This is a genomic window from Planococcus ruber, from assembly GCF_022819085.1.
Classification (GTDB): Bacteria; Bacillota; Bacilli; order Bacillales_A; family Planococcaceae; genus Planococcus; species Planococcus ruber.
Map to the genome: position 1 here is coordinate 230,686 of NZ_JALHAG010000012.1, position 115,343 is coordinate 346,028.

Below are 115,343 nucleotides of genomic sequence, written 5' to 3' on the forward strand. Positions count from 1 at the left end.
GGACAAGCGGGGTCGCTCGCCCATTCGTTCATCGATCCATCGTAGACAGCCACGTTCGGCTGGCCAAGCTTATTCAAAATCAAGGCATTCCAAGTGGCTGCAATGCCGCCGCCGCAATAAGTAATGACTTTTTTAGCTGGATCCAATGCACCGGTATGTTCAAACAAAGCCCGGAGTTTGTCGTCGTCATAAAGCGCTTTTGTTTGTTCATCTGCATGAAGCCCGAAAAAGACGTTCTCACTTCCGGGAATATGGCCGCTTCTTGGGTCATCTGTTTGAGTGCCGGCAAATTCCTCCGGCGACAAGCTGTTGATCAGAACCGTTTGTTCATCGTCCATCGCTTTTTGGACATCTTCTTTAGTAGCGAGCATGCTAGCATCACGCTGTCCGGAAAATTTCGCTTTCGGGTAGTCAGGCGTCTCCGTTGATAAGGAACGTTCTTCTGCAAGCCATTTCTGCAAACCGCCTTCTAAAATTGCCACTTGGCCGAATCCCTCATAGCGCATCTGCCAAGAAAGCCGTGATGCCCAGTAGGAAGAGGCGATGGATTCACCGACTAACGCGTTTTGGTCATAAATTACGGTATAGAGGCCGTCTCCAATTCCAAGCTCCGTCATTTTTTCAATAAAGGTTTCACGGGAAGGCACGGTGAAAGGAAAAGTGGAATCCGTGTCTGATAATTCACCGACAATGTCCGCATAAACCGCTCCTGGGATATGGCCATTCTCGTAAGAAGCTTTGCCGGACTCGACTTCAGGCGGCCCGCCGGCTTCCGGAAATTTCATGAAGACCGTTGCATCAACGATCCGCAATTTTGGATCGTTGAGATGTTCAGCAAGCCAATCGGTTGTTACGATTAATGGAATATCATTCATTTAAGTTCCTCCTTTGCCTCATGCTTTCCACTCTACGCTGTAGGAAAGAAAGGCGTCAAAAGTTATGCATTCACTTTATCGGTGGAACTGCCAAACCAATTGAGAGCCTTTTAAAAGCTATTCGCATCAAATAAACCTTTAGAATTATTTTTATTGAATTAATTAGGTATTTTGCTTCACTCAGGAAGTATAATAGAAAGGAAGTAGATGAAACGAAAAGGAGCTCAAATGACGATGAAAATGAAAAATGAATCTGCACGTTTTGTATTAATCGGACTTGTTGCAAGTTTAATCTTCACAGGTGGTGTTGGAAGTGTTTTTGCAGAAGGAGGTCAAGCTTCCTATGAATTAATGCAAGTGAAACAAGAAACCAAGTATTCAAAACAGGTGATGCGTGAGTTGCGGGAGGAATTGGGTTTCGATAAAAAATCTACTGAGCATGATAGTGAAATCGAATCCATACCGAAAGTAAAAGTGATGGATCTTTATCTCGCTTCATTCGGTAAAAAAATTAAAGGCAAAGAAGTTCGAAAAGCCGTTGAAGAAGTGTTCTTTGTCGACCTCGATATTATTTCGAAAAACAATTACGGATCGCAAGTGAGCATTTATCCAGAACAGATCATGAACAGTTTGCGTCTTTCATTCAACGAAAAGCCTGACTCGACAAAGCAAGATGCCCGCATCATGAAGCTGAAGAAAAGTGAAGTGATGGACCGTTACATCAAAGAGCACGATGAACAGCTGACGGGCGCAGAAAGCCGCATCCTGATCAACCAAATTTTTGGCGTGAACTTGGACGGCATTTCGACGTTGGAATATTCGCAGCTGGCCATTTCCTCAAAAGGGCAGTGGATTTTGAAAAGTGATACGGATCTCTTTATCCTTGAATCGAGCCTGGACGATGTGGATGTTTCCGTCTATTCGACTTCTTACTTCGAACAAGTGACCGGAAGCAACAAGTTGCCAGAGTCCTTGAAAACGAAATTGATGAGTCTTGGATTTACGTATAATGAGGAAACGGAACTGCTGTACTATATAAATCCGACAGGCGAATCGGTTCCAGACGCGTTCAAGGGGCAAGTGCTTGGCATTATTGTAGGGACGATTATGGGAGAGTACAAGTAAGATTCGGGATAGGTGGTACGTTGTATCTCTGGCTTTTTCGTGAGACTTTCTAGGAAATATTTTCTTAATAATTTTTATTTATTTCAACTAATCGGATTTACTATCCGTCCGGTCGCAGATACTGTCCAAGTGCTTCGAAATACTGTCCAACAGGAGACAAATACTGTCCTTCAGGCCATAAATACTTGCCGGCCAGCGAATAAACCCCAAAAAGGCACACTCACTTTGAATGAGTGCGCCTTTTTTGAGGTGTTTTGAATCAACCGACAATCCCTGCATCGACTTGCATTTCAGCTCGGTTTATAAATGGATTTTTTACTATTTCGACTGCTACTGAAGCGATATTTTCAGGTTTACCGCCTTGTTTCGGGAACAGTTGCATTGGAGCCCAAATTTCATCAGCTACACCCGTTGCAGCCGTTAATGGGGTTTTAATATATCCTGGTTTGATACTGTTCACTCGGATGCCATGATGGCTTAAAGTAACGGCCAAATCCCGGTTCAAACCAAGAATAGCCGCTTTAGAAGCTCCGTAGTCATAAGCAAATGCGGTGCTTGCTACTCGTTCATCGAACCAGTTCCAAACCTTGTCGGCAGCCATTGATGCTAAGAAGATGATATTCCCTTTCTCTCCGTTTTCGTCTGGCTCGTTATTCTTCATATAGTTCGCTGCAATTTGCGCTGTGTTATAAGATCCGTACAAGTTAACTTTGATGCCCGCATCCCAGTTTTTAAAACTTTGCTCAATCACATCTTCGTCATCAGAAAGGAAGACACCGCCAAAGCCGCGTCCTGCACAGTTAATCATAATATCCAAATGTCCCCATTTATCAACAGCCTGTTTTGCTGCACTTTTTAATTCTTCCCGATTTGTTACGTCTGCTTTCACAAAAAGAGCATCATCCCCGAATTGTTTCGTATATTCAATGCCTGCTTCTTCATTTATATCTGTCAATAATAGTTTTGCTCCTTGTTCATGGAAAGCGAGTGAAGTTGCTCCACCGATTCCAGAAATGCCCCCTGTAATCCACGCCACTTTATTCTCCATATTCATCCTAAGTCCCCCTTGTTTTTTGAAAATTAATGCTATTAGAGCATAACAAAGTATTTTCAATAAAATCAATTATAAAGACCTATGTTAGAGAGGGCACTTAGAGCTATTTGTAAATAAGAGATTTAAACTTAGTAAGAGGCTATTACAATATATTTTCTTCATACGATTGCGAATATGCCAAGAATGAAAGATGCTTTGTCGAAATAAATAAGGAATCTGCAAAAGGCGCACTCGGTGATGGACAAGTGCGCCTTTTTGAGACGATTTCCAGGAAAAATTTTCTTGATTTTTTTTATTTATTTCAAGTAATCGGATTTACTATCCGTTTGTCCACAAATACTGTCCAAGTGCTTCAGAATACTGTCCAACAGGAGACAAATACTGTCCGTTCAGCAAGTAATACTTGCCGGTTGCCGAAGCAAATCAAAAAAAGCGCACTCCATTTTCAGGAGTGCGCTTTTTCATGCTTAATATTTGTAAGATTGGCCGCCGTCGATCGGAATGACAGTGGCATTGATGAATTTCGCTGCGTCGGAGAGAAGGAAGGCGACGAGGTTGCCGACTTCTTCCGGTTTGCCGAAGCGTTTCATCGGGTTCACGCTGACAAATTCTTTGCCGGCTGCTTCCCAGTTGTCGCCAGCCATTTGTTTCAATGAACCTTCGACCATTGGCGTCATGATGGCGCCCGGTGCGATGGCATTGATGCTTACGCCGAACTGGCCGTATTCGATGCCGGAGTTGCGTGTCAAGCCGACAACGCCGTGTTTGCTCGCTGCGTAGCCGGACTGGTTGCCGACGCCGCGGATTCCGCCGACGGACGCCGTATTGACGATCGAGCCGTAGCCTTGTTCTTTCATGACTTTCAATACATGTTTCATTCCGTAGAACACGCCGTTCAAGTTGACGCTCACGACTTTTTCGAATTCGTCGGAACCGAAGTCTTCTGTCAGGTTTTGTTTGCCTTCGATGCCGGCGTTGTTGAAGAATCCGTCGATTTTGCCGAATTTGCCGATGGTGAATTGAACGTAGTTTTTCACTTCTTCTTCGTTCGTCACGTTTGCTTCAACCAGTTCAACTTGGGCTTCCGGAGCCGCTGCAAGGATTTCTTTTTTCGTATCTTCCAAGCCGTTTTTGTTCATGTCGACCAGCACGAGTTTGCCGCCTTGCTGTGCGATGGAAAGTGCCGCCGCGCGTCCAAGGCCGGAGCCGCCGCCTGTGATAATAACCACTTTGTCATTGTAATTAATCATCTGATCTCTCTCCTTTTTCATGGGTATGCTAAACTGAATTTAATGGATCTATCGCCAGTGTAAGCCTTTGCACCAAAAGCTTCAATCCGTAAAATTGGCGAATGTGTTGAGTAATGCGACAGTTTTATTGAAACTGTCGATTTTGGAGGAAAAAGAGATGGAAGTGAAGAAAGAAAAGCTTTCTCCGCAAGCAGAACGGACGAAGCACCAGTTCAAGCAAGCATTCACCGAGTTGATCAATGAAAAAGGGTATAGCCATGTCACGGTGACAGATATCGTACAGCGTGCCCAATATAACCGCGCAACTTTCTATCTTTATTATTTGGATAAGCCGGATATTACGGAAGAGCTGCGGAAAGAAATGTTCAAGCAGATCAAGCGGACGAGCATGGAGCGCTATGAGCCGGGCAAGGTGATTTCCACGGCATCAATGGACGCCAATTCGTTTGAACTCGTGTCATTCATCTATGACAACCGTTTGTTTTTCAATCTCTATTTGATGGAAGATACCATTCCGGGCCTTTATCAGGAATTGCCGCGCGCCATCTTCGAGCTGTTCGAGGAGCAGTTCACGTTTACGCCGATCGGCCATCATGATATCAACTCCTCTTCCTTTAAATTATATATGGCGCATGGGACAGCGGGGCTCATCCTTGACTGGGCGCAAAACGGCTATCAAAAATCGCCGATGGAAGTGTCGCAGGAATTGATCGGAATTCTGCAGTCATTTGCGGCGGGATTCAGGGTTGGATGATTCGAACGATAAAGGAAGTGAAGTGTTTCTTATGGAAATGAATCTATTTACCGAAAAGGATCTTCAAAAATGCATAGCAACTTTTATGGAAGTCTTCAACGCGGAACCATGGAACGACCAGTGGGAGCCGGAAAGAGCGGAACGCTACCTGCAGGATTTTGTCCGCACCCCGGGATTTATGGGTATTGTCGCAACGGAAGGCGAAGAAGTTATCGGTTTCCTTTTTGGTGCAAAGCGCGCTTGGTGGAGCGGGGACGAATTTTTCATTTATGAGATGTGCGTCAAAGCGACTGTACAAAATCAAGGAGTCGGGAAAGCGCTGCTCAAGCATCTGCTTGAAAAGCTGGATGAAGAAAAAATCGCGACTGTCTCTCTTTTAACGGACCGAGGCATCCCGGCGGAAGCCTTTTACAAGAGAAACGGATTTGAGGAAATTGAACGGCTGGTATTTTTGAGCCGGGAAGTCTGATAAGTTCACAGCTTGAAAAAAATAAGACTAAAAGATTCACAAATAAAACCCGTCCCAGCAGCAAGCTGGAGCGGGTTTTGCCGTCTCATCCTTTTGGCAATACGAGTTTCCGGTAAAGGTGTACGGTGAAGAAATAGTAGCTGCCGTAAATGGCCAAGAAAATGAGCAGGGAAATCCATAACCGGTAGTACGGATCAATGATGACGAACGTGAACATCCGCATGCCGACGAATACGTGGAGCAGGCCAAGCAAAGCAGGGAATAGGAAGACGATGAAGATCTCTTTTGAAATCGATGCTTCCAGTGCTTTTTTCCGGACGCCGAGTTTTCGGAGGCTGTCGTAGCGGCGAATGTCGCTGTTTGCGCCAGACAGGATTTTGAACATCAAGATGCTCGCCATCATCGTCAAGAAGGCAAGGCCGAGAAAGAAGCCCATGAAAAACGTGCCGCTCGCAAAGGCATACTGGCTTTCGAAAGTGGAGTACTTGCTGTACAGCGATTCGTATTCAAGGTCCATCGGAATGTACAGGCGTGCCCCATCCTGCAATTGCAGGCGGTCAAGTTCCTGCCACTGCTCAATGTAGCGTGAAAATTTATCGCTTCTGGCAAGAACGATCGTGATTTCTTCTGCTTCAACTTGCTCGAATGTTTCCGCTGATACAATACGGTGCCTGCCCAATGTAGAAAACGCCGGATTGATCGTCTCGAGAGCCATTGTCCATTGGTCACCCAGGTTCTGATAGCCGTCTTCATCGATTTTTAGATTATCAGGAAAAGGGCCAGGCCGCTTCGTTTCATAGGAAACCCAATCAACGATCAGAGGCGGATTGGCCGCCAGCTCGTCCTCTACATAATAGACAAATTCCTCATCCATCTTAAAACGGTAGGAAAGCCGTTCTTCTAAAGCGATGGTTTCCAATACTTCTTCTTCCGCATCTCCCGGGTTATACAGGGCGGCGTCGTACAGCCGCTCTTCATCCACCGACAAGACAGCGTTATTTTTAAACGCGAATCCGCCGGCAATGGCGCCGGCCGACAAAGCAATCAGCATGGCAATCGTCGCAAGCACCCACTTTAGTTCGTTCAGCCGGAAGCTGAGCTGGGCGAGGGTAAACGAGTTGAGCCCTCTAAAATTCATCTTTTTATTGCGCTTCCATTTTCGGACGATGATCGGCAATAGTGAAGCAAAGAGCAGATAGGTGCCAAGCGTCGTGGCTGCCGGCGCGGCAAAAAGACCGATAAAACGCAGGATCTCCATGAAGAAGAGAGCGACATAGCCGATGCCGAGTAAAACAATTCCAGAAAAGATCATCAGCGCCGAATTTTTAGGTTTTGACGGCAACGGATCGTGCTTTACTTCCGCTTTCAGCAGATCATTGATTGAAGCTTTCGCAAGCTTTCGGTTGTTGATGAAAGAAACCGCGTAGGCAACGGCTAGGAAATAGACCATCGTCCAAAAGGCAGCCGGCCCGTAGAAAACTTTGAAGGCGATAAATTCGACATTCAACTGGGCGGCTAACAGGCTCGAAACAAGCCAGGAAAGAAGTGCGCCGAGGAAGATGCCAGCCCCGAGAGCAGCCGCTGCAATCAGCATCGTTTCAAGCAGGAACACCTGCTTGATTTGTTTCTTTTTGGCGCCGATCAATTCATACATGCCAAATTCTTTTTTCCGTAAGGAAAGGAGGAAAGCGTTTGTGTAATAAAGGTAGAAAAAAGTGATCACGGATAATAGGACAATGCCGACAATGAAAACCAATTGAATATGGTTGATGACCGAATTGCCGGTAATGAATTCTTTATTTAAAGCCAAAGTCAGAAACATGTAAAAAACAGCGATAGAGACGATGAGTCCGGTAAAAAGGATAAAATAATCGCGCTGTTTCCGCTTTAATCCTTCAAGCGATAATTTGAGGATCATCTGGCTTCACCTGCAATAACGCGCTCGTTGGTGCCAGCAAGCACTTCCAAGATTTCTTTGTAGAATTGTTCCCGGCTGTTTGAAGCATGGAGCTCCTGATCGATTTCCCCGTCCTTGATGAATAGGAGGCGGCTGCAGTAACTGGCACTAAGCGGATCGTGCGTCACCATCAAGACGGAGACTTTTTGTTCTTTGTTCAGATCGCTTAAGGTTTCCATTAAAATTGCGGCATTTGTTGAATCCAGTGCGCCGGTCGGTTCATCCGCAAGAAGCAAGGCGGGATTATGGACAAGCGCCCGTGCAATCGCTGTCCGCTGTTTTTGCCCGCCTGAAATTTCTGCAGGGAACTTTTCGAGGATGCCGCTGATCCCGAGGAGTGTTGAAGCCTGTTGAACGGTTGCAGAGATCCTCGGAACCGCTGTGTTCCGGAGAGAAAGCGGCAAAGCAATGTTTTCAAAGACACTCATGTTTTCGAGCAGATTAAAGTCTTGGAAGATAAAACCCAGCTGTTGGGACCTGAAATCGGACAGTTGCTCTTCATTCATGGCAGACAAGGACGTTCCGCCGATGATGATTTCGCCTTCAGTGACGGAATCCAATGTGGCAATCGTGTTCAGCAAGGTCGTCTTGCCAGAACCGGAAGGGCCCATGATGCCAATGAATTCTCCCTTTTCCATCGTGAATGATAAATTGCGGATGGCGGTATAGGCGTTAGCCCCTTTTGTTCCATACGTCTTTGAGATGTTTTTTACATTTAAAATAGCCGTCATGTAAATTCCTCCATTCATTGTTATTCCTTACTATAGAGAGGAGAAATGAAGAAATTCGGTAGGGAAAAATGAAGGATTTCTTAAGATTCACTAATGAGTTGAGAATAAATTTTCATTTTTGCCGTTACAATTGCTGCAGTTTGGGGGATATAAAATTTAAGTGCCGTAAGCACCATAAAATTATTCAGTCGTTAGTTGACCGAAGTTCAGACTCTAAAAAGCTAGGAGTACATAGAATGAAGAAAAAACAACAAGATATTGAGATACCGTTTCTATTAGCTCTTATTCCACTCGTTACCATGATAGCTATTATGGCGGTCACGATTAATTTATTTGAAGGCAGCCCGCATATTCCGCTGGCTGCGGGCAGTGTCGTTGCCGCATTTATCGCTTAGTGGCTCGGCTATAAATGGAAAACGATTGAACAAGGCGCTTATAAAGGCATTCGTTTGGCGCTTCCGGCAGTATTGATCATCATCGTGGTGGGAATGATCATTGCTTCATGGATTGGCGGCGGTGTGATTGCTACGATGATTTACTATGGACTTCGAATCATTACTCCATCCCTCTTTTTAGTGACAATCTGCCTTATTTGCGGTGTCGTCGCTTTTGCCATCGGGAGCTCATGGTCAACAATGGGCACGATCGGAGTTGCCGGCATGGGAATTGGCATGAGTATGGGAATCGCGCCTGCCATGGTAGCGGGGGCGGTTATTTCGGGTGCTTATTTTGGCGATAAAATGTCGCCGTTGTCGGATACGACCAATATGGCGGCAGGTGTGACAGGGACGAATCTGTTTGAACATATGACGTATACGACGATTCCAGGACTTGTTCTGGCTTTGATTGTCTACTTTGTGCTTGGCCGGCAGTTCGGCGGAGCGGATGGGGATGAAGAAAATATTCAAGGCAACTTAACCGCGCTCAACAGCAATTTCATTATTTCACCATGGCTAATGTTGGTGCCGGTTGCGATTGCTGTGCTGGTGATCATGAAGGTACCTGCGCTTCCTGCGTTGATAGTTGGGGTAGTTTTAGGTTTTCTTTGTGAGATTTTCGTTCAAGGCGGAAATGTCGGAAATGCAATCAATGCGCTTCATGATGGTTATGTGATGTCATCCGGCAATGAAATGGTGGATGAACTGTTTAACCGCGGCGGCATCGAATCGATGATGTTCACCGTCTCATTGGTTATTTTCGCCATGGTATTTGGTGGCATATTGGAACATACGGGAATGCTGCAAGCAATTGTAAAACAGATATTGAAAGTCGCGAAATCGGCAGGCAGCCTGATTGCGGCTACCATCGTTTCTGCGTTTTTCACGAATGCGACTGCATCAGAACAATACATATCTATTCTGTTGCCGGGCAGAATGTATGCAAAAGCCTATCAGGATAAAGGACTGCATCCGAAGAATTTGTCGCGTGCCCTTGAAGACAGAGATACAGAACTTCACCATTGTTTGTGCGGCTTATATTGACTCTCGTAATTGGCATTAAGGAAAGAAACGTAGCAGCAAGCAACTATTAATTTTGCCCATTATTCGATTTGGCAGGAGGGTGCATTGGCTTATGAATTATCAAGAATTGGTTGAAAAAGAGGTATATCATCTTACTTTTCAAGGGTTTGAACAGACAAAGGGAGCAAACAAATTATTAACTGTTCGTTTCGATGGAAGCCCTAACGAAACGGATGTGCTCATCGGGAATCCGCAGACTTTGGAACGCTGGCAAATCAGTTTTTCTTCCTATGCATTCTATTCGGCAACGTTTGAAGACTTTACAGTAGCCAAGGAACATGAAGTGTATCAAGGATATGCGTTTCGGATCTATGAAAAGTCGGAATTGATGGATCGATTAAGAACGGATGCAAACTTAGAGGTGCAAGAGAGGAATAGAGGGAAAATCTACCGGCATTATTCATTTGCCTGTATGGAACATCAGGTTGATGTGGTGTCTTGTGATGAACCCAGTACAAAAATGCTCTGTTCTTATTCCAATTAAAACAGCCGAGCTCTCCGCTTTGATGGACGAGTTCGGCTGTTTTTATGAATTAAGCTCTTTTCAGCAAGACCTTTTGCAGAAATTTCTTTGTCCGTTCTTCTCTAGGGGCTGTGAAAATATCTTCGGGCTTTCCTTGTTCGACAATGTGCCCATCTGCGATAAATACGACGCGATCCGAAACTTCTCGTGCAAAATCCATCTCATGCGTTACGATAACCATGGTTTGTCCTTCTAACGCGAGCTCTTGGATGACCGTCAACACTTCACCAACAAGTTCAGGATCTAATGCAGAAGTCGGTTCATCAAATAATAAGAGATCCGGTTTCAGTGCGAGAATCCGGGCAATCGCCGCCCGTTGCTTTTGGCCGCCCGACAATTGTTCCGGAAACTGGTTTTTATGTTCCAAAAGGCCAACTTTTTCCAGCAATCCTTCTGCTTCACGCACCAATTCCTGCTTGTTCCGTTTTTGCACGACAAGCGGTGCTTCAATAATATTGTCAATCACGGTTTTATGCGGAAATAAATGAAAATGCTGAAAGACCATACCAGAAAATTGGCGAACATCAACTTTTTGCTTTTTACTTGGTGTTTTCCCAGTGAATGAAACATGGACATTATTGATTTGAAGTGAACCGCCTGAAGGCGTTTCTAAGAGATTCAGGCATCTCAGTAAGGTTGTTTTGCCAGAACCGGATGGGCCAATGATGCTGACAACTTCGCCTTTTTTTATTTCCAATGAAATGGATTTCAAGACTTCTACCTGTTTGAATTGCTTGCTTAAATTTTCAACTTTGATCAATTTGGAAACCTCCTATCATGCAGTGACATAGCGATTTGCTTTTTTCTCTAAATAATCTTGAAGTAAGGTGACGAGGATGCAAATGGACCAGTAAATGAGTGCCACGAGAATATATAAGGTTAGGCTTTCATAAGTTTGCCCGACCACCACTTTAGCACGGTAGAACATTTCAGAAACAGTGATGACCATCGCTAGCGAAGTTCCTTTGATGATATCCATGAAAGTGCTCGATAGTGGAGGCAAAGCAATGCGCGTTGCCTGCGGCAAAATGATGCGCGTCATAGTTTGCCAATAGCTCATTCGAAGCGTTTCAGCAGCTTCCCATTGTCCTTTCGATACAGAAGAAATGGCAGAACGGATAATTTCGGCCGTATAGGCAGAAAAATGAATACTGATGCCGATAATGGCAGCAGTAAGCGGCTGCATTTCAATGCCGATCATGGGAAAGCCGAAATACAGGATAAACAGCATCACCAAAAGCGGAGTGCCGCGCATAAAGGAGATAAAAAGCCGGGCTGGGAGAGACAGTCCGATAAAGCGGTTCATTCGGGCAAGGGCTACAAATAAACCGAGGATCAAAGCAAATACTAGGCTGACCAGTGCAATCAAGATGGTTTGCCAAGCTCCTTCCAGAATAAAAGGAAGAGAATCAATTGCGATTTCTACATTAAAAAGATATTTCCATTTAAAGTCGGCCATTGGAAGACTCCTTTACTTAGTATCTAGAAAAGAGGAATCCAAGGATTCCTCAAAAAATGTTTATTCTTCTTCAAGCGGCTGTGTTACATCAGCACCAAGAAATTTAGTTGAAATTTCTTTCAATGTGCCATCAGCAAGAAGCTCCTCAATAGCACCGTCAAGTTTTCCTTTCAGCTCCGGGCTATCTTTCGGCATTACGATAGCACTGCTGCTGAATGAGAATCTAACATCTTCAGCCAGTTTCAATCCCGGTTTATCAAACTGTTCAAGTGAGCGCAACAAGACAAGATAGTCGTTTAGCGTAGCATCGACGCGGCCGCTGACGATTTCTGGAAGCACCGTGTCAGAGCCTGTGTAGACAATCACTTCAGCCCCTTGTTCTTGAGCAAATTTCGAGTAATTGCTGGTCGCGGACCCCCCGACTTTTTTGCCTTTCAAATCTTCTACTGATTCAATGCCGGAGTTGTCACTTTCACGGACAATGGCTGAACCATATGAATGCTTGACTGGAATCGTGAAATCAAATATCTCTTTGCGTTCGTCGGTAATCGAAAAATCATTCGCGGCAATATCAATTTGGCCATTGCGAAGAGCTGGCAGCAATCCGTCAAATTCCATTTCTTTGAATTCAACTTCCAATCCAAGCTTTTCTCCTAAGGCACGAGCAAGTTCTACATCATATCCTGTTAATTCTTTTGTTTCTTCATCGTGATAGGTAATCGGGTAGTAAAGCCCTTCTGTGCCGACAACGATTTTGCCTGCTTCTTCAATTCGATCCCAAGTGTTCTGTTCCTTGTTTTCTGTTGAAGCATTCACTTCATTTGAAGATTCATTGCTGCTGCATGCAGTTAGAAATAAACCGATTACTGTAATTGCGACGAGCCATAAAAGCTGTTTGGTGTTTTTCATGTCTTTGCACCTTCCTTTTCTATTGGTTTACTTGGTTTTAAGTTAATAGAATTGTCCAGATATGAGGGCAAACAAAAAGCCTCTTCTATAAGAAGAGGCAGGCATGCGAAATCACATTGATATTCTGCTCTTCTTATCTCTCAAGCTAATCAAAGCTTGTTGGATTTGGCACAGTGCTCTAAAGTGAGCCCGCTGCCGAGGTTTCGTAGGGCCAATCCCTCCACCTCTCATGATAAGAACAAATTGCTATTAAACTATGTTGACAACTGTATCATCATTGCATTTCACCGTCAACACAAAATTCTGATAAGTTACACCTTATTTTTTGTTAGAAGTTGTTAAACGTTTAACGAACCCCTAAATCCCCTAGCGGCATAATACGAATCCGCTCCGTTATGATACAGAAACACTTGCCCGTAGCGGAAATCACAAAAAAGGGCGCCGCCGCGATCTCTGATTTCAGCAGGAGTCTGCACCCAGCTCGATGTCTTCATATCGAATTTCCCTAGTGACTGCAGCTTTCGGTATTGTTCTTCTGTAAGCAATTCAATTCCCATGTCGGCCGCCATGCCGACCGCGTTGTTTTCGGGCTTGTTTTTCTTACGCGATTCCAGTGCTTTCAGGTCATAGCAGAGGCTTCTTCGGCCAATCGGGCTTTCCACGGAGCAATCAAAGAAAATGTATTCATCCGCTGCAGCGTTATAATCCACGACATCCGGTTCGCCGCCAGTCCGTTCCATTTCATGGAGCGACCATAATTTGCCTTCATTCGCTTCCAATTTGTCCTGGATTTTGGCCCATTCGAAGTTTTCGTGGCGAGTGATGTTTTTCTCGAACCGCTCTTTTAACGTGCCGAGAAATGCTTCGCGTTGTTCGGGTGATAATTGCTTGCTCATGCCGATTCCTCCTTTAATGGATTTTGCTATTGTTGGTTTTAGTATATAAGAAAGCAGCGGGATTTTGGAGAGGTGCATCTATTTTATTTTCAGTAGAGGATTGTCTGGAGCTTTTGCAGAATAAAAGAAGCAGGAAAGCAGATCGTTTTTCATTCAGTAAATTGAAGGAGGAGTGTATGTGAATATCTTGATCCTTGGAGGGACCCGCTTTTTGGGGAGATTTCTGACCGAGGCGGCTCTCAGCAGCGGCCATGAAGTGACCTTATTAAATAGAGGGAAAGCGAATCCGGATTTGTTTCCAGAAGTGGAGAAATTGATCGGCGACCGGTACGGGGATTTACAAGCGTTGAGGGGGCGGAGATGGGACGCCGTTATTGACACATCCGGCTATCTTCCGTGGTCCGTTCAAGAATCTGCGGAACTGCTGGCGAAATCCGTAGGACATTACACATTCATTTCAAGCGCATCGGTTTACGTCGATTTAGAATCTCCGGGGATAAATGAAGAACACGCAGTCGGCCAGCTTTCAGCGGACGAGCTGGAAGAATTGAAAACGAAAGAGGCGGAAGCTGCCATCAATGAACATTACGGTGAGTTGAAATTTTTGTGTGAGCAAGAAGTGGAACGTGCGTTTCCGGAAGGTGCCCTGAATATCCGGCCGGGACTTATCGTCGGGCCTTATGATTTTACGGATCGTTTTACGTACTGGGTCAACCGCGTGGATAAGGGCGGTGAAGTGTTGGCGCCGGGACGGCGAGACAAGGAAATCCAGTTTATCGATGTCCGGGATTTGGCGGATTGGATTCTCCGGCTGGTTGAAGAACAACGTACAGGCACATTTAATGCGACCGGACCCGAATCCGCATTGACGATGGAAAAATTCTTGGAGGAATGCAAGGCCACTCTTAAGAGCGATGCAGATTTTATCTGGGTGGATGAGCAATTCCTGTTGGGCCACAAAGTGGAAGGCTGGTCCGAATTGCCGCTTTGGATTCCGGATAGTATGAACCTGAATGGCTTTCTCGGAGTGGATATCCAAAAAGCCTTGCAAACCGGACTAAGGTTCCGTCCTCTCAGTGACACTATTCGAGCCACCTTTGAATGGGAAATGACACGGGAAAAGGCTGAACGAAAAGCGGGGATGGATCCGGAAAAAGAGCAAGCTGTGTTGAAGGACTGGCAGCAGCGTGCGCTTTAATAGGAAAAAACGAGTTTCCACGGGATGAAATTTATCCAGTGGAAACTCGTTTTTAATTTATTACAGTTTAATCGGTATGCGTTTTGTCAGCATGCGGGTAGCTATGATCAATACGGCAATCAAAAGGAGCGAACCGATCACGGACATCAGTAAGCTTGCTTCAGTTGGAATGTACGGAATCCAAGGAATGATGGTGCTTAAGCCTGCTTCTCCCCAGAAGAATCCGTTCAAGCTGAGGGCCACAATCGCGAGCCCGACAAACCCGAGTCCAATCAGCCAATTAAAGCGGTAATAGCCGATGCCGATCAGCCAGCCGACCAAATAATATGTGAACACGTTCAGGAAGAAGACCCCGATGGCAGAAAACCAGCCGCTTGTCCGTTCGAAAATGGTCAGGCTATCTGATTTTACGGGCATGGAAACAAAGTTGGAGATAAGGTGTTCGATGCCATGGATAGCAAGAGGCACCACAGTGACAGCAATTGCGAGCCCGAAAGCGCCAATGACTACTCCAAAGAACATATCTTTTCGGCTGATTCCGTGCTGGACAAAATACGCCATGAAGCCGAAAGCAGCGATGATTCCACAGACGAGCATGAAAATGGCGGCTGAGTAGCTGGAGAAGACGAAGAATCCTTCCACATTTGCGTCGTTGCGATTGGCGATAAACATGCCGATGACATGGGCCAGTGTCAGGAATGAGAAAAACCAGATGCTCCATTTGAATTGTTCCAAGAAAGAATCCCTTGCGATTTTCGGATAGAGTTTGACCGATTTCATATCAGTGTGCCTCCTCTGTTAAGTGGATGAATAAATCTTGCAGGGAAACCGGGCCGATTTCTAAGCCGAGCTGCTGCGCTTTTTGTTGGTCTTCTTCACTTAAAGCGCCGTAGACCATTACGGATTTCGTGCCGCCAAGCTTTTGTTCGTTCAAAACTTTTAATCCGGCGACAAATGCATCGACTTGATCCGCTGCACCTGTAATAGAAGCGCCGCGGGAAGCGATTGTTTCGTAATCTCCGTTCAACACGAGGCGGCCTTGGTCGATGATGACGACTTGATCAAACAGATAATCCATTTCCGATACTAAATGAGTGGAAAGAATGAACGTACGAGGATGCTTCGCCTGATCAGCCAGAATTTCCTGGTAAAAGATTTCACGCGCGGGTGCGTCCATGCCTACATAAGCTTCATCAAAAATCGTAATCGGGGAACGGCTCGCCAGTCCGATGACGGCATTCAACGCGGACTGCATCCCTTTCGACAATTTGCTGATCGGTTTATCCAATGGGAGTTTAAATCGTTTCAGCAGATAGTCGGCATATTCTTTATCGTAACTTGGCCGGTAATATTCCGGAAATTCAAGAAACTGCGGAATTTTCTCGTATTCTTCTTTGTAGTCTTTGTTGTAAATAAAAGATACTTGCAGCATTTTATCGGCGTTTTCAAATACCGGTTCACCGTCAATGAAAACTTGCCCTTCCGTTGTCTCACGAAAAGCGGCGATTAAAGACAGAAGGGAAGTTTTGCCTGCGCCGTTTCGTCCGATCAAGCCGTGGATCCGATTCGATTCGAGTGATAATGACAAATCTTTCAACGCTTCAAATTTACCGAATTTCAATGTCACGTTATCTATTTTGATATGAGCTTCCATCATGTGTCACTTCCTTTCGCATTTTTAATCAGTTCAATGATTTCTTCTTGGGAAATGCCGAGTTTCTTCGCTTCCTGTACTAAGCCAACAACGTAATTGTCGACAAAAGCTTTTTTGCGTTGATTTACCAATGTTTTTTTTGCTCCTTCTGCTACAAACATGCCAATCCCTCGCTTTTTGAATAGGATGCCTTCATCCACTAATTGATTGATGCCTTTAGAAACGGTCGCATGGTTAATTTTGTAGAAACTCACAAGTTGGTTGGTCGATGGCGCCTGATCGCCTTCTTTTAATTGGTCATTTACAATTTGGTCTTCGATCAATTCACGGACTTGAAGAAAAATGGGTTTATTCGAATCGAATGGACTGCTCAATGGATGCACCTCCTTTTTTGTATAGGATATATGGTTATACACTTATGTGTATAACCATATATCCTTACATTCGTTTTGTCAATCATTCTGATAAAAAATAATAGCGGTGTTTAAAAATGAAATAAGGGGAAAAGAGAAAGGAGGAAAGGGGAGAGTCAGATGAAAGCAATCGTAATTGAAGCGTACGGTGGAAAAGAACAACTGAAAGAAAAAGATATGCCCATGCCAAAAATGGCAGACAATCAAGTGCTGCTTGAAGTCCATGCGACTTCGATTAACCCGATCGACTGGAAACTGCGGGAGGGGTATCTGAAAGAGATGCAGCCTTTTGAGTTTCCCATCATCCTTGGGTGGGATGCAGCGGGAGTCATTGTTGAAACTGGGAAAGGTGTGAAGGATTTCAAAGTGGGCGACCGCGTATTCGTGCGGCCTGAACTTACAAGAGAAGGGACTTATGCCGAATTTATTGCGGTGGAAGAGCATTTACTTGCGAAAATGCCCGATGCGATGACATTCGAAGAAGGTGCAGCGATTCCGTTAGTAGGTTTGACTGCATGGGAATGCCTGGTTGAAGTGGCCGGCGTAAAAGAAGGCGATAAAGTATTGGTGCATGCAGGGGCAGGTGGTGTCGGGACGAACGCCATCCAAATCGCTAAAAGTTTTGGTGCCTATGTGGCAGCAACCGCCAGCAGCAAAAACAAAGAGCTGCTGGAATCACTCGGTGCCGACCAAGTCGTCGATTATAAAGAAGAAGCGTTCGAGGAAGTCATTAACGATTTTGATATCGTCCTTGATACATTAGGCGAAGACGTTCAAGAAAAAAGTTTCGGTGTCTTGAAAAAAGGCGGAATGCTTGTATCGATTGCGCAGCCGCCGGATGAAGAAACGGCCAAGAAGCACGGCGTCAAAACCGGCTATGTATTCCTGCAACCGGAAGGTGAAAAATTACAGAAGTTGGCGAAGCTTTACGAAGAAGGCAAGCTAAAGCCGGTCATTGGGGAAACTTACGGATTTTCTGCAAAAGATTTGCAGGATGCGCATGCTGCGAGCGAAACGCATCATGCGAAAGGGAAGATTGTCATTAAAGTGAAGTGAGCGGGGAAAGCAGGTCCAAAGAGGCCTGCTTTTTTTTATGGGCTGTTCGTTGACGGATGGGGGTTTCTCTTAAAGCTTGCTGCGTTCTTTCTAAAATAATTCACAAGATAAACAAGCAGAAATCCATCAAAAAATGGTATGATTAGAAGATAACTAAATCATGCAGGCTGGAAGATGAGAGAGCCGCGGAAATGATGAATAGTGGATTTTTTCAGTTTTAAGAACAGGTGATTAAATGAGTCAGGCAAAAGCAAATGCATACAAAACTTCTATACGAATGACCAATACAGCTTCGGAAAAAATGAGCGGGTTCGGAATCAGCGAACGCTCGTTTTTTGTTGTAGACCGTCCTTTCAAGGTGTTTCTCGAACGCTATCCGGCAGCAGCGGACGGCTCGCTTTCAGTTGCGTTGATTTTTGACCGCACAGAAAACGAACGGCTGTCTTCAAAAGAGTTGGGGCAATTGGTGGTGTTTCACTGTGTGTTTGCCAATCATCGTTTATTGGTGACAAATGTGACACTGCGGAAAGCCTATCAAACGCTCGGAACGAATTGGCAGCGCGAAGCGTATATCACGTTCCAAGATTCCCGCGAACCGGCTCCGGTCGCTTTGATCAATATGATCAACCGCATGACGCCCGCGAAAGAAAGCTCGGAATACGTGAAAAAACGGATTTCAAGCTGGGAAGGCTATTTGAAGATCCAGGAACGCGGCATGGACATTCCGGATATCAAATCCTTCTATACTAAACTCGCATTCAGCCATGATTTCAGCCGCATCACTTTGACCGGCTGCCAGATGAAAGATACGGAATGGAAGTCGCTCAGAAATTTAAGTGTGCGGCTAACCGGGATCGACGGCGATGTCGGAACCGTGATAAAAGCGGCAAACCGAACCGTTGAAATCGAACTTCAGAATTATGCCGTCAAACAGATGCGGGAAAAAGCGCATACGCTGAATAAAAAAGAAGTGGTGTTCAGCAATTTTGCTGCGCTCAGCCAGATCAGAAGATTGCGCCAAGGGTTTACGAATCTGGAAAAAGGGTTGGCGGTCAATCCGAATCTTGACCGTCTTTTATTTGAAGAAAAGCCGCCGGTCAATCCGCTTCAGAAAATCGACAAGCTGCAATTTCACAATCGCTTGAATGAGTTCCAGCAGCGGGCGGTTTCAGGTGCAGTGGCGGCGGATGATTTGTATGTGATCCAAGGGCCGCCGGGAACCGGAAAAACGACGGTTATTGCGGAAATCTGTCTGCAAAATGCGAAAAAAGGCTTGAAAACGCTTGTTGCTTCGCAGTCGAATTTAGCGGTCGATAATGCGCTGGGCCGGCTTCTCGTAAATAAAGACATCCGGATATTGCGCGTGGGCCGGACTGAAAGCATCGAAGAAGAAGGCAAGAAATTTATCGAGGAAAACGTCGGACAGTATTGGAAAGACAATACCGTAAAAGAAGTATCCGCCCAGTACGAAATGCGGAAAAACCGGGAAGCGGTGCTGGCAGGTGAATTGGCAGCAAATGAACAGGCTTACGTTGAAACGCAGCCGCTTTATGAGAAATTGGCGATTCAAATTGAAGAAAAGAAAAAGGCGCAAGAACAGAACCGGCAGCTTCAAAAAGAGCTGGAAGAGCTGCAGTCAAAATGGCGGTCATTAGAGACGCTCGGTGAAGGAGCCGAGCGGCAAAAACAGGAAATCGAGCAAAAGATGCAGGCTCTCCAGGAAACGATAAATGAAAATCAGGCCTTTATTGAACAAAAAGCACCGGACTGGTTTGAAGAGCAGCAGGAGCGCATTATGGATGAGATCCGCCAGTTGGAACGGGCACGGAAGCATAAAGAAGTAGAACGGGAGCTCGAGTCCAAGAAACAGGAAATCAGCGTAGTTGTGGATAAGCGAAATCAAGTAGAGGCGATTATTCAGCAAAAGCAAGCCCTCATAGATGAAGTGGACACCCTCAAGAAAATCGATGGCCTGAACCGTTTCATGGTCGAGCAGAACATCGAGGAAACGCCAGCCATTGCGTATTCGATCAACAAACTGGAAGTGACGCGCGAAAAAATGGGCGAATGGCAGAAACTCAGTAAATACAACGAAAGCATGGCTTCGGCGATTTCGTATGTGGAGAAGCTGCTGGCGCCTTCTTCCGTAGACTTAGCGAAGCTAAAAGAACACGCGTTAGCTTCGGTCCAACTGTATACTTCCGCGGAAGTGGATGCCTTTATGGAAAAGCTCCGGGTATTGTTGAAGGGCCCGCAGCGAACCGATTCAGCGATTTTGTCAAAAGCGCTTGCCGGGCTGTATCAGCGCCAGAATCATTTATGGCACCGTGGGTCGAAGCTCAAGCCGGCTGAAACGTATATCGAAGAATCGAAACGGACGTTCCAGCAGCTGAAAGCGGCACTCGCTGCAGAATTGGTGAAACAGCAGGAACAGTACAAGGCGGTTGACCGCAAATGGCAGGAACAGCTGGAGAAACTGCAGCAGGCGATGGCGCCGGTCGAGCAGCAATTCAAGCAAATGCCGAATGCCGCCTATCTTCCTTCGGATATTGAAGGGGCGATTACCGGCCTGAAAGCGGAACTGGGCGAGTTGAAAAATGAAAAATTGCTGATGGAAAAAGCGCAGCAGCAATTAGCAGAGTCCAAGCAGAAGCTGGCGGAAGAAGCGGCTGCTTTGGAGAAAAACAACGCCCGAATCGTTGAAATTACGGGTGAAACTGCACATTTGAAAGAGGAAATTTCTGCGAAAGAGCAGGAAATAGGAAAGCTGGCAGAAATTCTGTCGTCACGTCCTGAACAATTATATGAAGAAACAGCGAAAAAACTGGCAAGCTTATCCTTTGAGAAAGAATCGCTCAAGCAGGAAATGAAAAACCTGCCGATGCTGCAAGCCGTCCAGAAAAAATGGCTGGATTTATTGGCAGGGGCGAACGAGCACGATTTGGACGAAATCCGCAAACTCTACATCAAGCATGCCAATGTGATCGGCACGACTTGCGTAGCTTCCGCACGCAAAGATTTCATCGACAATTATCCGGTATTTGATGTCGTTATCATAGATGAAGTATCGAAAGCGACGCCGCCCGAATTATTGCTGCCGATGCTAAAGGGCAAGAAAATCATCCTTGTCGGCGACCACCATCAATTGCCGCCGCTTCTTGGCAATGACACTCTTGAAGAAACGCTGGAAGAGATGATCAAAGAAAACAGCGGCTTCGAAGAAAAGCGCGAACTCGAAAAGTTATTGGAAGAATCCCTCTTTGAACGGCTCTACAAAAACTTGCCGGAAGCCAATAAAACCATGCTGGCCATTCAGTACCGGATGCATGAAGACATCATGGAGACGATTTCGCCGTTTTACCGCTTGGAAAACAAGCAATTGCAATGTGGCCTCCAAGATTCGGATCAGGATCGCGACCATTTGCTGGAATCCAAAACGGTGTCGCGCAGCAATCATTTAATGTGGCTCGATTTGCCGAATGAATCTGCGTTTTTCGAAGAACGGATGAGCGGCGGAAAAAGTTTGTATAATCCGGCTGAGCTTAAAGAGATCTCAGGGTTGCTCGTGGAAATGGATCAGGCTGTTGCAGAAGCGAAGCAAGCCGGAAGACTGGAGGCTGACTATCAGAAAAGTGTCGGCGTCATCAGCTTCTACGGCGAACAGGTCAAGCGCCTGCAGCGCATGATCGATCAAGAGCTGAGGCTGCCACATTTGACGATCCGGACAGGCACAGTTGACCGGTTCCAGGGAAGCGAAATGGAAATCATTCTGCTCAGCATGGTGCGGAATAACCGCAATCCGCATGGCGATATCGGTTTTGCGAAAGACTATCGCCGCTTGAACGTGGCGTTGTCGCGCGCCAAACAATTACTGGTGCTGGTCGGCAGTTCCGATATGTTCACAAAGCGCGCCAAGCGAAACGAAACAAAGCAAATGTATAAACATGTGCTTGAAACCGTCAAAAAGAAAAACGGCTTAAAAGTATTGGAAAGCAGCAGGGGGTGAAGGTGTGGAGAAACTGATAAATGAGCTCCGGGCCAATCTCGAAGCAAATGCAGATGTTTCAATTGTGAAACAGCAGACGTGGAAGCTGCCCATCGTTTTCTATGATGTCGGCTTTAGCCGGGTGAAACGGTTGAAGATGGACGTCCTGATGAAGATGCTGCTGTTTGCTTTTCAGGAAACGGAAATTCACCGGGCTGCCAATCTTGCGGAATTCTTGCTTGTGGAGGAATTGTTTATCCGTGATTTGATGGAGAAGATGCAGCGCACCGGGCTGATCCAACTGGAGAAGCGCGGGTACCGTTTAACGGCAAAAGGCTTTGATTACCTTGAAAAAGGGATTTTCGATGAAGAAATGGAAGGGGACGACACGGTGATGTCGTTCAGTTCCGTCCATGATAAATATGCCCTTGCTTCACAAAACGGCCATCCGGAAGCGAGTGAGGCGATGCCGCTTTACCGCTATTTCAAAAAAGCTACCTTGAATAAAGAACGCGTGCAGCAATTGCTGTTGGCTGAAATGATTTTCCCGGAGGAAGAAGGCTTCCAAATTATCGCAACCGATGTCACGAGCTGCATCGAGCAGGAAACGGATTTTGTTCCTTGCATCGAATTCCAGCTGCATGATGCCAAGCAAGACCTGTTCTATGCCCGTATCTGGAATACGTGGAGCGGGTCGTGGGATGAAACACTCGCGAAGCAAATCGAAGAGCGCGAAGTAGTGAGTTGGCGAAAAGCAATGGGAGAATTGAAAAAATGACAGCTGCACAGGAATGTGCGGCTGTTTTTTATTTGATTATTGGAAAATATTTCTTTTTAACGCATCGTCATCTCCAGAAATCGGATTTACTTCCCTTGGGCTGTAAAATACTTTCCTTCCCGCCTCAAATACTATCCCAACTAGAAGATTTACTTTCCCATCGCGTCCATTTACTGTCCAAGTTCCGAAAAAAGGCAAAGCCGATGCATAAAACATCGGCTTTGCCTTCAAACTTCAAGATTAAAGCTTCGCAATTTCCGGATCGGCGACTTTCACCAATTGTTTTCCGAGATTGCTGCCTTCGAATAAGCCGCGGAACGCTTCAAGTGTCTGGTCGAAGCCTTCGATGATGGTTTCTTCATATTTCAATTTGCCTTCCTGGAACCACTTGGCCATTTCCACTGCACCGGTTTTCAGTTCAGAAGCGTAGTCGCCAAGCGTGAAGCCTTTCATCATCGAGCTGGTCGTGATGAATTTCCACTGGATGCGCGGTCCAAGGTCTTCTGCAGGATTATTGTAAGAAGAAATGGTTCCGCATAAGACAACACGCGAATTCCGGTTAAGTTCCAGAATGACGGCATCGGAAACGGGGCCGCCGACGTTATCGAAATAGACGTCTACGCCATCAGCAACCGCTTTTTTCAAATCGTCTTCAAAGCTGTCTTTCTTGTAATTGACGGCAGCGTCGAAACCGAGTTCGTTGACGAGGTAATCCACTTTCTCATCAGACCCTGCAATCCCGACAGCACGCGCGCCTTTCAGTTTTGCAATTTGCCCAACGATGGAACCGACTGCTCCGGCAGCTCCGGAAACAACAACCGTTTCGCCGGCTTGCGGCTTGCCGATATCAAGCAGGCCGAAGTATGCAGTGAGGCCAGTCATGCCAAGTACACCGAGGCGAGTCGTAATTGGTGCCATCGATGGATCTACTTTTTGGACGGCATCTGCTTTAACAATATTGTATTCTCCCCAATTAAGTGTCCCGGTGACGATGTCGCCTTTTTGGAAACGGTCCGATTTCGATTCGGTGACTTCTGCCAATACGCCGCCATTCATCGGTTCGTTTAAATTATACGGGGCGACATAGGATTTAACATCCCGCATGCGTCCGCGCATATAAGGGTCGACGGACAGGTATAAAGTCTTCAGCAATAATTCATTTTCTTCTATTGAAGGGATGTCTTTCTCGACAAAGGCAAAATCTTCATCTGTCGGTGTGCCTTCAGGGCGATTGATCAAATGGATTTCTCGATACGTTTTAACTGTCATGAAAATTCCTCCTTCATTTCTATTCGAAGAAGAGCTTACCATTGCCCGAATGGCGAATCAAAAATTTAAGTCCCGCAAGCTGATATTCTTGCACCGCTCCAAAAGCTATGTTATCTGCAAAAATAGAGCACAGATCCAGTAAAATCAACGTTTCGAAAAAAACTGAAAAAAAGTTAAAAATCCGAGTTTAAATAGTTTTAATTCGAGATAACTTGGGGTATAAATAAATTGTATATTAATTATACAAAAACTATGCAGGAAAGAGGAGAGGTCAACATGAAGAAGGTTTTTGTTTCAATGTCAGTCGCAATGGTATTGGTCTTATCGTTGCTAGCATCGGGAGTTATGGCTGCCGGGGATATGGCGAAAGTTAGAGTGGTACACGCTTCACCGGATGCACCCGCAGTAGATGTTTATGTAAATGGCGAGCTGACATTGGAAGATGTACCGTTTAAAGCGGATTCCGGATACCTGGATGTTCCAGCTGGTACACATAATGTAGAAGTTTTTGCAGCAGGCAGTGAGTATGCAGAAGGTTCAGCAGTTCTACAAGCAGATTTGACAGTAGAAGCTGGAAAAGCTTATACAGTTGCAGCAGCAAACACAGTCGATTCACTTGAATTTGTTGTAGCGGAAGATTCAATGTCTGTTACTGAAGGCAAAACAAAAATTCGTGTCGGCCACCTTTCTCCAGATGCACCAGCTGTTGATGTAGGCTTGATCGGCGGAGACGCAGTATTCAGCGGAGCTGAATTCCCAGGAATTACAGACTACATGGAATTGGATGCAGGAACTTACGACTTGGAAATCCGTATGCCGGATGGCACACAAGTATTGCCGCTTGAAGGAACTGAGTTAAAAGCGGATACAGTATACAGCGTATTTGCAGTAAACACAGCGGATTCACTTGAAGTCTTGGCTTTAGTTGATTACGAAGGCGCTGCCTCACCAGATGGCATGCCGACAACTGGCCTTGGAACACCTGAACAAAACCAAATGAACTGGGTTCTTGTTGCAGGAGCACTTGCAATCGTTGCAGCTGGCAGTGGTGTATTTTTAAGAAAACGGTTTCAAAACTAAATTCCTATTGAGCGTAGTGGGTTCGTTCGTCTTCCTCTCAGGTTGCCAGGTGCAAGAAGATGAAGTCAGTGAACGCACGGAAGATGTGGGATTTACTACAAAACAGCCGCAGCCTGCCAAAACGCTTGAAATGACCAAGACAGCGCCAGCAGAAAATCCGATCAATGCCCTTTCATTGAATCAAGGCATTCAACCGGAAACGCTTTCCATTCCGGCAATCGGCATTGATGCAGAGGTGCTGCCTCTTGGTACAGAAAAAGATGGCCGAATGGCAGTCCCGAAAACACCGGATGAAGTCAGCTGGTTTGAACCGGGATACTTGCCTGGGGAAAATGGACGGGCTGTAATAGCGGGGCACGTAGATGCAGTGGCTGGTCCAGCCATCTTCTGGGACTTGGCCGACCTTAAAGCTGGCGATGAAATTATGGTTGCCAGTGGCGAGAAAGAGCTGAAGTTCAAAGTATACGCAATGGAGTCCGTTGAGCTGGACTTAGCTGATGTAAAGGGTATATTCGGCTACCGGTCCACTCCGGAATTGGTCTTGATTACTTGTTCAGGCAAATTCGATTATGAACGGGGGACGAGGGAAGAACGGCTCGTCGTTTATGCCGAACTGATCAACCCTTAAGAATCGATTAAACGATGAACAATAAAAACGCACTCTGCTAAATGGAGTGCGTTTTTTGCTTTTCTTTTTTCGCCCTTCTCTCACTAGAAAGAGGTTTGATATGCTAAATTTAAAAGAAAAGAGAGGCAGGGGGAAAAGGAATGGAGATCGAAATTAAAAAACCGGAAGCCAGGCATGCAGAAAAGATTTCGGAAATTTGTTCCGTAGGGTGGCGGCAAACAGTCGAAGGGAAACTAAGCGAAGAATATCAAATGCAAAACATTGCATTTTGGTATAACCCTGAACGGATCAGAGAGGATCTGCGTGCAGGCGTTTATTCGCATATTGCCCTGGTTGGATCGGAAGTGGCGGGTGTCATTGGCGGCGGAATGACAGCACCCGGTACAGGCGAAGTTTTCGTTTTGTATATGGATGAACGTTTCCGTTACCAAAGGATCGGCCGGCTGCTTCTGGAAGCTCTAACTCGGGATCAATCAGCAGAAGGGGCAAGCGAACAATGGGTGTCGGTTCAGGAAGGCAACCAACTCGGCATTCCATTCTATGAAGCGAGAGGTTTTAAATTCCAAGGAAAGAAAACTGAAGAAACGGACACGGGAGAACTGCAAGTGTCTCTCCGCTATTCTCGGACAATTTAAAAACCCTGCCGGACACAAGCAAGTGTCCGGCAGGGTTTTCCTATGCTTTAGTTTAGTTGGTCGCCCAATTTTTCTTTGCTCATCATAAAGGCTACGACGAGAGCAAGTGCAGCTGGGACAATCGCCCAAAGGAACGTGCTCGCAATCGAAGATGATAAAGCTTCAGTCAATTGGTTTGTCACTTCAGCAGGGATATTGCCGCGTGCTTCGGTCGAAAGGAGAGCGCGGGAATCTCCTGAAAAGTTAGCCGCGTCAGCACCAAAACGCTCGGTTAATCGATTAGCAAATACATGGCTTTGGATGATGCCGAAAACCGTAATGCCGATGGTCATCCCGAAAGTACGCAAGAAGCTGACGGTAGAAGTGGCAGCTCCGCGCTGGCGAACGGAAAATGGATGGATCGCTGCGGAAGGCAAGACAGAGAACGAAGCTCCAATGCCGACGCCGGCAATGATCATAAAGACGATGACCGTGAAACGGGACGTATCGATTGATAAAGTGGCAAGCAAAATCATGCCCAAAGTCAGCAGCGCGAGTGTTGGGATTAAGAAATTGCGGTAAGCGAACTTCGCCATTAGTGCACCGCCGACAGACGCGCTGATTACGGAACCGACCATCATTGGCAATAAGACAAGGCCGGAATTCGTAGCATTTCCTCCTTGCACCCCTTGGATGAAGAATGGAATGTAAACAGAGGCTGTGATAAAAGCAGCACCGCTGAAAATGGAAATAATGCCGCTAGTTGCAAATAAACGTTCTTTGAACATGTTGAAATCGATAACCGGTTCGTCTGCACGGCGCTCTGCAAAGACAAAGACCAGTGCGAGTACGGCAAATCCGGCAAAAAGGCTGAAGCTTTGAGCGGATACCCAAGCGAATTCCTTGCCGCCTAGTTCAACTGCGAACATGAGGGAAACGATGGCACCCACCAAGGTGATGGCGCCAAGCCAATCGATTTTTTGTTTTGTGCGCACAACGGATTCTTTATAAAAGAACGCAACCATGATAAAGGCGAAAAGCCCAAGTGGAATGTTGATAAAGAAAACCCATGTCCAATTGATGTATTCGGTAATGTAAGCACCGAATAATGGACCGAAAACACTTGAAATCCCGAAAACGGCACCGAACATGCCGCTCATTTTGCCGCGCTGTTCAAGCGGCACGACATCGAACATGATGGTAAAGGCGATTGGCATCAATGCACCGCCGCCAATTCCTTGGATCGCCCGGTAAATGATCAATTCATTAATGGTATCGGCTGTTCCGCATAAAATCGAACCGATCATGAAGACCAAGAGACCGAAGATGAAAAAACGTTTTCGGCCATACATATCAGATAGCTTGCCGAAAATCGGCATCCCAGCCAACGATGCCACAAGGTATGCAGAAGTGACCCAGACGAATTTGTCGACGCCGCCAAGCTCGCCGACAATCGATGGCAGTGCAGTTGTAACGATGGTATTGTCCATCGATGCAACAAGAATGGCTAATAAGAGGCCGCCAATGACCACTTTAATATTGCTTTTTCCATTGTTATTCATGAACTTCACCCTGCCATTTCTTTCAATTTGTTTTTTGATGTTCATATCATAATCCCGCATATGAATAAAAAACAAATTTGAATGCTCGAATTTAGTTAGAAAAGCGAAACTTTTTTCACTCGGTTAGTTTGAACGGCATTTTGTATAATTTTATATTGCTTTTGCTTTATCCAATTCCTAGATTCGGCCATCCAATAGAAAACAAAAAAGCCTTCATTGCAGCGAAGGCTTTTAACATTGCTTTACTTTTGGCGTTATAAGTTTTTCAAATCGGGATGATTTTTTGTTTCTTGATCGGATAAGATTTCCGGTTTGAAGCCATTTAAATCGATAATTTCGCGACCTTCGCCGCGATAGACAATTACATAGCCTTCGTAAGGCGTCGCTTCGAGCCGGTCGAATTCCAATTGTTGCTTGGCATAGAAATCGGTAATTTTTTGTTTGGCGGATTCACTGACGACTGTTTCGTCCGCTTGCCATAATGCCCGGTGTCCCCTAGATGCGACAGGTACTTCACCATCGATTTTGGGTTCGCGCTGATTGAACAATCCTTGCATTAAGCGGATGACTTCTCCAAAACCGAGAAGCAGCGATCCGTAAATGGCCCCTTGCAGGAAAATTTCAAAAGCGGCTTGCCCACCAAGCCATTCAACGGAATTTATGGCCCGGAATAGATTGATCACAATAATGAGCAAGCCGACGCCTTGCAGAATATAAGCCACGATATTTTTAGTGCTGGTCATTTTCTCTCCCCCAAATGCTCTTTTTCTTCTATAAGATATAGTTTCGCTAACGCGAAAGAATTTCCTCTATATTCCTAAATAGGAAAGCCTCTGATAGTAAGCACTTTGATCAAGCAATACGCAAACCAGCTAAAGAATGGTAAAGTTTTACTGGAAATTGAAAAAGATTGAAACGTTTTAAAGAGCTGCGGACTCTAATGAATAAAGAGAGGATGAGGTGGATGCAGCACGATGAGGAAATGGTTGCAGCGGCAATAAAAGGCGACCGGCTGGCACTCCAGCATTTATTGAAAGATGAAAAAGAAAAATTGTACCGCATGGCATTTACATATGTGCGAAATGAAGAAGATGCCATCGACATTTTCCAGCAAACCGTTCTTCAGGCAATTGAGTCGGTGCACCAAGTGAAAGAAACGGCTTATTTTTCGACATGGCTGACACGCATTTGCATCAATAAAGCATTGGCGCTATTAAAGAAAAATAAAAAACTGATTGTCCTGGATGAATTGGAAGAGAGAAAAGCCCCATCCGATTCCATGGATATTGCTCAGCAATTGGATATGGAAAAGGCGCTTGGCTTATTGCCGGAAAAATACAAAACGGTTTTAATGCTTCGCTTTTATCAGGATTTCACCGTGAAGCAGATTGCTGATTTTATGGAATGTCCGGAAGGTACAGTGAAAACCCTGATTCACCGGGGACTCGCGATGCTGAAAAGAGATTTGAAGGGAGTGTATGCAGATGAATGGCAAAGAGAATTCAATTAAACAAGCTTTAGAGCAAATCGAAGTTCCAGAAGCGCGTCTGGATGCAATCATCGAAGAATCATTTTGGGAAACAGCAGCCGCTCCGGTTAAGGTGAGACGCCGGAATCGCTGGATGCCAGCGGTGGCAACGGTCGTTCTTGTAGCCGGTATTTCGGCAGCCACATTGTCAGCCGCTCCGGCACTTGCCAATTACATGGCTCAGTTGCCTGTGATCGGAAATGTCTTCTCGATATTCGCAGAAAATAAACACGGTGTTGCGGCATTTGACCAATTTAGTGAAGATGTCGGTCTCATTCAAACGAGCAATGGCATCACCATTAGCATTGATGAAGCGATTTATGACGGCACAAAATTGACCTTTACGTATCAAGTCGCTTCTGAAGCGCCATTGGACAACTCGGCTTATTTATCCAGTTTTCCGGAGCTGCTCGAAGCTGACGGACCGACTGGCGGGATGCAGTCGGAAGTGATTGATGGAGTTATTGCAGGGATTGCAGAAATCACCCATCTCGATGAAGATGCTGAAGTTGTAAATGTCGTATGGGAGCCGCAAGTTCTTTTCACAGAAGAAAAAGCGATTGCCGGAGATTGGAAATTCGAATTTGCGGTGAAGCAGTTAGAGCAAAAACCGATTACCCTGGATGAAAAAGTATCATCGGATGGAGTGACTGTCCACCTGCAGGAATTGTCCATAACGGACATTGCTGTCAATATCGCTTACCAGCAATTAGTGGATCCGGCAATTGTAGAAGCGGGCAATTTTGTTGAAGCCGAACTTATCGCCAAGGACAATTTAGGAAATGTCTATGAAATGCCATATAATGGCGGAAGTACTCCGGGAGATGCCCTGACCGCGGAAGATTTTGAATGGACCGCATCGCTCCGAGGATTGGACCCGAATGCATCGACACTGACTTTTTATCCTTTCGGCCATATTAGTGGGCCGGCCATCGAGCCGGAGCGGGTGGAATTTGATGCGCTTCAATTTAATTTGAAGGACGGGACGCATCGCCTCATCGAAGATCCAACGGTTCCAAAACCACCTCCAGTTAAGTAATTAAGGCGAAATCCGCTCTTGCAGGAAGCAGAGCGGATTTTGTTATGCAAGGACGGGAATCCCGCTATTTTTGAAACTTTTGCTGAAGTTGTTTCGTCTTACTAATTAGTGGCTAGATAAGGTATTGTGAGAACAATCTTTAAACTGTCATTCTTCCCCAAAGTTTAGTAGAATAGAATATGTCATTCTTTGTAAAACTACAAGAGACATTTTAATTTTGGTGGTTCAGTTCCATTCCAATAATCCTCAACAATGAGAAGGTGCAATATGAATAAATTTAAAAAAATCGATCGAGAAATGTTCAATAAGTTTATCCCTTTCTATTTACTGGCTGTGGTTATGCTTTGGCTGAAAACGTATATTTCTCAAAAAACGCAATTTAAATTGGATGTCGATGGATTCTTGCAGGAATTCCTGCTGTTGATCAATCCGCTTGGCTCCGCTTTATTGCTATTGAGCTTATCGTTCTTTTTCAAAGGGACGCGGAAGTACTTTTCGCTATTGCTCATTTATACGCTGATGACAATCTTGCTGTACGCGAATGCGGTTTACTACCGGTTCTTCAGTGACTTCATCACGCTTCCGACGCTCTTTCAAACGCAGAACTTCGGCGATTTGGGCGGCAGTGTCATGACGCTTATCCAGCCATGGGACGTTTTGTTCTTTGTGGATGTCATTTTCTTGGCGGTGCTCATCTTTTCAAAACGCTTCAAGAAAGACAAAACCAATTTCAGAACCAAAGTGGTGCTTCCGATGATCACCGCTGCATTAGCCATTTCATTCTTGAACTTGGCAATGGCAGAAGGGGACCGTCCGCAATTGTTGACGCGCGGTTTTGACAGAAGCTATATCGTGAAATATTTGGGAATGTACAACTACGCTCTGTATGACACAGTGGAAAGTTTGAAATCGTCTTCGCAGCGCGTTATGGCTGACAGCGACGATGTAACCGAAATCTTGAATTATACGAAATCCAATTATGCATCACCAAATGAAGAATACTTTGGTGCAGCGGAAGGCATGAATGTGGTTTACCTGCATTTGGAATCTTTCCAGTCTTTCTTGATGAATTATGAATTGAACGGCGAAGAAGTGACGCCCTTCCTGAATTCAATGATAGAAGAGAAGAACACACTTTACTTCGATAACTTCTTCCATCAAACAGCACAAGGGAAAACGTCGGATGCGGAATTCATGCTAGAGAATTCATTGTTCGGTTTGCCGAAAGGTTCAGCTTATATTACAAAAGGCCAGAACACTTATCAGGCAGCACCGGCCATCTTGAAAGACAAAGGCTATGAATCGGCCGTTTTCCACGGCAACAACGCAACCTTCTGGAACCGTTCAGAAATCTACAAATCATTCGGATTCGATAATTTCTTTGATATCGAGTCTTATACGAACCTGGAAGAAGGGGACATGGCCGAATATGGCGTAATGGACAAGCCGTTCTTCGACCAATCCATGGACATTCTAAAAACTTTGCCTGAGCCGTTCTATACGAAGTTCATCACGGTCGCGCATCATTTCCCTTATGATATTGACCAGGAATTGACGACGATCGGCAAAGGGACAACAGGCGACAAGAGTGTGGATAATTACTTCCAGACTGCCCGCTACGCGGATGAAGCGATTAAACAATTCTTCACAGACCTCGAAGAATCAGGTTTGGCGGACAACACTATGATCGTCATGTACGGCGACCATTACGGAATTTCTGACAATCACAACAAAGCAATGGAGCAGGTGCTTGGAAAAGAAATCACGCCTGTAGAAAATACGAACTTGCAGCGGGTGCCGCTCTTTATCCATGTTCCAGGAATGGAAGGTGGAATCAATCACACATTCGGCGGCCAAATCGACTTGCTTCCGACGTTGATGCATTTGCTTGGAATTGAAACACAAGATTACTTGCATTTCGGCACTGACTTATTATCGGACGAGCATAAAGAATTGGTGACATTCCGAAACGGCGATTACGCAAGTCCTGAAATCTACTCGATCGGTGAAGTATTCTATGATCCGAAAACCGGCTTGCCGCTTGATGAAAGCAAGCAGGCACAGGCAGAAGAACTTCAAAACCAAGGCAACATGAAATTGCAGCTGTCTGACGAAATCGTCAATGGCGATTTACTGAGATTCTACACGCCTGAAGGATTCACGCCGATCGACTCGGCTGATTACAATTACCAGACGGATTTAAATGAAGAAGAATAAAATAAAGAACGGATCCTTTGCATAGGGATCCGTTCTTTTCAGTATGTAGAAAAAGATGGAAATGGAAAAAGTTTCGTTTAGAAATTCGATGTTCCGCATAACCGCTTCGCTTGGTCCCCCAGGTGTCTCCATTTTTTGCTCCATGTGTTGGGGAGCACTCCAACACCGGCGCGGTTCCGGACAGGGTGGAGCAATAAGACGAGTGGTTTTCTCGGCTTATTGTGGGAATCCTGTCCATAGCGCCGCAGTGTGGTTTCCAGAAGCAGATGCACTTATCCCATTAGTTTCTCGATAATGTGTAAGAACGGATAAATGTTATTGGAGCAATAATGTGATGAAGATTCCGCATGCCGTAATGAAACCGACAATCGGACCTGCTTTTTCGTAAGCTTCCGGCATCATCGTCGAGCAGATCATAGCAATAATCGCGCCTGCTGCGAATGAAGAAAGGATGGCTTGTGCGTCTTCCGTCATCAAGTCAAGCAGTGAATATCCTGCGAGAGAGCTGAGCGCTGAAGCGACCAGGACAAACCCCCACATCGACAAGACTCTCGTCGTGCTGAATCCGCTCTTCTTTAAACCGGATGTGCTCGAGATCCCTTCTGGCAAATTGCTGATGAAAATCGCCGCGATTAAAGCCACGCTGACGCCATTGCCGCTCGCTAGTGCAAGGCCGATCATGGCCGTCTCGGGAATGGCATCCATAATGGTTCCGACGAAAATGGCCACCCCTGAACTTGAGCCTTCCGGTTTTTCATCGCTATGTCCAGAGCGTTTGCGGTGCCGAGCACCTTGTTTGTTAATGAGAATATCAAAGACCGTGAAAATGGCCGCTCCGCCAAGGAAGCCAAGTGCAATCTGGGTCAATCCGCTGATTTCCATTGCCTCCCCTAACAGTTCATAAGCAACTGCGCCGATTAAGGCGCCGGTGCCGAGCGCCATGATATAAGCGATCAGCCGCTGCGGAAGTGAAACGAGCAGTACGATAATTGCGCCAAGTAAGTTGGCTGCTCCCGCAATGCCTCCCCATAATAATGCCTCTCCCATATTCATTCACCTTCCGTTTGCGTGTTATAAAGACTTCTACCCTTTCTGCCGATTTTCAAGCCCAAGCGTTCAGAAGTGGACAAAATAATAGCGGCGACGGCAAATGATTGGCATATGAAAAGACAGGAATCAAGGTATAATTAAGTAGAATGGAAGGCACCGTAAAGTTCGTTTTCATAATGGAAATCCGGAAAGAAGAGTGGACGGAACATGAAAGCATTCATCATGTACGCAGTTGCCGTAATAGGCGGTTATGCATTAAGTGAAGTTTCCCAACAATGGTTTGGAAGAGAATGGATTTTCGGGCTATTGATTGTTCTCTGGTTCGCCTTGTTTTTGGAAGCCTGGAAACGTGTGAAGCCGGGCGGTGCCGGATTGATCTTTGTGACAATTGCCACATTGCTCAATATCGGCTACGTTTTTTTCGGGCAGTATACGGCCAAAGCGATTTGCAGTTTGTTCATCGTTATCTTGCTGATCCGGTTATACAAACAGCATAAAGATGTAGTGTTGACAGCGATTGCATTTGCAGCAAGCTATGTGGTCCTTAACCTTGAAACTGGAAACTTTCTGATCGCTTGGTCTTTATTTTTAATCAGCGGTGTGGCAACGGCAATTGGCTTCAAGTATCATTTCCGGTGGCTGAAGCGCTGCTTTGCCGTTGTATTCGGAATCTCTACCCTGCTCTTATTGATATTGGGTTCAAGCATCCAATCCCATTTCCTGGTTTTTGCCATGGTCCTTGCTGTAGGGGGAATCTCTTATAAATCCTTTGGCAAACCACTTAGAACCGCCAAATGAAAAAGCTGGATTTCCTTGTCATGGGAAGCCAGCTTTTTTAGTTTGACCGAAAGGGAATGGTGAAGAAACGGATAGTTTACTGGCAAAAAGGGTAGAGTCAGGGAAAGGACACCGATAAACAAATCAAATGGACCTTGCTTACAATACATGAATGATTGGAGAAATGTTAATGGATATTGCAGTTATCGGGTCGAATATGGTCGACCTCATCACGTATTTGGAGCGGATGCCGGAAGAAGGCGAAACGCTTGAAGCGCCGGAGTTTGAAATGGGCTGCGGCGGAAAAGGAGCAAACCAGGCAGTGGCTGCCAGCCGGCTAGGTTCCGATATATTGATGGTGACAAAAGTGGGAAACGATCTGTTTGGACAAAACACGATTGAAAATTTCAAGGCCAATGGTGTACGAATTGAAGGAGTTGAAGTGGGCACGAAAACGAGCGGTGCTGCACCGATTTTCGTCGACCCGAATGCGAAAAATCGCATCATCATCATTCAAGGCGCCAACAGTGAATTGGTTCCGGAAACGCTTGAGAACCACCGGAGCCGGATCAAGCAAGCGAAGCTGATCGTGCTTCAATTGGAAATCCCTTTGGAGACGGTCTACCATGCCATTCAGATGGGCGAAGAACTTGGAATTCCGGTTCTCTTGAATCCCGCACCCGCGAATCCCGAACTCGATATCGCCTATGTAAAGAAATGCACGTATTTCGCACCGAATGAATCAGAACTTGGCATTCTTACCGGCATGCCGGTGAAAACAGTGGATGAAATCAAATCAGCGTCAGTTTCTTTAGTACATAAAGGTGTACAAAATTTAATCGTTACAATGGGCGACAAAGGGGTATTATGGATGAATGCAGAGAAAGAAGTTTTTATCGAAGCTGAGAAAGTCAAAGCGGTGGATACGACCGGTGCCGGAGACTCGTTCATCGGCTGCTTTGCCCATTTTGTGACGAAAGGCAGCCCGGTTGAAGACGCGCTTCAACAAGCGAATCGCTACGCTGCACAAGCTGTCCAAAGACGCGGCACCCAAACCTCTTACCCAACTTTGGAAGAGTTTAGAGCCAATTAAGTAGCCGGCATTCGTTCCGCCAGCGGCTCTCGGCTTTAGGGTTAGTTTTCCTGCAATCGGGTAAAGAATAGAATAACGCATCTACAGGAGGGATTGCAATGACGAGAAAAGGCACAGCGGGCCGTACACCGGAACAGCACAATGGCGCCCCTGACTCTGCGATTGACCAAGTGATCAAAAAAACGAAAGAAGTTTTCGACGGTGAAAACGACGCCGTGAATTATGACGATCTTAAAGGCCAAGACGAAAAAGAAGCAGCAAAAGAATATTCGAAAAAAGTAGCAGATGATCCGTCAACGGATTCCCATAGAGATTAAAAGCTGACAGTGAATGGAATAGAATAGTGATAGGAAATGCCGCATCCAAAGAAAAAGTTTTCTTTGGATGCGGCATTTATTTTTTGTCGAATTTTACAGCAGATGGGGAGGAAAACGATGCGGCTCTTCGAATTATAAGGGAAGAAGATAAATTCAAGGAGGGATTAAGATGATCGCAAAATTAGGGCAAGTCATGCTGTATGTCAACAATCAGGATGAAGCCGTACGGTTCTGGACAGAAAATGCAGGCTTTCAAGTGATGGCAGATGAAAGCAATGGCGAGATGCGTTGGATTGAAATCGCACCTGAAAGTGGAGCTGGAACCACCTTAGTCATCCATGACCGGAATACAGTGGCCCGCTTATCTCCCGGTTTGGATCTGGGCACGCCTTCATTGATGTTCTTTACGGAAAAGCTGGACCAGTTTCATCAGAAATTATCGGAGAACGAGGTCACAGTCGGTGACATTGTCGAAATGCCGGAGGGCCGTGTGTTCAACTTTGCAGATTATGAAGCAAATTATTTTGCGGTAATGGAGATGAGAAAAGCTTAGAAAATGTTTTAAGCGGCGGCAAGCAGTGAATAAGGTAAGAGAAAGATGGAAAAGAACGCCTGTAAAGTAGCGCGGAACTTTACGGGCGTTCTTTTCTCAGCACAAAAGCAAGGTTCTGTTTAGTATGTTACCATTGTAAAAATATACGGTTATATTAAATCGAATCAATTCTAATGAGAGGTGAAGCATGAAAAAAGCAACACAGGTCTTTTATTACTCAGTCATCATTTCAGTTATTGTCGTTGTATGGGGAGCATTTGCTCCCGAAAATCTTGAAGCTGTCACGGCTTCTGTGACAGCCGGAATTACGAGCAAGTTCGGCTGGTTTTACTTGCTCTTGGTCGTCGGTATTTTAGTATTTTGTGTTTACATGATGTTTTCGCGTTTTGGCAATATCAAGCTCGGCAAGAAAGACGATGTCCCGGAATTCAGCCGAGGCTCTTGGTTCGCCATGCTTTTTAGCGCAGGAATGGGAATGGGGCTGGTTTTTTGGACCACCGCAGAACCGATTTCCCATGCGTTCATCAGCAGCCCTTCGGCAGAACTGGGCTCTGACGAAGCCATCCAGGATGCCTTGAAGTATTCGTTTTTCCATTGGGGCATCCACGCATGGGCAGTCTATGGCATTGTTGGCCTTGTTCTGGCCTATTTTAAATTTCACCGGGGGACGCCAGGGCTCATTAGTGCGACCTTAACTCCGCTGTTCGGCGAAAAATTGATGCAGGGGGCACTGGGAAAAGCGATTGATATCTTAGCAGTATTTGCGACCATCGTCGGTGTAGCGGCAACGCTCGGCTTTGGTTCAGCGCAGATTACCGGAGGCTTGTCATTCCTGTTCGGCACGCCGAATAATTTCACCGTCCAATTGATTGTGCTGGTCGTTTCAACCGCATTATTCATTTGGTCAGCCTGGTCCGGAATCGGACGGGGCATCAAATACTTAAGCAATATCAATATGGTTTTAGCCGCGGTTTTGCTTGTCCTGCTCTTTATCGTCGGCCCGACCATGTACATTGTCAATATGTTCACGCATACGCTCGGCAGCTACGTCACCGATTTCTTTAAAATGAGTTTGCGCTTAGCGCCGCTCAATGAAGAAAATCGGACTTGGATCAATGGCTGGACCATTTTCTATTGGGCTTGGTGGGTTTCGTGGGCGCCGTTTGTCGGCATTTTCATCGCCCGCATTTCAAAAGGGCGGACGATCAAGGAATTCATGTTTAGCGTCTTATTATTGCCGGCGCTTGTTTGCTTCATTTTCTTCTCCGTATTCGGAGTGTCTGCCTTGAATTTGGAGCAGAAAGGAATTTCTGCGATTTCGAGCTTTTCTCTCGAAACATCGACTTTTGGTGTGCTGGCTGAATATCCGCTTGGGACTTTGCTATCATTTATCACGATTTTCGTGATTGCGATTTTCTTTATCACCTCAGCAGATTCCGCTACCTTTGTACTCGGCATGCTCAGTACAAATGGATTGCTGAATCCGGCAAATTCCGTCAAAATCAGCTGGGGATTGATTCAATCCGCAGTTGCGGCAGTCGTCGTCTATTTCGGGGGAACCCAGGGGCTGCAGAATATGCTGATTATTGCTGCCTTGCCTTTTGCGATCGTCATTATCTTAATGGGCGCTTCGTTCCTGAAGGATATTCAAAAAGAAGTGCAGCCCAGAAGGAAGTAAAAAGAAAATTTAAAAAACAAGGCTGTCCCACTTCATGAAATTGTGGGAAAATAAAATAAGAGAGCGCTGCTGATACCTACAGGTTGTCGGCAGCGCTCTCTTTGTTTAAAGGATTAAGGCCGGCAGTTATAGGGTAATCTTTGCGTATAAGAACACTGCTTGCCAAGCAGAAAAAACCACTGGTAAAGGAGAAATGATGATGGAAATTTTAAAACGGTTCAGAGATATTATGACGAGCAATATTCATGCCCTATTGGACAAAGCCGAAGACCCGGAAAAAATGATCGATCAGTATTTGCGCGACCTGAACAGTGATCTTGGAAAAGTGAAGTCGGAGACGGCCGCCATTATGGCAGCGGAAAAGCGGGAGCGCCGGGAGCTTGAGGAATTGCAAAAAGAAATAGAAGATATGCAGCGCTATGCGAAGAAAGCAGTAGAAGCTGGAAATGACGACGATGCACGCAAATTCCTGCAGCGCAAAGCGGAGCTCGCAGAACGTGAGAAAACGATGCAGACGTCGGTCGAACTGGCAGCAGCGAATACGCAGCAGATGCGCCAAATGCACGAGAAGCTGGACTCGGATATTGCCGAGCTTGAATCGCGCCGCCAAGAGCTGAAAGGAAAAGCGGCAGTTGCGAAAACGCAGAAACGCATGAACGAGTTCAATTCATCAATGGGCAGCGCTGGAGACCGCTTGTCCGCATTCGATCAGATGGAACAGAAAATCAATCAGGAACTGGATGAGGCCATGGCGATGCAGGAACTCAATAAAGGTTCAGGAACAGATATAAAAGACCTTGCCGCAAAATATGAAAACAAAGCCGATGTGGAAAGCGAGCTTGAATCGCTGAAATCAGGCGTTAATGTGGACGATGAATTGGCAGCACTGAAAAACGAAATGAATAAGAGCGAGTGATGGAATTATTGAAGGCCATTTCCTGGAGCGCGAAAGGGGGGACATGGAATGGTCACTCAATATAAATGCCCAAACTGCGGGTCGGATATGGCGTTTGATGCCGAGTCGGGCAAGCTGTCCTGCCCGAACTGCGGCCGCCAAGACGACATCGAAACGTTTCCGGAAGAAAACATCGTACCCGAATTCGATGCCGAAGAGGCAAAGGAATACCATTGCGAAAACTGCGGCGCCGTGATTCTCACAGAAGCGAATACGACTGCGACGCATTGCAGTTTTTGTGGTGCGCCGGTGGTATTGGCAGAGCGCTTAAGCGGTGAATTCGCACCGGCAAAAGTGATTCCGTTCACCATCAGCAAGGAAGAAGCGGTGGAAGCGTTTAAAAAGTGGACACGAAATGGACGGCTGACGCCGCGAGGATTTATGAACGGCGACCGGATCAAAAAAATGACTGGCATGTATGTTCCTTTTTGGCTCTATGATATTAACGGAACGGCAGAAGTGGCTGCAATCGGCACGCGGGTCCGGAGCTATACGAGAGGCGATACGATTTATACGGAAACGGATTTCTACGATGTATACCGCGGAATAGACCTCAGTTATTTGAAGGTGCCGGCCGATGCTTCGGAAAAGATGGATGATGAGTTAATGGATAAACTTGAGCCTTATGACTATTCAGCTCTGAAAGATTTTAAGATGCCTTATTTAGCAGGCTTTTTATCGGAAAAATACGATTATGACGATGAAGCCCTTTTCTCACGGGTAGAATCCAAAATTGTCCCTTATATCGATTCTTATATTCAATCGACCATTACAGGCTATACGACAGTCAGCTATACGAACAAGCAGATCCAGACCCATAAAAGCAAAGTCTATTACACACTGTTTCCGGTCTGGATGGTCTATTATGATTTTGAAAATAAGGAGCATACCTTTGCGATGAATGGGCAAACCGGAAAAGTGGTCGGTAAGCCGCCGATCAGTTCCGGCAAAGTCGTTGCGTGGTTTGCCGGTATTGCCGTGTCAGGATTCATTGTATTAAAAGGCCTCTCTTATGCAATGGGAGGTGTGTTATGGTGAAGCGTTTTAATTGGAAAGCAGCTTTGCTGTTTTGGGCGCTGGTTTTGGCACTGTTTGCCGGGGGATCGGCTGTTTTTGCTGTGGAGCCGCACATCTACGACATCGCAGGGCTTCTCACGGAACGCGAAATCGTTGAACTGGAAGCGCTCGCTGCGGAACATAGCGAAAAACAGGATGCAGATTTTCTCTTTTTGACTACGGACAGTACAGATGGCCAGTCGATTATATCGTATATGGGCGACTTTTTCGATGATTGGGCAGAGGAAAACAATCAGGAAAATGCGGTGCTCCTGACGATTGATATGGGAAGCCGTGAAGTCTATCTTGCGGGCTTCGGCACTGCTGAAACTAAGCTCGACAACGACCGTGTGCAGCAAGTGCTGGACCGCATCATGCCTTATATGGGCGCTGGGGATTACGGCGGCGCTTTCCGTGAAACGGTTACGACCGCCAGCCGTTATATGGAGTTCCGTCCGGGTGCCAATCCGGAAAGCATTATCCATAAACTGTGGTTTCAAGCAGGGGTTCCGTTATTGGCAGCTGCTGTAATTGTCGGTTCGATGGTCATGAATGCAGGCGGCCGGGTCACGACCACTGCACGTACGTATGTAGACGGCACGAATACAAGAGTCAGAAGCCAGCGAGACCATTTTCGCAATAAAACCGTTTCAAGGCGCCGCGTGCCGAAGAGCAACGGAGGCGGCGGTGGTGGCGGTTTCGGAGGCGGCGGAACGACTGGAGGAGGGCGCTCCTTTAGCGGAGGCGGCCGAAGTTTCTAAATTCGAACGGAAATAAAGGAAGGAATGAATCTTATGGCTTTTTTTGGAAACCAATTTTCAGATGTGGTTGAATGGAATGAATTCAGAGACGATATGATCTTTTGGAAGTGGAACAACGACGAAATCAAAAAAGGCAGTAAGCTGATTATTCGCCCGGGACAAGATGCCATCTTTTTAAACAACGGAAAAATTGAAGGGATTTTTGAAGATGACGGCGAGTATGATATCGAATCGCAAATCGTGCCGTTCCTTTCTACTTTGAAAGGGTTTCGTTTCGGTTTTAACAGCGGCATGCGCGTCGAAGTCCTGTTCGTCAACACAAAAGAATTCACGGTCCGCTGGGGAACCCAAAATCCGATTAATATACCGGCTCCTCAAATGCCGGGTGGTATGCCGATACGGGCAAACGGCACGTTCCAGTTCACCGTAAATGACTATACGACTTTGATTGATAAAATTGCCGGAGTCCGCAACAGCTATCTGGTTGAGGATGTGAAAATCAGGATTACGGCCATTCTCGATCAACTGCTCATGAAATGGGTTACCCGAGAAGGCAAGGATATGTTCAATTTGCAGGCTAATGCGCATGAAATCGGCAAAGGGATTTCAGATGACCTCAATATGGAACTCATGGATGATGGCATGAAAATTACCGGTTTCCAAGTAATGAGCTTCAATTATCCAAAAGAAATCCAGGACATGATCAATAAGAACGCTTCGATTGGCATGGTCGGAGACGTTGGGAAATATCAGCAAATTTCCGTGGCAGATGCGATGGCAAAAGGCGGATCGTCCGGTTCGGGCAGTGCAGCCGATATGGCGGGCATGATGGTCGGGATGAATATCGCCAAAGATATGGTGGAAACGATGAAGGAATCGAATGCCGGCAATCAGCAAGCAGCAGGCGGCCAAGGGCCGAATTTCTGCCCGAATTGCGGCCAGAAAAACGAAGGGGCTAAGTTCTGTCCAAACTGCGGCCAAAAGCTGGTTTAAGTTTCTAAAAAATCTCCTCTTCGATTGGATTCATGCAGAACAGATTTTAAAAAGCGGGAAAGAGGAAGCGACTTGGAACATTTAATCGAAAGTATGAAAATCATGGGCGATGATACGATTCAGCGCACGCAATTGAAGCATCGGATGTCTTTAGTGGATTCTTTTGCGATCCAAAAAGGAATGTCCGTCATTGAAATCGGCTGCGGCCAAGGAGACACAACGGTCGTTTTAGCGGATGCGGTAGGAGAAACGGGGCGAGTGCTCGCTGTGGATATCGCCTCTGCGGATTACGGCGCACCGATTACACTCGGGGAGGCCACTGCTGCCATTTCAGCATCCAAGCTTGGGAAGCAAGTGGAATTCCTGCTGGAGACCGATTTGCTGGAGTTGCCGGAAACGAAGTTCGACGCGGCGATTTTGTCGCACAGTTCCTGGTATTTCCGGAATCCGGATCAATTGCTGGCGTATTTGACAAAATTGCGGAGCATGGCTGACCGCCTTTATCTGGCTGAATGGGACCTTGCTTTTAGCCGGATTTCTCAGCGCAGCCATTTTGCCGCAACGGCGATTCTTGCTTTATACAGTGAGTTTGTAGAAAATGAAGGGAATATCCAGTATGTCTTCGACCTTGCACAATTCCAAAACTTACTGGAAAAAGCGGGATGGACAATCCAGCAAACCGAAATCGTAGATGCCCATTATCTGCAAGATGGAAGTTGGGAAGCGGCTTATGCAAAATCGATTCGGCAGGAATTTGCCCAAACTCCGCCGCGTATCCAAACACTGGTCAACAGCTTGTATTCTTTGTTAGTGGTTGAAGGCGCCGACAGTTTGGATAGTTTGGTGATATCCGCTGACTGATGTTGGCTAAGCGATAAAACTTGCATTTTAACAGGACACTACCTATAATTTGATACATTGTGTTTGAGTTTCGAAAAGGCTGAAAGAATTATGCAGCCTTTTTTTTGCTGCAATTTTCTAAGCACGGAGATTCATAGGAATGGAGATTTTTAAATGGACAAACTATACAATTGGCTCATTATTTTCGCGGGATCGATTTTACTGGGATTCGCTTTTAATATGTTTTTATTGCCCCATGAGATTTTGTCTGGAGGCGTTACCGGGATTGCGATGATATTCAGTTTGATGCTGCCGCTCAATGCCGGGATTTGGCTGTTTGTTTTGAACATCCCGATTTTAATCCTTGGCTGGATGAAACTTGGCAAAATGTTCATCCTCAATAGCATTTACTCGGTAGCTGTCACGTCTATTTCCATGTTGTACATCCCGGTCATGAAAGTAACAGAAGACGTACTGCTGTCATCTGTATTCGGAGGTGTTCTTGTCGGCATCGGGGTCGGATTCATCATCCGTTCATACGGATCGACAGGCGGCTTTGACGTCATCGGCCTGCTCTTGACGATGAAACGGGACATCCCGCTCGGCTTTATGGTCTTTGGCTTGAACAGCCTCGTCGTATTCGTATCCGGTTTTATCTTTACGTGGGAGCTTGCGATGTATACAATGGCTTCTATCTACATCACAGGCTTGGTCGTTGACCGCATCCATACGCGCCATATCAAACTGAATATGCAAGTGGTGACAAGCAAAGGCGACGAAGTCAAAAAGCACTTGCTCGAAAACCTGTATCGCGGCATCACGGTCACGGACGGCGAAGGAGCTTATTCAGGCAATAAAGTCAAAATCCTGCACAGCGTCATCACACGCTATGAGCTGGCCTATGTCCGTCCACTGATTAAAGAAGTGGATCCGGATGCATTTGTCAGCATCAGCGAAACGATGGAAGTCATGGGGAATTTCCGTAGAGACGAAAACTTCAAAAAAGTTCCCGGACATCCTCAATCGATGTAAACCATGTGCTGGAAAATAAAGCTCCAATTCGAAAGAGTTGGAGCTGTTATTTTATCTTTATAAAACAGAATATTTAGAAAATAGATGTTTTATTATTGGCTTATAAGCGTTATGATAAAAGAAAAGGAGGGGAACGGAAATGGATGCCACCTTTGGCCTCGTGCCGATGCTTGTCATTTCCATTATTGTGGTCGCGCTCATCCTGGCCTACTTCGTTTTCCATAACTGGGCTAAGTAATGAAGAAACAGAAAAGCCGCAGCTGCCCGCTGCGGCTTTTCTGCTTTAAAAAACGAACCCATAACATTTTCTCCAAGCATACATATAAAAAGCTGATGGTATTATATGTCGAAATATTCAAAAAAATATTGCTTTAAATTGAAAGCGATTTTATAATGAAATTGACATCAAATGTGCTGATAGTGAACAAATGTAAAAAGGAGGGATTCGACTATTTTGTTGCTTTAGGGGAGGAGGAACAGGAAATGGAAATTGAAAAAGAGCTGGTGGCCATTGAATTGGAAATCGATTCCAAAGAAAGCGTATTAGCCTTCTTGGGCAGTAGGCTATTGGAAAAAGCGTATGTGAAAGAAGGATTTGTCGAAAGCGTGCTTAAACGTGAAGAAACTTTCCCTACAGGTTTGCCTACGATACCATTCGGAATTGCTATTCCACATACGGATGGAGATATGGTGAATGAATCAAAAATAGCTTTTGCCACGTTGAAAAACCCGGTGAAATTTTTAGCGATGGGGCAGAGCGGAGAACTGATCGATATTAAAGTGGTTTTTATGTTAGCGCTGAAAGAGCCAGCTGCCCAACTGGCTACTTTGCAAAAACTGGTCGGATTGTTCCAAAATCCAGAAACTGTTTCAAAGTTAGCCGCAATCACAAGTGCCGAAGAGCTGAATGATTTAATCAATATTAAAGCTTAGAGGCAGCAGAGCTTTTCATCTATCGTTTTACAAGCATTTCTAACCTGCATTCATGATTTTATCAACCCATAAAAGAATCATTTTAATCACGTCTTTCTGCTAGAGAATACCAAAAGCAAAGGGGAGAAAGTTGATGGGAATTCTGCAATGGTTCGTGGATCTTGGAGCGACAGTTTTATTGCCGATTTTAATTTTTATTTTTGCGCTGGTATTGGGAACTAAACCTGGAAAGGCTCTACGTGCCGGGATCATCGTCGGCATCGGATTTGTAGGGATCAATTTAGTGATCGGTTTGCTTGTAGACAGTTTAGGGCCTGCCGCCCAATCAATGGTTGATAATTTTGGATTTAACTTAAATACAATTGATGTTGGCTGGCCGGCAGCTGCGGCAATTGCTTACGGCACTTCCTTAGGCAGTTTAGCGATACCGATTGGCGTGGGCGTTAACGTCTTGCTGCTGACTTTCGGTTTAACGAAAACGTTGAACGTCGATATTTGGAATTTTTGGCACGTAGCTTTAACAGGGTCGCTTGTTTATGCTTTGACAGCCGATTTTTGGTTGGGCATTTTGACAATCATCGTCCACTTGCTTTTGCTGTATTTAATGGGAGATATTTTAGCCAAATACATCGAGAAGTTTTATGGTTTCCAAAACATTACTTTTCCGCATGGCACCTCCGCTCCATCCGCATTTGTCGCAATGCCGATGAACTGGGTTTTTGACCGCATTCCCGGATTCAATAAGCTGGAAGCGAATCCCGAAAATATCCAAAAGAAATTAGGGGTGCTTGGCGATTCCACCATTATCGGGGTAATGATCGGGATCTTAATTGGAATTTTGGCAGGCTACAACGTCCAGGGAATTTTACAGCTGTCTATTCAGACAGGAGCTGTTATGGTCTTGCTGCCCCGAATGGTCGCTCTATTGATGGAAGGCCTTATTCCTGTTTCGGAAGCGGCAGGGGCTTTTGTGAAGAAACGGTTCCCGGGAAGAGATTTGTACATTGGAATGGACAGTGCACTTGCCATCGGACATCCGGCAGTCCTGTCATCCGCCTTGTTATTAATTCCCATTACCATCTTTTTAGCGGTTCTGCTGCCTGGAAATTCCGTTTTGCCATTTGCTGATTTAGCTTCCATTCCATTCTTAATCTGCTTGATGGTCCCTATTTTTAGAGGGAATATCATACGAACCGTGATTGGCGGATCGATTTATATTGGCGTCGGCTTATATATAGCGAGCTGGGTTGCGCCGTTGTTTACACAGTCAGCGATTGCTTCAAACTTTGAAATGGGAACGAATACGAGCATCTCTTCATTGATTGATGGTGCGGTATGGACCACGTTCATCTTTGTCTGGCTGCCGAAGATTTTCAGCTGGTATGGAATGAGTGCTTTAGGATTGCTGGTTCTTTTTGGCCTGATTTACCAGAACAAAATCAAACCTAATCGCCATAAAGCCAATCCGGAAAAATCAGGGAATCCGGCAGCAGCACCTATAGAACACGAATAATAGAGGGGGAAGCAATTAAATGAAAAAACTATTGATTATTTGCGGTACCGGTATAGCAACTTCCACTGTCGTGAAAGGAAAAGTGGAAGAGTGGCTAAAAGAAAATAATCTCACTCAAGATGTGAAAATCTATCAGTCAAAAGTCAGTGACGAGATCAATCGAATTGACGAATACGATATTGTGTTATCGACGACATTGGTTCCGGATAATATTAAAGACCGTGTAATTGACGGCATTCCTCTTTTAACTGGGATTGGCATCGATCCAATGTTTGAAAAAGTTTTAGCCGAAATAAAGCGGTAAGCAGATGGTGAAAATCGCTTTGAAAGAAAAGCTGCAAAAGCCAAGGCCAAGAGCTGCGGCTTTTGCGTTCATCTCTATTGAGTTCCAAAAGCATACATAAAAACAATCCATCTCCTCATCAAAGGAGATGGATTGTTTTGTTTAGACGAATAGATGAGCGAACAACACAAGGATTGGCAGCGTAATGATCGTGCGCAAGACGAAAATCACAGCAAGTTCCCAGAACTTAATGGGAATATTCGAGCGTAAAATCAGAATGCCGATTTCAGACATGTAAATGATTTGAGTCAAGGAAACCCCAGCTAAAACGAAACGCGTCAATTCACTTTCAATGCCGCTCCCGAGGACAGCTGGCAAGAACATGTCGGCGAAACCAACGAGCAGAGTAGGCGCCGCTTCAGCAGCTTCAGGCAACCCGAATAATGTCAGCACGGGAATCAACGGATAAGAAATAATTTTAAAGAGCGGCGTATATTCTGCGACGATTAAAGCTGCCGTACCAAGCGCCATAACAAGCGGAATCAGGGCCAGCCAGATATCGAGAACGGTTTCAACGCCTGTTTGGACCAGTTTTTTCGGACTTGCTGCTTTACTTGCTTTAAGGCGGGCTTCATCAAAGCCCCATTTCACGAGTGAAACACCTTCAGGAATCGTGTCATCAACTTGTTTGCCAACTGGCTCGTAATAGGTGTCCTTTTTGCGGGATAAGGGCGGAATTCTAGGCATAATCACAGCAGCCACTATGCAAGCGACAGATACCGCTAAGTAAAAGGGCAGAAACAAATGGCCAATGCCGACAACATTCGCAACAACCAAACTGAAAGCGACTGAAGCGATGGAGAATGTTGTGGCGATGACCGCAGCTTCACGCTGCGTATAATTGCCTTCATCGTATTGCTTCATCGTTACTAATACGCCAACCGGTGCAGCGCCCATCCATGAAGCCATGGCATCGATAGAGGAGCGGCCGGGCAAAGTGAAGATCGGGCGCATAAACTTGTTAAGCAAGGCGCCGACAAATTCCATTAGGCCAAATTCGACCAATAAGGGAAGCAGGATTCCGGCGAAGAGGAACCAGGTAAGCAACACCGGTGCAAGATCGTACAGTACTACGCCGCCTGTCGCCCGGGAAGAAATCACTTCAGGACCAACTTCGTAGAACGTCATCAAACCAAAAACAAAAGCAAGTACACGGACAACCAGTCCGAAGGGTCCGTTAATGAATGTCGTACGCAAGAAAGGGGAGTTCTGAACAAAAGCGGGTTTAATAGCAGTCGCTGCCAAACTGGCAAGGGCAGAAAATCCAAGCAAGAAGACGATGAATGCGGGAATCGCTTCGCCAAAAGTGGATTGGAGGAAAGATGCCAGAATACCGACGCCGATGGTTACTTCGCCGTTATAAGAAATTGGACACAAAAACAGCAAAGCCCCGATGATAGAGGGAATTAAAAACTTCCAGGTGTCGATGGGAGAAATAGTTTTCTTATTATTTTGAATCAATGTCATTTTCTTGCCTCCAAAGAATTACTATAATGTATTGAATATACGTTATATTGAGTATTTATTCAATAGTAAATGAAAAGTTCTCCCACTTGGCATAATCGAAACCCGAGTAAAGCGGCAAATGCAAAAACGCCAGCCCCATTCATTTGAATGGAGCTGGCATTTTTAGATTAAACGGGCCATCCAGTCATGGCCCATACTGATACAGCACGGCTTTCAGAGTGGTTGTAGAACCGATGGGGCAGGGTGCTCTTAAATCGAATGCTGTCTCCTGCCTTTAAGATGTGAGATTCGCCATTTAAATGGACGGTCATTTCCCCTTCCAGCACGAGGCCGCATTCTTCGCCCGAATGTTCTACGAGCTGCCGGTCTTCCTGTCCAGGTTCCAAATAGATCATAATCATTTCGATTTCGCCTTTATTGGTCGGAGTTAACAGCTCGTATTTGGAATGCGAAACAGGGAAATGAAAACTTTTCCGTTCCCTTTGTCTTATAATTTGAGAAGAAGGTTCATCTGTCCCGAGTAAAGAAGAAATTGAAATATTCAAGCCGGCGCACAGTTTGTACAAGGTTGTCAGCGTAGGATCCGTGTTCCGTCTTTCAATTTGGCTGATCATGCTGACGCTCACGCCAGATTTTTCGGAGAGTTCTTTCAGTGAAAGAGAACGTTCAGTCCGCAATTTTTTAATTTTTTGTCCATCAAACATTTTACGTCTCCAGTCTAAAGAAAGTATTTACATGAAAGTGGCGAACCACAGTCCCAACGTCGTGCCAACATAATTGCCAATAATGTAGCCGATGGTTCCCACAACTAAAATAGGGCCGATCAGCTCTTTCCATCCCTTGGCAATGGCCATAGCCGCAGCCGTAGTCGGCCCGCCGATATTGGCATTGCTGACAAGCAGGATTTCTTCTAAATCATATTTCAGGAGCTTTCCGGCTGTCAATGAAATAAGGAGGTTAAAGCTGACGATGATGAAGACGAATACCAATAACAATGGTGCATTTTGAATGATCAATGGGATAGAAGCCGGAATTCCGATTACCACAAAGAACAAGTAAATTAAAAACGTTCCAATTTCCTGGCTGCCGTTGATGTTTTCAAAATATCGCGGGAAAAATGCCAAGGCGATAAAAGTCAACGTCGTCAAAATGAGGTAATTATCGCCAAACAAACCATTGAGTAAATTCCAGCCGAATGAAACATCGTCTCCGGAAGGAATAATGCCGTTCAGGAAGCCAGCAATTTTAAAAGATACGATGACCAGGAAAAAAGCAGTCCCAACAGATAAAGCGATGTCTTTTAACGAAATATCCTGGCGTTTCCAGAAACTCTCGGCATTTGTTTTTCCGGCCCCGGCTGCTTCCTCGCTATCAGCCTGCTGCACATGTGGATGAGGAAAAAGCTTTTTGAAAAATTTAAGGGTCGGGATTGTCATCAGGATGATAAAGAATAATGCCATCATCAGGTTATCCGCAACAATTGCTGAGGAAACCATATCTTCGGGCGCATCGAATTTTGCGGTCATGGCTGCAAAGTTAACGCCGCCGCCGACATAGGAAGCACTCATCATCCCGCCGATTTTATCCAGAAACGGTATATGGTCTTTTAATAGGAAAAAGCTAATGATGGTCCCGGCGATCGTCCCAATGGAACTCAGGAGGAAAATAATCAGCATTTTACCGCTTTCCTGCCAGATTTTCTTGAAGTTCACATGAAACAGCAATAGAGGAATGGCAAGAGGAATGATAAATGCCCAAACAGCATCATACACAGGTGAAGCAACTGGAATAATGCGGGTGTTTGATAAGATAATCGCGGACACGAGAGCAATGATGGCTCCTGAAATTTTCCCGGCCCAACTATATTTTTGTTCTAATACAATGCTCATGGCTGCAATAATCACGATAATTCCCCAAAGTGTGATTAAATCATCCGATTTGATTAACGTGTTTTCCATAAAAAATCCCCTTTATGTAGCGTATTTACTTGCTTTCGATAAGCCGTATGGCATTTTGATAACCAATGGCTTCAAGTTCCTTATTTGTAAATCCCCGTTTCGCCATCTGCTCAAGCAAGTCGGGAATTCTCGTGATGTCTTCGAGCCCTTTTGTCGAGCCCGCCATTTCCAAGCCGATCGCGTGGCCTTTCAAATAATCCATGAAATCAAAGCCGAAAGCCAAATGCTCCGTTCCAATCAGATCAGCGATATAAATAGCGTGATCGACAAAGCGGTCGAGTGTAGGTTTTTTAGGATCAATAAATCCCCAATAAGAATTGAGTCCGACGATTCCATTTTTCTCAGCAATCGCTTTTAACTGTGCATCGGTTAAATTTCTTTCATGGACGCAAAGCGTGCGGGCATTGCTGTGCGAAGCAATGATTGGGCGATGGCTGTAATGGTATAGATTCCAAAATGATTCATCGTCAAGATGGGAAGCATCGACCAGCCATCCGAACTCATTCGCTTTATTGACTGCAAGATTTCCTAAGTGTGTCAGTCCGGATTGAAGATTACCGGATCCGGTGCCGCTGGCAAAATCATTGCGTCCATTCCACGTAAGGCTCATATGATTAATTCCGATTTCATCCAATCTGCTAAGAGATTCGGACAGCTGATGCAGCGATGAACCAAGAAAATCAAGGCCTTCTAAACCCATAATCAAGTTTATCTTGTCTGAAGGGGGCGAAAACAGAGCGTCGCTTAAAGAACCGCAAATCTGCGCATACTTCGAATGCTCCAAGTCCTCCATCACTAAACGGTAAACGGTTTGGATGCGTTCAAGCGGTGCCTGCTGAAAAACAGGTTCTACCCAAAATACACAAATAACCGTTTCCACTAAACCGGCTTTAAGTTTTGGATAATGGTAGGCATCAAAGATATTGCTTTCCCCTCGGCTTTTCCGCCAAGCAATATCTGTAAACAAATCTGAATGCATATCGATTATTTTCATTCTATTCCCCCTTTTCATTATAGTATAATTATTTTATTATATTGTAAATATTTTAAAGCAATCAATCGAATTTATCCACATCCTCGCAGGTTTAATCCATTTTCGGCAGGGAAAACAAGAACCATTAGCAGAAAAGAGATTCCATAAGTCATGAGGAGGAGTAAATAAAATGGCAGAAATTTCAACCCATGAAGAAGCAATAAAAACGGTAAATGATTTGATTAAAGATGTAGAAGTCGCCATGCTGACAACGATTACAGACGGAAAAGCTGTATCAAGACCAATGCAGACGCAAGAGGCAGAGTTTGACGGCGAGCTCTGGTTCCTTACGTTAAAAGATACAGCAAAATACTTGGAGATCATTGCGAACCCTTCTGTAAATCTTGCATATGCCGGGAAATCCTATGTATCCATCAGCGGGACAGCAGAATTCTCAGAAGACCTTGAGCGGAAAAAAGAGTATTGGAATCCGATATTCGAAAAAATGCTGGAAACCACGTATGATGATCCGAATGTCGTGCTGATTAAAGTAACAGCAGACACAGCAGAGTATTGGGAATCCGGCAATAAATTAAAAGCAGTGAAGCAATTCGCTAAAAAGCTCACGAACAATGAACGAGCAGGCGATAATGAAGAAATGAACGAAACAGTAAAATTCAATAACTAAGCAAGCCCTTGGCCGCATTTCATTAAAATAATGGAAATGCGGTTTTTTGTGTGGTCTGCATTTTTAATCGAAATTTGATTTGCTTCCGCTTCGGGCAATTTGTATAATGGAATTTAATATTAATTTTTCCGAATAATTATTCATGTCTGCCAAATCCATCAGTATGCAATTGAGGGGGAAAATAGAGTGAAAGCAGTCAACGAAAGCATCCAGACTAAGGAGCCATCTGCTCATGAATACATAAAAGCGGTCCACAAGAAAGTAAGAGACCGCAATCCAGGCGAACCTGAGTTTTTGCAGGCGGCGTGGGAAGTTTTTTCTTCGCTGCAGCCCGTATTTGAACAGCATCCGGAATATGTGGAAGAAGGAATTTTAGAACGCATTTCGGAACCGGAGCGGTTTATTGCATTTCGGGTGACGTGGGAAGACGACGCTGGAAACGTGCATGTGAATCGCGGCTACCGGGTGCAGTTTAATAGCACACTTGGGCCTTTTAAAGGAGGCCTTCGTTTCCATCCGACCCTTACAGGGAGTGTTGTGAAATTTTTGGGATTTGAACAGATTTTCAAGAATGCTTTAACAGGCCTGCCAATCGGAGGCGGTAAAGGCGGCGCGGATTTCGATCCGAAAGGACGGTCTGACCGTGAAATCATGCGGTTCTGCCAAAGTTTCATGACGGAACTGAGCCGCCATATCGGCCCGGATATTGATGTGCCGGCTGGCGATATTGGAGTGGGAAAACGCGAAATCGGTTATTTATTCGGCCAGTATAAGCGGATTCGCAATGCATTTGAAGCGGGTGTATTCACAGGCAAAAATCCGGATAATGGAGGAAGTTTGATCCGGAAAGAAGCAACAGGCTACGGCACCGTCTATTTTGTAGAAGAAATGCTAAAAGGTGAAGGGCTTTCGTTTGAAGGCAGCCGGGTCATCGTCTCCGGATCTGGCAATGTTTCCATCTATGCCATGGAAAAAGCGATTGAGTTCGGTGCTACGGTAGTCGCCTGCAGCGATTCGGAAGGGTATATTTACGATCCTGAAGGAATTGATGTCAATACAGTCAAACAGCTGAAAGAAGTGGAGCGCAAAAGAATTTATCATTATTTGGAGCATCACCCGAAAGCGCGCTTCGGAAAAGATAAATCGGATATCTGGAAAATCCCTTGTGACATCGCACTTCCTTGTGCAACTCAAAATGAGATTGGCCGAGAAGGGGCAGAGGCATTAGTCGATAATGGAGTGAAAGCCATCGGTGAAGGAGCCAATATGCCATGTGATGAAGAGGCAGTCCGCATTTTGACCAATAACCACGTATTGTTCGCGCCTGCAAAAGCCGCAAATGCAGGCGGAGTCGCCGTATCCGCCATGGAAATGTCCCAGAACAGCATGCGCTATTCCTGGACTTCTGAAGAAGTTGATGAGAAACTGCATCAAGTGATGAAAAACATTTATCGCAACTGCATCGAAACTGCAGAAAAATATGGGGCACCTGGAAACTTAATTGCCGGTGCCAATATCGCCGGATTCAAAAAAGTGGCAGATGCCATGCTTGAACATGGATTAAACTAACTTAAATTTCATATTGCTTGCAAAAAACGCTTAGACGAAAAATGTCTAAGCGTTTTTTTATGGATTTTATCGCCATTGCCCCTGTTATTTGTGTCTTCGATAATACACATTTTTTAAGAAAATTTTTAAAAAAAAGCGGAATTCACATATTTTTAGTATAAAACATTCTAAGTATTAAGAAAATTTAACTCAATTTTAACCTTAGCACTATATTGTAACCTCTATGACTCAGAAAATAAGGTTTAACTAGTCATATAGTATCGGATGTCAAAAATAAACAAGTTTTTTATTACTTTTAGGCAGGGTGATGGAATGAACGTTTTGAGCGGCACAATTTGTGCATCAATGGCGCTATTTTGTTTAGCGGGAGGAGGAACGTATATGGATTATTTGCCGCCGCCATCATCAGAATCTCCATTAGTGAATAACGGGGGAGTGTTGGAAGATCACAATACAGTACCCTGGAAGATCGTCTGGAATGAAGAGTTTGATGGGGAAGCGCTCGATCCAGCTCGTTGGAATGTATTGGACGATCCTTATGGATACGGAAACAGAAGCCAGCATTACAAGCCTGAAAATGTGGAGGTGAGTGAGGGCAATTTGAAAATCCACACAAAAAAGGAGATGTCTCAAGGATTTCCATATACGTCAGGGGCGGTCACAACAAAAGGAAAAGTCGTATTTAAATATGGGAAACTCGAGGTGAGAGCGAAATTTCCAGCAGGGACGGGATTGTTGCCTGCCATATGGTTTTGGAACAATGCTGGGAAGGCTTTTCCGGAAATCGATATCGTAGAAATACTCGGCCAACAGCCAGGGCAAGTTTGGAGCACAATCCATTATGAAGTGAACCGGATATATGGAAAGGATTATAACCTTTCGGATTTGCCGAATTTGACGACAGATTATCATACGTTCGGCATTGAATGGTATCCCGAAAAGATTACATTTTTTGTTGATGGAACGCCTCTGTATACAAGCACGACTTTTGTACCTGATGAAGAAATGTACTTATTCATCAATACGGGGGTGGGAGGCGATTGGGTCGGAGAACCGGATGAAACTACACCATTTCCAGCACAGCTGCTCGTCGACTGGATTAGATATTACCAAAAATAAAAATAGAGTTAAGGGGATGGAATTATGAGTGTGTTTTTAATCATATGTTTAATACCGTGGGCCATATTCTTCACGATTCAATTATTGTACTTGGTTTTAGCGTTAAAAATGACGAAAAAAGAGACGACCGTCAGGAAAGATATAGAGGAATCGAAAATGTCGATTCTTGTGCCCGCTTATAACGAAGCAAAAGTTTTAGCGAGTTGCTTTACAGGTTTTCAAAATTTGGATTATAAGAATTTCGAATTGATTTTAATAAACGATGGTTCAGATGATGAAACAATGAAATTATTAGTGGATTTATTGGATTTAAAGGAAGAATTGCTCTTAGCAAAAGACAAATTGGCTTATAATCCAGTCATTCGTACCTTTGTTTCTGCCACTTATCCTCATGTAAAAGTGCTCGATAAGGTGAATGGAGGAAAGGCGGATGCATTGAATGCAGGAGCAGACTATGCTTCTGGCGACATCATCATTACTTTGGATGCGGATAGTATTTTACAAAAAAATGCCTTGACCCATATAAATGAAGCGATGCAAGATCCGAATGTAATCGCGGGAGGCGGTATGGTGCATGTTGGGCAAATGTATAAGGAATCGAAACCGTCTTTTAAAGGCAACGGACTGACTCGTTATCAATTGTCTGATTATATGCTGTCGTTTTACGTCAAACGATTTGTGCAATCGAAATTCGGAGTAGTTTCTGTCGTATCCGGAGCGTTTGGTGCATTTAAGGCTTTTGCTTTATATGAAGCGGGAGGATATAAAAAGACAATTGGAGAAGACATGGAAATCACGCTCAGAATGCAGCAATTGATCAAAAACACCTATACAAAAGGCAAGTTGGTTTTTGTGCCGAAAGCGGAATGTTATACAGAAGTACCGGGCGACTTTAAAAGTTTATCCAAGCAGAGAGTTAGATGGCAAAAAGGCTTTATCGATGCTTTGAAGATGTATCATAAGGGGAAAGTGGAAAAGCTGGGCTTCAAACTCGTTTTCTTTATCTTTATTGATTCATTGCTGCCTGGAGTGGCTGGCATTTTCACAACGGCGTTTCTTGCTTACGGCTTCATAACAGCTACAGTGTCGGATTTGACACTTTTGTTATTAGCCATGACCGCAGTGCTTCAAATTACGCAGCGCGTCGGATCATATGTGGTTTCAAACAGACATGGGCATGTCTATCCGAAATTCGATTACTTCAAAATCACTTTATTTTCCGCTATCGAATTGGTTAGTTACCGTCTATTGGATGCTTATTATTTCTTATACGGTTCAATCGCATACGTACTTGAACGGGAACATACGTGGAACAAGCTAGAACGGACGGGAATCGTTTCCATCTATCCAACTGAACCTACTATCTCTACGCCGCTTCCGCTAGTTGGGGCTTTGCCGATTAAAGAAGTGGCGATGGAAATAGCAGCCGTCATTACTCCGACGCCTGATTTCCAAGAAGAGCCAGAAACGGTGCCTGAGTTGCTCCAAGAACTAGTCACGAAAACAGTGCTGGATCCGATCGAAGATTTAGTGGCAGAGGTAAGCCAAGAAAGTTTCCATGCGGCTCAAGGAGATGAACAACGCATGAATCTGCACTAAAATATCTGAAATTTCAGTTATTTATTATTGATTTTCTTTTATCTCTTCCTGAATATAGAAAACTCCCGGACTTTTACAGACTGGGAGTTTTTTATTATCCTGCAATTGAAGCTAGCGCTTTTTTATCTTGTATGTCATGCATTTTAACCATCACGAAACGGGCGATCGGCTGAATGACTAAGCTTTCAGCAGCAAGGACAATCAGAAAATTGCGTGGCCAATACTGCAGCCAATTGCTGAAGATTTCAGTATGGTATCCATTTCCGACAAGGTCGCCAAGGAAAGTCATAGCCGCTGACATTCCGAGGACCGTGAAAAGGATGCGAAAAAGAATTTTTGAATTGAAGCTATCAGTGGGCTTAGTGAATTTAGCTGTCAATGCTTCAGCAAGGCGCCCAAAAATAGCAGGTTCGATAATCATTACGATGATCCACATGATGGGCACCATTTTTAAAATTGAAAAGGCGATGTCTCCGTTGAAAGTTCCGGCAAAATAGATCGTACTGAATGAGGTCATGAACAATACCGTCATCGTGGAAATCAAGGTGCCGTATAGCAAGCCTTCTTTCGGGTTTCTTGGCAGTCTTTTTTCTTTTTGCATGTTTTACTTCCTTTCAAAAATCATTTTTGACTGCATATTCCAGTAAGTCTTATCTAAATAAAGCATTCGTTCCAGCAATGAAAAAAAGCTTGAAGTGCATCAAAGGAAAAAAGCATAGAATAGAAAGTGAAATATTCTGGTTTGCATCCGCTATATTCACCATTGTTAACATACACTTTTGTAAACCTGGCAATCAGGAGCACACTCAATTTAAAGACGTTAATTGGTTCAGTCTGTTTACTACGATACCAATATGGCTAGTTTTGAGGTAAGTGTCCATTTTGTGTCTTTTTAAGTTCCTGAAGAAAAATGAAGAGATTGCTGAAACTATTCCTGTAATTCATGTATAGTTAATTAGATCATTTAGTGAGAGGTGTTTTATACATGTTGCATAATCCAAAAGGGAGAAAAAGATTGGGGCTCGCTTTGCTTCTCAGCATGCTCGGGGTATTGGCTCCATTGAATATTGATATGTATTTGCCTGGTTTTCCTTTAATCGCACAAGATTTGGACGCTCATATATCATTAGTCCAGCTTAGTTTGACTGCTTGTTTGATTGGACTGGCGGCGGGGCAGATTGTGGTCGGGCCTTTGAGTGACGCCCACGGCAGAAGGAAACCGTTGATCATTTCGGTCATTCTCTTTGCGTTGTCATCGCTTCTTTGTGCTGTAGCCCCGACGATTGAGTTATTGATTGCCGCTCGTTTTCTGCAAGGTTTTACAGCTGCAGGAGGAGTGGTCTTATCAAGAGCTGTAGTCAGCGACGTTTTTACGGGAAGGGAAATGACGAAGTTCTTTGCTTTACTGATGGTCATCAATGCCGTTGCACCTATGGTGGCACCGATTGCAGGAGGAGGCATTCTTGCATTGCCCTTCGGAGGCTGGGAAAGCATTTTCTACTTTTTAAGTTTGCTTGGATTGATCATGGTTGTGATTGTCACACTGCGGCTGCCCGAAACCTTGCCCTCTGAGAAGAGGATGCCAAGTTCGATTGGAACTTCCATTCGGACAATGGGGAGTTTGTTCAAAGCGCGGCCTTTTATCGGCTATGCGCTTGTCGTCGGCCTGATTCATGGAGGAAGTTTTGCTTATGTGGCAGGGACGCCTTTTGTTTATCAGGAAATATACGGCGTATCACCGCAAGTGTTCAGCGTGCTCTTCGGCATCAATGGAATCGCAATGATTCTAGGCAGCACCATCATCGGGAAGTTCGGCGGGATCGTCTCTGAACATCGCTTATTGCAAGGTGCTGCATGGGTTGCTGTTGCCGCGACATTGATATTATTCATTATGACGATCATCGAAGGTCCGCTCGCAGCACTTGTCATTTCGATTTTCATCTATATGATCGCAGTCGGCATGACGTTCACGAGTTCGTTTACACTCGCCATGCGAGACCAAGGCCACCGGGCAGGGAGTGCCAGTGCCGTTGTCGGCATGCTGCCGCTCGTTATCGGTTCGATTGTGTCGCCGCTAGTCGGCATTAACGAATTATCGGCAGTTCCGATGGGGACGATTCTATTTGGATCATCTGTTCTTGGATTGCTTGCATTTGCCACCTTGACTGGAAAGCCTAAAGGGTAGTGGAGCCGCATTTATTGCGGTTCTTTTTTATGGTTTATTTCTTTGGCGTGCTCGATTAAAGTAAGAGAAAGAAGTATTTAAAGAGGATGAGAATTGTGAAGTTTTTTGCAGACCATGATGAACAAATACAGATTTTGCGCGAACGGGGATTGATCGTAAAAGATGTGACCCAGGCGAAACGGATTTTGTCCCGTGAAAATTATTACGCCTTGATTGATGGCTACAAAGAACCGTTCATGGAACACGATGAGCGTTTAAATCCCTATGGGCAGGAGCGCTACCGGGAAGGGACGGAGTTCAGCCATATCTATGCGCTCTACCGTTTCGATCGGGAATTGCGTATCTTGATGCTGAACGAACTGCTGAAATTTGAAAAGAATATGAAATCAAAGATCGCTTATCGCTTCTCTGAGAAATTCCAGGGCAAGGATAGCTTTTTAGAGCCTGGAAATTATAGCGAAAACAGTGAGCATCACCATGAACGCGACCGCGTCATTTCGACGCTCGCGAACTTGATCAAAAGCCATAAAAAGCGCGACCGCGTGAGGTATCCAGCTATCCGAGATTTTTTCGACAAGCATCGAAATGTGCCGCTCTGGGTGCTCGTCAACTTTTTATCGCTCGGACAAATCATTAACTTTTATCAAGTAATCGAAGAGGAGCTGCGGGAAAGGATTGCCCAGAACTTTGCTGAAGAATTCAGTGAAGAATATACAAACCTGCAGCTGAGCGCCTACGAGCTTGATGCCATTTTAGAAGTGGCATTTCCTTACCGCAATAAATCTGCGCATGAAGAAGTGATTTACCGTTTTCGGCTGCCGCATCCCGTTGAGCTGGGGAATTTGGAAAGCAGGCTGGATATGGAAGCCGGGAGCTTAAAGCAAGGTACTGTATTTTCAGTTTCTGCTTTATTGAAGTTAGTGCTGGCGAAGGAAGAATACGAAGTGTTTTCATCGGAACTCGAGCGTTTATTGAATGAATTGAAAGCGGAAGTACAAGGCCAAGCTTTTGGCTTCATTATGAAAGATGCGGGGTTTTATTCTCTTTAACTGAAGGGGAGTGTGGAGTAATGGATGATACTTACATTGCGCTGCTCAGAGGCATAAACGTCGGCGGAAACAATAAAATCGATATGAAGGCTTTGAAACTGGCGTTTGAGCAAGCAGGTTTCACAGCGGTCAAAACTTATATCAATTCTGGAAATATCCTTTTTAAAAGCGGCCATTTGCCAAAGAAGGAATTGGGGCCGATAACAGAAAAAGCCATCCTTGAGCACTTCGGGCTGAACATCAAAGTCCTGATTTACGCTGCCAAGGAATTTCTCTCGATTGCTAAAGCGCTTCCGGAAAATTGGGTGAATGACAAGGAAATGAAAAGCGATGTCCTGTTCCTTTGGGAAGAAGTGGATGATGAAAAGATCATGGAACAGCTGCAGCTGAAGCCGGAAGTTGACCAAGTCATCTACGTTCCAGGCGCGATCCTATGGACGGTGGCGAGAGAAAACGTCGCCAAAAGCGGCATGGTGAAAATTGTCGGAACGGATATTTACCGCAAAGTCACGATCCGCAATGTCAATACAGTCCGTAAACTGGCGGGGTTGATTGAGGATTTGGGCTGATCGAAAAAAGCCGTCCCTTTAGACTAAAGGGGCGGCTTTTGGAGTTGGCATATTATTTCTGAAAAAATACGGTCAGACATAGCGCTTTAATTCCTCGTAGATTTGGACGATCTCATCAAATTTCATCCGGACGAGGCCGGATGATGAAGGGGCGACATATTCGATAATTCCTGGAAGGACCGGCTCTTCCTGCAATCCCCACGGAATCTGCCGTTTCTTGCTGTATTCCTGGTAGACGCCTTTGCCGACAAAGCAGACAGCAGTCGGTTTGAATTTTAGAATCTTTTCTTGCAGCGCTGCTGCCCCTTCCTTGTATTCAGCTTTTGTGATGTCCGCCGCTTCTTTTGTAGGGCGGTCCACAATATTCGTCAGGCCGAATCCGAGATCCAGCAGTTTGCTGTTCTCTTCAGGTGCAAACTTCCAGGGAGTCAGGCTAGCTTGATATAAGATCTTCCAAAAACGGTTTGTCGGATTGGCATAGTGGTAGCCGGTTTCGGAAGAACGGATGCTCGGATTAAAGCCAACGAAAAGGATTTTTAAATTTTCTTTTAGATGATCGGGAATCGGTTCTAACTGCACTAGCAAGGCCTCCTTTAGCGAATGGCGGATTATTGAGAGGGTTGACTGTTCTTTTTCTGTATTCTTTCAGTCCGGTAGAATTTCATCCAGCGGAAATACACATGCCGAAGCATTCCCACAAAAACCAAAACCCACGAAATCAACGAAATGTAGAACATGGCTCGGGGAATCGCTTTTAGAAAAGGAAGATCCAGGGCAACCGCCAGTTCCCAAGTGCTGGCGGTGTACATTGCGAGCGGAAAGACCATGGCCCACCACTGCGGGCCATAACTGAACGGATAGCGATGATAGGCATGGCGCCAATAAGTCAAAATGAACAGCAGCGGAATCCACCAGGTGCCGCCTGCCCAGAAAAATAAAGTAAAGCCTTTTAGAAAAGGGCTGATTTCAAGCAGCAGCGGAGAATCATCTACGTGCAGAATCAATGTAGCACCAGCCAGGCTCGTGATGGCTACAGCGCCCATATTGATCCAGTAAGGCGGCGTTAATTCAGCAAATGCTAGACGAAGAAAAGTAAATCGATAAAAAATAAGGGCAATAATCGTTAGGTAAAGCATGCAGCCTAGGAAGTGCATGCAAACCGCAAAAAAGACCAGGGCACCTCCGCTGTTTTGCAGATGTGGAAACAGCATGATGCCGAGAATGGAAACCGATTGGGTCGCAACCGCTGCAATCAGCCAGGCGCCATTGATGCCTTCCAACAACGAAGGTTTATTGCGCCGGACCGTGACGGCTGTGAAAAAAGTGTACATAATGATAAACCAAAGAAATATGCCGGCAATCCATAAATAGAAGGCCGCTGCATCAGAACCGGTGACCACAATCAGCTGGCTGCCGAGTACACAAGTGGCGGCGACAGTGGTAAAGAAACCGGGCCCGACCGAGTGGCTCGTCAAGTCAGCCAAAAGCCGTTTTGGATAGTTCGCGAGGCGAATCCCTGTTAACCCCCATAGAACGGCAAATGCGGCTACATTTAGATAAAGCAAGACGTCGGCAAGAAGCTCAAAGCCAAGAAAAAACGAACTGATGGACAATGCGCCAGTTGCCATCACAAAAGCAAAATAAGCTGGAAACAAAGTTTCAGCCAGCAGCTTGAAAAATTTCATCACAAGGTCCACTCCTACGGTTATTAAAAGGTTCACTGAAAAAATGCTTTACGTTATTGTAACATGCTTTGCTGTTGGGCCGATGATCCCTGTAGAAAACCGGCTGACATGAAAAAAGGCAAACCTGTTGAAAAGGTTTGCCTTTGGATCCGCTCTTATTTTACGTTGGTGAATCCGCCGTCGATGCTGATGACTTCACCGTTGATGTATTGAGCTTTTGATGTTAACAGGAAAGCGACCAATTCTGCCACTTCGTCTGCTGTACCCAACCGTTTTTGTGGAATACCGGCTGTGGCATTGGCTTTCATTTCCGGATTGGCTTCATAGAAAGCCTTTACCATAGGTGTTTCAGTTGGCCCTGGAGCGATGGCATTGACGCGCAATCCGTCTTTCGCATATTCCGCTACCATACTCTTCGTCAAACCGACGATGCCGTGTTTCGTTGCAGAATAAGTGACAACTGAATCCTGGCCGATAACGCCGGCGCTAGAAGCTGTGTTGACGATTGAACCGCCGCCGTTTTTTAGCATCGCTTCTGCGACGTAGCGAACGCCGTATAGAGCGCCCATCAAATTGATGCCGACGATTTGTTCAATTTCTTTGATATCCGTTTCCATGAAGTATTTCCCGCTGCCCGAAATGCCGGCATTGTTGAAGAAATACTCAATCGAACCGAAGTGTGCGACCGTTTGGTCCACATAGTTTTTGACATCTTCTGATTTTGATACATCCGCTTTGATGAAAAGAGCGTCTGGTCCAAGCTCTTTTACCATTTCCACTGTTTCGTTGCCGCCTTTTTCATTGACGTCAACGACCGCGATGTTGATGCCTTCTTTTGCTAAGCGAAGCGCAGTAGCTTGTCCTAAGCCGCTTCCGCCTCCAGTAATAATTGCTGTTCCACTCATGTAAATCATCCTCCATTGTAATTAAAAAATTTATTCGTCCTGTACCTTTTTAACTATACCCCTTTGAAATTTTAAAAAACAATGATGTGCTCATCGGACAAAAATCCGGAATTGTCAATAAAATAAAGGGATTTTCAATAGAATAAAGAAAAGAATACAAAATGATGTGAAAGGTGGAGAGTTATGGAAAATAAAGAAATGATCGAGTTGGCAAATAAATACGGTTTTGATCTGCAGGCTGGACAATGGCAAGCGAACGAATCCGGCTTTGATTTTATTCCAAATAAACAAAATGCCCCTAATACAGTTCAGAAGAACCAAAATGACGGAAAACGAAACTTCAGCAAATAATTCCCGTAAACTGAATATGGAGACAGAAGGAATGGGAGGCAGGAAGATGAAGAAAGCAAGCTGGCTATGGATCGGCATTTTCTTGGTATTGCTTCTTGTAGGCTGTTCAGACGATACAGATACAGGGGCTGAACAGGAGTCTGAAAAAGGCCAAGAGGAAGTTCAAACTGAAAAAGAGGAAGCTCCGGAAAGAACCATACCGGAAGCAGCGATACATAATGTCGAGGAGATCACGAAAGAAAAGGGGCAATACAATGCACAGGAATTAACGGAAGAAGATCAAGGAGAAATCCGGAAAGAGCTGGAGGCACTGCCCGATGGGTTAACCGGAGAAGAAGCCTATTCAATCGCGGTTTCGTTGTTTGCGGCGGATATTGAAGAGGAGGCCCGTAAATTCGAGGAAGTGGATCCGACCATCCAAATCGATTCGTCGACTCCGGAAGATGAAATTGAAATTCCGGAGCAAGAAACGGTCAATGTTGCCATTCTTTTGGATGCGAGCGGCAGCATGGCCGGAGAAGTATCAGGCGGTGCCAAAATGAAGCTTGCCAAGCAAGCGATTCAGCAGTATGCATCAGGTTTGCCCGGAGGTTCAAATGTGATGCTCCGCGTCTACGGCCATGAAGGCACGGGAACGGAAGAGGCAAAAGAAATGTCTTGCAAGAGCAATGAAGTGGTGTACGAATTGGCGCCTTACGAGGAGCGGGAGTTCACTTCAGCACTGGAGCAATTCGATCCGGCCGGCTGGACCCCGCTTGCAGGAGCAATCCAGGCGGCTGAGCAAGATCTGAAAGAGCAGGCCGGCGAACATATCCGCAACGTCATTTACGTGGTGAGTGACGGCATCGAAACATGCGGAGGCGACCCTGTAGCGGCAGCTGCTTCTTTGAGTGATTCGGATATCGAGGCCGAAGTGAACATCATCGGATTTGATGTGGACAATGATGGGCAAAAGCAATTGGAAGCAGTGGCGAAAGCCGGAAGAGGACAGTATAAATCGGTGTATTCGGAAAGCGAACTGAATGACTATTTGAAGCAGGAATACAGCCGGCTCTACTGGGAATGGCTCGATTGGGGCAATGACCGCTATTTCGACATCCTGGATCAAAGCAATGACATTGTTTTTGGGCTTATTGAGCTGCATAATGACATCACCTTTAAAATATTGGCGGCCAAAAATGAAATGAACAGCCTGCAATATGACTTGAAGGAGCTGGATAAGTTCAAGGATGAAGAAGCGGTCAAGCGGTATCTTGAATTGATCGGTATCCGCCACGACACGGTCAAACAAAATTACGACCAGGAAAAAGAACGGAAAGACAGCATCCGAAAAGAAACGAAAGCTGCGCTTGAACAGAAAGTGAAGGAAACGAGAGAAGAAAAGCAAAATACGTATCAGCCATAAAGAAAATGAGAAAAGGCGCAATCTCCCAAGAGATTGCGCCTTTTTGGCTGGGGTCATTCGGCATTGGCATCCACTGAGATTTGCCATTCTATGCCAAACTTATCTGTCAGGGCACCGTACAGCGGACTCCAGAACGTTTCCTGCAAATCCATCATGACAACTCCACCGTCAGCCAATTTGCCAAACATTCGCCGGGCTTCTTCCATATCGTCCAATGTGACAGTCAACGAAACATTATTTCCTTTTTGAAAAGACATGCCCATGCCAGGTGGAACATCAGAAATCATCAGCATATCCCCGTTTTTCAAATCAATCTGCGCATTCATCACTAAGTCCCTTGCTTCTTCCGGGAGGCCTTCCATATTGCCTTCATTGGCTTCGCCGTACGTCGTTATTCCGGCCAACTCGGCATCCAATACGTCGACATAAAAATGGGTTGCTTCTTGGCCATTGCCGTCAAAATTAAAGTAAGGAAACAATTTCGTGATCATCCTAACCCTTCTTTCTATATTTTTTTTGCCCGAAGGCATGCTGCGCAAAGGGTTGAAAAACTTCAAAGATGACGAGGGACCCATTATGATTAGAGTATAGCAGTTTTGAACGAAAAAATAATCGTATTTATTGAAAATTTAATCTTTTTAAAGGCGATAATTTCCGTATCGAAAATATCGGTTAGGCTGAAAAAGAATTCGCTACGATTAAGGCAGAAGGAAGGTGAAGACATGGATATGCTGAAAGGGATGAATGAAGCGCTGGCGTATATTGAAAGCCAGCTGGATGGGCAGATTGATTTTGGCCAAGTCGCCAGAATTTCCGGCGTTTCCGAATTTCATTTCCGGCGGATGTTTTCCTATCTGTCGGGGATGAGTTTGGGCGTCTATATTCGAAATCGGCGTTTGTCGAAAGCTGCAGTAGAACTGCAGCAAGGAACAGAGCGGGTTATTGATGTGGCTGTAAAATACGGCTACGAATCAGCGGATGGCTTTAGCCGGGCTTTCCGCGACTGGTCAGGAATACTTCCTTCCGAAGTGAAAAACAGTTCTTCTTTTAAAGTGTTTCCGCGTCTGACTTTCCAACTAACGATTCGAGGAGGAATGGATATGGAATATCGCATTGAAGAAAAAGAAAGCTTTAAATTGGTCGGCTTGAAAAAACGGGTGCCGATGGTCTTTGAAGGGCAAAATCCGGAAATTATGAAAATGGTGCAATCGTTGACTTCAGAGCAGCGGGAGATGCTTGGGGCATGGCGAAATACAGAAGTGAAAACGGTCGTGAACGCATCTTTCCATTTTGATGAAGGGCGGTTTGAAGAAAAAGGGGAGCTTGATCATCTTATCGGTTCTATGACAACACTCGATGAAGATTTTGGTGAATTTGATGTAGTCGAAGTGGCTGCAGGCGAATGGGCGATTTTTAACGCATCCGGGCCGTTTCCGCAAACGCTTCAAGAAGTATGGGGCAAGATCTTTTCGGAGTGGCTGCCATCGTCAAATTATGAGTTGATAGACGGACCGGAAATTTCCTTTAACGGCAGCTTTGCAGATATGCAGAATGTAGAAAGTGAAATCTGGATTCCGGTTAAGAGAAGGGAAAACTAATAGCGAAAGCCGCGTTCGAAAAATCGAATGCGGCTTTCATTTTTACTGTTATTGGACGTTGTAGTCAGTTTTTGCTTCGAACGCCGGGCCTTCTTCAGGGGTCAGCCACGCTTCAAGCGTATACGTGCCGGGCTCCAGATCGAGTTCAGGGACTTCCAGATCGTAGCTCAGCTTATCGCCGGCAGCGACAGTTTCTTCACCGAGTGCTTGCGTGAACATGCTGACTGAAGAGAAAAGAAACACTTGGTCGCCTGCTTCATTGGATAGGGAAAAATCAAAGCGTTGTCCGCTGGTAAAATCGAATGTTACATCTTCGCTTGTCTCGTTGTCGAGCGTATAACGGAAAGTTCCATCTTGTTCTGTTACGGCAGGCTTCATTTCTCCGGCCTCCTCATTTTCGATATTGTCGCTATTGCCTTCTGAGCCTGTCCCGGCATCAGAGGTTCCGCAAGCGGTTAAGATGAAGCAGAACGCGAGGAATGCCAGAAACAGCATGCCAGTTTTTAATTTCATCGCAAATTCCTCCTTTGGGCCATTTCACAGTGATGAACGTGTGCTTATACATGAGAACGTTCATGTTCACGAAAAGTTACAAAGTTTATCGGCAAAGGACGCCAAAAAAACGGGGAACATGATACAGTGGAAACAAGAGAATCAAAGAGATAGGTTGTGGAAAAATGGGAAGTTCGCTGATTGTCGTTGGGATTGTGTTAGCCATCATGATATCCGTTCCGCTTGCACTGGTGTTCCTCGTTTGGAAAAATACTAAAAAAGGCTAAAGAAATTTCAGGGCCGGCATCGTTGAAGATGCCGGTCTTTTATGTTGCAGCCGTATTGTTTTTGTGACTATTTAATGTTTTTTTAAGATAAAGTCTTTTCAATGGCTTTCCGCCGCTAGATAATGGTGAAAGAGAAGAATAGTAAAGGATGAACAGATTGGCGAAAATGATTTCCCGTAAATTGATCCGTGTTGTACTTTTGTCTTTGGTTTTATTTACTGCTTTTTCCGCATACAGCATTTGGACTTATGCTGCCGAAAATGAAACGGTGCACGCGGATGCCGCAATCGTTTTAGGTACAAAAGTCATTGACGGCGAACCATCGCCGGCCCTAAGAGAACGGATTCGACATGCGGTTTCTCTTTATGAAGAAGGCTTTGTCGAAAAGCTGATTTTCACGGGCGGCAAAACAGATGGCTCGGAAGTGGCGGAATCGGAAGTATCGCGGGATTATGCGATGCAGCTGAATGTGCCGGAAGAAGCGATCCTGATTGAAACGGAATCAATGGTGACGGAAGAAAACTTCCTGTATGCCCATGAAATTGCAGATGAATATGGAATGGACAATTTTTTGGTGGTCAGTGACCCTTTACATATGAAGCGCGCATTGCTGATGGCTAAACTTGTGGGGATTGAAGCGCATTCCTCCCCGACTGACACTTCGATATTCAATGATTTTAAAAGCAAATTGCCGTTTTTCGCCAGAGAAACGGTCTGTTATGTCGGCTATGTATTGTCGAAAGCCATTCAATTTTAATCGCACAAAAGGCATTTCCACTCAAAGATGGAAATGCCTTTTTAATTTGCGGAGAAACTAATTGGGTTCGAGCACCTGCTTCTGAATTCCGCACTGCAGCGCTATGGAGCAAGCGGTTAAGCGGAATATCGAGTTTCTAAATGAAACTTGTTTCCATTTCTCACTTTTAATTCTTTTTGAAATTAAAGGTCACGCCTGCCAGTTGCTCGGAAACTGCCCACAATTTTTGGGAGACTGCTGCATCTTGGGCGATGGGGTGCGGCGTATCAAGCGCGGGATAGCCGCGTATCCGGCCAGGTCCATCAGGTCCGATATATTCACCGCCCAAAAGCGATTCTTCCGTTGCGGCGTAGATGGTCGGCAGTGCACCAAGTTCCGGCGGCTGTAAAAATCGGTTGGCTAAGTTCCGGAAAGCCAGCGGCGCAGACCGGTTGCCGAACTTGAAGATATTGGTCACTGAAATGCCGGGATGGCAAACGATGCTTCGAACGGGCAAACCGTGTTGTTTCAAGCGTTTATCAAGTTCGAGGGCGAAATACAGATTGGCCAGTTTGCTTTGATTGTAGAATTTCTTTGCTTTATAGCCTTTTGATCCGTCCAAATTTTCGAAGCGGATCGTGCCTCTGTCATGGGCGCGGCTGCTCACGGTAACGATGCGCGATCCAGGCGTGTTTATGAGAATCGGCAATAAATGGCCAGTCAAAGCAAAATGTCCCAAATGGTTGCTGCCGAATTGAAGTTCGAAGCCGTCTTTTGTATAAGACAGCGGCGGCATCATAATGCCTGCATTATTGATCAGTAAATCCAGTTGGTGAAAGTGTGTACGGAAGTGGTCCGAAAATGTTTGGATGCTCGCTAAATCCGCCAAATCAAGCGGCATCACTTCGATGGCTGCACCGGGAGTTTGGCGAAGAATTTCATCTTTCGCGATGCGCCCTTTTTCTATATTGCGGACGGCGAGCATAACGGCTGCACCGCAGTCCGCAAGAATTTTAGCGGTCTCTAATCCGATGCCGCTGTTCGCTCCTGTGATCACCACGGCCTTTCCGGATAAGTTTGGCATTTCCATAGCATCAGCTCCTATTGCCTCTATTATGCTGGATACAGAAACGGTTCTCAATGGTTTCCCATCCTGCCAATCGGGAACACTGTAATAAAAGCTTCTGCAGCATCAAAACAAGCTGCGGTCATTAGGGGAATGTCGAATGGTCATTGAAATCAAGGAATTGACGAAAAAATTCAACGGCGAGCTGGCAGTCGACCGTTTGTCGCTGACGATTGAACAAGGGGAGTTTTTCGCGCTGCTCGGAGAAAATGGGGCGGGAAAAACGACCACGATTAAAATGCTGAGCTGTTTGCTGGCGCCTACGAGTGGAGACGCCTTGATGCTTGGCGACAGCATAGTGGAAAACCCGCTGGCGGTGAAGAAGAAAATGAACCTCTCTCCGCAGGAAACGGCAATTGCGCGCAATCTTTCCGTGAAAGAGAATTTGGAATTCATCGCGAAAATTTATGGCAGCAGCAAGCAGGAAACAAAACAGAAAACGGAAGAACTGATAAGGAAATTCGGTCTGGAAGACTACGCGGGAAAAAAAGCGAAAAACTTGTCGGGAGGCTGGCAGCGCCGGCTTAGCATCGCCATGGCGATGATTTCAGAACCGGAAATCATCTTTTTGGATGAACCGACTGTTGGTCTTGATGTACGGGCACGAATCGATTTATGGAAAATTTTGCTGCAATTGAAAGGAGACATCACGATTATTTTAACGACGCATTATTTAGAAGAAGTGGAAGCGCTCGCCGACCGGATCGGCATTATGCAGGCGGGTCGTCTGCGGGCACTTGGGACGCTCGAAGACCTGCAAGAGAGAACGGGCCTCGAGAAGCTCCAGGATATTTTCATCCAATTGACTGAAGAGGAGGAGGGCCCATGAAAGCTTTGGCATTTGCGGGACGGAACCGGAAAGAAATTCTGCGGGATCCGTTGACGCTCCTTCTCGGTGTAGTGATGCCTGTTGCGATGCTTTGGCTTTTTTCGTCCTTGGAAGGGATTATGCCGCTCGACCTTTTCACCATTGAAAAATTAACGCCCGGCATGATTGTATTCAGTTTCTCCTTTATCACCCTGTTTTCCGGCATGCTGCTTGGACGGGATAAAACGACATCGTTTCTTATGCGCATATTCGCTTCGCCGATGAAAGCGAGCGAGTATTTAATCGGCTATGCCATTCCGCTCCTGCCGGTAGCCCTTTTTCAGGTTTTGGTCTGTTACGGAGCCGGTGTACTATTAGGGTTTCCTGTAGATATTCATGCCTTGACAGGATTTGGTGTACTGCTTATCATTTCACTTCTTTATATTGGTTCAGGCCTTGCGCTTGGTACATATTTTACAGACCGGCAAGTAGGCGGCATATTTGCGATATTTGTCAACATCACCACTTGGCTCAGCGGCATCTGGTTTTCGCCTTCCATGATTGGCGGCGCCTTTGAACAGGCGGCGAATCTCTTGCCTTTTGTCCATGCAGTAGATGCAGCGCGAGCAGCCTTTACAGGTGGCTTCACGCAATTGCTGGAACCGCTTCTGTGGGTCATTGGCTATACCATCGTCATTTTTGGGTTGGCGATTGTCGGATTTCGAAAGAAAATGAAAGGCAGCAAATAAATAAAGGCAGGCTTCCGGTTGAAACCGCAGCCTGCCTTTATTCGTTTAAACGATTGTTTTCGAACCGATTTTCCAGCGCTTTTCTTGAGCCTGCTCGGTGAATGGCTTTTGATGCCCGTAAAGCTGAATCACGTCCTTGATTTCTTCCGCCCGGTATTTCACATTTCGGTTGTGGGCAAGAGAAGGGTAGCCGGAGCCGCGCTGCAAATAATCGGAGCTTGCGACCGAATACCAACGATTTGGGTCCAGCGCTTCGCCCTGAATCCAAACTTCTTCGATGGTGCTGCCGTTATGAATGATTTCTGCGCCTGACACATGGAGGCTGCCGACAAACTTCCCTCTGAACCCCGGACCTCTTCCATCGGCCAGGCAGCTTTGGACATCCAGCGATTGTTCGAATGCAGCCAGCAGGTCGCTGCCTTTGATTTCGAACGAAGTCGGATTTAAAGGAGAAGGGCAGATCTCGATCAACTTTTTTCTGGAAAGATGGCCAAACGCTCCTGCATTTACAATGCCGCTATTGATTAATCCGAGTTCAGCGCCCATCATGTCGCGCAAGCCATCAGCAATCAGATTGCTGATTGGGTTCTCTTCGATCACATCGTGCCATAAAGGATGTTCGAGTCCGTAAAGAGGTTCACTCAATACGGCAATCGCTTTCGCTTTATTGGCTTTCAGCAAATCCACGATTTCGGGATCCGCTTCAACGCCAGTTGTCGATAAGGTCTCGGAATGGAGCAAACGGATGCGGCCATCGATCACTTCTATTTCGACGACACCAACATGCTCGCCGTAATTGCCGGCGCTGTTGATAATTGTCCCTTCGATGATTTTCGCTTCTTTGAATAGTTTGTGGTCGTGTGCAGAGACAATCAGATCGATTTCTGGCATTTTAGCAGCAAGCGGCTCATCGGCAAATGTACCGACATGGCTCAAAAGCAGGCAGAGGTCATATTGGCCGCTGTGCCGTTTGATTTCTTCCCGGATGCTGTCCTCATAGGAAGAAATTTTTACGCCCAGCCCGTCATTAAATTCGCCAAGGTCAGGAGAAGAGCCGGTAATGAGAATGCGCAATCCGTTCTTTTCTACAATAATGCTTTTCTGGACACCTTGGATTTCCGTTCCTTCTTTTTTCATCAAATTATTGCTGATAAAAGGGAAGGGGCTAGATGAAGCCATATACTCCAGTGTTTCAATCCCATTGAACATTTCGTTGTTGCCAATCGTCAGGGCGTCATATCCGACATTTTGCAGGAGTTCAATCGCTGCGAGGCCGCGTGTCCCTTGAAGCTCGATGCTTTTGAAATCGGCAAAATCACCGCCATCCAAAATAAGCGAATTCTCATCTTTAAGTTGTTTGATGACCGTTGCCGCTTTCGCGAAATTTTCATAATGGCTATGGACGTCGTTCGTGTGGATAATCTTCAATCGCATGTTAATTTCCCCCAATGATTCCTTTGTTTGTTTCTACCTTATTTTACCGAATAAATTTACAGAATGCTTAATAAATTGCAATGCGGTAGAATGAAATAAAACAATTGAGAACGCCAGGTTCCTTGCAGAAAGGATGAAATCATTGAAATCAAACTTCCCTTATTCAAAAGAAGTTCAGCTTGCATTTAAACATGAACCGCCGGGAGGGTGGATGGCGAAATTTCCACAGGGCGCCATCCGGTTAAATTCAGGCTACCCCGATCCCCGTCTTGTGCCTTCCGAGGAAATTAAAGGAGCCACAGCACGTTTGCTGGAAGAGGAAAAAGACTTGCCGCTCCATTACATCGGCAGCCCGCGGATTCCGCAGCTGGAAAAATTCATCTGCCAGCGCATGGCTGAAAGAGGAGCACCGACGGCAAACGAAGAGCTGCTGGTCACTTCAGGTGCCTGTCAGGCGATTGATTTGGTCGCCCGTGTCCTGCTGGATCAGGAAGCGGTTGTAGCGATCGAGTCGCCGACTTATATGGAAGCATTGGAAATCTTCCAAAACTATACCGATAAATACATAAGCATTCCAATCGATGAAAACGGAATGAAAACAGAAAAACTGGAAGAAATCTTGGCTGAGCGGAAACGGAAGGGAGAGGCGCTTCCGCGCATCCTCTACACCATTCCGACTTTCCAAAATCCGACAGGGACTACTTTATCGCTTGAGCGGCGAAAGCATCTCCTGAAGCTTGCCGAACAATTCGATTTTCTTATCGTGGAAGACGATGCATACGGTGAACTTGGCTTTGCAGAAAAGCCGCAATTATTGAAGGCATTGGATGCCGGGGAACGGGTCATCTATATCGGATCGTTTTCGAAAGTGGTGGCGCCCGGCATGAGAATCGGCTGGGTCACGGGACCGAAAGAATTGATCGAAGTACTCGGCTGGTTCAAAAAAGATTTAGGCCATCCATTTGCACAGTCGACTTTGTCTGCTTATTTGGAAACGATCGACTTCGACAGCCATCTCAATAAGCTGGTGTCTGTCTATGAAGCGAAAGCCCGGGTGATGGTAGAGGCGCTCGAAGAATTCATGCCGAAATCGGCTGCCTGGTTCATGCCAAGTGGAGGATACTTCCTCTGGCTTCAGATTCCAGGAGTGGATACTGCTGATCTTTTGTCCAAAGCGCATGAAGCAGGATTTGTTTATGTACCAGGGCGGTTTTTTTTCCTGGACCAACAGGAAGGGCTCGAATTTCTCCGCCTGTCTTTTAGCTACACCAGCGAAGAAAACATTCGCGAAGGTATCCGGCTGCTTGGCCAAATTTTAGATGCAAATTAAAAAGGAGTTCCCGCCAACATTGTTGATTGGCGGGAACTCCTTTTAATTTATTCAAGTAATGGATGCTTCATAAATGGTTTTAATGGAATCAGCAATCGCTTCGTTGAACTCATCATCTGTCTGGCTCGCACTGACTCCTTCAGACAAGCCTCTTGAAAAGCTTGCGATCAATCCGTTGTTCGCAGCCAATTTTTCATTGGCTTCATTGCGCGTATATCCTCCGGAAAGCGCCACGACGCGCAATACTTTCGGATGATCGATCAATTCTTTATAAAAATTATTAACCGTTGGAATGGTCAATTTCAGCATTACCGGTTCGTTTTCCGGCAACGTTTCCAACTGCTTTAAGATTTCTTCTTTTAAAATGCGCTCGATTTCTTCTTTGTCGCTGCTGTGGATGTCGACTTCCGGTTCAATGATCGGCATTAAGCCGGCACCGATAATCTGTTTGCCGACTTCGAATTGCTGTTCGACCACTTTACGTATGCCTTCTGGATTGGCTTCTTTAATGACGGAACGCATTTTCGTGCCGAAAATGTTCCGTTCAGTCGCCCGCTGCAGCAGCGCATCGAGTTCCGGCATCGGTTTCATCAGCTGAACGCCATCTTCTAAGTCAGCTAACCCTTTGTCCACTTTCAGGAAAGGGACCACGCCTTTTTGTTCCCAGAGATAGTCAGGGGTATGCTGCCCTTCAACTTCACGGTCCATCGTCTGTTCAAACAGAATGGCACCAAGAATCGAATCCGAATTGAATGCAGGAGCCGTCATGACGCGCGTCCGCATTTTATGGATCAGGTCATACATTTCATCTTCGCCCGAATACGAATCTTCCGGCACTCCGTATAAAGCCAGTGCTTTTGGCGTACTGCCGCCGCTTTGGTCAAGCGCTGCAATAAACCCTTTTCCATTCTTCACGAGTTCGAATTGTTGTTGTTGTTTAGACATTGCTCCAGCTCCTTAGATAAATTTTTTGTAAATGGTGCAATAAAAAAATTTAAGCTAAAAGTAACCCTTACACAGAATAGTTTAACAATAAAAGATTTAAACTACAAAAGAATTATTGGGGCGGATTAGCTGTTCTTCTTACCCATTCCCTCTTTTGAACTATATTAATCTTCTAAAATAATAGTTCCAATAGATGAAAAGGCAAAAAAGTTTGTTTATTGAATGTACAAAGTTTAAAAATACTGATAATATGTATGATAACGTTTACAAAATGAAAGGAGGATAGAGTAGAGAAGTTATTCTACTCTAATATTCAAATGAATAATAACAAAATCCTGTATATAACGGCCATCACCTTAGTGGCTACTCTTGGCGGTCTTTTATTCGGTTATGATACCGCTGTCATTTCCGGTGCAGAAGGATCTCTGCAGACTTATTTTACGGATAATCTAGGGTTAAGTTCATTTGTTCATGGTTTAACGGTATCCAGTGCGTTGATCGGCTGTATCATCGGGGGCTTGTTGTCTGGAATCATTTCTTCCAGAATCGGCAGAAAATATTCACTGATTGCTGCTGCTTTTCTATTCATTTTTTCAGCACTCGGTTCTGCCTATCCGGAAATGTTCTTCTTCACGGTCGGTGAACCGACCATGTCACTGCTCGTAACTTTCAATATTTACCGCATCATTGGGGGCATCGGGGTTGGCCTGGCTTCAGCTGTCGCTCCGATGTATATCGGTGAAATCGCACCTCCTCATTTGCGCGGACGCCTTGTATCGCTTAACCAGTTCGCCATCATTTTCGGGATGCTCGTCGTTTATTTCGTCAACTGGGGAATTGCCAGAGGCGAAACAATGCAATGGATCAATGATGTCGGCTGGAGATATATGTTCGCTTCAGAACTGGTTCCAGCTGTCTTGTTCTTAGCTTTGCTTTTCTTTGTCCCTGAAACGCCTCGCTATTTGATCTCTAGAAACCAGGAAGCCAAAGCGATGGCGGTTTTACAAAAAACATATGACACAACGATGGCGAAAGCCACTATGTATGAAATCAAACAATCATTCGACCATCGCAAGGAAAAATTATTCACTTATGGAAAAACGATTGTCGTCGTTGGGATCGTGCTCTCGATCTTCCAGCAATTTGTCGGCATCAATGTTGCGCTTTACTATGCACCGCGAATTTTTGAAAGCATGGGCGCAGCACGCGATGCTTCGTTCCTTCAAACGATTATCATGGGCTTAGTAAATGTGATTTTCACAATTATCGCCATCGTCACGGTCGATAAATTTGGGCGGAAGCCATTGCTGATCATCGGCTCGATCGGGATGACAGTCGGAATGTTCGGAGTGGCGGGCCTTGCTTATTTCGAACAAATCGGCATCGCTACGTTAGTGTTCATCATTATTTATACCGCTTCATTCATGATGTCCTGGGGTCCGGTCGTTTGGGTGCTGCTTTCTGAAATCTTCCCGAATAAAATCCGCGGCCAGGCATTGGCGATTGCAGTTGCCGCACAGTGGGCTGCCAACTATTTCATCTCTTCGACTTATCCGATGATGATGGAAGTGAGCGGAGCCATGACTTATTCGTTCTACGGCATCATGAGTTTGTTGTCGGCGCTGTTTGTCTGGAAATTCATTCCCGAAACAAAAGGGAAGTCGCTGGAAGAGCTTGAAATTCTATTGAAAAAATCGCAAGCAACGAAAAAAGCAGAAATTCTTGAAAATCATTCTGCAGCTAATAAAGCTTGATCAAGTAAGCCTGGGAAAAAATCTCCCAGGCTTTTTTATTTGAAATGAGTTGAAAGAATAGTTGAATAATCAGAACATAAGTTCTATAATGGTGTTAAAAGTCGGATACATAGATGCCCTTGTCTGAGGTTTCTCAAGCCATGGCCTACCTTTTTCAGAAAGGAAGATAACCATGAATACGAAAATCCAGAAAATCACCCCGAATTTTTGGTTTAAACAGAATGCGGAAGAGGCAGTGAATTACTATGTTTCCATTTTCAAAGATGCGAAGATTGAACGGATGACCTATTACACTTCTGCCGGGAAAGAAGAACATGGCATGGAAGAAGGCCAAGTGATGACGATTGATTTCCAATTAGAAGGACAGCAGTTTATCGCGCTGAACGGAGGTCCCCAGTTCTCGTTTTCGGAAGCCATTTCATTTATCATCAATTGCGAATCACAGGAGGAAATCGATTATTATTGGGATCGGCTGTCTGCAGGAGGCGATGAAAAGTCGCAGATCTGCGGTTGGCTAAAAGACAAATTTGGCTTGTCGTGGCAAGTAATGCCAGTGGAATTGGATGACATGCTGGCACGTGGAAACGAGGAGCAGGTCAAGCGAGTGATGAACGAACTGCTCAAAATGAAAAAGTTGGACTTGAGCGTTTTCAGGAAAGTTTTCGCTGAAGCCGCATCAAATTCGTAGGTTCTGGCAATTGCTCAGATGCTAGGTAAGAAAAGGCACAATCCGTATCTTTTGAAATAGGAATTGTGCCTTTTCAATTTAACCTACAGCCAGCTATTCTTAAGCCCGTCGAATCTCCACAGCTGCCTCCGCTTTTCTTTTTACCATGCGGCATCTTTTGGCTTGCTGCTGGGAGCAGGCTTCGGCATTTTTTTGATTGCTGAATAGGGAAGCCAGACGATTGCCGGGAACAGCAGCGAGGCGAACCCCATACCCGCGGCAAGTGCTCCTTCTGTATCGGCTGCTATAAAACTGGTGGCTCCAAGAAACAGAACGATGGCGCAATAAATGAGCATGTAATGCCAGCGGAGATAACTTCTTAATAGAAAGAAGAACAAGAATCCGCCAAAGAGGAAAATAGCAATCCCCGGGAGCACATTAGCTGTTTGAAGGCTGTAGGATTGTCCGAGTTGAGTAGCCATAAACATGAATAGCGCCATCATTTGTATGGGCAAAAGAATGGAAATCAGCCATTTTTTGAAAGAGTGTTTTTGCCGCGCTTCTTTTAAAGCGGGATCTTTTGCTTCTTCTCTTTCCTGTTTTTGCGCTTCGACTTTACGCCATGCGGCTAATGCAGCGGGTTCATCTTTCAGCCAAGACGATTTAAACGGAAACGCTACATTTTCATCGGCTGACAGCAAATAGGCCAGGCGCTTTTCATCGCTTAAAATGGCCGAATCGATTCTGAATAGCTGCCGGGCATTATATAGAAGAGGAGTCTGCTTTTTCTGGAAATGCTGGAACCATTGATTGATTCGTTCGTCGCCATGATTTGGAAAAAGCACATGCTGTATTTGCTGGCCGTCTTCATTATGGTAAATGATATAAAACATCGGTGCGTTCTCAATGCTTCCAGCGTTCGCAAGCCCTTGTGGAAGGATTTCCCGCACAATATAGTAGGAAGCAATAATGGAATCGATCTCTTCGAAACGGATCGAACGTTCCTTTGGCGCTGGCTGATAAAGTTCTGGCCATTCCAACGTTTCAATCCTGTCTTCATAGAGATCGTAGCGGGAGCGGTGGCGCTGTTTCCAAAGCGTGGTTTTCCATAAATGGAGAAAGCTCCAATTGAGCCAAATACCTGCAAGGAAAAAGGGGATGGCCAACAGCACCCACCAGGTCTGGTATTTCAGCAGAATCAGAAACGGCGCAATGACCATGGAAAGGCTGAGAAGCAGCATGAATCCGGTGATGAGCCAAAGAACAATCAACCAGAATCCTTTCATTTTGGGTTCGGTATAAGTAGAAATTAAGTTGCTGGTCATATGGCCTCCTGGAAGACGGGGAATAAATTGAGCAAATGATTCTCTATCATTATTGTACGATATGAACTGGGAATTGTTTCAAGATTTTTTTATCGATTCATATAATAAAAAAAGCCATCTCTTTTGGAAGAGACAGCAAGAATTTATTGGGGAGTGGAAAATGGAAACTTGACGCCAGTCAGCTGTTCCGAAACGTCCCAAAGTTTGGATGAAACGGCTTTGTTGTTCGCAGCAGCATGCGGTTTGTCGATTGCCGGGTAGCCTTTTCGCTGTCCTTTGCCGTCCGGTCCGATGTATTCGCCGCCTTTTAAATCCGGATTGATCGCGGCATACACTGTCGGAAGGGCGCCCATTACAGGCGGCTGCAAGATACGGTGCATCAAAGTCTTCAGCCAGCCCGGGGCATCCGATTTGCCGAATTTGAAAAGGTTTGTGGCAGATATTCCGGGATGGCAGGCGAGGCTGATGGTCGGCAAGCCATGCTGTTTCAAACGCTTATCCAATTCCTGTGCGAAGAGAAGATTAGCGAGTTTGCTTTGTCCGTAAAATTTCATTGCTTTATAGCCTTTGGATCCGTCCAAATTATCAAAGTCAATGGACGCGCCTTTATGCGCCAAGCTGCTCAAACTTACAACACGGGACCCTTCCGTCTTAGTGAGTAATGGCAAGAGAAGCCCGGTCAGTGCAAAATGGCCGAGATGGTTGCCGCCAAACTGCATTTCAAATCCATCTTTCGTTTTTGAATAAGGAGGTGTCATCACACCGGCATTGTTGATCAAGAGATCCAAGGTTTGAAGCTTTGCTTTCACTTGGTCTGCAAAGGCATGGACGCTTGATAAATCAGCCAAGTCTAAATGCATAATGTCAATTTTCGCTTCCGACTGCCGGGCTAGAATTGAATCTTTTGCCGCTTGGGCTTTTTCTTCGTTGCGGACAGCCATAATAACTCTCGCACCTTCATTTATAAAAGCTTTCATCGCTTCTAATCCGATGCCGCTATTGGCACCGGTGATGATGGCCGTTTTTCCTTTCAAATGCTTTAAAGCCATTTTCTCCAACTCCCTTTTAGAAATATCTTTTCTGTCCTCATTTTCTATTCCCAAAATAACATAACTCAACCTTAGTACCAACTATTCAGATTGGCATAAGACTTTGTGAGCAGATAAATAGCATTCTATAAAAAATCGGCATAAACTACAAAAATGTAGGGAAGTTATTTATTAATACGAGGAATAGAGGAGAATGGATATGAATTACAAAAACGTAACAATAGCAGGAAGCGGTGTACTTGGAAGCCAGATCGCTTATCAAACGGCTTTTAAAGGGTTTGATGTGACTGTCTATGATATTAATGATGCCGCAATCGAAGCTTCGAAAGAAAGAATTGCTAAGCTTCAGGAAAATTATAAAAAAGATTTGAGTGCAAGCGACGAAGAAGTGAAAGCCGCTTTTGAGCGCATGGCTTTCCATACTGATTTGGCAACAGCCGTGGCGGATGCAGATCTTGTCATCGAAGCAATTCCGGAAGTGGTTGCCATCAAAACCGAATTCTATACAAACTTAGGGAAAGTGGCACCGGAAAAAACGATTTTCGCCACAAACTCATCAACATTATTGCCTAGCCAGTTTGCGGATGCAACTGGACGCCCTGAAAAATTCTTGGCGCTTCACTTTGCCAATACCATCTGGTTGAACAATACAGCAGAAATCATGAAGCATGCGGGAACCGATATGCAAGTGTTTGATGATGTGGTCGAATTTGCAAAAGCGATCGGCATGGTGGCATTGCCATTGCATAAAGAACAGCCAGGCTATATTTTGAATTCTTTGTTGGTGCCGCTGCTTGACGCAGCTGAATTGCTCTTAGTGAATGAAGTGTCAGATGCTGAAACGATCGATAAAACGTGGATGATTGCAACTAAAGCACCGATGGGTCCTTTTGCGATTTTAGACGTAGTCGGCATCAATACGGCTTACAATATTGTATCAGCGAAAGCTGAGGCAACTGGCCGTGAAGATTACAAGAAGCTCGCTGCCATGCTGAAAACGGAGTACATTGACCAAGGCAAACTTGGAAAAGCAACCGGTGAAGGATTCTATAAATACCCGAATCCAAATTATTTAAATCCGGATTTTTTGAGCAACTAAAATCGATTTCAGAAAGCCATCGCCGGCACCTGCCGGCGGTGGCTTTTTCCTTTATTGGAGTGGGGGGTTCTGGTGCAATGTAATTGGGCTTGTTTTGGGGATATGTAGGAGAAAAGACGAGTGCATCACTGCACCGATTATTGGGTACATGCTGGCCGATATCAGCATCATGTGCGTTTATTGGTTTGTTATTAGAGGTTGAACTTTACAGGTCTAAAATAACGATGAATTTTTAGTGGATTATTGGATTTGTAAGTCGTTCAGCCTATATTCAGCGATGGGAATTTAAAGGTATATTAAATAGAGAAAGCATGCGCGCAGTGGAGTTCAGATAGGGGGGTCTGCCGTTTATGAAAGAAGCAAATATGGAGTGGTTGAACCAAATCAGCGATTCCGCAAGCGCACATATATTTTACTGTTTCGATCAGCTGGAAGCATACATCGAAAATGCCATATCGTTCATCGCCAACGGCATCAAGCAGGACGAACGTGTTCTGTTTGTGGAAAATACGAGAATCTATCCAATGATCTTAACGAGGCTGCAAGACCAGTTGTCTGCAGAAGAATTGGCGGGAGTCCACTTTGTTAACAACTTCGATTTTTATTGGCGCAACGGGAATTTCCATCCTCCAACGATATTAGCCCATTTTAAGCAGGAAACGCATTCATTCACTAAAGAAAATCGGTCATTTAGAACATGGGGCCATATTGAATGGGGAAGCCAAGAGGACATTATCGCTGAAATTGAACTTTATGAAAAAAGTGTGGCGACTGTCGTGGAAGAGGAAGCGGCAATATCCGTCTGCGCATATGATGCATCACGCGTATCGGATGACTTAAAAGAACGGCTCATCAACTGCCACAATTATTTGATGACCGATGATTCAATCACGTGCCTCACAATAAATAACTAAAGCGTTCCAGGGGAAGTTCTCTCTGGAACGCTTTTTGCTGTACGTAAGAACTTCGGCTAAACTAGAAGGAGCATTGGGAATCTACTAAATGATTGGACTGAGAATATGTTTAAAATCATGATTGTTGAGGACGATTTGACGATTGCAGGCGTTTTGAAAGAAGAATTGCAGAAATGGAATTACGAAGCCTTCCTTATAGAAGATTTCGGCAAAGTGATGGAGGAATTTGCTGAAAAAAATCCGCAGCTTGTGCTGATGGATATACAGCTGCCGAGTTTTAACGGCTATTATTGGTGCCAGGAAATCCGCAAAGTCTCGCAAGTGCCGATTATTTTCATTTCTTCACGCAACGAAAACATGGATATCGTCATGGCGATCCAGATGGGAGCGGATGATTTTATCAGCAAGCCGTTCGATCTGACAGTCGCGATTGCGAAAACCCAAGCGCTTCTCAGAAGAACGTATGATTTCAATGAAAGCGATAATTTCCTGAACTTTAATCGCACGGTCTTAAAACCTGCAGAATCGAAATTGTATTATGCCGAACAAGAAGTGGATTTGACCCGGACAGAATTGAGAATTTTGGAATTGCTGTTTTTGCATAAAGGCGATTATGTCGCAAGGGAAGAAATCATGGTCAAATTGTGGGAAGATGAGTCATTTATCGATGACAACACCTTGGCTGTGAATGTGGCCAGACTCCGGAAGAAATTGGCGCAAGCAGGGCTTCCGGATTTGATAGTCACGAAAAAAGGAGTAGGCTATGCGCTCAATAAAGAGGCCGCCCATGCGTAGTTCTTCCAACCGGACCATCGCACGGAATTTCCTGTCAGCCATTCGCGGACAATTGCTGGTCTTTTTTGGCACGGTTTTCGTTTTCGGACTCGTCTATGTGCTAGGGAAATTGCCATTCGGCCTTTTTCTGTACAGCGTGGAACTGTCGGCTTTTCTTTTGTGCATTTATTTGATCGTCCGCTATGTCCAATATGCAGGCCGCTACAGAACGATAGAAACGCTTCAGACAGCGGACCTGTCAAAAGGGATGGAGCTTTTGGAAGCCCTGGATTCCACGGATCGGTTGTACCTGCAGAAAATCAATTCACTGCTGCAAGAACTGAAAGAAAAAGAGCAGCTTCATCTGGTACGGCAAGCGGACCAGCTCGATTATTTCACGCTTTGGCTCCACCAGATCAAAACACCCATTTCCGCGATCAGTTTATTGACGCAAAGTTCAACAGCGAAAGAAGCCAAGCAAATTTCTCAGGAATTGCTGCGGCTTGAAGACTATACCCATATGGCGCTGAACTATGTGAAGTTGGAAGAAACCGGTTCAGAGATGGATCTGGCTTCCATCGACTTGGATGAAGTCATCAAAAGCGCCATTAAGAAATATTCCATTCTCTTTATTTATAACGGCATCAAACTTCATTACGGGCCGCTGCAGCTGAAAGTGCTGTCCGATGGGAAATGGCTGCAGAATTTAATCGAGCAGCTCTTGTCGAACAGCTTAAAGTATACGGCGAGCGGCTCCATTTCCATTTACGCCGATCCGTCCCAGCCGCAAACGCTGGTCATCGAGGATACGGGAATCGGCATCCGGCCGGAGGATTTGCCGAAAGTTTTCCATAAAGGCTATTCGGGTTTGAACGGCCGGCTGCATGAGAAGTCAACAGGGCTCGGGCTCTTTCTCGCCCAGAAAATAGCACAGCGTCTAGGGCACACGCTTTCCATCCAGTCGGAGCTCGGCAAAGGAACGCGTGTGTCCATCCGGATGGCGAGGGAAGATTATACGGATTTTGATTAAATGGCTCCTTCTTTTTACCGTCGCCTTACGAAACCGTAAGAAACAAAATCTGTTTGTAAGAATAGGTACAGGCACCCCGCCTGCGATTGGCCTATGATTAAATGCAAGGAGGGGTTCGCAATGGCCTTATTGGAAATCAAAAATCTAAAAAAAGTATATACAGCCCGTTTCTCAGCTCAGCAGACAGAAGCGTTATCAACCGTTAATTTTTCAGTGGAAGAAGGGGAATTCGTTTCGATCATGGGGGAATCGGGTTCCGGAAAAACCACGTTATTGAATATCATTTCGACTTTGGACGATGCCACATCCGGGGAGGTTTACCTGGACGGCAATCCGTTATCCAAAATCAAAGACAAGGAAGTTTCGGCATTCCGCCGCAGCACGTTGGGATTTGTGTTCCAGGATTTCAATCTGCTGGATAACTTTTCGATCAAGGACAATATTTTATTGCCTTTAGTGTTGTCTAAAACACCGATCGAGGAAATGGAAGCGCGGCTAATGCCGATAGTCCGGAATCTCGGAATCGAAGCGCATATCCATAAATATCCGTATGAAGTCTCAGGCGGCCAAAAACAGCGGGTAGCGGTAGCGCGCGCTTTGATTACGCGCCCGAAAATCATTCTTGCCGATGAACCGACAGGCGCGCTCGATTCAAAAGCTTCCCAAAATTTGATGGAAATCCTAAAAGGCATCAATGAGGAAGGGCAGACCATTTTGATGGTGACCCACAGCACGCGTGCGGCGAGCTTTTCAAAACGGGTGCTGTTTATCCGGGACGGATCGGTTTACCACGAAATTTACCGGGGAGGCCAAACGGCTGATGAATTCATGGACCGCATATCCCAATCCTTGACGGTGCTGTCGAGCCGGGGTGAAGGGCATGAATAACCGTTTCTTTTCTGCGCTGGCGCTGCGGAACATCAAGTCGAATAAAACCTTGTACATTCCGTATTTGCTGTCATCCATCGCCATCATCATGATGTTTTATTTGATGGCATCGCTGATGGCCAATCAATTTGTGCAGGAGCGTTCTTCTGCTTTGCCGACGCTGTTTTCGCTAGGCGTCATTGTCATCGCTATTTTTTCGGTCATTTTCATCCTTTACACGAACAGCTTCGTCATCAAAAAAAGAAAAAAAGAAATCGGGCTTTACGGAATCTTGGGTCTCGAGAAAAGGCATGTCGCCAAAATCTTATTGTTTGAAACGATGTTTACAAGCGTGGCGAGCATATTGACGGGGTTAGTGGCAGGGCTTGTTTTTGGCCGGCTTTTCTTCATGCTGCTGAATTATTTATTGAAATTGCCGACGGATATCGATTATGTAGTAGCCATCGATCCGATTCTTTGGACCGTCCTTCTGTTTTTGGCAATCTTTGCGATTACGTATATTTACAATGTGAGCCAATTCACTTTCGCGAATCCGATTAAGTTATTGAAAGGCAAGACGGAAGGGGAAAAGGAACCGAAAGGATCCATCATCCTCTTTATCTTGTCGCTTGTTTTCCTTGGATGGGGCTACGGGATTTCGTTGACGATTCCGGATCCGATCAGCGCCATTTCGAAATTCTTCCTGGCCGTATTTCTTGTGATCATCGGCACTTATCTATTGTTTATCTCCGGATCAATCTTTATTTTAAAAGCGCTGAAGAAAAACAAGCGGATCTATTATCGTCCAGGTGCATTCATCTCCATTTCGGGGATGCTGTACCGAATGAAACAAAATGCAGTCGGCTTGGCGAATATCTGCATCTTGGCTTCCATGGTCATCATTGCGTTGTCGACGACTTTGACGATCTACGTCGGCAGCGAAGAAACGTTGGAAAACCGTTATCCATTTGAAAACAATATGAGCTTATTCGGCGATCCGGAACAGCCGGAACTCATCGAGCAGCAATTTGCCGATTTGCAGGCGCATTATGAACAGGAAACGGAAAAGTTGGGGCTTGAAGTGACCGAGATGGAGGCGCTTCGTTTCCAGTCCATCTACGGCTCGCTAGACAATAATCGCTTTAATTTTACAGAGGCCTTTGATGGCTTAGAGCTCAATGTGTTTGGGCAAGTCATTCCGTTGGAAGATTATAATGGAATGACCGGCAAAAACATTGAACTGGCAGAGGATGAAGCTTTGTTTTACCATTCAAATGGAAAGTATACGAAGGAAGAACTGATTATCGGCGACCGTCTTTACCAGTTGACGCCGATTGAAAATGACTTTAGCGCTGAAACGGGATTGACGGAAACCATTGTATTGGTTGTTCCTGATATGTCCCATATTGAAAGCATGATGGCTAGCTATAAGGAACAATTCCCGGACGGGCCTATTGTCGGGCTTTCGGCAGACATCGGCTGGAATACGACAGGCACGGACGAAGAAAAGAAAGCATACGCCGACCGCATCCGGATGCAATCCTATTCAGTCGAAAGCGCACGCTATGAATCGCGGGATCTCCAGCGTGAGGATTGGTACAGCACAAACGGCGGATTCCTGTTTCTTGGCATTTTCCTCGGGCTGCTATTTACCATCGGCACGGTATTGATCACGTACTTCAAACAGGTTTCGGAAGGATTCGATGACCGGGAGAAATTTCAGATCATGCAGAAAGTCGGACTGGATAAAGAAATGATCCACGATTCGACGAAATCGCAGATTATTTGGATGTTCCTTTTGCCGATTGTGGTTGCTACGATCCATGTCATCTTCGCTTATCCCATCGTCAGCAAATTATTGACGCTGTTCGGCATCACGAACGAAAAAACGTGGCTGCTCTCTTTTATCGGCGTCGTTATCGCATTCGCTGCCATCTATTGGGTCATTTACCGCATCACTTCAAAGGTCTATTACAGCATTGTGAAATAAAAAAACAGCCGCTCCACTGGGATTTCTCCTCAGTGAGCGGCTGTTTTTGCACTTACAATTTCCCTTCCAGGTAGCCATAGCCCTTTTCAGCCATTTCTTCCTGAGGGATAAAAAGGATGGAAGCGCTATTGATGCAATAGCGGAGTCCGCCTTTGTCTTTTGGCCCGTCATTGAAGACGTGGCCGAGATGGCTGTCGCCTGCGCGGCTGCGCACTTCGATGCGGACCATATTATAGCTGGTGTCTTCGTGCTCCGTTACAACTTCCGGTTCGATCGGCTTGGTAAAACTTGGCCAGCCGCATTTGGAATCGTATTTGTCGGCAGATGAGAAAAGCGGCTCGCCGGTCGCCACATCCACGTAGATGCCGGGTTCGTAGTTGTCCCAGTACTCATTGGAATAAGCCGTTTCAGTATCGTTTTCCTGCGTCACTTTATACTGGGCTTCAGTCAATTTCGCTTTCAACTCTTCGTCGCTTGGCTTCGGATAAAGGGAAGCGTCGATGAGCGACGGCACTTCCTGGTCTTCAAGCGAATCGAATTCCACGTGGCAATAGCCATTCGGATTTTTCTCGAGGTAGTCTTGGTGATATTCTTCTGCCAAATAATAATGTTCGAGCGGTTCAACTTCCGTCACAATCGGATCGTCGTATTTGGATTGTTCCGCTGCCATCACTTCTTCAATTACCGCACGGTCCGCTTCATTTTCATAAAAGATGCCGGTCCGGTATTGCTCCCCGCGGTCGTTGCCTTGCTGGTTCAACAGTGTAGGATCAATGATCATGAAATAATGGCCGAGCAGTTTTTTGAGGTCGACCCGTTCCGGATCGTAGCGAACATGGACCGTTTCAGCGTGTCCGGTATTTTCTTTTGTCACTTCTTCATAAGTCGGGTTTTCCGTATTGCCGTTTGCATAGCCGGAAGTCACATCATAGACGCCGTAGACGCGCGCCATATAGGCTTCAACTCCCCAGAAACAGCCGCCGGCAAGCCAAATGTCTGCCAATTGCTCTTCATCAAATTGCAGGCCATCGTTCGGGTTGTCCGGGAATTTGGATTCCGCCTCAGCTGAATTGGAACCCGAAGCATTCAAATTCAATGGGGAACATCCCGCGGCAAGGAGCAGCAGCAATAGGCCAAGCAGCAGAATACCGGCTCGTTTTTTAGTCATCATGGTCAGCCGCCTTTCGTTTATTGGATCGATTCGAATGTTTCTTTAATTTCTGCGTTGTTGAAATGTCCGGGAGAGCTTTTTACGAGCGTTCCGTCAGAGCCGATATAAGCGGACGTCGGATAAGCAAGGACGCCGTATTCATCGAAGAACGTGCCGCCTTCGTCCAATAAAACCTGGATGTTTTCTGTGTTTTCGACGCCTTCAAACCATTTCTTGAATGAGGCGCTGTCTTTTTCTGCATTGGAACTTGGCGAAACGATGGACAAGACGACAAAATCATTGTCTTCCCCGGCAAGTGTGTTCAACTCTTCCATGCCAGCCAGGCAAATGGAGCACCAGGAAGCCCAAAATTTCACGTATACTTTTTGGCCCGCGTATTCGGACAAGTTGTGGAGATTCCCCTCCAGGTCGGTGAGTTCAAAAGCTGGGGCCGGTTTGCCCGGATTGGATTGCCCGGCATTTGCGAGCGGCTGTCCATTGGAGCATGCACTTAAGATAAGCAGGAGCGACATCAGAAAAACTAACGGGGCAATCGCTTTCATTTGGATCATCCTTTGCTGTGGAATGGCCTTATTGTTTGGATTAATCTTTCTCTTTCCATCATATAGCGGATTAAATAGAAAAGATAACGAAGGGACTTGCCGGAAAACAATAAAATAATAAATGAATCAATAAAATAACAAATCGGTTTATTTCGTATAACGTGCCTCTAACTTTTGACACGGAAACTGGAAAAAAGTATAGTCATCCAGCTAAGAGGCTCAATTTCAGCCAAAAGACTGAATTATTCAGAGAAGGAAGCATTTATCTACAATTTCAATTTTCTATCCTTTAAGATTGAAAAGGAGAACACCGTTTTAGAATATCCGGGAAGGGTATTTACCATACAACAAGCAATCATCGACTTGAGGAGGAACTGGAATGGCCATAAAGATCGACAGCATATTTGAGCCTTATACATTTACAGCAGGATTAAAAGTGGAAAATCGCGTCATGATGGCACCGATGACGACTTCTTCATCGGATGCGAATGGAGACGTGACAGACGACGAATTGAAATACTATCATCGCCGCGCCAAAAGCGGTGTAGGAGCGGTCATTACGGCATGTGCACATGTGGAGCCGCTCGGGATCGGTTTTCCGAATGCGTTCGGGGCAGATTCTGACGAACGGATTGAAAGCCTTGCGCGGCTGGCAGATGCCATTCATGAAGGCGGTGCAAAAGCGATTTTGCAGATCTATCATGCAGGGCGCATGTCAAACTCAAAATTATTGAATGGTGAGCAGCCGATATCAGCGAGCGACATCCCATCCGTCCGCCCAAATGCAGAAACTCCGCGTGAAATGTCAGCAGCGGAAATCGAAGAATCCATTAGAGCTTTTGGAGAAGCGACGCGGCGTGCGATCAAAGCAGGCTTTGACGGAGTGGAAATCCATGGCGCCAATACGTATTTGATCCAGCAATTTTTCTCTCCGCATTCCAATCGCCGGACGGACAAGTGGGGCGGGGATGTGATGGAGCGCATGGCATTTCCGCTGGCAGTCGTCGAATCGATCCAAGAAGCGGTCGCGAAATACGCTGAAAAGCCGTTTGTCGTCGGTTACCGGCTGAGCCCGGAAGAACGTGAAGAGCCGGGAATCACGATGGAAGATACGTTGAAATTCGCGGCGGCGTTAGCCGATAAAGGAATCGATTATTTGCATGCTTCCGTCGGCAAATTCTTCGGAGGCTCCATTCGTGAAGAAGACAGCCGTTCTCGTGTCGTCATGCTCCAGGAGCATGTCGGCGACCGGATTCCGGTCATCGGAGTAGGCGGTTTGCAGACGGTCGATCAGGTTAAAGAAGCGTTGGACGTTACGCCATTCGTTTCGCTTGGGCACGCATTGATCATGGATCCGGATTGGCTCTTAAAAGTGAAAAAAAGCCAGGAACAAGAAATCTACCAAGCCCTCTATTTGAGCAAAAAAGACGAATTGGACATTCCAGACGACCTTTGGAACACCATCGTCAACATCCCGGGCTGGTTCAAGATCGAAGATTGAGAAATTAGAAAGAGGCATCCTTTAGTGGATGCCTCTTTCTTTTTGGGAAAAAGTATATTTATTTACGATCAGGGAGATTTAGAGGAAAAATAAAAACTGTGCAGCGACCAGGGCTGCGCCTCCGGCAACGGGGAGCACTTTCAGCGAAATGACGCCTGATTTCGTCGCAACAATCGGCTCGAACGGATCTTGTGCAGGGGAACCTAAATAGTGAAGCAATCGGTTCCACCGGCTTGCTTTCATTGGAAAATCGGGAACTTCCACCAAGTCTTCCTGCAGCTTTGCCTGCAAAAGCGGATCTTTATCGAATGGCTCTTGATTCATCGTAAAATCCCTCCAAATCGTTTTTCAGTAATTTCGTCGCCCGGTGCAGCCGCGACTTCACGGTGCCTTTTGGAATGCCGAGGATCTGCGCCATTTCTTCTTGGGACAAATCATGGTAATAAAATAAGAGAATGACTGCGCGTTCCGTTTCAGGAAGATTAGCAACAGCATCCCTCACGGTCATCTGTTCCGGCCGGGACAATTCTTCTTTTTGGCGCGGCACCAGAAAGGGCAGAAGAGACGACAGTTTCTTGCGCCGGTTTAATTTATTGACCATCAACCGGTACGCAATTTGAAAAAGAAAACTTTTGAGCGTGCCTTTCTGCGGATCGAAGGTTTGCTTATGGTCCTGCAGCTTCATGAACGTATCCTGCACGATATCAATGCTCAGCTGCTCCTCTCGGGTGTAACGGAAAATGAAGGAATACAGCGGTTTTTGCATCAAGCGATAAATGCTGTCTAAAGCATTCGCATCGCCTTGTTGGTAAGCTGTCATCAACTGTTCTTCAGATTTCTCCACTTCCGTCTCCCCACCGTTCTTTAATCGTCTTCAATGTAATGGAAACGCGGCTGATCAAATAGATGATGGTGACGAGTGACCAGACCTGGGATTGATTCGTAAAAAATTGCACGTAGGGGTTCTCAACGGATTGCCCGGTGGAAACCAACAAATTCAATATCTGTATACAAACGATCGTATAAATGGCCAAGGCTAAAGTCAAGGTGTCAAAAACATTCCAGCGCAAATAAATCGTTGTTTTTTTGTAATTGATCTTTCGGTTTTCCCTTACAATATATTTCTTATCCATTGGAATAGCGATGCCTAAAATGACTGCCATCATAAAAGCGATCACGATTAATGAAACGACCCATCCTGTTCCCATTATTTCCACTTCCTTTTTGTCTGATTACTTACTATACAAATGAAAGCGGGAAAAGGTTCACGCAGATTGCTTTTTTTATGGATGCGCGCGTTCATCCGAGAATGCGCGCGTTCAAATCGATTTGTGCGCGCTCATAAGAAAATGCGCGCGTTCAGAGAAATTTATGCGCGTTCAGCCAATTCATTCCATAAAAAAAGCCATTTGCAAATTGCAAATGACTTTTTCTTCCGGATCAAACCGACGATTCAGCAGCTTGATCCGAAATGCGGCGCTGCTTTTCTCGCCGCTTTCCAAGGAAATTAACAATAAGAACGCCGCTGATGGCGATAACGCCGCCCACCAGCGAAAGCCCAGAGGGAAGTTCATGGAGCCACATCCAGGCGACGACAATCGCAACTGCAGGCTCCAGGTAAATCAAGCTCGAGACGGAGCTCGCATTCGCTAGCGACAAAGCAGTGGCCCATGTCACGTAGGCAATCGCGGCCGGGAAGATGCCGACATAAAGCGTGGCGAAATGAGCTTCAACGGTGGCATTTTGCAGCGCTGAGAAAATGCCGGGTGAAAAGATCAAAAATGGCAAAGTGCCAGCCCACGTAAAGTAAGCGGTCAGCTCAATGGCTGAATAACGCGTCAGCAGCGTTTTTTGGAAAACAAAAAACACGGCGGAAGCACAAGCTGCGATCAAGACGAGGACAGCGCCGTTCGTCAGCGTCAAGGAAGCATCGGCTGAACCGAATGCAATGAACAGAATCCCGATAAATCCGATGCCGAGGCCGACCCAGCCGATTCCAGTCAATCGCTCTTTCAAGAAAAAGAAAGCGATGAGAGCAGTGAATATCGGTCCGGAACCGACGAGCATGCCGGCCGTTCCGGCAGAGATGGATTCCATGCCGAATGTAACGAAAATATGGTAGAGGCTGATGCCGATCCAGCCAAGCAGCAAGATTCTTAAAATATCGCTTTTATGCGGCAGGCGGAATTTCGTTCCTGGCCATAAAGCATAAATCAGAAAAAGAATGGAAGCGACCATGAAGCGGACCAACACATTTTGGCCAGCATCATAGCCGCCTTGCAAACTGACCCGGATGGCGGCAAATGAAGAACCCCAAATCAAAACAGAAAATAAGGCTAGTGAAAAAGCTTTCGAGTTCAAAAAATCTCCTCCGGTACCGATCAATTACTTTATTTTCCTTCTCATAAAAAAAGAGGAACGTTTTTACAGACAGCTTCTATTATATTCGCTAATCATAGAAATGTCTTTAGTTTTACATTAAGGCTACAAGCAATAAGGGAATTGTAATTAAGCTGGCGACGGTGCTGACGAACATCGCACTGGATACCATATCCGGATTCATCTTAAAGTTAATAGCTAGCAATGTGGTGGTGGCGGCGGCTGGAGTAGCGGCTGACAGCAAAAGCACCTGTGTTTCCAAGGAATCGTCCGGATAGAGCAACGCCAGCAGAAGAAAGGCAATCAACGGAAAAATCGCCAGTTTCAAAACAGTGGCGGTCGCAATGAACGTGATGACATTTTTGAGTTGGATGGAAGCCAATGTCACGCCGAGCAGCGTCAGCATCGTCGGAATCGCTGCTTGCCCCAATAAGCCAGAAGCATTTTCAATTGCTTGCGGTACAGGAATTTGAACGAGTTTCAAGAAAAGTGCTGTTAAAATGGCGATAAAGCCCGGCATCCGGATGATGGTCCGGAAAATATCTTTTTGGGAAGTTTTGCCGTTGTTTGAAGCATAGTAAATGCCGGCGGAATTCATCAGAAAAGATTGCGTGACGACATAAATGATAGCGATGGCCACGCCTTCATCTCCAAAAGCGAAGAGCACGATCGGCAGCCCATAATTCCCGGTATTCGGAAATCCACTCGCCAGCATCATGGTGTTTTTATAAGCCGGTTCCCATTTGAAAATGAAAGCTGCAATTTGGATAAATACCGCGTAGCAGGCAAATAAAAGCAGCGCAAATCCGGCAATTTTGGCTAAGTCATTCCATTCCAAAGATGAAACCGTTACAGAATGGAAGAACAGCGCTGGGCTGAAGACATAAATGCAAAGGTCCGAAACAGACTTGGAATGGATCGGCATAAATTTTCCGATAAAAAAGCCGATGCCCAGCAAAAGAAAAACGGGAAGGATTACATTAAGGATTTCTGCAATGACCAAAACAATCATCTCCAATAACTTATCAATCAAATTTATAGGTATGCTTATTATCATAACGCAAATTTCTGGGCTCAAACGGACATTCGAGATGATTATCCGGTCCAAAATAAAAAACAAGCTCCAAGAGAAAATTGATCTCTGAAGCTTGTTTCATTAAGGGCGGCTGGACTGCCGCAATTCATCCAAGGCGTTTTCCTGGATGATGGTGTCTGAAACTTGCAGCTGTTTCGCCGCTTTGCCGATGTGAGGTTCGCATCGGTCAAACGGAATTTCCTCTTCTGTGTCAATGGAATAGCATGTGCCTGAGCCAATCGGCTCCGTAAGATCCGGCAGATAATACACATCTTCAAAGCGGAAGGAACCGTCGCGGAACACCGTTAAATTTGCTTCCTCATCCATTAAAGACTGGCCGAGCACATAAGGCTGGCTGATGCCAAGAATCGCTAAGATAGTTGGCGTGATATCAATTTGGCCGCCGCTTTTATCGACGGTCTCACCTTGAGCAAGGTTTGGCGGCTTAATAAATAGGGGCACTCGCCGGCCGAGTTCAAACTGATCGACCGCTGACTCGACCTCAAATTCCTTGGCCATCTCACTGCCGTCCTTTTGAAGGCCGCTGTCATGGTCGCCATAGAAGACAACGAGCGCATCGTCCCAAATGCCTTTGTCTTTCAATTCTTGGACCATCACTCCGACAGATCCGTCAACGTAATGGATGGTCTGGTAATAGCCTTTTAAAAGCGGATCCTCATAGCTTGATAAATCAAGGTCCCGGTCTTCTTCCGGAATTTCATACGGGATATGGCTCGTCAATGCGACAAGAAAAGCAAAAAACGGCTCTTCCAATTCTTCCATATGCTCGATCGAAGTCGTAAAGAATTCTGTATCGTTCACTGCCATCCCGATTTTCTTTTCTTCCGGGTAATCCTCTTTACTGAAAAACTGATCAAAACCGATATTTTGATAGAAGCTGTCCCGGTTCCAGAAATCTTTTTCATACGCATGCATGGCGGCAGTGGTGTAGCCGTTTTCCTTTAAAGCTGCCGGCAGTGAATCGAATTCATTTTTTTCGTACTGCGTATAGACTGAGCCTGAACGCAAGGGCTGAAGCGAAGTATTCGTGATAAATTCGGCATCAGAGGTTCTTCCTTCGTGCGTCTGGTGGTAAAAAGATGGGAAGTAAAGCATTTCTTCAGTAAGCTTATTTAAATTTGGCGTCAATTCCTGGCCGTCCACTTCGTGGTGGATGACACTGCTTTGGAAAGACTCAAGTTGAACGAGGATAACATTCGGCTGCTCTTCGGCAGCTTCTGCATTTTCTCCGCCTTTATTGGCTCCTCGAATGAGTGATTCTTCTTCCGCTGTTACGCGATTTTCTTTGCTGAGGAGATCGATTCCGCCTTTGGCGAGATCAAGCCCATGATAGCCCCAAAACCCAAACTGATAATAATCCTGCATATCGGCAACGGTTGGATCAAAGGGCGAAGCGCCTTTAGCAAAATAATCCGTTAGCATCGGGAGCGCGTATAATCCGATTCCGGCAGCTAACACAATGCCGGCGTACTTCTTCCGATTCGAATGTTGAGCTTGTGCCTGGCGTTTTCGCATAATCCAAATGACTGCGCCAAACAAGAGCAAGTCTGCAAAAAAGAAAAAGTCCGTGGCTTGGATCAGCGTTAAAAATCCGCCGCCGACATCATTGATTTGAGTGATATCCGACAGCAATGAGATGGAGAGGAAATCTTGGAAATAGCGGTAATACCATAAGTCGGAAATCAATAAGGTGCTGTGGAGAAAGAGCAGAAACAGAAGAATCCATTGCCTTGTTTTTGCTTTCAGCAGCAAGGTCCAGCAGGAGAGAATCAAAACAGTGGCGAGATTCAAAAGGAAAAATCCGAATTCGAATTCAGTTCTGCTTAAGGAGCTGAACAGATAAATTTTTGAAATGGACAGTATGACATAAATGATGTAATCAAAAAAAAAAACATGAGAATCCCTCCGCAGCATTCACTTTCAAATCGTATGTTGTCTTTCTCCTTACCTCTTTTAAAGGAGACAAAAACCTTTTCGGCAAAGAGATTTTGTTTTAGAGCCTAAAGGATAAGGTATAAAGAAGGAAAGAACTCCTGAAGTAGCGGAGTAGCCATGGAAGAAAGAATTTCGCATTGAAATTTTCTATTGGAAAATAAGCTTTAAACGATAAACTCAGAAAGGCGGTGAAATGAAAAATGTCATCGCAAAACTTTGTTGATTCCGACATCAAGGAAAAAATTGAAGAGCAGTTGGAGAAAATCGACCACTCTACAGCCGTGCGCTGGGCAGCTGATTGCGCAGAGCATGTGCTTTCTTATTATGAGCAGTTGTTTCCGGCGGACCAGCGTTTGAAAAGCGCCATTGAAGCGGCGCATTTATGGACGCAAGGAGAAATGAAAGTAAGGGATGCGCGCAAAGCGGCATTTGATGCACATGCTGCTGCAAGAGAAACGGAAGATGAGGCGGCCGCCTCAGCAGCAAGAGCGGCTGGGCAAGCTGTTTCAACTGCTCATATGGCCGAACATGCAATCCATGCTTCAACGTATGCCGTGAAATCTGTCGCTTATGCAAAAGGCTTCAGTGAAGACGCTGTAGCAGAAGAACGGAAATGGCAATACGAAAGGCTCCTGGAGCTGGCATGAGAAGCGGCTATTTTTTGAAAACCGAGAGAAAACTCTCGGTTTTTTAGTTTGTTGAAAAATAGAAATGAAAATCTCGTTTAGAACCCCGATATTCCGCAAAACGGGGGTGAAGCGATTGATCGTGGCTTTCGAGGACAAACGCTTTGCGGCGAGCTTGCGCAGGATCACGTGTCTTGAAATGATGCATTTATAAGAACCTCGTCTCCGCTGTTTTGCTTCATATCTTTCGAAAGTGTTCCAGCACCGCAGTGCGGAATTCAGAAGCAGACGCGCCAATCCAGCTAGTTGCTCAATAATTTGAAAACCGAGAGGGAACTCTCGGGTTTTTATTTTCTCCAAAATTATTTGCGGGTATTTTTTGAACATTAAAAAAGTATAGATGATATTGAAAGAGTGCTAGTGATAGCGCTTTCATAAGCTATTTTCCTAGCTATACTGAAAAAGAAGGCGAACAAAAGAGCGAAAGGGGAATGGCAATGAAAACGAAGGGGAAAAAGTTTACGTTATTTCTTGTCTTGATGATTTTTGCATTGATTACTGCAGCATGCAGTGATGGAGGCGGAGACTCAGAAGGCGGAGGCAGCAGCAGCAACGGCCAAGTGGACGTCGGAATTGTGTTGCCGACAAAAGATGAACCGCGTTGGGTGCAGGATGAGCAGCGCTTTAAAGATGCATTGGCAGAAACAGATTATTCAACTGAAATTCTATTCAGCCAAGGATCTTCTGCAAAAGAAAAAGAAAACGTGGATATTTTATTGAATAAAGGGATCAAAGTACTGATCATCAGCCCGCACGACGGGGCAGCAGCGGCAGCGGCAGTTGAATCTGCGAAAAAAGATGATGTGACAGTTATCGCTTATGACCGATTGATCACAGATACAGATACAGTAGATTATTATGTAACATTCGACAGCCTGGCAGTCGGAGCGGCTCAAGGGCAATACTTGATCGACAAGGCTGAAGGAACGGGCGTCCCGCTTTACCTGTACGCAGGGGCTTCTTCTGACAACAATGCTTTCCTATTCTTCCAAGGCGCTTGGAGCGTATTGCAGCCGAAAATTGCAGATGGCACATTTAAAATTGCCAATTCCAGCGAAGCGGAAGCATTAAAAGACACAGCCGAATTATCACGTGACCAACTGAGCAAAATTCTAGGGCAAGTGACGACGAACTGGGATCCAAACGAAGCGAAGAACAAAGCACAAACGCACTTAACGGGTGTAGCGGCTGACATGAAAGGCGATGTATCGATCTTAGCGCCGAACGATGGAACAGCACGTGCGATTGCGGATGTATTTTCTTCTGACGGAGACATCACAAATTACACGATTACGGGGCAAGATGCTGAAAAAGCTTCGATCCAATACGTAATTGATGAAAAGCAATCAATGACTGTCTTCAAAGATGTCCGCACACTTGTAAAAGATGCAATCGACATGGCAGTTACGGTTCTTGACGACGGAACACCGGAAACAACGGGTTCTTACAATAATGGAACAGCTGACATTAAAGCGAAGCAAACAGATGTAATCGTTGTCGACAAAGAAAACGTTAAACAAGAATTGATCGATTCCGAGTACTATGAAGCAAGCGAATTTACAGGACTGGAATAGAATTGAAAAGGCAACAGCGAAATAGTGATAGAGCCATCTATCACTATTTCGCCTTTCTGCTAATTGTTTGCTTAAAGGAGGATTATCAATGAGCGAATACATTTTGGAGATGAAAGGGATTTCCAAAGAATTTACTGGAGTTAAAGCGCTCAGCGACGTAAATTTCAAAGTGAAAAAAGGAGAAATCCATTGTTTGATCGGCGAAAATGGAGCCGGCAAATCAACGCTGATGAAAGTGCTAAGCGGCGTCTATCCTCATGGAACATACGACGGCGATATTATCTATGAAGGAGAAGTCCAGAAGTTCAGCAATATCAGCGACAGCGTGAAAGCAGGCATCTCGATCATCCACCAGGAGCTGGCTTTGTTTCCGGATCTGACGGTCTATGAAAATATTTTTGCGGGCAATGAGGTAAAACGCGGGGCATTCGTGGATTGGAACCAAACGGTGGTCGAAGCCCAAAAAATGCTGAAAAAAGTAAATTTAAAAGTGAACCCTGAAACGTTGGTGAAAGATTTAAGCGTCGGCAGACAGCAATTGGTTGAAATCGCCAAGGCATTGAGCAAAGAAGTAAAACTTTTGATCTTGGATGAACCAACGGCCGCGTTGAATGAAGACGACAGTGAGAATTTATTGGAGTTATTGAAAGGCCTGAAACAGGAAGGCATCACGTGCATCATGATTTCGCATAAATTGAAAGAAGTCATCTCCATTGCAGATAAAGCGACCGTCCTCCGGGATGGGCAAACGATTTGCACGCTGGATGCAGCAGATGGACCGATTTCCGAGAGCATCATCATTCAAAACATGGTCGGCCGCGAAATTAAAGATATTTATCCAAAGCGGCCGAACAAAAAGATCGGCGAAAAGATTTTGGAGTTGAAGAATTGGAGCGCCTATGATGTGGAGTTGGTCCGCGAAGTGGTAAAAGATGTGGATTTCCATATTAAAAAAGGGGAAATTGTTGGCATTGCGGGATTGATGGGCGCTGGGCGGACTGAACTAGCTTTGAGCATTTTCGGCAATCCGAAGTCGTACAAAGTCCAAGGCGATCTTTTGCTAAATGGGAACAAGCGGAAGTTCACCCACACAAGAGATGCGATTAAGGCTGGAATTGCCTATGTCACGGAAGACCGGAAAGGCAATGGGCTTTTCCTGCTGCAGGATATTAAGAGCAATGTGTCAGCCGCGAATTTGAAAGGCATTTCTTCAAACGGCATTTTAAACGGCAACGAAGAAATCAAAGTAGCCACGGAATACAAAAAATCCATCAACATCAAAGCTTCCTCTGTTGAACAGAATGTCGGCAATTTAAGCGGCGGAAACCAGCAGAAAGTATCGCTCGGCAAATGGCTGTTTGTCGGCCCGAAATTATTGATCTTGGATGAACCGACGCGCGGAATCGATGTCGGCGCGAAGTTTGAAATATACACAATCATGAACCAGATGATCAATGAAGGCTTGAGCATCATCATGATTTCATCGGAGCTTGGCGAAGTGCTTGGGATGAGCGACCGGGTTTACGTAATGGGCGAAGGGCGGATCAAAGGCGAGATGGCCATTGAAGAAGCGAGCCAAGAAAAAATAATGGAACTTGCAACGCATTAGGAGGTTGAGCCAGTGGGTTTTCTTACAGAAGTCAAAACATTAATTAAAGATAATATCCGTGATTATGGAATGTATATTGCGCTTGTGGTCATTTTGCTGACCTTTACTATTATGACGGATGGTCTCTTCATGTCATCGCGGAACATCAGCAACTTATTGGATTCCGCAGGATACATTGCGGTATTGGCCGTCGGGATGACATTGGTCATCGTTATTCGCCATATCGATTTATCTGTCGGTTTCGCTGCAGGATTTCTCGGCGCAATTGCTGCGATTTTCCTGACACAGATGGGCGTATCCGTTTATATCACGGTGCCGGCCATTCTGATCTTCGGGATTGTTGCCGGATTGTTCAATGGATTTTTAATCGCTCAGCTCGGCATTCCGGCTTTTGTTGCGACTTTGGCTGCGATGCTCATTTTCCGCGGCGCTTTGCTGCGGGTTACAGAGCAGACGGGAACGATCATTGTTAACGATGATAAATTCAATGCGCTGGGGAATGGCTTTATCCCATCGCTTATGGAAGTGAATGGGCTGCACCTTCTTTCGCTGATCGTCGGATTAATCGGGATCTTATTGTATGTGTACAGTGAATTCTCTAATCGGCGAAATAAAGTGAAATACAAATTCGATGTGCCTTCAAAAGGCATTTTCGCTTTAAAACTTGTCTTAGTTTCAGCGGTCATCGCGTATATTACCTGGATTTTAGCCGGATACAACGGATTCTCCTGGACAGTCGTAATCATGCTGGCCGTTGTCATCATCTACCATTTCATGACGACAAAGACGGTGCTCGGCCGCCATATTTATGCAGTCGGAAGCAATCCGGAAGCGGCCCATCTGAGCGGTATCAATGTAAAGAAAATCACGTATATCGTCTTCGGTTCAATGGGGATGCTTGCGGCATTGTCTGGAATCCTCTTTACTTCAAGGCTGCAATCAGCCACCACGACAGCCGGTACACTATTTGAACTTGATGCCATTGCTGCCGCTTATGTCGGCGGCGTTTCTTCAGCCGGCGGTGTCGGTAAAGTGACCGGCGCCATTATTGGCGCCATCGTAATGGCTTCTTTGACGAACGGCATGAACTTGCTCGGCGTCGGCATTTCGTATCAATACATCATCCGCGGCGGCGTTTTGGCAGCAGCCGTAATCTTTGATGTCATGACGCGCAGAAAACGCGGATAACTTCTGAAGAGAGGCTTTCAAAGCCTCTCTTTTTGCCATCTCTCGGCCAATCCATACCATAAAAACCAAGTATTGTGCATCATTTCTTATGTGGTATGATAAAAAATATTGACTATTCAAAAAAGGGGATATTTCCCGTGCGAAAATTCGGCTTGGCTCTAATCGGTCTCTTATGCATCGTCTTATGTTATTTCACCTTATTGTCAGCAGAAAAAGCTTTTCGCACGAACGGGCAATTGCCTGCGGCGGCTGGATCGGCGGAAGGCAAGCCGCGCCTTGTACTCATCACAAAAAATTTAGATACTCCGTTCTGGGATCAAATTGCAAAAGGCGCTCTTGAGCAAGCGGAAAAAGAAGGGGCTGACCTCGAAGTATGGGGGAGCTACGGTAATAATGAGGAAGATTTCTTAGAGAAAATCGAAGTGGCCCTTTATTCAAAAGTGGATGGCATTATTGTCCAAGGCTTGGATTCTGAAGAATTCAATGATTTGACGAAAATCAAAGCTTCTTTTCATGGAATCCCCGTTATTACAGTGGCCAATGATGTGCCGAAGGAAAAAAGCCTGCGAAAAACGTATGTGGGATCCGATCAATTCCTGGCAGGAAAAATGATTGCCGAACAATTGGTGTCAGATATGGGCACTGCCGGCAAAGTGGTGGTGATGGCCAACGTGCGCCATGAGTATTATCAAGACCAGCGGCTTGAAGGCATCCATTCTGTGCTTGACGGCTATCCGAATATTAACTTGATCCTTTCTGAAACCGTGGAATTGCGGAAAAATATCCTTGCAGAGACCCAGGAAATATTAAACGAATATCCGGATTTAAATGGCTTCATCGCTCTGAATGCCGATTTTGCGTCGCCGATGATCCAGGAAATCAGCAAGCGCTCGCAAGTGGAGCCTTATTATATTTATTCCTTTGATGACGGGCTGGAGTCCTTTAAGCTCTTTGAAAAAGGAAAATTGGACGGCATCATTAAACAGGCACCGGAGGAAATGGGAAGCGCCAGTGTCGATTTAATCACGAATTGGCTAAACGACGAGGCTTTGCCGCTTGATATGGACGGCTACCTGACCGATATCCGCATGTTGAAAGTGAAGGAACAGCGATGAATAAAATACAGAAAAAAGTATGGATGCTGGCACTCGTCGTTTTGTTTATCATGTCTGCCATCTGGGTCACTTTAACTTATTACAATCAAAAGACGCAAAGCCAATACAATGATGTGCTCCAACGGTATTTAAGTTTGAATGAAGTGACGGTCGCAAGCCAGCAGCTGGTGACCGATTTAAATAATTATTTAATCAAGCCGACGTCGGACAATCTGGAAAAGCTGGATGCCAGCAAAGCACAGATCCGGAAAGCAAAAGATGAAATTTACGATTTACGCAATGAAGAAAATGAATTTGTACTGACAAATTATACAAATCTCCTAGACAGTTTGGTTGAAACGGCAGACCGTTCTTTTATGCTGCAATCCCAACAGGAGGCGGAAGGGTCAAACGAGGAATTTTCTGAAGCCACCCGCATTGCCACTTATATTTCCGAGATGACGTTGACGATTATCGATACGGAGCTAAAAACGTATGACCGATTCTACCGCGGCATTATTGAACAATCCGAAGAGCTGAAGCAATTGGGCATTTGGCTGCTTTTGCTGATCACGTTTGTGCTGCTGCTTTTGACTTATTGGTTTTCCATCAGCATCACGAAACCTGTACAGATGCTCACCCAATCGGCGAATGAATTATCGAAGGGCCGGTTTGACTTGGAGATCAAAGTGGATTCCAATGATGAAATTTCATTCTTGGCGCAAACTTTTGACCGGATGCGCATCAACATCAATAATTTAATTATGGAAATTCAGGAAAAAGCGCAATTGGAACGGGAATTGCAGCAAAATAAACTCCTGTTGCAGGAAAGCCAGCTGCTAGGGCTGCAAAGCCAGATCAATCCCCATTTCCTATTTAATACGTTGAATATTTTATCAAAAAAAGCCTATTTGGAAGGGGCCGAAGAAACGAGCGACTTGCTTGTAAGCGTAGCAGGGCTGCTCCGCTATAATTTGAAGCGTTTAGACCGGCCGGTAACGCTTTATGAAGAGCTGATCGTTTTGAAGCAATACATTGAAATCCAGCAAGCCCGTTTTACCGATCGGCTGAATGTGCACATGGATGTGGACGAATCTTGTTTGAATGTGAAGATTCCGGGGTTGACATTGCAGCCGATTATTGAAAACGCTGTCATTCATGCGATAGAGCCTGAAGAAGATGGTGGACATATTTGGTTCAGGGTCAGCGATAGAGGCGATGTTGTCGCCATTGAAATCGAAGATGATGGAAAAGGCATGCCTCAAGAAAAAATCGCCCATTTATTAGATACGGAAAAAGTGCCGGCTGAAGGGCACTCGACAGGAATCGGCTTTCAGAATGTCGTTCAGCGCCTGCGGATTTTTTACCGGACAGAAAATGTTCTCAAGATTGAAAGCGAAGAAGGCAAAGGCACAAAAGTGACCATGGTTTTGCCGAAAACGAGGGAGGAGAAACAGGATGGCTAAGCTCTTGATTGTCGACGATGAGCAGATTGAAAGAGAAGGGCTTAAAGCGATTTTGTCCAGAGCTTATCCGGAATTGATGATTGAACAGGCGAGAAACGGCAATGAAGCGGTTCGCCTCGCAGCCGAATTTCAGCCGAATTTGATTTTGATGGACATCAAGATGCCGGGGATGAGCGGATTGGAAGCGATTGAACAGATCAGCCAAAAGCATCCATCCATGAAATTTGTGATGGTCACAGCATTTGACACTTTCGACTATGCAAGACAGGCCATTAAACTTGGCGTCAAAGATTATCTGCTGAAACCGAGCAAAGCCAGTGAGATTGTGGCAACCGTCGGAAAGGTTCTTGCCGAGACGGAAGAAGAGCGAAAAGTCATGGCCAGAAGCGAGTTTCAGCAAAATGCCATGCAGCAGGCGTTGACGCTCGTTGAAACCGATGTTGTCACGCAATTATTATTTGATCATGTTCATGAAGTACACTTGGACATGCTGGTTGAGATGCTGGATATACGGTCGACCAATGAAAAATTTGTCATGAGCGTCCTGCTGCCTGCCGGTTCGGGAAGCCAATATTCCGCAATTAAAGAAAAAGTGAGAATGACGAAAAGCGGATGGGTGGGGGCTCTATATGGCAGGCAGCTGCCGATCATCGTTTTTAGGGAGCCGGAGAAATCGTACCGTTCCCAAGCGATCTCGCTCGCCCAGGAAATTCTGTCTTTGCGGCAAACAGAATCGGAGGCCGGATGGTTTATCGGAATTGGCCAAGTCTGCGGTTCGCTGGACCAAATCCGCCAATCCTACCAGGAGTCGCTGATTGCGACCATGGATTCGACATTGCCTGTAAAGTACCGGTTTTATTCGGATGTGCCGATTCTAAAAGATGGGTTCAATCCGCAATTGGCGAAACAGGGAGAGAAGAAGCTGTTTGACCACATCCGGTTGGGGCAGTGGGAAGATGTCCGCTATTATGCACTTGACCTCATTCAAGTATACGAAAACGGGGGAGCGGACCTCCTTCAAATTCAACAGCGGGTACTGGAATTGATGTGGGTCATTTCACGGGTGATGAGCGAAGTGGGAGTAGAGACAGACACGCCGCTTTATTCCTTCCAGGCGCAGGATTGCCGGCAGCTTCGGTCGGAAACCAGCCATTTGTTGGACCGGATGAAAGCCTCTTATGCGGAGCATTATGGGGAATTGGAAGCCGATGCCATGCAGCAGATCAAGGTCTATATCAGTGAGCATTCAAATGAAGACATCTCTTTGGACGCCTTAGGGCAAAAAGTCGGTTTAAGCCCCATCTACATCAGCAAAATGTTCAAAGAAAAATTAGGCATCAATTATATCGACTTTTTGACGGAATGCCGGATTGACAAGGCGAAAAAACTATTGGCGGATCCCGAGAAAAGCATCAAAGAAATCACTTTTGAAGTGGGGTACCACGAACCGAATTATTTCAGCAAGGTGTTTAAGAAAAACACGGCCTTATCGCCGAAAGACTACCGTAAATCATTGTTTGGGAAAAAAGGATTAGCAGCCACAAAAAGCTGATCGTAAGGAGAGAAATCGATGAAGCAGTCCATTTATCAAATGCTGGTCCTTTTTCTCTTGCTGATTTTATGTATGGTTGGCGCTTCTGCCTGTGTGAAAGACGCGCCGAAGGAGGAGTTTCTGGCAGAACGGGAACCGCCGATTGATGAGAAGGGGCAGGAAAAGCCGGCCGGACAACCGATTAAAATTGGGTTTTCAATGGATACATTACTGGAAGAACGCTGGTTGAAGGACCGGGATCTGTTTAAAGAATCTATAGAGGCGCTTGGCGCGGAAGTGGAAATCTTGGCAGCGAACGGCAATGATGCCCTCCAGATTTTGCAGGCTGAAAAGCTGATCAGCGAAGGGGTCGACTTGCTGGTCATTGTTCCCCATAATGCGGAAGCTACGGCCGCCGTGGTCCATAAAGCGCATCAAGCCGGCATCAAAGTCGTTGCCTATGACCGGCTTGTTAAAAATGCAGATATTGATTTGTATATTTCATTCGATAACGAAAAAGTGGGGGAGCTCCAGGCGCAAGCCATGCTGGAGGAGGCGCCGAAAGGAAATTATGTCTATCTGGGCGGAGCTGAAACGGATAATAACGCCCACATGATGAAAAAAGGCGTTTACAATGTGCTGCAGCCATTAATCGATAAGGGCGATATCAAAATTGTCTACGATCAATGGACACAGGACTGGGCACCGGAGAATGCGAAGGAAAATATGGCTGCGGCTTTATCTGCGAATGGCGGAAAGGTAGATGCCGTTATCGCGGCAAATGATGCAACGGCAGGCGGCGCCCTCGAAGCGCTGAAAGGCTATGGCCTCGCTGAAAAAATCCCTGTTGCGGGCCAGGACGCAGAGCTTGCAGGGATTCAGCGGATCGTTCAAGGGACTCAAACAATGACCGTCTACAAACCGATCAAGACATTGGCGAAAGAAACGGCTGAACTGGCCGTAGCACTCGCAAAAGGAGAGAAAGTGGCGGTCAATCGCAAAGTCCATAACGGGAAAGCGGAAGTGCCGGCCGTATTTTTGTCCCCGGTAAGAGTGGATGGAACCAATTTGGAAGACACCGTGATTGCTGACGGCTTTCATTCAGAAACAGCTATTTACGGACCGCAATGACAAACTAAAAACCCTTGCTTTATCCAATATTCCAGGATAAAGCAAGGGTTTTTTCTTAGTTCAACGCAGCGGTTTTCTCGAGCGCTTCTTCTGCTGGTGTGTATTCGTAGCCCAAATCTTTTGCAACTGCTTCGTACGTGATGCTGCCATTTGCTGTGTTAAGGCCAAGTTTCAAAGCAGGATTTGAAAGGATGGCATTTTTAACGCCTTTATTGGCAATCTGCAAAGCGTACGTCATGGTCACATTTGTCAACGCGATTGTCGATGTTCTTGGAACAGCACCCGGCATGTTCGCTACCGCGTAATGCACCACTCCGTGTTTTACGTAAGTCGGGTCATCATGTGTCGTAATGCGGTCGGAAGTTTCAAAAATTCCGCCTTGATCAATGGCGATATCCACTACGACAGCGCCAGCCTTCATCGATTTGACCATTTCTTCTGTCACCAATTTAGGCGCTTTTGCACCTGGAATCAAGACAGCGCCGATGACCAAATCAGCTTCGCGTACAGATTCGGCAATATTAAACGGATTCGAAATCAACGTAGTCACGTCGTTTCCGAAGATGTCATCCAATTGGCGAAGGCGTTCCGGATTCAAGTCAAGAACCGTCACTTGCGCCCCGAGGCCGACAGCCATTTTCGCTGCGTTTGTACCAGCCACGCCGCCGCCGACGATAGTTACTTTTCCGCGCTGCACACCTGGAACTCCAGATAAGAGGATGCCTTGTCCGCCGTAGATTTTCTCAAGGAATTGAGCGCCGACTTGAGCAGCCATGCGTCCTGCCACTTCACTCATCGGTGTCAATAATGGAAGAGTCCGGTTGACTGAAACGGTTTCGTAGGCGATCGCAATCACTTGCTTCTCTGCCAATTCCTTCGCCAATTCCGGCTCAGCTGCCAAGTGAAGATAAGTGAACAAGATCAATCCTTCACGGAAATAATGGAATTCAGAAGCGATCGGTTCTTTCACTTTCATGACCATTTCGGCTGCCCAGGCCTCTTCCGCTGTAGCCACAATGTTCGCGCCGGCATCGATATAATCTTGATCCGTAAACGAACTGCCCATCCCTGCTTGCGTTTCAACCAGCACCGTATGGCCGTCTCTGAGGAAAGCGTCGACTCCTGCAGGTGTAATCGCTACACGGTTTTCGTTGTTTTTAATTTCCTTTGGAATTCCAATAATCATTTCTAGTTCCCCCTTGAAATAATGGTATGCGTGTAGAATCCATTATAGGTTGTAGAAAAGACTTTTACTTTGTGCGAAATGAAAAACCAAAAAGCTCTAATTTGTGAAAATTCACAAACGTTTCTGCTTTTCCCATTGCCGAATTTTCAAATCCAGGTAAACAGCCATTTTTTCATGGATGTTCTTGAGGTTCAACTGGCTGATTTCCGTGATTCTTTTTAGGCGATAGCTCATTGTATTTGTATGGATGAACATTTTTTTTGCGGCTTCATGGACGTTGCTGTCCTGCTGAATGAAAATTTCCAGGGAAGCCAGCAAATTTGTTTTGTTGTGCTGATCGTATTCTTCGAGCGCCGCAATCGCAGGGTGTTCATAATGGCTGGATCTTTTTTCTTCGATAATGACATCAAAATATTTGAACACGCCGAGTTGATGATAATGGGTGGCTTCTGCCAAATCGTCAGGAAAGTGGTCCTTGAGCTGAAGAACGCGAAGAGCTTCTTGGTAGCTTGTCTCCGCTTTCTCAAAATCTTTATAGACTGTTCCTGAACTGCCCTGGATGCCGTCGACCGTGAAACGGTTATGCATCTCCGAGATGAAAAAAGAGATGAAATCGTTGAAGGCTTTTTCGTCCGGCTGCGTGGGATGGGGCGAAGCGATTAAAATCAATTCATTGCGCATCACCACCATAAAATGGTTCGTGATCTTTTGGCTTGTCGTAATCAAATACGAAATGTTTTCTTCGATTTTGCGGCTGATTTCTTCTTCGAATTGAAAGACAAGAACGGCGTATCGAGCCGGCATCTTCAAATGCAGTTGGGAGAATTTTTTTTGGATATCCTCGCTTGATTTGAATTGGCCGGTCAGCAATTGCCAGAAAAAATCCTGGTAGTTTTCTTCTTTTTCTTTTCGCTGGCGATGAAGCTTTAACAGAAGCGGCAAAGCGGCAGCTGCTGCATCTTTTAAAAGCACTAATTCGCTATCGGATAACCGCTCGTTTTTATCGAGTACCCATATGTAGCCAAGCACTTCTGTGTTTCTTCGGATCGCAATTGCGACTCGGTCACGAAGTCCAATTTCAGCAATTTCAGGAATCCGCAAAGCAGCATCTGTATTCATCAGCTTCGGGATGATCCGTTCCTTCCATAAGCGGTTAATGACTTTTTCCGGGACACGCTGGCTCATGATGGTGCCGATTCTGGCAGAATCCGTGCTGTCTTCATGAGAACTATAAGCCAGCAAACGATGATTGGCATCTTCAATTGTCGCGGGGCAATCCAAAATCTCTTTTACGCTGTCCGCTAACTCTTGAAGCGTGCTGAATGGTTTTTTAAACGGGTTGTCCACGTGGGTTTCTTTCATACTACAGCTCCTTGCATCGGGTGCGATTCTATAAAATAAGTATAGCGAAAGTAGGTAAGCTGTGCCAGACAAGCATTGGACACAAATTAGGCAGTACGCCTCGTTTGCTGGAGATAGCTGCTGGGTACTGTAGGAGAAACGGTCGCACAAAACTTTGCACATACAAAGAGGGAGGGCCAGTATGGATACAAGTAAATATTTAGTAAAGAAAGAGGAACAAGTAAAACTGGAAAATTACTCAACCACTGAGGAAGATAGAACGTATAACAATGCAGCGATAAATGAAAAAATGGCGGAACGGATCGAGCGGCTAAAAGAATTGCACACGAAGCTTTTGGCGGAAGAAGAAAAAGGGATTGTGGTGGTGCTACAAGCAATGGATGCTGCTGGAAAAGACGAAGCCATCACCTATCTTTTTTCGAATTTGACCGCTCAAGGACTCAAAACAACATCATTTAAAAAACCGAGTGAAGCGGAATTGAAAATGGATTATTTGCGCAGATTTCAAAAAGGGCTTCCGGAAAGAGGCCAAATCGGCATTTTCAACCGTTCGTATTACGAAGAGGTCATCGCGCCGCGAGTGCACGATTTACTAAAAGAAACACCGTTGCCGGATGAATTGATTGATGAACAGATTTGGGATGTACGCTATCGCCAAATAACAGAATTTGAACGCTATTTGACAGAGAATGGCTTCCCGGTTGTCAAATTCTATTTCAATGTTTCCAAAGATGAACAAAAGAATAGATTATTAAAGCGCATGAAAGACCCGGAGAAAAACTGGGAATTTTCGTTCAATGACGTGAAAGAGCGGCAGCATTGGGATGGCTATCAGGAGATATTCGAAGATTTGATCACGAAGACATCGACCGAATTTGCCCCGTGGTACATTCTGCCAGCGGATAACGAAGAATTTTCAAGATACATCATCACGGAAGTCATGATTGAACTTCTGGAGGAAATCGACCCGCAATTCCCCGAAATTTCAGGAGAAGAAAAAGAGGAGTTGGAAAAAGCGGTTGAAATGCTGGAAAATGAATCATACTAAGCGGAAAAATAGCTTCTTCGGGCCGGGACCCTCTAGAAGCTATTTTTTATAGGAAAATTAAGTTGATCAACACCGTCAAAATGATGGATAGGATAATCGAAACGAGGAGGCTTCCCATACAAGACATGCGTATATTCATGTTCATCCCACCTTTATCAATCTTAATCTTTCTTTACCTATATAAAAGAGTTTCAAACCTGTCTGGCTGAACGGCAGCGTTTGAGCATGGCCAAAAAAGGAAAGAGAGGAGCAACAGCAAATTGAAGGAGGCAGCAATATGAATATTTTTTCTAAGGAAGCTTTAGCGCACAAACATATTCTCATCACTGGAGCAACAGGCGGCATTGGATATGAAACGGCAAAAACCGCTGCAGCGATGGGAGCAAAAATTACGGCAACGGGAAGAAATGAAGAAAAGCTGGATAAGCTGAAGGAAGAGCTGCTGCAGCTGACAGCAGAAGAAAATCTTTTTTTGATGCCTGCCGATCTGACAGATCCGAAAAGCCGTGAAGAATTGGTGGCCGCAGCAGAAGAAAAGCTCGGGTTTATTAATGGGCTGGTAAATTCCGCGGGAGTCGGGGGCGGCAATATGGTAGAAGCGCTCGATGAGGAAACCCTGGAGCAAGTGATGAATTTGAATTTCAACTCGACCTTGTTCCTAACGCAATTGGTGTATCAGCGCATGCTTGAACGAAAAGAAGGAGATATCGTTAATCTTGCTTCCCTATCCGGCTTGCGGGGAACCCACGGCAATTCCGCTTACGCCGCCAGTAAATTTGCGGTCGTCGGATGGACGCAATCCATGGCGGTAGAAGCGATTGAGCACAATATCCGCGTCAATGCCGTATGTCCGGGGTATGTCGATACCGAAATGGCTTGGAACAGCATCCGGAAGAAAGCGGAGAAGAAAGGGATTTCTTTTGAAGAAGGAATGGAAGAAGCGAAAAAAAGCATTCCTTCCGGACAGCTTTCGACGCCGCAGGAAGTCGCGAATGTCATCGTCTTTCTGTTAACAGATGCCGCGCCGAATATAGTCGGCGAATCGCTCAAGATTTCCGGAGGCAGCGTTATGAGGTAAAAGAAGCTTCAGATCACTTTAAATAGCCTGTAGAGAAAGACTCATTCCTTCTCTACAGGCTATTTGTTTTTGGCAGTTTAGGCCCACCACATTTGCCCGACGGACTCTTTGACCAACACCGGCTTTAAATTCTCAACCGCTTTTGTGAACCCTTCATCGATAGACATCAGGCCGTCTTCGTGTTCAATGCTGACGACATAGTCGTAGCCGTATAAACGCAGTGCACTGATGATATCTGCCCACGTTTTTTGATCATGGCCAAATCCCACGGTTCTGAAATACCAGGAGCGGTCTTGCATATTGGCATAATCGGTCATATCTGTCACACCGTTCCGATTCGTATTCGGCTGGTCGATCATAGTGTCTTTTGCATGGAAGTGATGGATGGCATTTTCTTTCCCTAAAATTTTGATGGCCTCAACAGGATCAATTCCTTGCCACCATAAATGGCTTGGATCCAAGTTTGCACCGATTGCCGGACCGCAAGCTTCCCTCAAGCGAAGCAGTGTAGCAGGGGTATGGACTGAAAATCCGCCATGGAGTTCCAAACCGATTTTTACCTGGAGCGATTCGGCCAAATCATTTTTTTCTTTCCAGTATGGAATCAGTTTTTCTTCCCATTGCCATTTCAAAACCTCTTGGAAATCATGCGGCCAAGCCGCTACGGGCCAATTCGGATAAAGCGCGTCTTCATGGTCTCCAGGGCAGCCTGAGAAAGTATTGACGACCGGAACGCCCAATTTGGAAGCGAGCTTCAATGTTTTTGTGATCGTCTCATCTGCCTCGGCAGCAATCGGTTTTTGAGGATGAAGCGGGTTGGAGTGGCAGCTTAATGCACTGATCATTAAACCATGCTCAGCGATTGCCTGTTTAAAATCTTGGAGCTTGCTTTCATCTCCGAGCAGCTCATCCACTTTGCAATGTACATCCCCAGGGTATCCGCCTGTTCCCAATTCGATTGCCTTGACGCCTTTTGAAGCGATATAGCTGAGCATTTCCTCAAAGTTTTTATCTGCAAATAATACTGTGAAAACTCCTAATTCCATTCTTAAAACCTCCTTTAAAATAAAGTTAGAAAATACAGAAATGTAATCCGTTACATTCAAAATATAGTGATAATCCTATAGAAAATCAAGGAAGTTGAAGAAATAAAAGGATTATTAACAGATATAAAAATTTTAAGGTAGAAACGCAATCGATTCCATGGATAGGGATGGAAAGGGAAGTAGGAATGCCTATAGCGAATTTTCAGCGAGCAGCAAAACAAGCAGGGGTTTCAGCAGGTACTGATTCAAGAGCATCGAAGAGGGAAAAGTAAAAATGCGCATAAAAGTAAATGGAGCTATTGCTGAAGCGGCAGAAACACAAAAAGTGGTAACCATTGAAAAAGAGTCTCTCCAGTTTTTATAGGAGAGACTCTTTTTTTGCAGATGTTCCGTAAAGCATCCATGGAGAAGGAAGCGTAAAAGGATGGTTTTCCGGGAGGGAAGCTGCCGCTTGCTTTGTCAGATCCATCCAGACAAAGCATTTTTCTTCAGCTGTGTCTGCCAGCTTCCGGTAATCCGCTGAAATGGTTTCCCATAAACCCGGCTGTTCCAGGAGATCGTCCCATGGGTAAATAGCCTGCAGGAAATTGTACTTCTTAAAATCTTTTTTTGTTATGAGGAGGCGTGTCGCATCTTCGTTTTCATAGAATTTCCACTTTAGCAGATCTTCATCTGTGAACAGATCCGGCGTGGCTGGGAAAGGATAGTAGCATTCATATGGAAACACCGCGCCGGTTTTAAGATAAAGGCGCTCCATCCAGGCTTTTTTGTGCGCTAAATCTTTTATTTCCGACCAAGGCGGACTGCCATTTTCCAGAGTGGAAAGGCCTTGGGCAGTGGCGCCATAGTCTGTTGAGTAAACATCCAAACCGAGTTTTTCAAGAACACGGCGTGCCGGAAGGTTATTCTCCTGGGTGTTTGCTCCGACCCAGCGGACCGTTGGATCGTTTTTGGCTTCGTTGAGTACATAATGGGTTAACTGAGTCGCCAAGTTTTTTCCGCGGGAACGGACATCGCTGCGGATCCGTCCTATCATCGCATGGCTATTGCCGAAAAGGGTGTAGCCGCAAACGCTGGCAAGGCGGCCTTCATGAAATAAGCCATAAAGGCGGTTCTGCCCAGTCACGAGCCGCTCAAAAATCCGAACGACATAGTCATCTTCAATTCCGGTTTCCATCGTTTTTAAGCAAGGGAAATCTTCGTGGTTTAACTGCCGGATCACTTGTTCCATTCCATCTCCACTCCTTGTTTCATTCATGCTTTTATTATAAACAAGTGAGCGTGGACTTTCCCGTACAATCCATTGCATGGAATGAGAGCGCTTATAATTTCTGTATAAAATAAGGAGTAATATAATATAGTTCTTTAGGTCTGCTGAGGGAAATTTTATACAATTCCTTGAAAACAGCTTCGGAAATAACGTACCGGGATATTTGATCCGGCAGTTCTTTCACTTTTTCCGGAGCTTCATCATACTTCACTTCATCAATATCGACCCAGAACGTGTCTGTTTTGCTATAAGTATGCAGGATGTTAGTATAGGTCGTTTCACGGGATAAACGGCAAAAAAGAGTAATAGTAGGAGAGTCACCTTCGTTATTAAAATCTTTGGATTTTAAAAAATAATAGTGGACAGCTTCTTGAACGATTATCTGTTTTTGGGACATAATCTTGAACTCCTTTGTAGTTGAATTCGATAAAAATCCCGTGGATGGCAACAACTTTTAATAGACATTTAGTAAGCAAAAAATACTATTTAATATTTTGTTTTATAGTTTATATGGTCTAATAATAGCTGGTCAAGTGCAAATACTCATAAAATTCAAAATATAAAAATAACTAAAAGTCCTATAAAATTTTATCTTTATAAATTAAATAAAAAACATGCGCTCCCTTCACCAAGGGGACGCATGTTGGAGAAATGCCCAATTCATTTAACTGCGGCAACGAAAAACAGATTAAATTTATGAAACCAAATATTCCTTCAATGCTTGCTGAAGCGTTCCGAGCGTTTTTGTTTTTTGATCGAACTTCAAATCGAGGTTAATCATTTTCCGGACTACTTCAGCCCGAAGACCTGTTATCACGGATTTGCAGCCCATCATAGCGGTACCGTCAATAATCTTCATCAAATGATGGATCACTTCAATTTCCATATCTGCAATTCCCGACATATCAATGATTAATGTCTGGATGCGGGAACGCCCGATTTCGGTAAGCACTTTCTCTTCTAAAATATTGGTGCGGAAAAAATCAATCGTGCCGATAAGCGGCAAGATGCAAACGGAAGAGTTGATCGGGATGATCGGTACTGAGAGATTTTCAACTAATTGCCGATGGGCAAGAAGCAGCGAATCTTTGTATGTAGAATAATTGATGAAAAATGTATTCAAAAATGAATCTAATCCCGTATTGACGGCCTTTTCCAATTGGAAGAAATCCGGTGCAAGTTCTTTATTCGTTTCTTCGTTGAATTTCTCGATAAACGTCCAAAGGGTTCTGCGGATCGCTTGAATCCATTCCAGTTTAAAGGAAAGGGCGATAGAGTGAGTTGCCCAGGCGATGCCTTCTTGCTTCGCAAATATCCGCAGTTCCTCTTCCTGTCCATCGATGATGTAACCAACTAATTTATGGGCATTCGTAATCAGATCGATATTTCCTACAGTTAGTATTTCATCTATTTTATCTTTCACATTAACTGCTTCAGAGAGAAGCTTGTTTTGGAATTCGGTTCGATAATCCTGGAAAAATTCTTTTAGTTCCATTGAATTTTGCAACGCATCTGCCATACAAATTTCTCCTTTAACTTTGATGTAAAACACATACCTATACCTCAAGTTATAAGTCTTTAAACCTAAAAAGTTCAAAATAATACGCAGTAAACATGAAATTCCAAAAAAATTGGTATTTTGTATAACGAGATTTTTGATGAATAATTATATTAGCACGTTATGAAAAGAAATGGATAGGTATTTTGACTATATTTTCTTGTTTAAAAATTATTGGTTAATTTTGTGTGAATTTTCCTATTATTATTTTTATTGTATTATTCGGATTTGAAGCTGTTCCTTGATATACTCGTTTTATCAAAAAAATATTATGGTAAAGGAGAGAGGATATGGCGAAATTCATTAAAGAAAATAAGGCAGTTTATCTGATTACTATGTTTATGATCGCCTTTATGTTAATTTTCTCTGCTTTTTCAAGCGATGTCCAGGCAGCTTCCAAGTTTAAAGATGTTCCCGAAACGTATTGGGCTTACCCGGCAATAAAAGAATTAACGGATGAACAAATTATACTCGGCTATACAGACGGATCGTTTAAACCGCATGTTCCAGTTACGCGGGCTCAAAGTGCGATGTTTATCGTGCGAGCGTTGGATCTCCCGGCTAAGAGTTATAGAGATCCCGGGTTTTCTGATGTGTCGCCAAAAACTTCCGGCTATGCTGAAATTGCAGCTTTAGTGGATATGGGCGTGTTAAGCAAAGCGAAAAAGTTCAATCCTTCGGAACCGGCAACACGGGGCCAAATGGCTAAAATGCTGGCGCTTGCTTTTGACTTGAAAGGATCGAGCAACCAAACGAAGAATTTTAAAGACGTGGCCATCGGCAATTCCTTTTATCCTTATATCGATGCGTTGGTTGCAAATGGGATTACGCAAGGGACTGCAAGTGACCGGTTTGGAACATATGATGACGTGACCCGTGTTCAAATAGCTGTCTTTATCAAAAAAAATCTGCAGCTAAACGAAGCACCGCCAGCCAATGGTTTGCCTGTGGTTCCATCGGTTCCAGCAGCCAATGAAAAGATCATGGATGAAATTGTGGTGTTGATCAATAAAGAACGGGCGAAAGTCGGCGCTCCATCCTTGAAAGTGGACGAAGGCGTGGAAGACATCGCACTGATTAAATCGAAGGATATGGTCGACAACAATTACTTCGCCCATGAATCTCCGACGCTTGGATTGTATTCCGACTTGCTGAAAAAAGCGGGGATCTCTTACCGGGCAGCTGGAGAAAACTTAGTGGCAGGCTATACGACTGCTGAAAGTGCAGTCGATGCTTGGATGAACAGCCCAAGCCATAAAAAAAATCTGTTGAATCCGGTTTACACGCATACGGGCGTCGGAACTTATACAGGCGGAGCTTATCAGATGTACCACACTCAAATCTTCATTGCAAAGTAGTAGAGCAACGGAAAGAAGTTGTCCAGAATAATGGAGGCAACTTTTTTTGCGCTAATATTCCACCAATTCATTTGGATTTAATCAGGAGATGGCTTATTATAAGGGAGAGTAGCAAGATCATCGAATCTGGCCAATGAAAATTCTTGATTGTGAGAAGAGGAGTGGTCAAAATGGCTGATAGAAATGACAAGGAAGGGAAAAAGCCGTTCATCGGGGTGGGCATCGCGATAGGAGTGGCAATCGGGGCAGCTCTTGGACAACTGTTCGGGAATTTGGCTGTTGGAATTGGCATGGGCATTGCCATCGGCGTTGCTATTGGGGCAGCCGTCGAGCAGAAACGCATTCAATAGCTGAGCAGTTTTGGGAAAGAGAAAGTGAGGCTAGCGGGCTAGTGAATGGGTTAATTTGCGTCCTTTCCCTTTAAAATTGATTGACTATTTAGTTTTTAAGATTTATAATGCGGGTAGAAAGCAATAAACCGGTCAAGTAACAACGCGTTTTATCGAACAGTCCTGTAGGGTCTCGGAATAAAACGTATATATTTTTTTATTTAACAAAAACGTTTTCGTAAAATGATACCGCTTACATCAAAAGGGGGTTTCATAATGCTGGATTATGCAAAAGGGGAAGGTGAACTGGAAAATTGGCTGATTTCTGAAACTGCGTTTTCTGCAGCCGAATTAGGGAAGTGCGAAGCGATCCTTTGTTTAGGCAACGGCTATATGGGCCTTCGTTCTTCAACAGAAGAATCGTATTTCCAGGAAAAAAGAAATTTTTTTATAAATGGAACTTTTAACCGTTCTCAAAAAAATGAAGTGACCGAATTGCCAAATCTTGCGGATTCTATCCAGATGGACATCCGGGTGGACGGCGAACGATTTAGCTTGGAGGTTGGGGAGACGAACGATTACCTCAGGCAATTGAATTTAAAGACGGCGGAGTTGAGCCGCTCCTTCATCTGGACTTCGCCAAAAGGCAAAATTTTATCCTTTAAATTTAGGCGCTTTGTGTCTTTGGAGCATCTCCACCTCCTTGGATTCAAAGTGGAAGTGAAAAGTTTATCCGGAAAGGTCCAATTCGCTTTCGATTCGGGCATCAACGCTCAAATGACGAATTCAGGATCCCAGCACTTTCTGGAAGGAGAACGCCGTATCTTCGATCACCGTTTTCTTCAGCTGACCCAAACAACTAATGAATCGGGGATTGATATAGTCCATCAAATGGTTCACCAGGTAAGCCGGAACGGAAAAGAAATCGATTTTGAGCCGGAAATGGACATGGAACGCAGAAAAGTCTGGCTAAATTATAGTGTCGATTTGCAGGAGCAGGACGTCTTAACAATTGAAAAACTGGTGACCGTACATACAAGCCGCGATAAAGAAAATGCAGTCGGCGGCTATGAACTAACAAAAATGCAGCAAGCTGCACTGGAAGAATTGAAACGGTTTGCTTTAACTGGATATGAAAAACTGTTTGAGATGCATCGGCAGGCTTGGCAAGAAAAAGTCTGGGATTTATATAGCTTTAACGTGGAAAGTGAAAAAGGCATTGATGAATTAGCTATCCGCTTTGCGATCTATCACCTGACCATTATGGCCCCG

The 115,343-nt window shown here is 45.3% G+C and carries 109 protein-coding genes, 1 pseudogene and 1 riboswitch (2 of these 111 only partly in view); of the genes and pseudogenes, 65 read left to right on the forward strand and 45 right to left on the reverse strand.

The window, feature by feature from the left end; genetic code table 11:
- A protein-coding gene (locus MTR82_RS15910; RefSeq protein WP_246809845.1) for a sulfurtransferase crosses the window boundary here: on the reverse strand, positions 1–875 show its 5' portion. It extends 22 nt beyond the left edge of the window; 875 of the gene's 897 nt are visible here — the first part of the coding sequence; the start codon lies at positions 873–875; the stop codon falls past the left edge of the window.
- 207 nt (positions 876–1,082) lie between these two features.
- Between MTR82_RS15910 and MTR82_RS15915 the strand changes: the two genes are divergently transcribed.
- A complete protein-coding gene (locus tag MTR82_RS15915; RefSeq protein ID WP_246809846.1) occupies positions 1,083–2,000 on the forward strand; it encodes a hypothetical protein in 918 nt (305 codons plus the stop codon).
- Positions 2,001–2,259: 259 nt separating this feature from the next.
- Here the strand turns inward: MTR82_RS15915 and MTR82_RS15920 are convergent, their stop codons facing one another.
- Positions 2,260–3,054 carry an SDR family NAD(P)-dependent oxidoreductase gene (locus tag MTR82_RS15920; RefSeq protein WP_246809847.1) on the reverse strand — a complete coding sequence of 265 codons (795 nt, stop codon included), beginning with the start codon at positions 3,052–3,054 and terminating at the stop codon, positions 2,260–2,262.
- Positions 3,055–3,521: 467 nt separating this feature from the next.
- On the reverse strand, positions 3,522–4,304 hold the full coding sequence (locus MTR82_RS15925) for an SDR family oxidoreductase (RefSeq protein ID WP_246809848.1): 783 nt from the start codon (positions 4,302–4,304) through the stop codon (positions 3,522–3,524).
- A gap of 157 nt (positions 4,305–4,461) precedes the next feature.
- Between MTR82_RS15925 and MTR82_RS15930 the strand changes: the two genes are divergently transcribed.
- Together MTR82_RS15930 and MTR82_RS15935 are read left to right on the forward strand one after the other, a co-directional pair.
- Positions 4,462–5,058, forward strand: coding sequence for a TetR/AcrR family transcriptional regulator (locus tag MTR82_RS15930; RefSeq protein WP_246809849.1), 597 nt, complete (start codon positions 4,462–4,464; stop codon positions 5,056–5,058).
- A 31-nt stretch (positions 5,059–5,089) separates the two neighbouring features.
- A complete protein-coding gene (locus MTR82_RS15935) occupies positions 5,090–5,527 on the forward strand; it encodes a GNAT family N-acetyltransferase (protein WP_246809850.1) in 438 nt (145 codons plus the stop codon).
- An 85-nt stretch (positions 5,528–5,612) separates the two neighbouring features.
- Here the strand turns inward: MTR82_RS15935 and MTR82_RS15940 are convergent, their stop codons facing one another.
- On the reverse strand, positions 5,613–7,445 hold the full coding sequence (locus tag MTR82_RS15940) for an FtsX-like permease family protein (protein WP_246809851.1): 1,833 nt from the start codon (positions 7,443–7,445) through the stop codon (positions 5,613–5,615).
- Positions 7,442–8,215, reverse strand: a complete 774-nt coding sequence (locus tag MTR82_RS15945) for an ABC transporter ATP-binding protein (RefSeq protein ID WP_246809852.1) — start codon at positions 8,213–8,215, stop codon at positions 7,442–7,444. Before MTR82_RS15945 ends, MTR82_RS15940 begins: the two co-directional genes overlap by 4 nt.
- Before the next feature lie 236 nt (positions 8,216–8,451).
- On the opposite strand from MTR82_RS15945, the pseudogene nhaC reads away from it, so the two are divergent.
- Positions 8,452–9,663 (forward strand): annotated as a pseudogene (gene nhaC / locus MTR82_RS15950) (Na+/H+ antiporter NhaC); the annotation flags it as partial.
- 124 nt (positions 9,664–9,787) lie between these two features.
- Complete coding sequence (locus MTR82_RS15955) at positions 9,788–10,219, forward strand: hypothetical protein (protein WP_246809853.1); 432 nt, start codon at positions 9,788–9,790, stop codon at positions 10,217–10,219.
- 49 nt (positions 10,220–10,268) lie between these two features.
- Here MTR82_RS15955 and MTR82_RS15960 read toward each other — a convergent pair whose 3' ends face one another.
- The 4 genes from MTR82_RS15960 to MTR82_RS15975 form a co-directional block, all read right to left on the reverse strand.
- Positions 10,269–11,018 (reverse strand): amino acid ABC transporter ATP-binding protein, encoded by a 750-nt coding sequence (locus tag MTR82_RS15960; RefSeq protein WP_052652708.1) that lies wholly within the window; start codon positions 11,016–11,018, stop codon positions 10,269–10,271.
- 15 nt (positions 11,019–11,033) lie between these two features.
- A complete protein-coding gene (locus tag MTR82_RS15965; RefSeq protein WP_052652707.1) occupies positions 11,034–11,717 on the reverse strand; it encodes an amino acid ABC transporter permease in 684 nt (227 codons plus the stop codon).
- A 60-nt stretch (positions 11,718–11,777) separates the two neighbouring features.
- Positions 11,778–12,626: a transporter substrate-binding domain-containing protein gene (locus tag MTR82_RS15970; protein WP_052652703.1), complete on the reverse strand. Its 849-nt coding sequence runs from the start codon at positions 12,624–12,626 to the stop codon at positions 11,778–11,780.
- A gap of 130 nt (positions 12,627–12,756) precedes the next feature.
- A riboswitch (SAM riboswitch) is annotated at positions 12,757–12,865 on the reverse strand.
- 99 nt (positions 12,866–12,964) lie between these two features.
- Positions 12,965–13,522 carry a DUF4256 domain-containing protein gene (locus MTR82_RS15975; protein WP_246809854.1) on the reverse strand — a complete coding sequence of 186 codons (558 nt, stop codon included), beginning with the start codon at positions 13,520–13,522 and terminating at the stop codon, positions 12,965–12,967.
- 178 nt (positions 13,523–13,700) lie between these two features.
- On the opposite strand from MTR82_RS15975, the gene MTR82_RS15980 reads away from it, so the two are divergent.
- On the forward strand, positions 13,701–14,720 hold the full coding sequence (locus MTR82_RS15980; RefSeq protein ID WP_246809855.1) for an NAD-dependent epimerase/dehydratase family protein: 1,020 nt from the start codon (positions 13,701–13,703) through the stop codon (positions 14,718–14,720).
- 60 nt (positions 14,721–14,780) lie between these two features.
- Here MTR82_RS15980 and MTR82_RS15985 read toward each other — a convergent pair whose 3' ends face one another.
- The 3 genes from MTR82_RS15985 to MTR82_RS15995 are packed head-to-tail and all read right to left on the reverse strand — an operon-like array spanning position 14,781 to position 16,748.
- Complete coding sequence (locus MTR82_RS15985; RefSeq protein WP_246809856.1) at positions 14,781–15,500, reverse strand: hypothetical protein; 720 nt, start codon at positions 15,498–15,500, stop codon at positions 14,781–14,783.
- A 1-nt stretch (position 15,501) separates the two neighbouring features.
- Entirely contained in the window at positions 15,502–16,374 is an 873-nt protein-coding gene (locus MTR82_RS15990; RefSeq protein ID WP_246809962.1) for an ATP-binding cassette domain-containing protein, read from the reverse strand.
- Positions 16,374–16,748, reverse strand: a complete 375-nt coding sequence (locus MTR82_RS15995) for a GntR family transcriptional regulator (RefSeq protein WP_246809857.1) — start codon at positions 16,746–16,748, stop codon at positions 16,374–16,376. Before MTR82_RS15995 ends, MTR82_RS15990 begins: the two co-directional genes overlap by 1 nt.
- Positions 16,749–16,907: 159 nt before the next feature.
- Between MTR82_RS15995 and MTR82_RS16000 the strand changes: the two genes are divergently transcribed.
- From MTR82_RS16000 to MTR82_RS16010, 3 genes are all read left to right on the forward strand, one after another.
- Positions 16,908–17,843 carry an NADP-dependent oxidoreductase gene (locus MTR82_RS16000; protein ID WP_246809858.1) on the forward strand — a complete coding sequence of 312 codons (936 nt, stop codon included), beginning with the start codon at positions 16,908–16,910 and terminating at the stop codon, positions 17,841–17,843.
- A gap of 235 nt (positions 17,844–18,078) precedes the next feature.
- Entirely contained in the window at positions 18,079–21,849 is a 3,771-nt protein-coding gene (locus tag MTR82_RS16005) for a DEAD/DEAH box helicase (RefSeq protein ID WP_246809859.1), read from the forward strand.
- A gap of 4 nt (positions 21,850–21,853) precedes the next feature.
- Entirely contained in the window at positions 21,854–22,606 is a 753-nt protein-coding gene (locus MTR82_RS16010; protein WP_246809860.1) for a hypothetical protein, read from the forward strand.
- A gap of 240 nt (positions 22,607–22,846) precedes the next feature.
- On the opposite strand, the gene MTR82_RS16015 is transcribed toward MTR82_RS16010, so the two are convergent.
- Positions 22,847–23,875: an NADP-dependent oxidoreductase gene (locus MTR82_RS16015; protein WP_246809861.1), complete on the reverse strand. Its 1,029-nt coding sequence runs from the start codon at positions 23,873–23,875 to the stop codon at positions 22,847–22,849.
- Between the two features lie 276 nt (positions 23,876–24,151).
- On the opposite strand from MTR82_RS16015, the gene MTR82_RS16020 reads away from it, so the two are divergent.
- The 3 genes from MTR82_RS16020 to MTR82_RS16030 all read left to right on the forward strand — a co-directional run bounded on the left by MTR82_RS16020 (position 24,152) and on the right by MTR82_RS16030 (position 26,218).
- Positions 24,152–24,955, forward strand: coding sequence for a DUF4397 domain-containing protein (locus MTR82_RS16020; protein ID WP_246809862.1), 804 nt, complete (start codon positions 24,152–24,154; stop codon positions 24,953–24,955).
- 49 nt (positions 24,956–25,004) lie between these two features.
- Positions 25,005–25,583: a class F sortase gene (locus MTR82_RS16025; RefSeq protein ID WP_246809863.1), complete on the forward strand. Its 579-nt coding sequence runs from the start codon at positions 25,005–25,007 to the stop codon at positions 25,581–25,583.
- A 140-nt stretch (positions 25,584–25,723) separates the two neighbouring features.
- Positions 25,724–26,218 (forward strand): GNAT family N-acetyltransferase, encoded by a 495-nt coding sequence (locus MTR82_RS16030; RefSeq protein WP_246809864.1) that lies wholly within the window; start codon positions 25,724–25,726, stop codon positions 26,216–26,218.
- Between the two features lie 47 nt (positions 26,219–26,265).
- Here the strand turns inward: MTR82_RS16030 and MTR82_RS16035 are convergent, their stop codons facing one another.
- Together MTR82_RS16035 and MTR82_RS16040 are read right to left on the reverse strand one after the other, a co-directional pair.
- Positions 26,266–27,759: an MDR family MFS transporter gene (locus MTR82_RS16035; RefSeq protein ID WP_246809865.1), complete on the reverse strand. Its 1,494-nt coding sequence runs from the start codon at positions 27,757–27,759 to the stop codon at positions 26,266–26,268.
- Between the two features lie 254 nt (positions 27,760–28,013).
- Positions 28,014–28,502, reverse strand: a complete 489-nt coding sequence (locus MTR82_RS16040) for a hypothetical protein (protein WP_246809866.1) — start codon at positions 28,500–28,502, stop codon at positions 28,014–28,016.
- A 221-nt stretch (positions 28,503–28,723) separates the two neighbouring features.
- Between MTR82_RS16040 and MTR82_RS16045 the strand changes: the two genes are divergently transcribed.
- The 3 genes from MTR82_RS16045 to ltaS all read left to right on the forward strand — a co-directional run bounded on the left by MTR82_RS16045 (position 28,724) and on the right by ltaS (position 32,543).
- A complete protein-coding gene (locus MTR82_RS16045) occupies positions 28,724–29,269 on the forward strand; it encodes a sigma-70 family RNA polymerase sigma factor (RefSeq protein ID WP_246809867.1) in 546 nt (181 codons plus the stop codon).
- A complete protein-coding gene (locus MTR82_RS16050; RefSeq protein ID WP_246809868.1) occupies positions 29,244–30,326 on the forward strand; it encodes a DUF4179 domain-containing protein in 1,083 nt (360 codons plus the stop codon). The genes MTR82_RS16045 and MTR82_RS16050 overlap by 26 nt, the downstream gene beginning before the upstream one ends.
- A 267-nt stretch (positions 30,327–30,593) precedes the next feature.
- Positions 30,594–32,543 carry a lipoteichoic acid synthase gene (gene ltaS, locus MTR82_RS16055; RefSeq protein ID WP_052652676.1) on the forward strand — a complete coding sequence of 650 codons (1,950 nt, stop codon included), beginning with the start codon at positions 30,594–30,596 and terminating at the stop codon, positions 32,541–32,543.
- A 315-nt stretch (positions 32,544–32,858) separates the two neighbouring features.
- Here the strand turns inward: ltaS and MTR82_RS16060 are convergent, their stop codons facing one another.
- Positions 32,859–33,590 (reverse strand): ZIP family metal transporter, encoded by a 732-nt coding sequence (locus tag MTR82_RS16060; RefSeq protein ID WP_052652674.1) that lies wholly within the window; start codon positions 33,588–33,590, stop codon positions 32,859–32,861.
- Positions 33,591–33,800: 210 nt separating this feature from the next.
- On the opposite strand from MTR82_RS16060, the gene MTR82_RS16065 reads away from it, so the two are divergent.
- The 14 genes from MTR82_RS16065 (at position 33,801) to MTR82_RS16130 (ending at position 46,398) form a co-directional block, all read left to right on the forward strand.
- The gene (locus tag MTR82_RS16065) at positions 33,801–34,391 is read left to right on the forward strand and encodes a hypothetical protein (RefSeq protein ID WP_246809869.1); all 591 of its coding nucleotides are present in this window, start codon (positions 33,801–33,803) and stop codon (positions 34,389–34,391) included.
- 169 nt (positions 34,392–34,560) lie between these two features.
- Positions 34,561–35,463 (forward strand): ribokinase, encoded by a 903-nt coding sequence (rbsK, locus tag MTR82_RS16070; RefSeq protein ID WP_246809870.1) that lies wholly within the window; start codon positions 34,561–34,563, stop codon positions 35,461–35,463.
- Positions 35,464–35,561: 98 nt separating this feature from the next.
- The gene (locus MTR82_RS16075; RefSeq protein WP_246809871.1) at positions 35,562–35,780 is read left to right on the forward strand and encodes a hypothetical protein; all 219 of its coding nucleotides are present in this window, start codon (positions 35,562–35,564) and stop codon (positions 35,778–35,780) included.
- Positions 35,781–35,949: 169 nt separating this feature from the next.
- Positions 35,950–36,333 carry a VOC family protein gene (locus MTR82_RS16080; RefSeq protein ID WP_052652667.1) on the forward strand — a complete coding sequence of 128 codons (384 nt, stop codon included), beginning with the start codon at positions 35,950–35,952 and terminating at the stop codon, positions 36,331–36,333.
- Positions 36,334–36,520: 187 nt separating this feature from the next.
- The gene (locus MTR82_RS16085) at positions 36,521–38,011 is read left to right on the forward strand and encodes a BCCT family transporter (protein ID WP_052652665.1); all 1,491 of its coding nucleotides are present in this window, start codon (positions 36,521–36,523) and stop codon (positions 38,009–38,011) included.
- A gap of 199 nt (positions 38,012–38,210) precedes the next feature.
- Complete coding sequence (locus MTR82_RS16090) at positions 38,211–38,927, forward strand: PspA/IM30 family protein (RefSeq protein WP_246809872.1); 717 nt, start codon at positions 38,211–38,213, stop codon at positions 38,925–38,927.
- 48 nt (positions 38,928–38,975) lie between these two features.
- Positions 38,976–40,004 (forward strand): TFIIB-type zinc ribbon-containing protein, encoded by a 1,029-nt coding sequence (locus tag MTR82_RS16095; RefSeq protein ID WP_246809873.1) that lies wholly within the window; start codon positions 38,976–38,978, stop codon positions 40,002–40,004.
- Positions 39,998–40,783: a TPM domain-containing protein gene (locus MTR82_RS16100; protein WP_246809874.1), complete on the forward strand. Its 786-nt coding sequence runs from the start codon at positions 39,998–40,000 to the stop codon at positions 40,781–40,783. Before MTR82_RS16095 ends, MTR82_RS16100 begins: the two co-directional genes overlap by 7 nt.
- Before the next feature lie 33 nt (positions 40,784–40,816).
- Positions 40,817–41,776 carry an SPFH domain-containing protein gene (locus MTR82_RS16105; protein ID WP_246809875.1) on the forward strand — a complete coding sequence of 320 codons (960 nt, stop codon included), beginning with the start codon at positions 40,817–40,819 and terminating at the stop codon, positions 41,774–41,776.
- A gap of 72 nt (positions 41,777–41,848) precedes the next feature.
- A complete protein-coding gene (locus MTR82_RS16110) occupies positions 41,849–42,637 on the forward strand; it encodes a class I SAM-dependent methyltransferase (RefSeq protein WP_246809876.1) in 789 nt (262 codons plus the stop codon).
- A 153-nt stretch (positions 42,638–42,790) separates the two neighbouring features.
- The gene (locus tag MTR82_RS16115) at positions 42,791–43,648 is read left to right on the forward strand and encodes a YitT family protein (protein WP_246809877.1); all 858 of its coding nucleotides are present in this window, start codon (positions 42,791–42,793) and stop codon (positions 43,646–43,648) included.
- A gap of 483 nt (positions 43,649–44,131) precedes the next feature.
- Complete coding sequence (locus tag MTR82_RS16120) at positions 44,132–44,581, forward strand: PTS sugar transporter subunit IIA (RefSeq protein WP_246809878.1); 450 nt, start codon at positions 44,132–44,134, stop codon at positions 44,579–44,581.
- Positions 44,582–44,714: 133 nt separating this feature from the next.
- A complete protein-coding gene (locus MTR82_RS16125; protein WP_246809879.1) occupies positions 44,715–46,094 on the forward strand; it encodes a PTS galactitol transporter subunit IIC in 1,380 nt (459 codons plus the stop codon).
- Positions 46,095–46,113: 19 nt separating this feature from the next.
- On the forward strand, positions 46,114–46,398 hold the full coding sequence (locus tag MTR82_RS16130) for a PTS sugar transporter subunit IIB (protein ID WP_052652650.1): 285 nt from the start codon (positions 46,114–46,116) through the stop codon (positions 46,396–46,398).
- Between the two features lie 141 nt (positions 46,399–46,539).
- Here MTR82_RS16130 and MTR82_RS16135 read toward each other — a convergent pair whose 3' ends face one another.
- The 4 genes from MTR82_RS16135 to MTR82_RS16150 form a co-directional block, all read right to left on the reverse strand.
- Positions 46,540–47,904, reverse strand: coding sequence for a YjiH family protein (locus MTR82_RS16135; protein WP_246809880.1), 1,365 nt, complete (start codon positions 47,902–47,904; stop codon positions 46,540–46,542).
- Between the two features lie 167 nt (positions 47,905–48,071).
- Complete coding sequence (locus tag MTR82_RS16140) at positions 48,072–48,608, reverse strand: cupin domain-containing protein (protein WP_246809881.1); 537 nt, start codon at positions 48,606–48,608, stop codon at positions 48,072–48,074.
- Between the two features lie 27 nt (positions 48,609–48,635).
- On the reverse strand, positions 48,636–49,862 hold the full coding sequence (locus MTR82_RS16145; protein WP_246809882.1) for a DUF819 family protein: 1,227 nt from the start codon (positions 49,860–49,862) through the stop codon (positions 48,636–48,638).
- A 25-nt stretch (positions 49,863–49,887) separates the two neighbouring features.
- A complete protein-coding gene (locus MTR82_RS16150; RefSeq protein ID WP_246809883.1) occupies positions 49,888–50,856 on the reverse strand; it encodes a dipeptidase in 969 nt (322 codons plus the stop codon).
- Positions 50,857–51,025: 169 nt separating this feature from the next.
- Between MTR82_RS16150 and MTR82_RS16155 the strand changes: the two genes are divergently transcribed.
- The 4 genes from MTR82_RS16155 (at position 51,026) to MTR82_RS16170 (ending at position 55,810) form a co-directional block, all read left to right on the forward strand.
- Positions 51,026–51,523: a pyridoxamine 5'-phosphate oxidase family protein gene (locus tag MTR82_RS16155; protein ID WP_246809884.1), complete on the forward strand. Its 498-nt coding sequence runs from the start codon at positions 51,026–51,028 to the stop codon at positions 51,521–51,523.
- A gap of 186 nt (positions 51,524–51,709) precedes the next feature.
- Entirely contained in the window at positions 51,710–53,092 is a 1,383-nt protein-coding gene (gene gdhA, locus MTR82_RS16160) for an NADP-specific glutamate dehydrogenase (protein WP_246809885.1), read from the forward strand.
- Positions 53,093–53,473: 381 nt separating this feature from the next.
- On the forward strand, positions 53,474–54,211 hold the full coding sequence (locus tag MTR82_RS16165; protein ID WP_246809886.1) for a glycoside hydrolase family 16 protein: 738 nt from the start codon (positions 53,474–53,476) through the stop codon (positions 54,209–54,211).
- A 24-nt stretch (positions 54,212–54,235) separates the two neighbouring features.
- Positions 54,236–55,810, forward strand: a complete 1,575-nt coding sequence (locus tag MTR82_RS16170; RefSeq protein ID WP_246809887.1) for a glycosyltransferase family 2 protein — start codon at positions 54,236–54,238, stop codon at positions 55,808–55,810.
- Positions 55,811–55,904: 94 nt separating this feature from the next.
- On the opposite strand, the gene MTR82_RS16175 is transcribed toward MTR82_RS16170, so the two are convergent.
- Positions 55,905–56,411 (reverse strand): DUF2798 domain-containing protein, encoded by a 507-nt coding sequence (locus MTR82_RS16175; RefSeq protein WP_246809888.1) that lies wholly within the window; start codon positions 56,409–56,411, stop codon positions 55,905–55,907.
- A 384-nt stretch (positions 56,412–56,795) separates the two neighbouring features.
- On the opposite strand from MTR82_RS16175, the gene MTR82_RS16180 reads away from it, so the two are divergent.
- From MTR82_RS16180 to MTR82_RS16190, 3 genes are all read left to right on the forward strand, one after another.
- Positions 56,796–57,995 carry a Bcr/CflA family efflux MFS transporter gene (locus MTR82_RS16180; RefSeq protein WP_246809889.1) on the forward strand — a complete coding sequence of 400 codons (1,200 nt, stop codon included), beginning with the start codon at positions 56,796–56,798 and terminating at the stop codon, positions 57,993–57,995.
- 86 nt (positions 57,996–58,081) lie between these two features.
- Positions 58,082–59,044: an Abi family protein gene (locus MTR82_RS16185; protein ID WP_246809890.1), complete on the forward strand. Its 963-nt coding sequence runs from the start codon at positions 58,082–58,084 to the stop codon at positions 59,042–59,044.
- 20 nt (positions 59,045–59,064) lie between these two features.
- The gene (locus tag MTR82_RS16190; RefSeq protein ID WP_246809891.1) at positions 59,065–59,613 is read left to right on the forward strand and encodes a DUF1697 domain-containing protein; all 549 of its coding nucleotides are present in this window, start codon (positions 59,065–59,067) and stop codon (positions 59,611–59,613) included.
- Positions 59,614–59,685: 72 nt separating this feature from the next.
- Here the strand turns inward: MTR82_RS16190 and mug are convergent, their stop codons facing one another.
- From mug to MTR82_RS16205, 3 genes are all read right to left on the reverse strand, one after another.
- Positions 59,686–60,192, reverse strand: coding sequence for a G/U mismatch-specific DNA glycosylase (gene mug, locus MTR82_RS16195; protein ID WP_246809892.1), 507 nt, complete (start codon positions 60,190–60,192; stop codon positions 59,686–59,688).
- 29 nt (positions 60,193–60,221) lie between these two features.
- Complete coding sequence (locus MTR82_RS16200; RefSeq protein ID WP_246809963.1) at positions 60,222–61,298, reverse strand: tellurite resistance/C4-dicarboxylate transporter family protein; 1,077 nt, start codon at positions 61,296–61,298, stop codon at positions 60,222–60,224.
- Positions 61,299–61,453: 155 nt separating this feature from the next.
- On the reverse strand, positions 61,454–62,203 hold the full coding sequence (locus tag MTR82_RS16205; protein WP_246809893.1) for an SDR family NAD(P)-dependent oxidoreductase: 750 nt from the start codon (positions 62,201–62,203) through the stop codon (positions 61,454–61,456).
- 183 nt (positions 62,204–62,386) lie between these two features.
- On the opposite strand from MTR82_RS16205, the gene MTR82_RS16210 reads away from it, so the two are divergent.
- Both MTR82_RS16210 and MTR82_RS16215 read left to right on the forward strand, forming a co-directional pair.
- A complete protein-coding gene (locus MTR82_RS16210; protein WP_246809894.1) occupies positions 62,387–62,554 on the forward strand; it encodes a hypothetical protein in 168 nt (55 codons plus the stop codon).
- A 46-nt stretch (positions 62,555–62,600) separates the two neighbouring features.
- On the forward strand, positions 62,601–63,959 hold the full coding sequence (locus MTR82_RS16215) for a VWA domain-containing protein (RefSeq protein WP_246809895.1): 1,359 nt from the start codon (positions 62,601–62,603) through the stop codon (positions 63,957–63,959).
- A 53-nt stretch (positions 63,960–64,012) separates the two neighbouring features.
- On the opposite strand, the gene MTR82_RS16220 is transcribed toward MTR82_RS16215, so the two are convergent.
- Positions 64,013–64,450: a VOC family protein gene (locus MTR82_RS16220; protein ID WP_246809896.1), complete on the reverse strand. Its 438-nt coding sequence runs from the start codon at positions 64,448–64,450 to the stop codon at positions 64,013–64,015.
- Positions 64,451–64,681: 231 nt separating this feature from the next.
- Between MTR82_RS16220 and MTR82_RS16225 the strand changes: the two genes are divergently transcribed.
- Positions 64,682–65,557, forward strand: coding sequence for an AraC family transcriptional regulator (locus tag MTR82_RS16225; RefSeq protein WP_246809897.1), 876 nt, complete (start codon positions 64,682–64,684; stop codon positions 65,555–65,557).
- Positions 65,558–65,605: 48 nt separating this feature from the next.
- On the opposite strand, the gene MTR82_RS16230 is transcribed toward MTR82_RS16225, so the two are convergent.
- A complete protein-coding gene (locus MTR82_RS16230) occupies positions 65,606–66,070 on the reverse strand; it encodes a BsuPI-related putative proteinase inhibitor (RefSeq protein WP_052652609.1) in 465 nt (154 codons plus the stop codon).
- Positions 66,071–66,502: 432 nt separating this feature from the next.
- Between MTR82_RS16230 and MTR82_RS16235 the strand changes: the two genes are divergently transcribed.
- Positions 66,503–67,093, forward strand: coding sequence for a YdcF family protein (locus MTR82_RS16235; protein ID WP_246809964.1), 591 nt, complete (start codon positions 66,503–66,505; stop codon positions 67,091–67,093).
- Positions 67,094–67,259: 166 nt separating this feature from the next.
- Here MTR82_RS16235 and MTR82_RS16240 read toward each other — a convergent pair whose 3' ends face one another.
- Positions 67,260–68,162 (reverse strand): oxidoreductase, encoded by a 903-nt coding sequence (locus tag MTR82_RS16240; RefSeq protein WP_341801991.1) that lies wholly within the window; start codon positions 68,160–68,162, stop codon positions 67,260–67,262.
- 136 nt (positions 68,163–68,298) lie between these two features.
- Here MTR82_RS16240 and MTR82_RS16245 point away from each other — a divergent pair, with 136 nt between their 5' ends.
- Together MTR82_RS16245 and MTR82_RS16250 are read left to right on the forward strand one after the other, a co-directional pair.
- Positions 68,299–69,027, forward strand: a complete 729-nt coding sequence (locus MTR82_RS16245) for an ABC transporter ATP-binding protein (RefSeq protein WP_246809898.1) — start codon at positions 68,299–68,301, stop codon at positions 69,025–69,027.
- Positions 69,024–69,755: an ABC transporter permease gene (locus tag MTR82_RS16250; RefSeq protein WP_246809899.1), complete on the forward strand. Its 732-nt coding sequence runs from the start codon at positions 69,024–69,026 to the stop codon at positions 69,753–69,755. Before MTR82_RS16245 ends, MTR82_RS16250 begins: the two co-directional genes overlap by 4 nt.
- A gap of 45 nt (positions 69,756–69,800) precedes the next feature.
- Here the strand turns inward: MTR82_RS16250 and MTR82_RS16255 are convergent, their stop codons facing one another.
- On the reverse strand, positions 69,801–71,189 hold the full coding sequence (locus tag MTR82_RS16255) for a bifunctional metallophosphatase/5'-nucleotidase (protein WP_246809900.1): 1,389 nt from the start codon (positions 71,187–71,189) through the stop codon (positions 69,801–69,803).
- A 142-nt stretch (positions 71,190–71,331) separates the two neighbouring features.
- Here MTR82_RS16255 and MTR82_RS16260 point away from each other — a divergent pair, with 142 nt between their 5' ends.
- Positions 71,332–72,519 carry an aminotransferase-like domain-containing protein gene (locus MTR82_RS16260; RefSeq protein WP_246809901.1) on the forward strand — a complete coding sequence of 396 codons (1,188 nt, stop codon included), beginning with the start codon at positions 71,332–71,334 and terminating at the stop codon, positions 72,517–72,519.
- A gap of 51 nt (positions 72,520–72,570) precedes the next feature.
- Here the strand turns inward: MTR82_RS16260 and MTR82_RS16265 are convergent, their stop codons facing one another.
- Positions 72,571–73,464, reverse strand: coding sequence for a fructose bisphosphate aldolase (locus MTR82_RS16265; protein WP_246809902.1), 894 nt, complete (start codon positions 73,462–73,464; stop codon positions 72,571–72,573).
- A 317-nt stretch (positions 73,465–73,781) separates the two neighbouring features.
- Here MTR82_RS16265 and xylE point away from each other — a divergent pair, with 317 nt between their 5' ends.
- Entirely contained in the window at positions 73,782–75,218 is a 1,437-nt protein-coding gene (xylE, locus tag MTR82_RS16270) for a D-xylose transporter XylE (protein ID WP_246809903.1), read from the forward strand.
- Between the two features lie 172 nt (positions 75,219–75,390).
- A complete protein-coding gene (locus MTR82_RS16275; RefSeq protein WP_246809904.1) occupies positions 75,391–75,906 on the forward strand; it encodes a VOC family protein in 516 nt (171 codons plus the stop codon).
- A gap of 140 nt (positions 75,907–76,046) precedes the next feature.
- Here MTR82_RS16275 and MTR82_RS16280 read toward each other — a convergent pair whose 3' ends face one another.
- Positions 76,047–77,210, reverse strand: a complete 1,164-nt coding sequence (locus tag MTR82_RS16280; protein WP_246809905.1) for a hypothetical protein — start codon at positions 77,208–77,210, stop codon at positions 76,047–76,049.
- Between the two features lie 143 nt (positions 77,211–77,353).
- Positions 77,354–78,259, reverse strand: coding sequence for an oxidoreductase (locus MTR82_RS16285; RefSeq protein WP_246809906.1), 906 nt, complete (start codon positions 78,257–78,259; stop codon positions 77,354–77,356).
- A gap of 199 nt (positions 78,260–78,458) precedes the next feature.
- Here MTR82_RS16285 and MTR82_RS16290 point away from each other — a divergent pair, with 199 nt between their 5' ends.
- From MTR82_RS16290 to MTR82_RS16315, 6 genes are all read left to right on the forward strand, one after another.
- A complete protein-coding gene (locus MTR82_RS16290; RefSeq protein WP_246809907.1) occupies positions 78,459–79,358 on the forward strand; it encodes a 3-hydroxyacyl-CoA dehydrogenase in 900 nt (299 codons plus the stop codon).
- A gap of 350 nt (positions 79,359–79,708) precedes the next feature.
- Positions 79,709–80,272 (forward strand): MEDS domain-containing protein, encoded by a 564-nt coding sequence (locus MTR82_RS16295; protein WP_246809908.1) that lies wholly within the window; start codon positions 79,709–79,711, stop codon positions 80,270–80,272.
- Between the two features lie 105 nt (positions 80,273–80,377).
- Complete coding sequence (locus tag MTR82_RS16300; RefSeq protein WP_246809909.1) at positions 80,378–81,067, forward strand: response regulator transcription factor; 690 nt, start codon at positions 80,378–80,380, stop codon at positions 81,065–81,067.
- On the forward strand, positions 81,060–82,076 hold the full coding sequence (locus tag MTR82_RS16305; RefSeq protein ID WP_246809910.1) for a sensor histidine kinase: 1,017 nt from the start codon (positions 81,060–81,062) through the stop codon (positions 82,074–82,076). Before MTR82_RS16300 ends, MTR82_RS16305 begins: the two co-directional genes overlap by 8 nt.
- 120 nt (positions 82,077–82,196) lie before the next feature.
- Positions 82,197–82,964, forward strand: a complete 768-nt coding sequence (locus MTR82_RS16310) for an ABC transporter ATP-binding protein (RefSeq protein ID WP_246809911.1) — start codon at positions 82,197–82,199, stop codon at positions 82,962–82,964.
- Positions 82,957–84,933, forward strand: a complete 1,977-nt coding sequence (locus tag MTR82_RS16315) for an FtsX-like permease family protein (protein WP_246809912.1) — start codon at positions 82,957–82,959, stop codon at positions 84,931–84,933. Before MTR82_RS16310 ends, MTR82_RS16315 begins: the two co-directional genes overlap by 8 nt.
- 52 nt (positions 84,934–84,985) lie before the next feature.
- On the opposite strand, the gene msrB is transcribed toward MTR82_RS16315, so the two are convergent.
- Positions 84,986–86,104 (reverse strand): peptide-methionine (R)-S-oxide reductase MsrB, encoded by a 1,119-nt coding sequence (gene msrB, locus MTR82_RS16320; RefSeq protein ID WP_246809913.1) that lies wholly within the window; start codon positions 86,102–86,104, stop codon positions 84,986–84,988.
- Between the two features lie 17 nt (positions 86,105–86,121).
- Positions 86,122–86,646 (reverse strand): TlpA family protein disulfide reductase, encoded by a 525-nt coding sequence (locus tag MTR82_RS16325; RefSeq protein ID WP_246809914.1) that lies wholly within the window; start codon positions 86,644–86,646, stop codon positions 86,122–86,124.
- A gap of 379 nt (positions 86,647–87,025) precedes the next feature.
- On the opposite strand from MTR82_RS16325, the gene MTR82_RS16330 reads away from it, so the two are divergent.
- Positions 87,026–88,147 carry an NADH-dependent flavin oxidoreductase gene (locus MTR82_RS16330; protein WP_246809915.1) on the forward strand — a complete coding sequence of 374 codons (1,122 nt, stop codon included), beginning with the start codon at positions 87,026–87,028 and terminating at the stop codon, positions 88,145–88,147.
- 78 nt (positions 88,148–88,225) lie between these two features.
- Here the strand turns inward: MTR82_RS16330 and MTR82_RS16335 are convergent, their stop codons facing one another.
- The 6 genes from MTR82_RS16335 to MTR82_RS16360 form a co-directional block, all read right to left on the reverse strand.
- Complete coding sequence (locus MTR82_RS16335; protein ID WP_246809916.1) at positions 88,226–88,471, reverse strand: hypothetical protein; 246 nt, start codon at positions 88,469–88,471, stop codon at positions 88,226–88,228.
- Positions 88,449–88,967 (reverse strand): RNA polymerase sigma factor, encoded by a 519-nt coding sequence (locus MTR82_RS16340; RefSeq protein ID WP_279577130.1) that lies wholly within the window; start codon positions 88,965–88,967, stop codon positions 88,449–88,451. The genes MTR82_RS16335 and MTR82_RS16340 overlap by 23 nt, the downstream gene beginning before the upstream one ends.
- Positions 88,968–88,977: 10 nt before the next feature.
- Positions 88,978–89,355: a group-specific protein gene (locus tag MTR82_RS16345; RefSeq protein ID WP_246809918.1), complete on the reverse strand. Its 378-nt coding sequence runs from the start codon at positions 89,353–89,355 to the stop codon at positions 88,978–88,980.
- Between the two features lie 232 nt (positions 89,356–89,587).
- Positions 89,588–90,508, reverse strand: a complete 921-nt coding sequence (locus MTR82_RS16350; protein WP_246809919.1) for a DMT family transporter — start codon at positions 90,506–90,508, stop codon at positions 89,588–89,590.
- A 112-nt stretch (positions 90,509–90,620) separates the two neighbouring features.
- Positions 90,621–91,529 (reverse strand): AEC family transporter, encoded by a 909-nt coding sequence (locus tag MTR82_RS16355; RefSeq protein WP_246809920.1) that lies wholly within the window; start codon positions 91,527–91,529, stop codon positions 90,621–90,623.
- Positions 91,530–91,682: 153 nt separating this feature from the next.
- Positions 91,683–93,413, reverse strand: coding sequence for an LTA synthase family protein (locus tag MTR82_RS16360; protein WP_246809921.1), 1,731 nt, complete (start codon positions 93,411–93,413; stop codon positions 91,683–91,685).
- A 344-nt stretch (positions 93,414–93,757) separates the two neighbouring features.
- On the opposite strand from MTR82_RS16360, the gene MTR82_RS16365 reads away from it, so the two are divergent.
- From MTR82_RS16365 to xylF, 8 genes are all read left to right on the forward strand, one after another.
- Complete coding sequence (locus MTR82_RS16365; RefSeq protein WP_246809922.1) at positions 93,758–94,204, forward strand: putative immunity protein; 447 nt, start codon at positions 93,758–93,760, stop codon at positions 94,202–94,204.
- A 476-nt stretch (positions 94,205–94,680) separates the two neighbouring features.
- The gene (locus tag MTR82_RS16370) at positions 94,681–95,817 is read left to right on the forward strand and encodes a sugar ABC transporter substrate-binding protein (RefSeq protein ID WP_246809923.1); all 1,137 of its coding nucleotides are present in this window, start codon (positions 94,681–94,683) and stop codon (positions 95,815–95,817) included.
- Positions 95,818–95,905: 88 nt separating this feature from the next.
- Positions 95,906–97,426, forward strand: a complete 1,521-nt coding sequence (locus MTR82_RS16375) for a sugar ABC transporter ATP-binding protein (RefSeq protein ID WP_246809924.1) — start codon at positions 95,906–95,908, stop codon at positions 97,424–97,426.
- Between the two features lie 69 nt (positions 97,427–97,495).
- Positions 97,496–98,614: a sugar ABC transporter permease gene (locus tag MTR82_RS16380; RefSeq protein WP_425024028.1), complete on the forward strand. Its 1,119-nt coding sequence runs from the start codon at positions 97,496–97,498 to the stop codon at positions 98,612–98,614.
- Positions 98,615–98,751: 137 nt separating this feature from the next.
- Positions 98,752–99,729 (forward strand): sugar ABC transporter substrate-binding protein, encoded by a 978-nt coding sequence (locus MTR82_RS16385; protein ID WP_246809926.1) that lies wholly within the window; start codon positions 98,752–98,754, stop codon positions 99,727–99,729.
- The gene (locus MTR82_RS16390; protein ID WP_246809927.1) at positions 99,726–101,174 is read left to right on the forward strand and encodes a sensor histidine kinase; all 1,449 of its coding nucleotides are present in this window, start codon (positions 99,726–99,728) and stop codon (positions 101,172–101,174) included. Before MTR82_RS16385 ends, MTR82_RS16390 begins: the two co-directional genes overlap by 4 nt.
- Positions 101,167–102,726, forward strand: a complete 1,560-nt coding sequence (locus tag MTR82_RS16395; protein WP_246809928.1) for a response regulator — start codon at positions 101,167–101,169, stop codon at positions 102,724–102,726. The genes MTR82_RS16390 and MTR82_RS16395 overlap by 8 nt, the downstream gene beginning before the upstream one ends.
- Positions 102,727–102,744: 18 nt before the next feature.
- Positions 102,745–103,836 carry a D-xylose ABC transporter substrate-binding protein gene (gene xylF / locus MTR82_RS16400; protein ID WP_052652546.1) on the forward strand — a complete coding sequence of 364 codons (1,092 nt, stop codon included), beginning with the start codon at positions 102,745–102,747 and terminating at the stop codon, positions 103,834–103,836.
- 55 nt (positions 103,837–103,891) lie between these two features.
- Here the strand turns inward: xylF and ald are convergent, their stop codons facing one another.
- Positions 103,892–105,022, reverse strand: a complete 1,131-nt coding sequence (gene ald, locus MTR82_RS16405; RefSeq protein WP_052652544.1) for an alanine dehydrogenase — start codon at positions 105,020–105,022, stop codon at positions 103,892–103,894.
- Positions 105,023–105,133: 111 nt separating this feature from the next.
- Positions 105,134–106,384, reverse strand: a complete 1,251-nt coding sequence (locus MTR82_RS16410; protein ID WP_246809929.1) for a PucR family transcriptional regulator — start codon at positions 106,382–106,384, stop codon at positions 105,134–105,136.
- A 181-nt stretch (positions 106,385–106,565) separates the two neighbouring features.
- On the opposite strand from MTR82_RS16410, the gene MTR82_RS16415 reads away from it, so the two are divergent.
- Positions 106,566–107,432: a PPK2 family polyphosphate kinase gene (locus tag MTR82_RS16415; RefSeq protein ID WP_246809930.1), complete on the forward strand. Its 867-nt coding sequence runs from the start codon at positions 106,566–106,568 to the stop codon at positions 107,430–107,432.
- A 277-nt stretch (positions 107,433–107,709) separates the two neighbouring features.
- Complete coding sequence (locus MTR82_RS16420; RefSeq protein ID WP_246809931.1) at positions 107,710–108,510, forward strand: SDR family NAD(P)-dependent oxidoreductase; 801 nt, start codon at positions 107,710–107,712, stop codon at positions 108,508–108,510.
- A 77-nt stretch (positions 108,511–108,587) separates the two neighbouring features.
- Here MTR82_RS16420 and MTR82_RS16425 read toward each other — a convergent pair whose 3' ends face one another.
- From MTR82_RS16425 to MTR82_RS16440, 4 genes are all read right to left on the reverse strand, one after another.
- Positions 108,588–109,556 carry a sugar phosphate isomerase/epimerase family protein gene (locus MTR82_RS16425; RefSeq protein ID WP_246809932.1) on the reverse strand — a complete coding sequence of 323 codons (969 nt, stop codon included), beginning with the start codon at positions 109,554–109,556 and terminating at the stop codon, positions 108,588–108,590.
- A 358-nt stretch (positions 109,557–109,914) separates the two neighbouring features.
- Complete coding sequence (locus MTR82_RS16430) at positions 109,915–110,787, reverse strand: GNAT family N-acetyltransferase (protein WP_246809933.1); 873 nt, start codon at positions 110,785–110,787, stop codon at positions 109,915–109,917.
- 91 nt (positions 110,788–110,878) lie between these two features.
- Entirely contained in the window at positions 110,879–111,223 is a 345-nt protein-coding gene (locus tag MTR82_RS16435) for a hypothetical protein (RefSeq protein ID WP_246809934.1), read from the reverse strand.
- Positions 111,224–111,520: 297 nt separating this feature from the next.
- The gene (locus MTR82_RS16440; protein WP_246809935.1) at positions 111,521–112,345 is read right to left on the reverse strand and encodes an STAS domain-containing protein; all 825 of its coding nucleotides are present in this window, start codon (positions 112,343–112,345) and stop codon (positions 111,521–111,523) included.
- Positions 112,346–112,674: 329 nt separating this feature from the next.
- Here MTR82_RS16440 and MTR82_RS16445 point away from each other — a divergent pair, with 329 nt between their 5' ends.
- The 3 genes from MTR82_RS16445 to MTR82_RS16455 all read left to right on the forward strand — a co-directional run.
- Entirely contained in the window at positions 112,675–113,742 is a 1,068-nt protein-coding gene (locus MTR82_RS16445; protein ID WP_246809936.1) for an S-layer homology domain-containing protein, read from the forward strand.
- 170 nt (positions 113,743–113,912) lie between these two features.
- Positions 113,913–114,092: a glycine zipper domain-containing protein gene (locus MTR82_RS16450; RefSeq protein WP_052652529.1), complete on the forward strand. Its 180-nt coding sequence runs from the start codon at positions 113,913–113,915 to the stop codon at positions 114,090–114,092.
- Between the two features lie 255 nt (positions 114,093–114,347).
- A protein-coding gene (locus tag MTR82_RS16455) for a glycoside hydrolase family 65 protein (protein WP_246809937.1) crosses the window boundary here: on the forward strand, positions 114,348–115,343 show its beginning. The gene runs 1,383 nt beyond the window's last position; the window shows 996 of its 2,379 coding nt (coding positions 1–996); its start codon is at positions 114,348–114,350; its stop codon lies beyond the right edge, outside the window.

Bases quoted from the DNA above. Each gene is read 5' to 3' on its own strand.
- MTR82_RS16420 (WP_246809931.1), top strand. From the start codon at position 107,710: ATGAATATTTTTTCTAAGGAAGCTTTAGCGCACAAACATATTCTCATC.
- MTR82_RS16080 (WP_052652667.1), top strand. From the start codon at position 35,950: ATGATCGCAAAATTAGGGCAAGTCATGCTGTATGTCAACAATCAGGAT.
- MTR82_RS16410 (WP_246809929.1), bottom strand. From the start codon at position 106,384: ATGAAAGAAACCCACGTGGACAACCCGTTTAAAAAACCATTCAGCACG.
- msrB (WP_246809913.1), bottom strand. From the start codon at position 86,104: ATGATGACTAAAAAACGAGCCGGTATTCTGCTGCTTGGCCTATTGCTG.
- MTR82_RS15940 (WP_246809851.1), bottom strand. From the start codon at position 7,445: ATGATCCTCAAATTATCGCTTGAAGGATTAAAGCGGAAACAGCGCGAT.
- MTR82_RS16255 (WP_246809900.1), bottom strand. From the start codon at position 71,189: ATGCGATTGAAGATTATCCACACGAACGACGTCCATAGCCATTATGAA.
- MTR82_RS16180 (WP_246809889.1), top strand. From the start codon at position 56,796: ATGTTGCATAATCCAAAAGGGAGAAAAAGATTGGGGCTCGCTTTGCTT.
- MTR82_RS16140 (WP_246809881.1), bottom strand. From the start codon at position 48,608: ATGTTTGATGGACAAAAAATTAAAAAATTGCGGACTGAACGTTCTCTT.
- MTR82_RS16230 (WP_052652609.1), bottom strand. From the start codon at position 66,070: ATGAAATTAAAAACTGGCATGCTGTTTCTGGCATTCCTCGCGTTCTGC.
- MTR82_RS16445 (WP_246809936.1), top strand. From the start codon at position 112,675: ATGGCGAAATTCATTAAAGAAAATAAGGCAGTTTATCTGATTACTATG.
- MTR82_RS16340 (WP_279577130.1), bottom strand. From the start codon at position 88,967: ATGACAGCTTACCAACAAGGCGATGCGAATGCTTTAGACAGCATTTAT.
- MTR82_RS16430 (WP_246809933.1), bottom strand. From the start codon at position 110,787: ATGGAACAAGTGATCCGGCAGTTAAACCACGAAGATTTCCCTTGCTTA.
- MTR82_RS16280 (WP_246809905.1), bottom strand. From the start codon at position 77,210: ATGACCAGCAACTTAATTTCTACTTATACCGAACCCAAAATGAAAGGA.
- MTR82_RS15965 (WP_052652707.1), bottom strand. From the start codon at position 11,717: ATGGCCGACTTTAAATGGAAATATCTTTTTAATGTAGAAATCGCAATT.
- MTR82_RS16130 (WP_052652650.1), top strand. From the start codon at position 46,114: ATGAAAAAACTATTGATTATTTGCGGTACCGGTATAGCAACTTCCACT.
- MTR82_RS16015 (WP_246809861.1), bottom strand. From the start codon at position 23,875: ATGACAGTTAAAACGTATCGAGAAATCCATTTGATCAATCGCCCTGAA.
- MTR82_RS16175 (WP_246809888.1), bottom strand. From the start codon at position 56,411: ATGCAAAAAGAAAAAAGACTGCCAAGAAACCCGAAAGAAGGCTTGCTA.
- MTR82_RS15925 (WP_246809848.1), bottom strand. From the start codon at position 4,304: ATGATTAATTACAATGACAAAGTGGTTATTATCACAGGCGGCGGCTCC.
- MTR82_RS16335 (WP_246809916.1), bottom strand. From the start codon at position 88,471: ATGAATCAAGAGCCATTCGATAAAGATCCGCTTTTGCAGGCAAAGCTG.
- MTR82_RS16095 (WP_246809873.1), top strand. From the start codon at position 38,976: ATGGTCACTCAATATAAATGCCCAAACTGCGGGTCGGATATGGCGTTT.
- MTR82_RS16125 (WP_246809879.1), top strand. From the start codon at position 44,715: ATGGGAATTCTGCAATGGTTCGTGGATCTTGGAGCGACAGTTTTATTG.
- MTR82_RS16300 (WP_246809909.1), top strand. From the start codon at position 80,378: ATGTTTAAAATCATGATTGTTGAGGACGATTTGACGATTGCAGGCGTT.
- MTR82_RS16155 (WP_246809884.1), top strand. From the start codon at position 51,026: ATGGCAGAAATTTCAACCCATGAAGAAGCAATAAAAACGGTAAATGAT.
- MTR82_RS15985 (WP_246809856.1), bottom strand. From the start codon at position 15,500: ATGAAATCGGTCAAACTCTATCCGAAAATCGCAAGGGATTCTTTCTTG.
- MTR82_RS16435 (WP_246809934.1), bottom strand. From the start codon at position 111,223: ATGTCCCAAAAACAGATAATCGTTCAAGAAGCTGTCCACTATTATTTT.
- MTR82_RS16150 (WP_246809883.1), bottom strand. From the start codon at position 50,856: ATGAAAATAATCGATATGCATTCAGATTTGTTTACAGATATTGCTTGG.
- MTR82_RS16030 (WP_246809864.1), top strand. From the start codon at position 25,724: ATGGAGATCGAAATTAAAAAACCGGAAGCCAGGCATGCAGAAAAGATT.
- MTR82_RS16185 (WP_246809890.1), top strand. From the start codon at position 58,082: ATGAGAATTGTGAAGTTTTTTGCAGACCATGATGAACAAATACAGATT.
- MTR82_RS16225 (WP_246809897.1), top strand. From the start codon at position 64,682: ATGGATATGCTGAAAGGGATGAATGAAGCGCTGGCGTATATTGAAAGC.
- MTR82_RS16145 (WP_246809882.1), bottom strand. From the start codon at position 49,862: ATGGAAAACACGTTAATCAAATCGGATGATTTAATCACACTTTGGGGA.
- MTR82_RS16215 (WP_246809895.1), top strand. From the start codon at position 62,601: ATGAAGAAAGCAAGCTGGCTATGGATCGGCATTTTCTTGGTATTGCTT.
- MTR82_RS16005 (WP_246809859.1), top strand. From the start codon at position 18,079: ATGAGTCAGGCAAAAGCAAATGCATACAAAACTTCTATACGAATGACC.
- MTR82_RS16245 (WP_246809898.1), top strand. From the start codon at position 68,299: ATGGTCATTGAAATCAAGGAATTGACGAAAAAATTCAACGGCGAGCTG.
- MTR82_RS16275 (WP_246809904.1), top strand. From the start codon at position 75,391: ATGAATACGAAAATCCAGAAAATCACCCCGAATTTTTGGTTTAAACAG.
- MTR82_RS15955 (WP_246809853.1), top strand. From the start codon at position 9,788: ATGAATTATCAAGAATTGGTTGAAAAAGAGGTATATCATCTTACTTTT.
- MTR82_RS16135 (WP_246809880.1), bottom strand. From the start codon at position 47,904: ATGACATTGATTCAAAATAATAAGAAAACTATTTCTCCCATCGACACC.
- MTR82_RS15920 (WP_246809847.1), bottom strand. From the start codon at position 3,054: ATGAATATGGAGAATAAAGTGGCGTGGATTACAGGGGGCATTTCTGGA.
- MTR82_RS16285 (WP_246809906.1), bottom strand. From the start codon at position 78,259: ATGGCTTTAAAGCATTTGAAAGGAAAAACGGCCATCATCACCGGTGCC.
- MTR82_RS16200 (WP_246809963.1), bottom strand. From the start codon at position 61,298: ATGAAATTTTTCAAGCTGCTGGCTGAAACTTTGTTTCCAGCTTATTTT.
- MTR82_RS16365 (WP_246809922.1), top strand. From the start codon at position 93,758: ATGTCATCGCAAAACTTTGTTGATTCCGACATCAAGGAAAAAATTGAA.
- MTR82_RS16060 (WP_052652674.1), bottom strand. From the start codon at position 33,590: ATGGGAGAGGCATTATTATGGGGAGGCATTGCGGGAGCAGCCAACTTA.
- MTR82_RS16165 (WP_246809886.1), top strand. From the start codon at position 53,474: ATGGATTATTTGCCGCCGCCATCATCAGAATCTCCATTAGTGAATAAC.
- MTR82_RS16305 (WP_246809910.1), top strand. From the start codon at position 81,060: ATGCGTAGTTCTTCCAACCGGACCATCGCACGGAATTTCCTGTCAGCC.
- MTR82_RS16380 (WP_425024028.1), top strand. From the start codon at position 97,496: ATGTATATTGCGCTTGTGGTCATTTTGCTGACCTTTACTATTATGACG.
- MTR82_RS15975 (WP_246809854.1), bottom strand. From the start codon at position 13,522: ATGAGCAAGCAATTATCACCCGAACAACGCGAAGCATTTCTCGGCACG.
- MTR82_RS15930 (WP_246809849.1), top strand. From the start codon at position 4,462: ATGGAAGTGAAGAAAGAAAAGCTTTCTCCGCAAGCAGAACGGACGAAG.
- MTR82_RS16310 (WP_246809911.1), top strand. From the start codon at position 82,197: ATGGCCTTATTGGAAATCAAAAATCTAAAAAAAGTATATACAGCCCGT.
- MTR82_RS16330 (WP_246809915.1), top strand. From the start codon at position 87,026: ATGGCCATAAAGATCGACAGCATATTTGAGCCTTATACATTTACAGCA.
- MTR82_RS16205 (WP_246809893.1), bottom strand. From the start codon at position 62,203: ATGAGTGGAACAGCAATTATTACTGGAGGCGGAAGCGGCTTAGGACAA.
- MTR82_RS16265 (WP_246809902.1), bottom strand. From the start codon at position 73,464: ATGTCTAAACAACAACAACAATTCGAACTCGTGAAGAATGGAAAAGGG.
- MTR82_RS16090 (WP_246809872.1), top strand. From the start codon at position 38,211: ATGGAAATTTTAAAACGGTTCAGAGATATTATGACGAGCAATATTCAT.
- MTR82_RS16105 (WP_246809875.1), top strand. From the start codon at position 40,817: ATGGCTTTTTTTGGAAACCAATTTTCAGATGTGGTTGAATGGAATGAA.
- MTR82_RS16115 (WP_246809877.1), top strand. From the start codon at position 42,791: ATGGACAAACTATACAATTGGCTCATTATTTTCGCGGGATCGATTTTA.
- MTR82_RS16325 (WP_246809914.1), bottom strand. From the start codon at position 86,646: ATGAAAGCGATTGCCCCGTTAGTTTTTCTGATGTCGCTCCTGCTTATC.
- MTR82_RS15945 (WP_246809852.1), bottom strand. From the start codon at position 8,215: ATGACGGCTATTTTAAATGTAAAAAACATCTCAAAGACGTATGGAACA.
- MTR82_RS16170 (WP_246809887.1), top strand. From the start codon at position 54,236: ATGAGTGTGTTTTTAATCATATGTTTAATACCGTGGGCCATATTCTTC.
- MTR82_RS16290 (WP_246809907.1), top strand. From the start codon at position 78,459: ATGAATTACAAAAACGTAACAATAGCAGGAAGCGGTGTACTTGGAAGC.
- MTR82_RS16240 (WP_341801991.1), bottom strand. From the start codon at position 68,162: ATGGAAATGCCAAACTTATCCGGAAAGGCCGTGGTGATCACAGGAGCG.
- MTR82_RS16345 (WP_246809918.1), bottom strand. From the start codon at position 89,355: ATGGGAACAGGATGGGTCGTTTCATTAATCGTGATCGCTTTTATGATG.
- MTR82_RS16390 (WP_246809927.1), top strand. From the start codon at position 99,726: ATGAATAAAATACAGAAAAAAGTATGGATGCTGGCACTCGTCGTTTTG.
- MTR82_RS16020 (WP_246809862.1), top strand. From the start codon at position 24,152: ATGAAGAAGGTTTTTGTTTCAATGTCAGTCGCAATGGTATTGGTCTTA.
- ald (WP_052652544.1), bottom strand. From the start codon at position 105,022: ATGATTATTGGAATTCCAAAGGAAATTAAAAACAACGAAAACCGTGTA.
- MTR82_RS16315 (WP_246809912.1), top strand. From the start codon at position 82,957: ATGAATAACCGTTTCTTTTCTGCGCTGGCGCTGCGGAACATCAAGTCG.
- MTR82_RS16050 (WP_246809868.1), top strand. From the start codon at position 29,244: ATGAATGGCAAAGAGAATTCAATTAAACAAGCTTTAGAGCAAATCGAA.
- MTR82_RS16395 (WP_246809928.1), top strand. From the start codon at position 101,167: ATGGCTAAGCTCTTGATTGTCGACGATGAGCAGATTGAAAGAGAAGGG.
- xylF (WP_052652546.1), top strand. From the start codon at position 102,745: ATGAAGCAGTCCATTTATCAAATGCTGGTCCTTTTTCTCTTGCTGATT.
- MTR82_RS16220 (WP_246809896.1), bottom strand. From the start codon at position 64,450: ATGATCACGAAATTGTTTCCTTACTTTAATTTTGACGGCAATGGCCAA.
- MTR82_RS16120 (WP_246809878.1), top strand. From the start codon at position 44,132: ATGGAAATTGAAAAAGAGCTGGTGGCCATTGAATTGGAAATCGATTCC.
- MTR82_RS15935 (WP_246809850.1), top strand. From the start codon at position 5,090: ATGGAAATGAATCTATTTACCGAAAAGGATCTTCAAAAATGCATAGCA.
- MTR82_RS16375 (WP_246809924.1), top strand. From the start codon at position 95,906: ATGAGCGAATACATTTTGGAGATGAAAGGGATTTCCAAAGAATTTACT.
- MTR82_RS16295 (WP_246809908.1), top strand. From the start codon at position 79,709: ATGAAAGAAGCAAATATGGAGTGGTTGAACCAAATCAGCGATTCCGCA.
- MTR82_RS16075 (WP_246809871.1), top strand. From the start codon at position 35,562: ATGACGAGAAAAGGCACAGCGGGCCGTACACCGGAACAGCACAATGGC.
- MTR82_RS16450 (WP_052652529.1), top strand. From the start codon at position 113,913: ATGGCTGATAGAAATGACAAGGAAGGGAAAAAGCCGTTCATCGGGGTG.
- MTR82_RS16085 (WP_052652665.1), top strand. From the start codon at position 36,521: ATGAAAAAAGCAACACAGGTCTTTTATTACTCAGTCATCATTTCAGTT.
- xylE (WP_246809903.1), top strand. From the start codon at position 73,782: ATGAATAATAACAAAATCCTGTATATAACGGCCATCACCTTAGTGGCT.
- MTR82_RS16045 (WP_246809867.1), top strand. From the start codon at position 28,724: ATGCAGCACGATGAGGAAATGGTTGCAGCGGCAATAAAAGGCGACCGG.
- MTR82_RS16415 (WP_246809930.1), top strand. From the start codon at position 106,566: ATGGATACAAGTAAATATTTAGTAAAGAAAGAGGAACAAGTAAAACTG.
- MTR82_RS16000 (WP_246809858.1), top strand. From the start codon at position 16,908: ATGAAAGCAATCGTAATTGAAGCGTACGGTGGAAAAGAACAACTGAAA.
- MTR82_RS15970 (WP_052652703.1), bottom strand. From the start codon at position 12,626: ATGAAAAACACCAAACAGCTTTTATGGCTCGTCGCAATTACAGTAATC.
- MTR82_RS16065 (WP_246809869.1), top strand. From the start codon at position 33,801: ATGAAAGCATTCATCATGTACGCAGTTGCCGTAATAGGCGGTTATGCA.
- MTR82_RS16190 (WP_246809891.1), top strand. From the start codon at position 59,065: ATGGATGATACTTACATTGCGCTGCTCAGAGGCATAAACGTCGGCGGA.
- MTR82_RS16210 (WP_246809894.1), top strand. From the start codon at position 62,387: ATGGAAAATAAAGAAATGATCGAGTTGGCAAATAAATACGGTTTTGAT.
- MTR82_RS16235 (WP_246809964.1), top strand. From the start codon at position 66,503: ATGATTTCCCGTAAATTGATCCGTGTTGTACTTTTGTCTTTGGTTTTA.
- ltaS (WP_052652676.1), top strand. From the start codon at position 30,594: ATGAATAAATTTAAAAAAATCGATCGAGAAATGTTCAATAAGTTTATC.
- MTR82_RS15915 (WP_246809846.1), top strand. From the start codon at position 1,083: ATGAAACGAAAAGGAGCTCAAATGACGATGAAAATGAAAAATGAATCT.
- MTR82_RS16250 (WP_246809899.1), top strand. From the start codon at position 69,024: ATGAAAGCTTTGGCATTTGCGGGACGGAACCGGAAAGAAATTCTGCGG.
- MTR82_RS16040 (WP_246809866.1), bottom strand. From the start codon at position 28,502: ATGACCAGCACTAAAAATATCGTGGCTTATATTCTGCAAGGCGTCGGC.
- MTR82_RS15990 (WP_246809962.1), bottom strand. From the start codon at position 16,374: ATGGAAGCTCATATCAAAATAGATAACGTGACATTGAAATTCGGTAAA.
- MTR82_RS16100 (WP_246809874.1), top strand. From the start codon at position 39,998: ATGGTGAAGCGTTTTAATTGGAAAGCAGCTTTGCTGTTTTGGGCGCTG.
- MTR82_RS16425 (WP_246809932.1), bottom strand. From the start codon at position 109,556: ATGGAATTAGGAGTTTTCACAGTATTATTTGCAGATAAAAACTTTGAG.
- MTR82_RS16035 (WP_246809865.1), bottom strand. From the start codon at position 27,759: ATGAATAACAATGGAAAAAGCAATATTAAAGTGGTCATTGGCGGCCTC.
- MTR82_RS16440 (WP_246809935.1), bottom strand. From the start codon at position 112,345: ATGGCAGATGCGTTGCAAAATTCAATGGAACTAAAAGAATTTTTCCAG.
- rbsK (WP_246809870.1), top strand. From the start codon at position 34,561: ATGGATATTGCAGTTATCGGGTCGAATATGGTCGACCTCATCACGTAT.
- MTR82_RS16370 (WP_246809923.1), top strand. From the start codon at position 94,681: ATGAAAACGAAGGGGAAAAAGTTTACGTTATTTCTTGTCTTGATGATT.